This is a genomic window from Pigmentiphaga daeguensis (assembly GCF_039523035.1).
In the GTDB taxonomy this organism is placed as follows: Bacteria; Pseudomonadota; Gammaproteobacteria; order Burkholderiales; family Burkholderiaceae_B; genus Pigmentiphaga; species Pigmentiphaga daeguensis.
In genome coordinates, this window is sequence record NZ_BAAAEN010000003.1 from 226187 (window position 1) to 337627 (window position 111441).

Sequence of the window (111441 nt, forward strand, 5' to 3'; positions counted from 1 at the left end):
ACCACGCGCATCACGCCCAGCGTGATGGTCAGGCCGACCGAGATGAGGAACAGCATCATGCCGTAGGCGATACCGTCCACGGCAAGACTCAGGAAAGTGGCGAGCGTCGATGTCATGCGTCATCCGGCGCGAGGAAGGGATGGGGCGGACGCGGCGCCGGGGCCGCGTCCGCGCGGGGAATCACTTGTTGATTTCGTGCCAGGGATCTTTCACGGCGGGATAGGTATGGAACACCTTGTTGCCGAGCTTGCCGTCGATCTTCTCGACCTTGCGCATGTAGACGTTCTGGACGATTTCGCGGGTGCGCGGGTCGATGCTGACCGGGCCGCGCGGGCTATCCCACTTGTAGCCCTTGATGGCGGCCATGGCCTTGTCGCCGTCCTTCGCGCCGTTGGTGGCGCGTACCATCTGGTCGATCAGCCGCATGCCGTCATAGGCCGCCACCGACGCCACGCTCGGCAGCTCGTCCTTGCCATACTTGGCCTTGTAGGCGGTCACGAATTCCTTGTTCAGGGGCGTGTCCAGGTAGGGCGAGTAATGCAGCGCCGAGGTCAGGCCCAGCGCCGCGTCGCCGATCGGGGCGATGTCCTCTTCCTGGGCTTCGTTGGTCACCAGCAGCGTGATGCCGGCCTTGTCCAGTTCACGCTCCTTGAAGCTGCGGATCATGCCGGCCGACATGGGGCCCACCGGCATGAACATGAATACGGCCTGCGGCTTGAGATCGCGCACGCGCTGCAGGTAGCTGGAGAAATCGGTGGTGCCCATGGGCACCTTGATCTCGCCCACCACCTTGCCGCCCAGCTTGGTGAAGGTCTGGCCGAAGGCTTGCAACGCGTCGTGCCCGGGGGCGTAGTCCGCCGCCAGGATCACGGCGTTCTTCATGCCCTGGTCATAGGCCCACTGCACCAGCGGGATGCTGACCGTCCACTGCGTGAAGCCGGCGCGCACGTAGTATTGCGACTTGTCGGTCACGCTGGAGGTGCCCGAGTTCAGGATGACGTAGGGCGTCTTGGTCTGGTTGATGACATCGACCGCGCCCAGTACCGTGGGCGTGAAGACGCCGCCGATCAGGTACTGCACCTTGTCGCGCACCACCAGTTCCTGCGACAACTGGCGCGCGCGCTGGGGATTGGATCCGGCCTCGTCGCGCGACAGCACCGTGACGGTATGTTCGCCGAACTTGCCGCCGTGCTGCGCCAGGTACAGGTCCACGCCGCGCTGATATTCCCGGCCCCACCAGGTGTAGGCGCCCGAGAACTGGCTCAGCAGTCCGACTTTGATCTCCGCCGCGGCGGCCGTTCCCGCCGCCGTCACGGCAGCGGCCGCGCACAGCAGCCCCGCCACGCGTTTCGCGATTCGCATAGTCTCTCTCCTTGGCGCGCTGCGCCTATCGTCGGTGGTGTTGCGATGTAATGGTGTAGCTAAGGCACAGTGGATCCGGCTCCGCTGGTCCGCCAGTGCCGCCCCCACGGGACCCAGCGCCGGGCCGCCCCAAGGCGGGTCCCGGCCCCCTCGGGGGGCTGCCGCGTAGCGGCTGGGGGCTCACCATGCTGGGCGCGCGAAGCGCGTACGGGGGGACCTCTACCTGGCGTCCGGCACCCGTCTCGTCTTCATGAACGCCTCGAAGCTCTCGCCCCGCATGATGGCGTAGATCTCGAGGTTGGTTTTCTTGACGACCCGGCCGAATTTCTCGAGCACGAAGAAGTTCACGCCGTGCCGGATGAGGCCGAGCCAGTCGCGGGCGCGCACCAGCGCCTTTTCCTCTTCCGTCAGCCCGGCCGCGTCCATCGTGCCTTCCTCGTCGGCCACGAAGCGGTCACGCCAGTCGGCGCCTATCATGTTCCAGAAGAAGCGGTTGATCTTCAGCGTGCGGTTGCTGACGCGCAGGTCGAACGCGTAGGTGCCCGGGATCTGCTCGATGCCTTCGAGTTGCGGATTCATCGGATGCTCCTCAGGCCACGGCCGCGGCGGCCGGACCGGTCTGCCGGGCGATGGGCTCGCCTTCCTCGTACAGCACCACGGTCATCGCGGTGGTGGTGGCCAGGTAATAGTTCTGGTGCAGCTTGCGCAGCGGGCCGGTGCCCAGCGCGCCCCGCATGGACAGCCACATGATCTGCTCCACGCTCTCGGCGCCGCCCAGGCGTACGTAGTCGGCGTGTTTCATCCGCATCAAGGCTTCGGGATCTTCTTCCAGCAGGCGCAGGAACTCCATGTCCCACTCGGTATTGTTGAAGCCGGTGCGCTCGCCATGGACCTGGTGGGACAGGCCGCCGGTGCCCACCACCACCACCTTCAGGTCCTCGGGATAGGATTCCACCGCGCGGCGCACGGCCTGCCCCAGGCGATAGCAGCGGCGCGCCGTGGGCAGCGGATACTGCAGCACGTTGATCGCGACGGGCACCACGGTGCCCGGCCAGTCGGGCTGGTGCGGCCAGAGCAGCGGCAGCGGCGACGCACAGCCGTGGTCGATGGGCTTGTCCTGGAAGACGGTGATGTCGAACTCGTCGTTCACCAGGGACTCGGCGATGTGGGCCTGGAAATCGACGTTGCCACGGATGGCGGGCAGGTTGCGCAGGCCCGCGCCCTCGTCGGCGATGGGAAAGCGTTCGCCCACCCCCAGCGCGAACGTGGGATACATGTCGAAGAAAAAGGTCGTGCAGTGGTCGTTGTAGAAGAACACCAGCACGTCGGCCTGCTTCTCGGCCAGCCAGGCAGCCACCGGCTTGTAGCCGTCGAACAGCGGCGCCCAGGCCGGATCGTTCTGCTTGCCCTTGTCGTAGGCGACGCCTATGGTCGGCACGTGCGAGCTGCCGATGCCGCCGATGATTCTTGCCATGATGTACTCCGTATCGAATGAGGCCGGCGCGTCTTCGCCGCCATGCGCCACGCGACCCTTTTTGTGCGTAGCGCAGATTATATGGGATCCCAAAATAAAGCAATAAAGGGTTTTTTCGGGGTCTAGATGGCGACTTGGGATCCAATACGGGATCCCAAACGGGTCTTATACTTGCATCCACCTCGCCAGCCGCGAGGCAGCCGCATTCATCACTCAGGGAGCACGCATGCAGCAGACCACCACCATGCTGCATATTCGTGAAATGATCCTCCGGGGCGAACTCGCGCCGGGAGAACGGGTCCGGGAAGCCGACCTGGCCGAACGGCTGGGCACCTCGCGCACGCCCGTGCGCCAGGCGTTGCCCGCGCTCGCCCAGGAAGGGCTGCTGGTGCCGTCCGGCGCCCGCGGCTTCGCGGTGCGCGCCTTTTCCGCCCGCGAAAGCACGGAGGCCCTGCACGTGCGTGCCGCGCTGGAGGGGCTGGCGGCGCGCGCGCTGGCCACCAACGGCGCCAGCGCCGAACTGCTGGCCGAACTCAAGGACTGCCTGGGCCAGGGCGATCGCATCTTCACCGACCGCCGCCTGTCGGACGACGACGAGATCCGCTACGCGGAAATGAACGCGCGCTTCCATACGCTGATCCTGGAAGGCGCCGACATGCCGCTGCTGGCCAGCCTGGTCAGCCGCTGCAACATCGTGCCGTTCACCGACCCGCTCACGCTGGCGTTCGACACGCAGAGCCGGGACATGATGTTCAATTTCCTGTTCTACGCCCACCGGCAGCATCACGCCATCGTCACCGCCATAGAAAGCGGGCAGGCCGACCGGGCCGAGAACCTTTTCCGCGAGCACGCCTATACCCAGGTCCAGAGCCAGGGCGCGGATTTCGAGAAGGAAGCGGGACTGACCTCGGCCGCCGGAGCCCGGCGCCATCGCCCCGGGCCGAGGCTGGTCTAGAGCCGCGCGTAGACCGCCAGCGCACCGCCCACGGCGAACAGCGCGACGACGGCGCGCCGCGCCACCGGATCCAGCGTCCGGCTCTCGACCAGCCGATGGAAGGCGGCGCCGCCGGCCAAGCTGACGAGCACCGCCACCCCCATGCCGAGGGCGTTGATGCCGGCCTGTTCCGGATAGAAGCGGAACACCAGCGCGCTGACCACCAGGCACAGCGGGAAATGCACCAGGAACACCGAATAGGAGATGCGCGCGAGCCGGCTCAGAAAATCCGGCACGCCGACGGTCTCGAGCCAGCCCGCCTGGCGGGCCGCCCCCAGCAGCAGCATGATGGCCGCCGCCACGACGATGCGTTCGCGGAAGTCCGTGGCCAGCGCCGCGGCCACCACCCCCGCCATGGCCACCAGCAGCAGGCCGCCCTTGGGACGGCCGGTCAGCCAGTAGGCGCAGCATCCCAGGCCGTAGTAGGCGAAGAAATAGAGCGCGGTCTCGTCCCAATAGGGATTGCGGTTGAAGACGAACAGCGACGCCAGCGTCAGCCCGCCTATCGCCGCGGCGCCCAGCCACCCCCAGGCGGGGCGGCGCAGGCTGATCCAGCGCGACAGTCCCAGCAGCAGCGCCATGACGCTGAACAGCTGGAAGTCGATGCCCACGTACCAGACGCCGGCCGACAGCGACTCCTGGCGCAGCAGGCCGTTGCTGAGCAGCATGTGGGCCGCCAGCTGCGGCGCCGTGGGCGAGTCCGGGATGGAATCGTGCTGCATCCAGGCCCGCGCCAGCGCGGCGCAGGCCATGGCCAGCACCAGCGCCGCCATGAAGGGCACGGCCAGCCGGAAATACCGCCGCTTGATCACCGCCAGGGGCTGCTCCACCCGTGACACGCCCGCCGGGGCGAAGGCGCGGGCGGCCAGGAATCCCGACACCACGAAGAACGCCATGACGGCCATCCTGCCGTAATGCATCAGCGCATCCAGCACGCGCGGCATGAGGGGGTGGGCGATGTCGGACATGGGGCCGTAGAAGGCCAGGTGATGAAGCACGATGGACAGGCAGGCGACGGCCTTGATCGCATCGATCAGGGGCATGCGGGGAGTGGCGGTGGACATGGCCAAGGGAGTGGCGAACCGGCGTTCGACGCGACGCGTTTGTTCGGAGGTGGCGCGTATCTTAGCGCCGGCGCCCCGCCCGGATCGGCGAAACGGCTTTTTTACAACACTCTTCGGCCCGGCGGCACGGGGCCGGCATGCGGCTTGCGTCCGTAGCGGCTCCCGCACACGATCAGGGAAACGACATGAAACTCCAGGACAAGATAGCTTGGGTGACCGGCGCCGACAGCGGCATCGGCCAGGCCGTGGCCGCGACGTTCGCCCGGGAAGGCGCCGACGTGCTGGTTCACTATCACCGGGACGAGGAAGGCGCGCGCGCCACGGCCTCGCAGGTGCGCGCGGCGGGACGGCGCGCCGAGATCCTGCAGGCGGATTTCTCGAATCCCTCCAAGACGCAGGCCTTCTTCGAACAGGCGTTCGAAAAAATGGGAGGCCTGCACGTGCTCGTGAACAACGCCGGCGCCGGATCCTCGCGCCAGAACTCGCTGGAGATCCCGCCCGACGAGTTCTCGTGGATGCTGAACATCAATCTTGTGTCGCCCTGGCTGCTGTGCCAGGCCGCCGCGCGCCACATGCAGTCCGAGGGAGGGGGCGCCATCATAAATATTACGTCGGTGCATGAAGAAATTTCCCTGCCCGGCAGCGCGTCCTACGACGCGGCCAAGGCGGGCTTGCGCTCGGTCACGCGGACGCTGGCCCTGGAACTGGCGCCGCGCGGCATCCGCATCAACAATGTCGCCCCCGGCATGATCGCCACGCCCATGACGCAGGATCGCCTGAAGGATCCGGCCCAGGCGCGCGAATCGGCTGCGCAGATTCCGCTGGGCCGCCCGGGCGACCCGCAGGAAGTGGCCAACGTCGTCCTCTTCCTGGCCTCGGACGAGGCCAGCTACGTCACGGGCAGCAGCTACTTCGTGGACGGCGGGCTGATGCGCAACATAGGGGGCACCTGATCCCCGGCGGCGCCGGGCGAGCGGTTCAACGGCGTCCGGGCGGCTCGCCGTCTCCGTCCCGCAAGCCGGCCAGCAGGCCATCCAGCACGTCGTAGGCGCGACGCATGGCCTCGACGCCCAGCAGCGCTTCCAGTTCCTGGTACTTGGCTTCCACCTTGGGCGCGATGGCCTTGGCGATGCGCTTGCCCTGCGCGGTCAGGGACACGCGCAGCCGGCGGCGGTCGCCCGGGACCGGCTGGCGCGCGATCAAACCCATCTCCTCCATCCTGGCCAGCACGCCCGTGATGCTCGGGCTGGATATCTGGCAGCACTCGCCCAGTTGCCTGGGTTCGAGCTCGCCGCTGTCGTACAGCGCGCGAACGATGCGCCATTGCTGGTCGGTCAATCCCTGCTCCTGCAGATAGGGCCGGAACTGGGCCATCAGGGCCTCGCGCGCCTGGAGCATCATGAGCGGAAGATTGCGATGGCGGAAAGGGGCTGGCGGCATGCGGTGAAAGGCGCGCGCGAGCGCACACCGGATTGGGGACCAGCCAATGTTATCACCGGGGTAAATACGGGTCCCCCGATGACGCGCGCAAATTGACTTCACTAACATGTTAGTGATTAAATCCAGCCATCGGCGATGCGACAAGAACGAAACCAGGGAGACCTCCGCATGAGGCTGTTCATCGAGGACACGCTGTTCCACGCCGCGGGCGCCCCGCTGCCGCTCGACCTTCCCCACGCGCGGGCATGCGATGCCCTGGCCACGGGCGAGCCGGCGCGGCCCCCCATGGCCGGCACGGTCTACGGCGTGCTGCACAACGACCCGGCGGCGCTGGCCGCGATGGGAGACCGGGTCCTGGCCCCGCCCTACAAGGCAGCCCCCAAGGCCCCCGTGCTCTACATCAAGCCTCGCAACACGCACCTGGGCCATGGCCGCGCCATCCCGCTCCCGCCCGGTGCCGAGGCCGTCCAGGTAGGCGCAGCGCTGGGCGCGGTCATCGGCCGCACCGCCTGCCGCGTCGCCCCCGGCGACGCGCTGGACTACGTGGCCGGCTATACCGTGGTCAACGACGTCACCCTTCCCCACCGCGAGTTCTACCGGCCGTCGCTGCGGCTGCGCGTACGCGACGGCTTCTGCCCCATGGGCCCCTGGGTGCGCGCGGCGCGGCAGGTCGGCAATCCGGACGCGCTCGATCTGCGCGTCTGGATAGACGGCGCCCTGCGCCTGCGGTCGAGCACCCGGGGCTTCCTGCGGCCCCTGCCCCAGCTCATCGCCGACGTGACCGACTTCATGACCCTGCAGCCAGGCGACGTCCTGCTGACCGGCCTGCCCTGGCCGGGCGATTTCGACGGACCGCTGGCGCACGGCGGGCAGCGCGTGGCCATCGAGATCGAGAACGTCGGCCGGCTCGAGAACCCGGTCGTCCGCGCGTCGGTCCAGGGAGGTTCGGCATGAAGACCGCCCGCGTCGCCTACTCCGGCGCCATCCACACCGCCACGCCTTACGACGACAGCCGGCTGCGCCTGGCGGACGGCCGCATCGTCCTGCACGACGACGTCGTCTGGCTGCCGCCGTTCGAGGCGGGCACCATCGTCGCGCTCGGCCTGAACTACGCGGAGCATGCCAAGGAACTCAGCTTCGGCGCCCAGCAGGAACCGCTGGCCTTCCTGAAGGGGCCGGGCGCGCTGATCGGCCATCGCGGGCACACGCGCCGCCCGGCCGACGCCACCTTCATGCACTACGAGTGCGAGCTGGCCGTGGTCATCGGCCGCAGCGCCGCCGGCGTCCGCCGCGACTGCGCCATGGATTACGTGGCCGGCTACACCGTGGCCAACGACTACGCCATCCGCGACTACCTGGAAAACTGGTACCGCCCCAACCTGCGCGTCAAGAACCGCGACACGTGCACCGTGCTTGGCCCCTGGTTTGTCGACGCGGCCGACGTGCCCGACCCGCATGCGCTGGCGTTGCGCACCCTGGTCAATGGCGTCGTCACGCAGCAGGGCAACACCCGCGACATGGTGTTCGACATCCCCGCGCTGATCGAATACCTGAGCGGCTTCATGACCCTGGCCCCCGGCGACGTCATCCTGACCGGCACGCCGGACGGCGTGGTCGACGTCAAGCCCGGCGACGAAGTCATCACCGAGATAGACGGCATCGGCAGCCTGCGCAACACCATCGTGGGCGACGACGTGTTCGGCCGCTGAACTTCCTTTCCGCCGTTCAACAGGACTCCATCATGTCCCTGCACATTTCCCACCTGATCGATGGCCGCGAGGTCGACAGCGACCAGGCCTTCGACACCGTCAACCCGGCCGACCAGTCCGTGCTGGCCACCGTCGCCTCGGGCGGCGAAGCCGAGGTCCGGGCTGCCGTCGCGGCGGCCCGGGCCGCCTTTCCCCGGTGGGCCGCCACTCCCGCCGCCGATCGTGGCCGCATCATGCGCAAGCTGGGAGAACTGATCCAGCACCACGTGCCCGAGCTGGCCGATTGGGAAACGCGCGACACGGGCCAGGTCATCGCCCAGACCGGCAAGCAGCTGGTGCCGCGCGCCGCCGACAACTTCAGCTACTTCGCCGAGATGTGCACGCGGGTGGACGGCCACACCTATCCCACGCCCACGCACCTGAACTACACGCTCTACCATCCCGTGGGCGTATGCGCGCTGATCTCCCCGTGGAACGTGCCGTTCATGACGGCCACCTGGAAGATCGCGCCGGCGCTGGCCTTCGGCAATACCGCCGTGCTGAAGATGAGCGAGCTCTCGCCCATCACCGCGTGGCGGCTGGGGCAGCTCGCGCTCGAGGCCGGCGTGCCCCCAGGCGTGCTGAACGTGGTGCACGGCTATGGCAGGACGGCGGGCGAGGCGCTGGTGCGCCACCCGGACGTCGCCGCCATATCGTTCACCGGCAGCACCGCCACCGGCAACCGCATCATCCAGTCCGCGGGCCTGAAGAAGTTCTCGATGGAACTGGGCGGCAAGAGCCCCTTCGTCGTGTTCGAGGACGCCGACTGGGAACGGGCCATGGACGCGGCCGTATTCATGATCTTCTCGAACAACGGCGAACGCTGCACCGCCGGCTCGCGCATCCTGGTCCAGCGGTCGATCTACCGCCGCTTCGCGGAGGAGTTCGCGGCCCGCGCCGCGCGCATCACCGTGGGCGACCCGCTCGATGCCGGCACCATCGTCGGTCCCATGATCTCCCGCGACCACCTGGCCAAGGTCCGCCGCTACATCGAACTGGGCCAGGACGAAGGAGCGGAACTCCTGGCCGGCGGGCTGGACGCGCCCGATCTTCCCGCGGCGGTCCGCGCCGGCAACTTCGTGCGCCCCACGGTGTTCGGCAACGTTGGCAACGACATGAAGATCGCGCAGGACGAGATCTTCGGTCCGGTCGCCTGCCTGATCCCCTTCGACGACGAGGCCCACGCCATCCGCCTGGCCAACGACATCCGCTATGGGCTGTCGTCGTACGTGTGGACCCGGGACCTCGCGCGCGCCCATCGCGTGGCGGCGGCCATCGAGGCCGGCATGTGCTTCGTCAACAGTCAGAACGTGCGCGACCTGCGCCAGCCTTTCGGCGGCACCAAGGCCTCCGGCACCGGCCGCGAGGGCGGCACCTGGAGCTACGAGGTCTTCCTGGAGCCCAAGAACGTCTGCGTCTCGATCACCGACCATCACATCCCGCACTGGGGCCGTTGAGTCCCGGCGCACCCACGACAACCAGGAGACGACATGACCCAAGCCCCCCTCCCCGTGTCCCGCCGCGCCCTGCTCCGGCTCGCGGCGGGCGGCGCCCTGTCGGGCCTCGCCCTGCGCGGCGCGCGCGCCCAGCAATCGTCCTATCCGAACCGGGCGGTACGCATCATCGTGCCGTTCACGCCCGGCGGCACGACCGACGTGGTCACGCGGCTGGTCGCGGCCGAGCTGGGCCGCCAACTGGGGCAATCCTTCATCGTCGAGAACAAGCCGGGGGCCGGCACGGTCGTGGGCGTGGAGGCCGCAGCCAAGTCCGCCCCCGACGGCTACACCCTGATCACCGTGGCCAACAGCTTCTGCGCCAACACCTCGCTGGTGAAAAAGCTGCCCTACGACCCCGCCGACCTGCGTCCAGTGGCGCTGATGGGCATGTCCGAACACGTGCTGGCGGCCAACCCCAAGAGCGGTCTGCGCAATCTGGCGGACCTCGTCGCCGCCGCGCGCAAGGCGCCCGGCTCGCTCAGCTATGCCTCCTTCGGCAACGGCACCTCGGCCCACCTGGCGGGCGAGATGCTCAAGATGCAGGCCGGCATCGACCTGCTGCACGTGCCCTACAAGGGCCAGGCGCCGGCGCTGAACGACCTGCTGGGCGGGCAGGTGACGGTGATGTTCGGCAACTGGCCGGAATTCCGCGGCCACGTGGAGGCCGGCCGGCTGGTGGCGCTGGGCATGGCCACGGCCGAACGCTCGGCGTACGCGCCGCAGGTGCCGACCCTGGCCGAACAGGGCGTGCCGCTGGAATCCAATTCGTGGCAAGGCGTGCTGGCGCCGGCGCGCGTGCCGGATGCCATCGTGGCGCAGCTCAACGGCGCGATCAATGCCAGCCTGCAGGCCCCCAAGGTCCAGGCGACGATGCGCGACGGCGGCATCGCGTCGATGGCGGGATCGGTGGACCGGTTCGACGCCTTCCTCAAGAGCGAGACCGCCCGATACGCCGAGGTGGTGCGCCGCGCGGGCATCACGGTGGACGTCTGACGAGGCCGGGAGCAGACATGGGAACACTCGCCCTGGCCGCCAAGATCACCCACGTGCCGTCCATGTACCTGTCGGAACTGGACGGGCCGCACAAGGGCTGCCGGCAGGCCGCCATCGACGGGCACGTCGAGATCGGCCGGCGGTGCCGCGAACTGGGCGTGGACACCATCGTGGTGTTCGACGTCCACTGGCTGGTCAACAGCGAATACCACATCAATTGCGCGCCGCGCTTCTCGGGCTGCTACACCAGCAACGAGCTGCCGCACTTCATCAAGAACCTGTCCTACGAGTACCCCGGCAACCCCGAACTGGGCCACCTGATCGCCGACGTCGCCAACGAGATGGGCGTGTCTACTCGCGCGCACAGCGCCACCACGCTTGAACTGGAGTACGGCACGCTGGTTCCCATGCGCTACATGAACGCGGACCGGCACTTCAAGGTCGTGGGCATGTCCGGATGGTGCGTCTGGCACGACCTTGCCGCCAGCGCCCGGCTGGGGCTGGCGGTGCGCCGCGCGATCGAGGAACGCTACGACGGCACGGTGGCCATCTTCGCCAGCGGCTCGCTCAGCCACCATTTCGCGCAGAACGGCATGGCGCCCGAGTTCATGCACAAGGTATGGGATCCGTTCCTGGAGCAGGTGGACCGGCGAGTGGTGGAACTGTGGGAACGGGGAGACTGGCGAACCTTCTGCCCCATGCTGCCCATGTACAACGAGAAGTGCTGGGGCGAAGGCGGCATGCACGACACGGCCATGCTGCTGGGCGCCCTGGGCTGGACCGCCTACGACCAGCCGGTGGAGATCGTCACCCCCTATTTCGGCAGTTCCGGCACCGGCCAGATCAACGCCATCTTCCCGGTGACACCGCTGCCGCCGGACACCTTCCTCGACACGCCCCCGGGAACCTGACATGCCCCACCTCGTCCTGCTCTACAGCCCGGACATCGAGCGCGATGCCGACATGCCCTCACTGTGCCGCAAGCTGGCCGACACCCTGATCGCCCAACGCGACGAGCAGGGCCGCCAGGTCTTCCCCACCGGCGGCACCCGCGTGCTGGCCTATCCGGCGGCGCATGCCGCCGTCGCCGACGGCGCGGGCGACTATGGCTTCCTGTACGCCAACCTGCGCATGGCGCCGGACCGCAGCCCGGCGGTGCACCGGGCGGTGGGCGATGCGCTGGCCGCCACGCTGCGCGATGCGCTGGACCCGCTGCTGGCGCGCCGCCCGGTCGGCATCACGGTCCAGGTCGACGAAAGCCGCGACCAGGTCTACGACGCCAAGCACAGCAGCCTGCATCCCCTGTTCAACCGGAAATGACCCTCCATGATTAGCGAAACCCGCATCGCCGAGCTGGCGGCCGAATTGCACCAGGCCGAGAAAAACCGCAGCCAGGTCGGACACTTCTCCAAGCGCTTCCCCGACATGACGATCGAGGACGGCTACGCCGTCTCGCGCGCCTGGGTCCGTACCAAGATCCAGGAAGGCCGCGTCGTGCGCGGCCACAAGATAGGCCTGACCTCGCGCGCCATGCAGTTGTCCAGCCAGATCGACGAGCCCGACTACGGCACGCTGCTGGACGACATGTTCTTCCACGACGGCACCGACATCCCCGCCGAACGCTTCATCGCGCCTCGCATCGAGGTGGAGCTGGGCTTCATCCTGGGCCGTCCCCTGCGCGGACCAGGCGTGACGCTGTTCGACGTGATGGCCGCCACCGATTACGTCGTGCCCGCCGTCGAGATCATCGACGCGCGCATCGAACAGTTCGACCGCGACACACGCGCGCCGCGCAAGGTGGTGGACACCATTTCCGATAACGCCGCCAATGCCGGCATCGTCACGGGCGGGCGGCCGGTCCGGCCCGACGCGGTGGATCTGCGCTGGGTCGGCGCGCTGCTCTACAAGAACGGCGTGATCGAGGAATCGGGCATCGCCGCCGCCGTCCTGAACCACCCCGGCAACGGCATCGCGTGGCTGGCCAACAAGCTGGCTCCCTGGGGCGAGTCGCTGCAGGCCGGACAGATCGTGCTGGCGGGCTCGTTCACCCGCCCCGTGCCCGCCCGGCCCGGCGATGCCTTCCATGCCGACTACGGGCCCCTGGGCTCCATCGCCTTTCGCATCGCCTGATGCCGGGAGCCGCCATGCAACTGCCCATCAATACCTTCAAGCGCGCGCTGCGCGATGGTCCGCCGCAGATCGGCCTGTGGGTCGGCCTGGCCGACGGCTGCGCCGCCGAGATGCTGGCCGGCGCCGGCTTCGACTGGCTGCTGATCGACTGCGAGCACGCCCCCAACGACGTACGCACGGTGCTGTCGCAATTGCAGGCCGTGGCGCCCTACCCGGTCCATCCCGTGGTGCGGCCGGTGACCGGCGATCCCGCGCTGATCAAGCAATACCTGGACGTCGGCGCCCAGACCCTGCTGGTGCCCATGGTCGAGACCGCCGAACAGGCCGCGCGCATGGTGGCCGCCACGCGCTATCCACCGCACGGTATCCGCGGCGTCGGCAGCGCGCTGGCGCGCGCCTCGCGCTGGAACGGCGTGGAAGGCTACCTGCACCGCGCCGACGACGAGATGTGCGTGCTGGTCCAGGTGGAATCCAAGGCCGCGCTGGCCAACCTCGAGGCGATCGCCGCCACCGAGGGCGTGGACGGCGTGTTCTTCGGCCCCTCCGATCTCTCGGCCTCGATGGGGTTCATCGGCCGGCCGGGCGAACCGGAGGTCCAGCGGGCCATCGCCGACGGCATCGCCGCCGTGCGGGCGGCGGGCAAGGCCGCCGGCATCCTGTCGGCCGACCCGGTGCTGGCCAGGCGCTACCTGGAAATGGGCGCGCGCTTCGTCGCCGTGGGCGTGGACATCACCTTGCTGGCCCAGGCCGCGCGCCGCCTGGCCGCAGGTTTCAAGACCGGGCAGCCTCCGGCCGCCTCCGCCGATCCGCCGGCGGGCAGCGTGTACTGAGCGCCCCAACCACCAAGGAGACGACAGATGAAATCCCCCCACCGCGCCCGGCGTGGCGCACTATCGAGGGCGATGGCCGGACTTGCGGCACTGCTGCTGACGGCGCCGCTGGCCTGGGCCCAGGACTCGAGGCCCATCGAATGGGTCGTCGGCATGGCACCCGGCGGTGGCACCGACACCGTCGCGCGCGTGCTGGCCGAGGCCATGGGACGCACGCTGCAACAGAGCATCGTGGTCGTCAACAAACCGGGCGCGGCCCACAACATCGCCACCGACTATGTCGTCCGTTCCAAGGACTACGGCCACGTCATGGTCACCGCCGACTACGCCACCCTGGCCACCAACCCCTTCCTGTACAGCAAGCTCACCTACGATGCCGAGCGCGACCTGCGCCCGGTGGGCATGCTGGTCCGCTTTCCGCTCATCCTGGTCGTGCGCGCCGACTCGCCCATCAAGGACTTCAAGGGCTTCATGGCCTGGGCCCGCACCCAGCAACAGGGCGTCAGCTACGGTTCGCCCGGCCCCGGCACGCCGCATCACCTGGCCACCGAACTCCTGCGCGAGCGCACCGGCCTGAACCTCGTGCACGTGCCGTATCGCGGCGCGGCCCCGGCCATCCAGGACATCATGGCCGGCCAGATCCCGTTCATGTTCGTCGAAAGCGGCAGCGGCATCCCCTACATCACCGGCGGCAAGCTGCGTCCGCTGGCCGTCGCCAGCGCCCGGCGCATCGAGTCGCTGCCGGACACGCCCACGCTGCAGGAGGAAGGGCTGAAGGACTTCGTCGCCTTCGCCTGGCAGGGCCTGTCGGTCCCCACCGGCACGCCGCAGGCCACCATCGACCGCCTGAACCAGGCGCTGGTGGGCGCGCTGCAATCGGCGCCGGTAAAAGCGCGCTTCGAGGCCCTGGGTATCGAGGCCATGCCCACCACCCCGGCCGAGATGGCCAGCTTCTCGCACGCCGAGAAGGAGCGCTGGGGCAAGCTGATACGGCAGATCGGGTTGAAGATCGACTGAGCCCGCCCTAGCCAAGCCCCGCCCCAACTGGCAAGATGGGATCGCCGCAGGGGCGTCGGGCGTTCCAGGCATGGGGGGCAGGGACAATGGCAAGGACAGGAACGAGGCACCGGGGCCGGCATGGCCACCCCCGGGCGGCGGCGGCGGTCGCCGCCCTTCTTTTGGCCGGTTGCGGTGGCGGTTCGGACGAGGGCGATACGGCCGCGAGCAAGAACCTGGCCGCCACCACCGTGGCCGTCGCCGCACCCGACTGGCGGGCTTGCGAAACGGTCTTTCCGGACGGCACCGTGCCGTCCCGGGTCGACGGCGAACGCTACGACTGCGCCGTGGTCCGGGTCCCGCTCGACTACGCGGACCCCAAGGGCAAGACCCTGGACCTGGCCCTGCGCCGCCGGCCGGCCGACGACGCACGGAACAGGATAGGCTCGCTCGTCATCGAACCCGGCGGACCGGGCGGCTCCGGCGTCGGCGCCGTCCCGGACTTCGCCGGCAAGCTGTCGGCGCAAGTGCGGCAACGCTTCGACATCGTCGGCTTCGATCCGCGCGGCGTCGGCCACACCCGTCCCACCGGCTCGCCGCCGGACGCGCCCGCCTTGCGCTGCGGCGGCGCGCTGGCGACGTACTTCGCCCACGACCTGGGCGACACCACCGCCGTCGGCGCCAAGGCGCTCGACGCCGCCGCGGCCGCCTACGCCCGCACCTGCCGCGACGACCCCGTTTTCCCCCTGATGGGCACGATGAACGTGGTCCGCGACGTCGAAGTGCTGCGCCGCGCCCTGGGCGACGCCAGGCTGACCTACCTGGGCGTGTCCTACGGTACCGAGGTCGGGATCGTCTACGCCGACCTCTATCCTTCGCACATCCGCGCGATGATCATCGACGGCGTCGTCAATCCCGCCCAGTCCGGGACCACGATACTGGTGAACCAGGCAGTCTCCTGGAACCGGGGGCTGGAGCGATTCTTCTCCTGGTGCGCCGGCAACGCCGGGCAATGTCCGATGCGCGACCAGGCCGAAGGGCAGTTCAGGGAAATGCTGGCCCGGGCGCATGCCGCGCCGGCGCGGATGGATTACAAGGGCACGCCCATCCCGCTTTCCACCGGCTGGCTGACGCTGGTCTCCGTGCTGAGCATCTACGAACCGGTGGCCTATCCGTCCCTGGCCGTCGCCATCGGCGCCGCGGCGCAGACGCCGGCGGACTGGGATCCCATGCGGGCGCAAGCCTCCGGACTGGCGAACAGCGAATCGCTCGGCCCGGCGGTCTGGACGACGTGCATGGACCAGCCCCTGCCGCAGGGCGCGGCGTTCGAGGACATCGTGGCGCAAGCCGCCGCCGCGGCGCCGCTGACCGGCGCGGTGCAGGCCAACATCAACCGGCCCTGCGCCCACCTGCCCGTGGCGCCCGATCCCGTGCCCACCAACTACCGGGCGCAGGGCTCGCCCCCCATCATGGTGTGGGGCACGACCGGCGACCCCGCCACCCCGTTCCAGAGCTCCAAGGACGTGGTGGCGCAGCTCGCGAACGCATCGCTGTTCGTCTTCGAAGCGGACCAGCACGTGGCCATGGGAGGAGGTCCCGGCAGGAAGGCCTGCGTGGTCGACGTGCAGTCGGACTACCTGCTGACCGCCACGCTGGTGCCGCAGAAGAACGCCTGCCGGGGAGATTGACCCCGCTTCCGGGTGCGGGCGGCACAAGCCGGCCCCTGCCGCCCGCCCCCGGCAAGAGTGACCATTCCAATAGTACTATTATTAGAACGTTTCCCGCGCTTCCTGCCTAGAATGGCTGGCAATCCATCCCGCGCGAACGGACATCCCGGTCGCCTCGATGCGTCGTCCACGTTCTTTCAAAGGGGGCCAGGGTCATGCTCGAACTCATCGAGACGCTTCATTGGGGCGCCGTCTTCCAGATCATCCTGATCGACATCCTGCTGGGAGGCGACAACGCCATCGTCATCGCCCTGGCCTGCCGCAACCTGCCTCACGGACAACGGATAAAGGGCATCCTGTGGGGCACCGCCGGCGCCATCCTGCTGCGCGTCCTGCTGATCGCCTTCGCGCTGGCGCTGCTCAGCATGCCCTTCCTGAAGATCGTGGGCTGTGCGCTTCTCATCTGGATAGGCATCAAGCTGCTGGCCCAGGAGAAGGACGCGCATGGCGACATCGATGGCGGCACGTCCGTCTTCGGCGCCATCCGGACCATCATCATCGCCGACTTCGCCATGAGCCTGGACAACGTCATCGCCATCGCCGGCGCGGCCGAAAGCGCCCACCTCGGGCACCAGCTGTACTACGTGATCTTCGGCCTGTGCGTCAGCGTACCCGTGATCGTCTGGGGCAGCACGCTGGTGCTCAAGCTGATAGACCGCTTCCCCGTGATCGTCACGCTGGGCGCGGGCATGCTGGGCTGGATCGCCGGCGGCATGCTGATCAGCGACACCTTCGTGCTCGAACACGTGGGCGAACCCGGCCCCATGGTCGAACTCGCGGTGCAGATCGTCGCCGCGCTGTCCGTCATCGCGGTGGGCAAGTGGCTGGTCATGCATCGGCGGCACCAGCCGTCCATCGGCTAGGCCGATCGGCGGCTGTGAGCACAGCACGAACCTACAGGTGGAAATCCCCGGCGGCTTCCGGCTGGTAAAGCACTTTCTCGATGCAGATACGGCGGGTGCGGTCCGAAATCCGCCAATCGATGGCATCTCCCTCCTGGTAGCCCAGGATCGCCGCGCCGACGTCGGAGCACACCGACAGCTTCCCGGCACTGCCGTCCGCGTCCTCGGGGTAGACCAGGGCCACCTCCACTTCCTCGTCGTCCAGATGCAGCAAGGCGCGGGAATTCATCGTGACGACGCTCCGCGCCACTTGCCGCGGATCGACGACGATGGCTCGCTCGATCTCGTGCTCGAGATCGACCACGGCCGGCCCCTGCTCGAGCGCGATCAGGCTGCTGAGCCGGGCCTTGTCGATTTCGGTGATATGGATATCGGTGGAATCGCCCACGGCGTTTTCGCGCAAGAGCCGGAGATAGTGCTCGACAGTCATGGAAAACGACTTCAGCGTCGGCGTTTCGCTTTCAGGCAGGAAGCCGCAGCGCAGGAAGGCTTTCAGCGAACGCGCGTTGTCCGGGTGGATCTTGGCGATGAGTTTCTCGGCCCGCATGTCGAAGAAGGCGAGCTTCATGCCTTCGAGGATGGCGCTGGCGCCGAGCTTGCGACCCCAGTTGTCGCGATCCCCGATGACCAGGACTATCTCGCAGTCCGGCCCCGTCTTGACGAGGCGCACGAAGCCCACCGGCACATCGTGCCGGTCGTAGGCCATGAAGAATCGGCCGCCCTGGTTGAACAGATGGGTCAGGATGGGCAACTGGACCCGGCCGATGACCTGTTCGATGAAGCGGGAGACATGGCGCGAATCGCTCAGATAGCGGATGACGCGCTCATCTTCCAACCAGTCCATCAGAGTCAGCGCGTCTGCCCGAGTGATCTCTGGACATAGCGAAATGAAAGGCTTGTTCATCTTCACCACACGTGGCTGCGAATGAAAGCCCTTCATGGCCACGGCCATGACGGTTCTTTCGACAAAAAACGCACAAAAGAAAAACGCCCTAGGCCGCCGGGCGCCTAAGGCGTCTTTCCTTGCTGAATTCTTGGTGGGCTGTGAGTGGCTCGAACACTCGACCTACGGATTAAGAGTCCGCTGCTCTACCAACTGAGCTAACAGCCCTGCAAAGAAGCAAGATTATAACGACTTTTTTCGACTTGTGCGAATCAAGGCCTGCCGCTCCCTTTCCGGCCGGCATCGACTTCCGCGGCCGCCCCCGCCAAGCCGCCCGCGCGGCTGGGTAGAATCGCCCTATCCCCTCTTCAGACCGCCCCCATGCAGACACGACGCCCACGCCCCTGGACCGCCCTCGCCCTGCTGTGCCTGGCCCTCTGGATGTCGCGGCCGGCCGACGCCGCCGCTCCCGACCCCGCGGCCGTGACGCCGGCCCAGGCGCGCCAGGTCCTGGACCTGCTGCGCGACGACGCCCGGCGGGCGGAACTGGAGCAGACGCTGAGCGTCATCGCCGAGGCGACGGAGCAGCAGGCCGCCCCGCCGGCGGCCGCGCCCGCCGCGCCGGAAGCGCCGGTCGCCCTGGAGAAGGACGGGCTCATCGCCCAGGCCTTCACGCAGGCGGGCAAGTGGGTGGACTCGGCGCTGGGCGAACTGCGGCTGACGGGAGCGACGCTGTGGTCGCTGCGGTCGGCGGGCGCCTGGTGGCAGTACTACCTCGGCACGCCGGAGGCCCGCACGGCGACCTTCCAGGGCCTGGGCACGATTCTGTTGATCCTGGCCGTGGCCCTGGGCGTGGAAGCGGGTATCGGGCGACTGCTGCGCCGGCCGCGCGCGATGCTGCTGGCCTACGCGGAACGCCGGTACATCCCGGATACCGTTCCGCCCTCCGCGCCCGACCCCGACACGGAAACGCCCGCCGAGCCCGACCAGCACCTGCGCATCGTGCGCCGGCTGCCCGCCGCGCTGGCGCATGCCATCCTGGCCCTGGTGCCGCTGGCCGGCTTCCTGGTGGTGGCGACGATACTGATGAGGCTGTTCGGCGCGCCGGCCGCCGGCTTCTATCCGTTCATCCTGCCGCTGATCGGCGCCTACCTCGCCATGCGGCTGACGATGACCGCGCTGCGCCTGCTGACCTCGCCGTCGGGTGCCTGCCTGCGCCTGTCCCGGCTGGGCGACGAATCGGCGCGCTATCTGGACACCTGGCTGCGGCGCGTGGTGGCGGTCGGCGCCTTCGGCGTGGCCGCGACCGAGATCGCCTACCTGCTGGGGGCCGGCGACGATGCGCGCAACGCGCTGTCCAAGCTGGTGGGCCTGGCCGTGCACGCGATGCTGATCGTCATGGTGGTCCAGCGGCGGCGCCAGGTGTCGCGCTGGATACGCGGACAGGAACACGAGGGGCTGCGGGCGGTGCTGGCCAATGTCTGGGCGCCCACCGCCATCGCGGTCATCGCCGGACTCTGGGTGGTATGGGCGCTGGGCACGGCCAGCGGGCTGTCGCAGTTGCTGCACTATGTCTGGCGCACGGCGCTGGTCATGCTGGCGGCTACCGTCCTCAGCATGATCCTGCTGGGGGCGCTGGACCGCGCCTTCTACAGCGACGCCCCCGCGGCGGGCGGCGGCCAGCCGGGCCGGCGGCCCTACCAGACGCTGGCGCAGCGTGTCGTGATGATCCTGGTCTTCGTCGCCACCGCGATCGCGCTGCTGGAGGTCTGGGGCGTGCACGCGCTGGACTGGTTCGAGGCCGGCACGGTGGGCCGCAGGCTGGTCTCGGCCACCGCGACCATCGCGGTGGCCTGCGTCCTCGCGCTGGTCGCCTGGGAAGCCGCCAATCTGTCGATCAACCGCCGAATGGAGCGCTGGACCCGGGCCGGCGATCTCGCCCGCGCCACGCGGCTGCGCACGCTGGTCCCCATCCTGCGCACGACGCTGTTCATCGTAATCGCGCTGATCGTGCTGTTCACCGCGCTCAACGAACTGGGCATCAACATCGCGCCCCTGCTGGCCGGCGCCAGCATCATCGGCGTGGCCATCGGCTTCGGCTCGCAAAAGCTGGTGCAGGATTTCATCACCGGCATCTTCCTGCTGATGGAGAACGCGATGCAGGTGGGCGATTCGGTGACGCTGGCGGGGGTATCGGGCACGGTCGAGTACCTGTCCATACGCACGGTGCGGCTGCGCGCGGGCGACGGCGCCCTGCACGTGGTCCCCTTCAGCGCCGTGGGCACGGTCTCGAACAGCAACCGCGGCATCGGCAACGCCTCCGTGCGGGTCAGCGTCAGCGCCGACTCGGACCTGGACGAGGTCATCGCCGCGATCCGCAACGTGGGCGAGGAAATGCGCAACGACCCCGACCTGGGTCCGCTGATGCTGGCCGACCTGGACCTGTGGGGCGTGGACCAGGTGGACGGCGCCTCGGTCACCCTGGCCGGACAGATCCGCACGCTGGATCGCGGCAAGGCCGCGGTGCAGCGCGGCTTCAACCAGCGTCTCTATCGCCGTTTCAAGCAGTTGGGAATACAGTTTGCAAATCCGCAGGCCAGTTTCGTCCGCCGCCTGGACGGCGACGGACGGCAGGCCGCGGCGCCGCAACCGTCGGCGGGCGGCGGCTCGGAGGCTTGACCCCGGGCATGAGTCTTGCCGACTCGACCACGCGACAATTTGCGGGAGCATCGCATGAAGACTGAACCCAAGAACCGTTCGGAGAAGGACTCGAAGGACAAGGCCAAGCAGTCCGACGAGGGGCTGCCGACCTACCAGGAACTGCTGGACGACTCGCTGGAGGACACTTTCCCGGCCAGCGATCCGATCTCGCCCGGGGCCGCCGCGCATGCCGAAAAGGAAGTCCGTACCGGCAAGGACGACAAGGACTGGAAGCTCAAGCCCAGCCATCCCAAGAAATGACCGATCCTCCGGCGGGTCCGTTTCCTGCTGGAGTCCCGGACCGGGCCCGGTGTGGCCCGGTTCATTCGGACTACCCAGGAGACGAAGATGGCCCGAGATGTGACGACAGTACTGAACGACTTGATCGAGACCTGCAAGGACGGCGAGTACGGCTTTCGGCAAGCTGCCCAGGACGCCCACGATCCCGAGTTGAAGACACTTTTTTCCCGGCGCGCGGGCGACTGCTCGACAGCCGCGGCCCAGTTGCAGGAGCAGGTCGCGGCGCTGGGCGACCAGCCCGAGGAAGGCGGTACCGCGGCCGGCGCGCTGCACCGCGGCTGGCTGGGGCTGAAATCGGCGGTGGCGGGGCGTACGGACCTCGCCATCCTGGAGGAATGCGAACGCGGCGAGGACGTGGCCAAGAGCCGCTACCAGGCTGCCCTGCGCGAGGAACTCCCGCCCCAGCTCCTGGCCCTGGTACAGGTGCAATACGAGGGCGTCGTGCGCAATCACGACCAGGTGAAGGAACTGCGCGACCGGATGCGCGCACACGCGTAGCCGTGGACGGAGGGCGGCCTGCCGGCCGCCTTCCCGCTAGCGCCGCTCCAGGAAAGCGGTTCGCGCCAGGTTGTTTATCAATCCGACCAGTTGCGGAAACTCCACCGGCTTGGCCAGGTAGACCTGGAAGCCCGCCGCCAGCGCGCCGATACGGTCCTCGCACCGGCTGGCCGAGGTCAGGGCGACGGCGGGAGTCGGGGTGGGAAAGCGATCGGGCGCGCCGCGCTCGAGTTCGCGGATCCGGGCCAGCGTATCGCTGCCGTCCATGCCCGGCAGGGTCATGTCGCTGACGATGACATGGGGCAGGCCGTCCGAGTCCGCCCTGCGCAGGTACTCCAGGGCCGACCCGCCGGATTCGCACGCGACGACCTCTCCTCCCGCCTGCTTCAAGGAGTCGGCCAGTTCGCCGCGCGCCTCGGCATGCCCCTCGACCAGGAGGATACGCACGTCGTTCAGGGTCGCGGGTGAGGCCGCTCGCGTGCCGGTCCCCGCGGCCGGCCCGGGCGCCTGGCCTTCGCCGGCCAGCGGCAGGTAGATGGAGAAGAGCGCGCCCTGGCCTTCGCCTCCGCTCTGGGCGGCTACCCTGCCGCCCTGCAGCTCGGCCAGATGCCGCACCAGCGTCAACCCCAGGCCCAGCCCGTCGGGACGGCGGGCACGGAAGGCATCGAGCTGGCGGAACGGATCGAACAGATAAGGCATGACGTCGGCCGCGATGCCCTTGCCGGTGTCCCCGACGGCGATCCTGGCCTCGGTCTGCGTCGCCTCGACCCGTACCGAGACCTGGCCGTCGGGCAGGCTGAACTTGATGGCGTTGTCCAGCAGGTGCCCCACCATCTGCTCGATGCGCTCGGCGCTGCCCCAGACCCGGACCTCGCCGGGCGGCAGCTCGGCGCGCAGGTTCACATTGCGTTCGGCGGCCTTCGGAGCGGCCTGCGCGACCGCGCGTTCGACGATGGGCGCCAGCGCTTCCAGCCTCATCGAAAGCTGGAGGCGGCCCGTCATCGCGTGGGTGGCGTCGAGCAATTCGTCGATCAGCCTGACCTGCTGCTGCACGCCGGTCCTGATGCCCGCCAGCGCTCGCGCCACCGTCGGCACGCCGGCGTCGACGCGGCTCTCGAGCACGTGGGCCCAACTCTGGATGCCGTTGAGCGGGGACCGCAGTTCGTGGGAAACCATGGACAGGAACTGGTCGCGTACCCCGATCGCCGTTTCCGCCTGCGTCCGCGCCGCCTGTTCGCGCAGCAGCAGCGTGTCGAGCTCCACCTGGGCGCGCACCCACGCGCTGACATCCACGGTCGCCGCCAAGGCGCGCCCGCCGGCGCCGTCGGCCACGACGCGGACGCGGAAGTGGCGGGTGGAGGATCCGGTGTCTATGCGATAGTCGAAGGTCTGGGCCTTTCCCGTGGCCAGCGCGTCCGCCACCGCCTGCTCGTAGGCCGACGCGATGTAGGGCGCCACGCCGAGCTCGCGCGCGGTCTTGCCGACAAACGCCACCGGCTCGATGCCGAACAACTCGCCGGCCGCCCGGTTGGCGTACAGATAGCGCAAGGATGCGTCGTAGGCGACGAGGGCATGAGGCAGCAGGTCCAGCAGCCGGCCCTCGTCGGCCTGGTTGCCATCAGGCGGGCGCGCCGCGGCGGACTCGCGCGCGGGCAGGCAGGTGCCGCTGAACCCCACGAATTGCCGGTTGGCCTCCAGGCTGGGGTGGGCCAGGGTATGCGCGTCCACCTGCCGCCCGTCGGCGGTGGCCACCCGGTGCGCCACGTCGAAAGGAGCCGCATCGGCGGCTCCCTTGGCGACGGCGGCCCGGACCCGCTCGCGCTGGTCGGCCGGCACGCATGCCAGCCAGCCCCAGCCCAGGGCCGCCTCGGCGGATTGCCCCGTCAGGCGGGTCCAGGCGGGATTCACATACACCCACTCCCCCGTCGTGGAAGCGGACCAGAGCACGCCCGGGGCGTGCTCCGCCAAAATGCGATAGGAAGGACCGGACGGCCCGGCCGCCTGCGAAACGCGTCGTGCAACCATGTTCAACCGCGAAAAAGGCGCTGCATGTTCATCGGTTTTTTTGCCCTCCGCGGTCAGCGGGACCATTCGCCCTCATAGCCCTCTTCCGTCTCCTCGGGGGACCGGACGAAGAAGGTGGCCAGGAACGCTCCCAGCGAAACCAGGAACAGGACGAAGGCGATATTGGCGGCACCGGCCGCGAAATCGCCGAGTCCCACGACGGCAACCAGCAAGGGGATCACGAAAAAGATAGTAGCCCAGCGCAACATGGTTCTTCTCCTTGGCTTTCCCGTAAAGACGCGTCCCGCTGACGGCGGGCTCTGTTCGACGCGTTGGACGTCGTGCCGGATGACGAGCACATTCCGTACCATGCCGCGCTTGCCCTTTGAAAAGCCTGTTGCACTGGGTAATCGGGGGGTCTCTTATAAGATTTGCACGGTGCCCTGTCCCGCCTCAGGTAAGAATTACATGTAAATCTTGCAAGCGATCCGCAGGCTGCCTTCTCCGGCTACAAGTTCTACACTGGAGGCTGACCCGGGAGCCCCTCATGGACCTGTCCGACCTCGCCGCGGTGCTGGCGCGCCGCTATGACGATGAACTGATCCCCCTCTTGGCCGACTACGTGCGCGTGCCCGCCAAGTCGCCCATGTTCGATCCCAATTGGGCCGAGCACGGTCACCTGGCCGCGGTGGTGGACGCGGCGGCGAAGTGGGCGCGCGCTCAGCCGGTCACGGGGCTGCAGGTCGAGATCGTCGCCATCCCGGGCCGCACGCCCTGCCTGTATTTCGAGGCGCCGGCCACCCAGGGCCTGGGGGGCGACCGCACCGTGCTGTTCTACGGCCACCTGGACAAGCAGCCCGAGATGACCGGCTGGCGCCAGGACCTGGGTCCGTGGACGCCGAAGATCGAGGACGGCAAGCTGTACGGTCGCGGCAGCGCGGACGACGGCTACGCCGTCTATGCCGCCCTGGCCACGCTGGCCGCGATGGACGCCCAGGACATACCCCGCCCCCGCTGCGTGGGGCTGATCGAGACCTGCGAGGAAAGCGGCAGCTATGACCTGCCCGCCTACCTGGACCTGCTCGCCCCGCGCATCGGTCCGCCGACGCTGGTGGTGGGCCTGGACTCGGGTTGCGGCAACTACGAGCAACTGTGGGTGACGACCTCGTTGCGCGGACTGACCGGCGGCGTGCTGACGGTCGAGATCCTGGACGAGGGCGTCCATTCGGGCATGGCCAGCGGCCTGGTGCCCTCGTCGTTCCGGATCGCGCGCCAGCTGCTCAACCGGATCGACGACCCGGCCACCGGCCGCGTGCTGCTGCCTGAACTGCATGCCGCCATCCCCGGGGAACGCCTGGCCCAGGCCCGTACCGCCGGCGCCATCCTGGGCGACCAGGTGTGGAAGCAGTTTCCCTGGGTAGGATGCTCGCACGGCGCCGACGGCCACGCCCATGCCCTGCCCACCACCACCGACCCGGTCGAGGGCATCCTGAACCGCACCTGGCGGCCGGCGCTGTCCGTCACCGGCGCGGCCGGCCTGCCGTCCATCGACGCCGCGGGCAACGTGTTGCGCCCCAAGACCTCGCTCAAGCTCAGCATGCGCCTGCCGCCCACGGTGGACGCCGACCGCGCGACGCGGGCGATGAAGGCCGCGCTGGAGCAGGACCCTCCCTACCAGGCCCGGGTCCGGTTCGAAAGCGAGGGTGGCGCCGGCGGCTGGAACGCGCCGCCGACCGCGCCCTGGCTCGCACGCGCCCTGGACGCGGCCTCGCAGTCGGCCTTCGGGCAGGGCACGGCGTGGATAGGCGAAGGCGGCACCATACCCTTCATGGGCATGCTGGGCGCGAAATTCCCCGAGGCCCAGTTCCTGATCACCGGCGTGCTGGGCCCCCGGTCCAACGCCCACGGACCCAACGAGTTCCTGCACATTCCCTACGTGAAGAAGCTGACCGCGGCCGTGGCCCACGTCATCGCCCAGGTCCGCTAGCCCCGCGCGCGTAACAGCCAGCTGGCGCAGAACAGCGCGGGAATCACCAGCAGCCCGTATGCCCAGGCATAGCCGGGCTGGCCGGCCTCGCCCGCCAGCGATGCCACGTAGCTGAACAGGGGTTGGCCCACGAGCACCCCGAAATAGGTGAACAGCAGCGTCCCGCCCGTGGCCGCGCCGGCCTGGCCCGCCGGCGAGCGCCGAGCGACCTCGGCCAGGAACACACCGTTCCAGCCTATCGCTGAAGCGCCGAACACGACGGCGACGGCGGCCACCAGGATCCATGGCGTGGACGCCTGGAGGCAGGCGGTGGCGACGCAGCTTCCCGCCATCGTCAGGGCCAGTCCGCCCAGGACCTTGCGTGGCGGGGCCCAGCGATCGGCCACGATGCCCCACAGGATCCGTCCGGCCACGCCGGCCACCTGGGACAAGGACAGGATGACGCCCGCCGCGATCAGGGTCCATCCCAGCGACAGGTTCAGGTAGGTCACCAGATAGGCGGTGATCGCCAGCTGGATGAAGGAGAACAGCAGCGAACACACGGCCATGAGGCGCAGCGCGGGCGTGCGCCAGACCAGTCCGACCGGCCGCGCCAGGTCTTGCCAGCGCCACGGTGCGGCGGCCTCGCCCGGCGCGTCCAGGCTGCGCCGCACGCTCTGCGCGACCAGCATGCACAGCAGGCAGGCCGCGGCGCATACCCCCAGCGCCCACCGCCAGCCCAGCACGTGCTCGATCTGCGGACTGACGAGCGCGGCCAGCACGCCGCCCAGCGGCACGCCGGTCTGCTTGATCGAGAACACCAGCGACATGCGGTGGGCGGGCGTGCTGCGCATCAAGAGGTAGGAACTCGATGGCGTGATGGGCCCATACCCGGCGCCGATGACCAGGGCCCCGAGGGCGGCGGCCGCGGGTCCGCCGCTGCACAGCAGGCCCATGCCCAGGCCGCACAGCAGCAGGGCCGCCTGGCTGCATCGCACCGCGCCCAGGCGGTTGACCAGGGTGCCGCCGACCACGCTGGTGAACATGGCGCCCAGGTAGACCAGGGCCATGTAGAAACCGATGGCGCTCGAGGGCAGGCCGAGTTCGCGCGTGGCCACCGGGCCGACCACCGCCGGCGCGATGGTCGCCGCCGAGGCCAGGGACTGGATCGCCAGCGTGACGGCCAACACCCACGCCGTGGAAGGTTGGCGCGGGCTATGCTTCATCCATGGCCTTCACGATGTGTTCCAGGACCTTGACCCGGGCGGTGCGCTTGTCGTCGTCGGCGATCACGATCCAGGGCGCGTGCGCGGTGTCCGTGCGCGCGATCATGTCGCGCGCGGCCGACATGTAGTCGTCCCACTTGCGCCGGTTGCGCCAATCGTCCGGCGTGAGCTTGAAGTTCTTGAAGGGGGAATCGCGGCGCTCCTTGAAGCGGCGCAGTTGCTCCTGGCGCGAGACCGACAGCCAGAACTTCAGCACCACCGCGCCGCCGCGGCGCAACTGGTCCTCGAAATCGTTGATCTCGTCATAGGCGCGCCGCCACGTGGCGGGCGGGATCAGGGACTCGACCCGCTCGACCAGCACCCGGCCATACCAGGAGCGATCGAAGATGCACACCCGGCCATGCAGCGGCAGGTGGCGCCAGAACCGCCACAGATACGGATGGGCCAGCTCGTCGTCGCTGGGCGCGGAGATGGGGACGATATCGAAGTCACGCACGTCCAGCGCGTGCGAGACGCGCCGGATCGCGCCGCCCTTGCCCGCGGCATCCACGCCCTCGAACACCAGTACCAGCGAGCGCTTGCGAAAGCGCTTGGCGCGGACCTGCTCCGACAGGCGCGCCTGCCAGCGGGCCAGTTGCCTTTCGTAATCGACCTCGTCCAGCTTGCTGCCGCCCGGCGCGGGCTCCAGCATCGCCCTGGACCGGTCACCATGGCGCGCGGCCTGCAGCGGCGGCCGGCGCGGCGCGCGCGGCAACGGCTCGCGCATCGCCTGCAATACCGCCGCAGCGGTCTCGACGGCGCGCAGCCGGGCATCGGCGCTCGGCACCACCCGCCAGGGCGTATAGGCCGCGTCGGTGGCGCCCAGCACGATCTCGCCAGCCGTGCGCAGCCGGTCGAATTTTTTGCGGACCTTCAGGTCGGCCTCGGACACTCGCCAGGCCGTGGCGGGGTCGGCCAGTTGCGCATCGATGCGGGCGATCTGCGCGCCGCGCGACAGGTGATACCAGAGCTTGAGCATCCGCACCCGCTCGCTGGCCAGCATGGCCTCGAAGCGCAGGATCTCGGCGGCCATCGCCCCGATGCGGTCCATGTCGGGCTTCTTGCGCGCCGCCTCCTTGAAAAGCGGCGCATACCAGGAACCGAAGACGATGCCGGTCTGTCCCAGCGCGGGCAGCGCGTTCCAGTAGCGCCACATGGCCGGCCGCTGGGCCTCGTCCACGCTCGGATCGCCGAAGGCCAGGGTACGGATGTGGCGCGGGTCCATCCACTCGTTGAGCAGGTTGATCGCCGACCCCTTGCCCGCGCCATCGATCCCCGCCACCACGATCAGCACCGCACGGTCGCGTTGCTTCAGGAGCTCGTACTGCTGTTGGAGCAGTTCCGTCCTGAGCACGAGCTCGCGCCGCTCGTACTCCCGCTCGTCCATGGACGGGTCCCGCTCGGCTCGTTCGAACACGAAAAGCTCCCTGGTTCTGGCATCGCTCATCCTTTACCACAGTCGCTTGCAGGGACACAAGCCGATGCGCGCAAGGCTTCTGCTAACCTGGAATCATCCAGGCCCGCAGGCCGGGCCGGGCAGGCAAGGAGATGAACATGCAAACCCGAGTTGAAAAGGACACCTTCGGTCCGATCGACGTTCCCGCCCAGCATTTATGGGGCGCCCAGACCCAGCGATCGCTGCAGTTCTTCGCGATCTCGCACGAGAAGATGCCCGCGCCGCTGATCACGGCCCTGGCCCAGGTCAAGCGCGCCGCCGCCCGCGTCAACGCCGAACTGGGCCTGCTCGACGGCCGTGCGGCCCACGCCATCGAGGCGGCGGCCGACGAAATCATCGCCGGCCGCTGGCCGGACGAATTCCCGCTTAGCGTCTGGCAGACCGGCTCGGGCACGCAGACCAACATGAACGTCAACGAGGTACTGGCCAACCGGGCCTCGGAACTGCTGGGCGGCGAACGGGGCGAGGCGCGCCTGGTCCATCCCAACGATCACGTCAACCGCGGCCAATCCTCCAACGACGTGTTTCCCACGGCCATGCACGTGGCGGCGGCGTTGCAGATCCACGCCCGCCTGCTGCCCGCCCTGGCGCGGCTGCGCAAGACGCTGGGGGACAAGGCTCGGGCCTATGCGGACATCGTCAAGATCGGCCGTACCCACCTGCAGGATGCCACGCCCCTGACCCTGGGGCAGGAACTGTCGGGCCACGAGGCCCAGCTCCTCCTGGCCGAAGAACAGATCCGCCATGCCCAGCGCAGCCTGCTGCAGCTGGCCATAGGCGGCACCGCGGTCGGCACCGGCCTGAACACCCATCCGGAATTCGGCGCGAAGGTGGCCGCCGAACTGGCCCGCGAAACCGGCCTGCCGTTCGAGTCGGCGCCCAACAAGTTCCAGGCGCTGGCCTCGCACGAGGGCCTGCTGTTCTCGCACGGGGCCCTCAAGACCCTGGCGGCCGGCCTGATCAAGCTGGCCAACGACGTGCGCTGGCTCGCCAGCGGCCCGCGCTCCGGGCTGGGCGAGATCAGCATCCCCGAGAACGAGCCCGGCAGCTCCATCATGCCCGGCAAGGTCAACCCGACGCAGTCCGAGGCCCTGACCATGCTCGGCGCCCAGGTCCTGGGCAACGACGTCGCCATCAACATCGGCGGCGCCAGCGGCAACTTCGAGCTGAATGTCTTCAAGCCCATGCTGATCCACAACTTCCTGCAGTCGGTACGCCTGCTGGCCGACGGCATGGAAAGCTTCGAGAAGAACTGCGTGGCCGGCCTGGAACCCAACCGCGACCGCATCGCCGAACTGGTGGAACGCTCCCTGATGCTCGTCACCGCCCTCAATCCCCACATCGGCTACGACAAGGCCGCCCAGATCGCCAAGAAGGCCCACAAGGAAAACCTGTCCCTGCGCGAATCCGCGCTGGCCCTGGGCTACGTGACGAACGAGCAGTTCGACGCCTGGGTCGTCCCGAAAAACATGGTGTAGAGGCGAAGCCCCCCCTACGCCCTTCGGGCGCCCCCCAGGGGGCGAAACCGGCGGACTGGCGGAGCCAGATCCGCGGTTTCCTGGGTCTAGGGAAACTGTCTTGGACTGAATCACCGGTGCTTCACTGGTAGCCAGCGAAGCACCGGCGCCACAACCCAAGACAGCGGTACTAGACCCAGGATGCGGTGGATCCGGCTTTGCCGGTCCACCCGCATCGCCCCCTTGAGGGGGCCCGCGCAAGCGGGTAGGGGGTGGGTTTCCCTTGCGCGCGTCAGCGCGTAGGGGGGCTATTTTTTTCCGCTGACTGCGGAGCCGGCGTTGACGGAAAGACGGCTGAAGAACAGGACGGACATCATCATCGTGATGCCGATGACCAGGAAGCCGGGGATCACGTCGTAGGCATCGAGCGTGGAGGTGCCGCGCGCGGCCATGCTGACCTTGAGGGCGAAGGCGGCCACGGCCACGCCCAGGCTGATGGCCAGTTGCTGGACCGCGCTGGCCATGCCGGTGGCCCGGCCCATCTGCTCGGGGCCGATGTCGGCATAGGCGAGCGAATTGACGCCGGTCAGCTGCAGCGACCGGAAGAAACCGCCCAGCAGCAGCACGATGATGATGACGGCGTGCGGGGTGGCCGAGGTGAACAGCACGCAGCCGATGATGGACACCCCGGTCAGGAAGGCGTTGACCACCAGGGTACGGCGGAATCCGAAGCGCTTGATGATGGGACTGGCGCTCATCTTCATCATCAGCGCGCCCAGCGCGCCGGCGAAGGTCAGCATCCCCGCGGCGAAGGGCCCCATGCCGAACGCCACCTGCAGCTGCATGGCCAGCAGGAAGGGCACGGCGCCGACCGCCAGCCGGCAAAGGTTGCCGCCCAGCAGCGCGATGGAGAAGGTCGGGATCTTCAGCAGGCGGAAGTCCAGGATGGGATGCGGCGACCGCCCCGCATGCCTGACATACAGCAATCCGCATACGCCCCCCAGCGCCAGCATCGCCAGCACCATGGGCGTCGACAGCACGCCGTGGCCCACGGCCTCGAAGCAGAACACCAGCGTGCCCAGGCAGACGGCGGTCAGCAGGAAGCCGATGATATCCAGCGGCTGCGGCTGGCCCGCCTCGGTATCGTGGATGTAGCGCAGCGCCAGGATCACGCCCAGGACGCCGATGGGCAGGTTCATGAAGAAGATCCAGCGCCAGGATCCGTATTCGACCAGGAAGCCTCCCACGGCCGGCCCGAAGATGGGCCCCAGCAAGGCGGGCATGCTGAGGAAGGACATGGCGCGCACCAGTTCCGACTTGGACACGGTGCGCAGCAGCACGATGCGTCCCACCGGGACCATCATCGCGCCGGCGAACCCCTGCAGCATCCGGCCCGCCACCATCTGGCCCAGGGTCTGCGACAGGCCGCACAGCGTGGAGCTGAGGGTGAACAGGACGATGGCGGAGGCGAACACCTGGCGCGCGCCGAACCGGTCGGCGGCCCAGCCGCAGATGGGCACGAACACGGCGGCGCTGAGCAGGTAGGCGGTGATCGCGACGTTGAGCCTGACCGGATCCTCGCCGAAGGAATGCGCCATCGAGGGCAAGGCCGTGGCGATGACGGTGGAGTCCAGCATCTGCATGAACAGCGCGCAGCCGACGATGAGCGGCACGACCATGGGCCCGAGCCGCTGCGTGATCCGGGCGATGAACGGGGAGTGATCGTTGGTGGACAAGGCCATGTCTTTCACTCCCCAAGGTGCTGCAGGGCTTTGGCCGCGCGGCCAAGCGCGGCGCGGTCGTCGGGATCGAGCTTGGCGATGCGGCCCGCCAGCCAGTCGGTGCGGCGCTTGCGCACCTCGGCCACCAGCCGGCGTCCCTCCGGGGTCACGGCCAGTCCCACGCGGCGCTTGTCCGCGTGCAGGGTCTGGTCGCGCTGGATGTAGCCGGCGGCCTCGAGCTGCTTGATGTGGTTGCTCATGCTGGCGGCGCGCATGTTCTCGCGATTGGCCAGGTCGTTGACGCCTATGCCCGGCTCCTTGTCGATGGCCGACACCAGCATGACCATGAGCGGCGATACGCCGAAGGTCTGGGTCTCGCGCCGCAAGAGCCTGTTCAGCCGCAGGATGGCCGGCCGCAATTGCGCGGCCAGGTCGATCGATTCGTTACCGGTGGGGTCCAACATGATCCTGGCGGGGGCGCACGCATGGGCGCCGCGCCCAATAAGTTAGTTAGTTGAACTAACTATATAGGCGCAGGCCGGCGATTGCAAGTCCCGCCGCGGACCAAGGTCCGCGCCGCGTCACATGACCGAGGAGGCTCCGCCGTCCAGGTTGACGCTGGAGCCGGTCACATAGCTGGCCGCGCCGGAGGCAAGGAAGACGATGACGTTGGCGGCTTCCTCGGCTTCGCCCACCCGTCCCAGAGGAATGTCCTGAGCGAATTCGCGGTACAGGTCGTCGGCATCCCGGCCCTTGGAGGCGGCGGCGCGCTCGTGCTGTCCGGCCTTGATCTTGCCGATGCAGACGGCGTTCACCAGGATGTTGTCGGCCGCGAACTCGCGCGACAGCGCCTTGGTCAGGGCCAGTCCGGCCGCGCGGGAGACCGAGGTCGGCATGGACGTGGCGGCGGGCTGCTTGCCGCCTATGGTCGAGATGTTGACGATGCGGCCGCCCCCTTGTTTCTTCATGTGCTGGACGGCCAGGCGCGAACAGCGGATCGCCCCGTACAGCTTCAGTTCGAGATCGGCATCCCAGTCGGCGTCGCTGACCTTCAGGAACGGGCCGCGCATCGAGGTGCCGGCATTGTTGACCAGGATGTCGATGCGGCCGAAATGATCCGCCACGGCCGTGAAGAAACGCTCGATTTCCTCGGGCCTGGAGATGTCCGTGGCCAGCCCGAAGACGTCGCCGCCCTTGGCGCGCAACAGTTCCACGGTGGCCGCCAGCTTGTCCGCGCTGCGGGCGCAGATCGCCACCCGGGCGCCCTCTTCCACGAATTTCAGCGCGGACGCCAGGCCTATGCCGGCCGTCGCGCCCGTCACCACCGCCACTTTTCCTTTCAATCCCAGATCCACTTGTCGCTCCGTCACATAGAATTCATACAGGACGCGGCAACCGCCGCGCCTTGCTCTCTTTCGTTCACCACCGCGGTCCGCACCGCCATCCAGGCCCCAAGCCATGCAGGCAGACTTCCACGACACCGGCATCATTCGCGCATTCCATGCCCATGTCTACTACGACCCCGCCACCACCCGCGACGTGGCCGCGATCGTGCGCGAGGAAGCCGTCGCGCGCTTCCCCCTGCGCGCCGGCCGCTGGCACGACGTACCCGTCGGCCCGCATACCCAGGCCATGTACCAGTTGCTGTTCGACCCCGCCGTCTTCGCCTCGCTCGTACCCTGGCTCATGCTGAACCGGCGCGGCCTGGACGTACTGGTGCATCCGGACACCGGACTTCCGCGCCGCGACCACCTGGTGCATGGGTTCTGGCTGGGCAGGGTGCTGCCGCTGAAGGCCGAGCGCCTGCCCGAGCGGGACGATTGACCCCCCTCACGCCGCGTTTTCCATCCACCCCAGCCGAGCTCCCGCGGCGGCGGTGATCTCGAACGATCGCAGGCGCGCGGCGTGGTCGTAGACCTGCGCGGTCACCATCAGCTCGTCGGCCCCATGCCGGCGCGCGAACTCGTCCAGTCCGGCCTCGACGTCCTCCGGCGTTCCTACCACCGCGCAGGACAGCGAGCGCTCGATGTGCGCTTTCTCGGCCCCGCTCCAGATCTCCTCGATGTTGTCCACGGGGGCGTTCAGCTTGCCGGGCGTCCCCCGGATCAGGTTGACGAATTGCAGTTGCAGCGACGTGAACAGGCGGCGCGCCTCGTCCCGGGTGTCCGCGGCGAACACGTTGATGCCCAGCATCACATAGGGTTGGCGCAAGGCCTCGGAAGGCTGGAAGCGCGTGCGATAGAGGTCCAGCGCCGCCGTGAGGTAGCCCGGCGCGAAGTGCGAGGCGAAGGCGAAGGGCAGCCCCATCTGCGCCGCCAGCTGCGCGCTGAAAAGACTGGATCCGAGCAGCCACAGCGGCACGTCCAGACCGCCGCCGGGCACGGCCTGCACCGCCTGCCCCGGGCTCGGCGCCCGGAAATAGTGCTGCAGCTCGGCCACGTCCTGGGGAAAGCGGTCGGCGGTATCGCCCTGCCCCCGGCGCAGCGCGCGGGCGGTGGCCTGGTCCGAGCCGGGCGCGCGGCCCAGGCCGAGGTCGATGCGGCCCGGGTATAGCGAGGCCAGCGTGCCGAACTGTTCGGCGATGACCAGCGGCGCATGGTTGGGCAGCATGACGCCGCCCGCGCCCACCCGCATGTGCCGCGTCCCGGCGGCCACGTGGGAAATCACGAGGGCCGTTGCGGCGCTGGCGATGCCGGGCATGTTGTGATGCTCGGCCAGCCAGTAGCGGCGATAGCCCCAGCGTTCGGCATGCTGGGCCAGGTCGAGGGTGTTGCGGAACGCGTCGGCGGCGGTGCCGCCGGCGCAGATGGGTGACAGATCCAGTACGGACAGTGCGGTCATTTCGTTCTCGTGCAAGGAATGCGCCCGGCGGGAAAGCGGGCGGTGGCCACGCTGCGTTAACCGAAGGTTGACGAGGCTTGAAAAGACGTCGCTCGTCAGGCGGACAGGCGCTCAATACACTCATCGTACCCTTCACCCCGGACTCCCTTCGATGAAAACCTTACCCGCCATAAGCCTATGGGCCGCGCTGGCCATCGCCCTTGCCCCGGCCGCCCACGCGCAATCCGGCGCTTATCCCTCCCGTCCCGTCAAGATGGTGGTCGGGTGGTCGCCCGGCGGCGCGACCGATCTGCTGGCCCGCATGGTTTCCACGGAACTGAGCCAGCAGCTCGGCCAGCAGGTGGTGGTGGACAACCGGCCCGGCGCCAACGGCACGATCGGCCACGCCCAGGTGGCGGCCGCCCCGGCCGACGGCTACACGCTGATCCTGGCCACCAACAGCACCTACGCCATCGCCGAGCACCTGTACAAATCGCTGCCGTACCGGCACGAACGCGACCTCGCCCCGATCTCGCTGCTGGCCTCGAGCCCGCTTATCCTGGCGGTACGCCCCACGCTGGAGGCCGGCGGCGTGAAGGAATTGCTGGCCCTGGCCCGCAAGCAGCCCGGCCGCCTGAACGTCGCCTCGGGCGGCAACGGCTCGACCAGCCACCTGGCGGCCGAGCTGTTCATGAGCCTGACGGGCATTTCCATGACGCATGTCCCCTACAAGGGCGGCGGTCCGGCCAACAACGCGGTGGCCGCCGGAGAAGTCGACGCGGCCTTCCTGGACCTGGGCGTCGCCCTGCCCTTCGCTTCCGCCGGCCGCCTCAAGGCCATCGCCGTGACGGGCACCGCCCGCTCGCCCTTGCTGCCCGAGGTTCCCACCGTGGGCGAATCGGGCGTGCCCAGCTTCGAGTCGACGACCAACTTCGCGCTGTTCGCGCCCGCGGGAACGCCGCGCCCGGTCATCGACCGCCTGCACCAGGCCGTGCACAAGGTGCTGGCGGGCAGCGACCTGCGCGACAAGCTGCGCCGGCAGGGCGTGGAGATCGTCGACAGTTCGCCCGACGAGCTTCGCCGCGCCGCGGCCGCGGAAAGCGCCAAGTGGGCCCGCATCATCCGCGAACGCCACATCTCCCTGGACTAGGATGGCCTCGCATTCCCACCCCGCGCTCGACGTCGCAGTCGTCGGCGCCGGGCCCATCGGCTGCGCCACCGCAGCCTATCTGCTTCGTCACGGACACCGTCCCTTCCTGTGGTCTCCCACCGCATCGCGGCTCGAACGCCGCGGCGGCATGGCGCGCATCGCCTGCACCGGCGCCCTGGACGGCGACGTGGAGATCGAGCTGCTGGCCGCGCCTGAACGGCTGGCCGGGTTCGATACCGTCATCGTCTGCCTGCCGGGCAACGCCTATGCCGACGTGCTGGGACGGCTGGCACCGCTGTGGCGCGACGGCCAGACCGTCATCGTCAGCGGCGCGCTCAGCCTGGCGCCGCTCTGGCTGCGCGAGCGCGCGGCGCGGCGCGGCTGCGAGCTGCATGCCGCGGGCTGGGCCACGACGCCCACGACCGCCCACTTCCTGCCCGACGGCCGGCTGCACGCGAATCCGCTGCGCCATCGCATCGACATGGCCTCGACCGGAGATGGCGGCCGCATCCTGGCGCTTTGCGCCGCCTTGCTGGGCGAGCGCTTCGTCGACGCCGGCGACCTGCTGGCGCCGACGCTGGCCAACATCAACCCCATCGCCCACGCCGCCGAGGTCATCCCCAACCTGACCCGCATGGACCGGGGCGAGGACTGGCCACTGTTCGGCTGCTTCACGCCGGTGGTCGGCCGCCTGGCCGAAGGGCTCGATCGGGAACGCCTGGCCACCGCCGCGGCGCTGGGCTTCGCCCTTCCCACGCTGGCCGAGCATTACAGCCGGTCCTACCATATCGAAGCCGGGCCGCTGCACGAGATGGCCGCGGCCATCCAGGCGCGCGGCATGGGTCCATCGGGCCCCGCCCGCCTGGACCACCGCTACGTGCTGGAGGACGCCCCCTTCGGGCTGGTGTTCCAGGAAGCGCTGGCCCGGGCCGCGGGCGTGGACACGCCGCTGCTGTCGGCCTGCATCGACATCCTGGAATCGGTCTATGCGCGCGACTTCCGGGCCGAGAACTTCCTGGTGGACGAACTGGGACTGGCCTCGGGCGGCGTGGCCGCGCTGCGCAGCCGCTGCGCCGCCTCGCGCAGCGCCGACACGCCCCCGCGATGAGCGCCGCTGAAGCGGTAGACCATCGCGATCGGTACCGGCGCGGGCAGGTCTTCCATGCCGATCTCCACCAGGGTGCCGCGCCGCAGGCGATCCTCGATCACGCAACGCGCCGCCAGGGTCACGCCCAGCGCCTGTTCGGCCAGTTGCAGGTTGGTGATGGCATTGGTGGATTCGATGCGAGGCACGATGGGCGCCAGGCCGTGCTGCAGCATGACCTGCTCGACCATCATGCGGGCATTGGTCGGCCGGGGCGGCAGGATCCACGCTTCGTCGCGCAACGACCGCCACGCGTGGCGCCGCCGGCGGTCCGCGGCCAGCGGATGCTTGGGCGCGCACACCACGGTCCACTCCTCGACTCCTATCTGCTCGATGACGAAACCGTCCGGCCTCAGCCCGCCAAGCTCGGACGGCGTGTTCATCGTGACCAGCACGTCGAGGTCGCCGGCCTCCAGCTTCTGGCACATGTCGGCCAGCCGGCCCTCGACGATGCGCACGGGCGGCAGGCCCCCATGGGCCGCCAGGTCACGCAGCAGCCTGGGCACCAGCGTCCAGGCGATGAAGGGCGGCGCGCCCAGCCGCATGCCCTGGTCGGCCGGCATGCCATGCGCGGCCAGTTCGTCCGCCAGCTGGGCCACCTCGCCCAGCAGCACCCGCGCACGCTGGACGATCAGGTCGCCGGCCGCGGTCGTGACCACGCCGCGCGGCAGGCGATGGAAGATGGCCGTGCCGAACAGCGCCTCCACTTCGCGCAGCCCCTTGCTGACCGCGGCCGTGCTCAGATGCAGCCGCTGGCCCGCCGCCCGCATGTTGCCGGCATCGGCCAGGGTACTGATGAGTTCGAGCTGGCGCATTCTGAGCGCGGCCAGCAGGCGGTGTGTCGCATCGTGCATACGGATAGTCCTGGCAGGGGGGCGCGACTGCGCGTCCCCACGCGAGCATACTCCGCGGAGGCCGCATGACGCGCCGCCCCGCCTCCGTGCGCATCGTGGCCACCGGCGGCACCATCGCCGGCGCCGCGCCATCGCCGCGGGATACCAGCGGCTACCGCGCCGGCGCCCTTCCGGCCGCCGCGCTGCTGGCCGACCTTCCCCTTCAGGACGACATCCGCCTGGATGCGCGGCAACTGGCTTCGCTGGACAGCAAGGACGCGCTGCCCGAGTTATGGCAAATGCTGGCGCGGGAACTGGCGCAGGCACAGTCGGACCCCGGCGTCGACGGCGTGGTGCTGACCCACGGCACCGACACCCTGGAGGAGACGGCCTGGTTCCTGCACCTGACCCTGGCCCTGGCCAAGCCGCTGGTCATCACCGGCGCCATGCGCCCCGCCACCGCGATCTCCGCCGACGGTCCCATGAACCTGCTGCAGGCCGTGCAGGTGGCGGCGTGCCCGTGGGCGGCGCGGCACGGCGTCGTTGCCGTCCTGAACGGCCGGGTCCACCACGCCCGCCATCTGCGCAAGGCGCACACGCATCGTGTGGACGCCTTCGATAGCGGGGAAGCCGGCGCCGCCGGCTTCGTCCAGGATGGCTACGTGGGCTGGCTCTCGCCGCCCCGCCGCCGCCCGCTGCGTTTCCCGCCGGACACGCCGCTGGCGCCCGTGGACATCCTGTTCGACTACCCCGGCATCTCCACCTCGATGGTCGATGCGGTCCTGCGCGCCGGCGCGCGCGGGCTGGTCTGGGCCGGCTACGGCAACGGTTCCATCAGCGGCCGCATCGAGCCGCTGTTGCGCGAGGCCGGCCGCCGCGGCCTGGCGATCGTGCGCGCCACCCGTACCGGCGCCGGCCGGGTGGCACATCCGGGCACCGGCGATTTCATCCAGGCCGCCGGCCTGGACCCGTACAAGGCGCGCATCGCGCTGATGCTGGCGCTGGGCGCCGGCACGCCGCCGGCGGCCTTGCAAGCGCTGTTCGACACCCTGTCCTACGAATGAATGAAGCGAGCGGCGCGCCCGGGGTTTTCCCCAGCGCGCCATCGTTGAAAGCGGCAACTTGTTACGGTATAGTTGATAAAATCCATAGTTGATTTAAGCAACAATCTGGCTTTTCCCCGGCAAGGACGAGAAGTCCTCCGGACAGCCGCCATCGAGGAGACAGCATGAAGACCCGTTTCGCCCTCCGGCTGGGAGCCGTCGCGGCTGCCTTGGCGACGACGCTGCCCGCATGGGCGCAAAGCGAATCCGCGGCCAATTATCCGTCGCGGCCGATACGCATCATCGTTCCCTACACGCCGGGCGCGATCAATGACGTACTGGCGCGCCGCATCGCTCAGCAGTTGTCCGAAGCGCTCAAGCAATCGGTCGTCGTGGAGAACAAACCCGGCGGCGGCACCGTCATCGGCACCGAATACGTCGCACGCGCCGAACCCGACGGCTACACGCTGCTGCAGACGGCAGCCTCGCACTCGATCAATCCGAGCCTGGTTCCCAAGCTGCCCTACGACTCCATCAAGAGCTTCAGCTTCATCACCCTGGTGGGAACCTCGCCCTACGTGATGACCGCCACCCCCAGCCTGCCCGCCAACACGCTCCCCGAGCTGATCGCGCTGGCCAAGTCGCAACCGGGCAAGATCTCGTACGCCTCGACCGGCAACGGCGGCAGCGCCCACCTGATGGGCGAGCTGCTCAAGGACATGGCCCAGATCGACCTGATGCACATTCCCTACAAGGGCCTGGCGCAAGGCCTGAACGACGTCGCCAGCGGACAGGTGCAACTGACGTTCAGCACCTATACGGGCGCGATGGCCTACCTGCAGCCCGGCCGCGTGAAGGCGATTGCCGTCACGGGCAAGGAACGCATGTCGGTGCTGCCCAACGTGCCCACCATCGCCGAAACCCTGCCCGGCTACGATGCCTCGGGCTGGTGGGGCTATGTCGCGCCGGCCGGCACGCCCAAGCCCATCGTCGACAAGCTCAATCGCGAGTTGAACAAGATCGTGCAATCGGCCGACTTCAAGGAGCACTTCAAGTCCCAGGGGGTCGAGATGCTGGGCACCACGCCTGACGAGTTCCGGACCCACGTCGAGCGCGAGATGGAAACCTGGCGCAAGCTGATCAAGAAAGCCAACATCACGATGGGCTGACCCCCTGCCATGAAGATCGCCCGCTGGTCGCTGGACTTCTACCGCCTGGCCTATCGCCGCCAGGTGGTCTGGGCCAACGCGATCGAGGACGCCGGCGTCTACGCCCTGCTGCGCATCGAGTCGGACGACGGCCTGGCCGGCATGGCCGAAGGCACGGTCAAGGCGACCTGGTCCGGCGTCTCGCCGGCCTCGCTGGCCGCGGCCTTCCGCGACCTGGTGATGCCTGCGGCGGCGGGCCTGGACGTATCCGACCCGGCCACGCTGCGCCAGGCGCTGGCTCCCCTGCCGGAGAATCGACTGGCCAAGGGCATGCTGGAGACCGCCTGCTGGATGCTGCGCGCCGCCCGCGCCGGGCAGCCGCTGTGGCAATTCTGGGGCGGCACGCCCGAGGTCGAGGTGACCTGGACCGTGACCCGCCAGCCTCCGGAGGTCATGGCCCGCGAAGCCGCGGGCGCGGCCGAGCGCCATGGCATCCGCGCGTTCAAGATCAAGGGCGGACAGGGGATGGACGTCGACCGGCGGGCGCTGCGCGCCATACGGCGGGCCGTGGGCGACGGCGCGGTCTTCAACGTGGACGCCAACTCGGCCTACGCGCCGGACGAGGCCGCGGCCTACCTGCGCCTGCTCGAGGACGAAGGGGTCGAGACCGCGGAAGATCCCTGCCCGCTGCGCCCGGATGCCCATTTCGAGGCCTTGCAGCGGGGCACCGCCCTGCCCATCCTGGTGGACAGCCCCTGCGCCACGGTCGCCGACGCCGCGCTGTTCCTGGAACGGGGCGCGCGCTCGCTCAGCGCCAAGCCCGGGCGCATAGGCATGACCGAGACGCTGGCCATCGGCGACCTGGCGCGCAAGTACGGAGCCCGGATCGCCACCGGCATCTATGCGGAAAGCGCGCTCGGTACCCTGATCAACCTGCAACAAGCCGCGGTCGTGCCTGCCGCCGACTGCGCCTTCGCCGCGGAACAGACTTTCTTCCTGACCCTGGCCGAGCAGGTCGTGCCGGCCGAACCCGTCATCCGGCGCGGCCGCGTGGCGCTGCCGCCGTCCCCTTGCGTGGACGACTGGATAGACCGCGAGCGGCTGGAGCGGTACCGCCTGCCCGTGTCCGCGTCCTGAGAGATGCGGTCTGCGCCTGCAGCCAGGCGCGAAAATCCGCCAGCACCGGGTCGCCGGCGTTCTCGACCGGATAGGCGAAGTAATAGGCGCCTTCGCTGCGCACGGCCAGGTCCGACAACACCTTGAGCTTGCCCGAGCGCAGTTGGTCGCCGATCAGGAAACGCGGCAGCAGCGCCACGCCCAGGCCGGCGCAGGCGGCGCTGATCAGCATGGACTGGATCTCGAAGCGCGGCCCCCGCATGACGTTGACGTCGGGCAGGCCAGCCGCCGAGCACCAGTGGCGCCAGGCCTCGGGGCGGGTCATCAGGTGCAGCAGCCGGCAGCCTACGATGTCTCGCGGACCGGGCGCGGCGGCGCCCCGCAGCAATGCCGGGCTGCCCACCGGCAGCAGCACCTCGTCGAACAAGTGGTCGATCCCCGCGCCGGGCCAGTCGGGCGCGCCGAAATACAGGGCGCCGTCCAGCGCGCTTTCGCTAAAGAAGAAGCGCGTGCTGCGCGCGCTGACGTGCACGGTGGCCCCGGGCTGGTCGTCGTAGAACGAGGCCAGCCTGGGCACCAGCCATTGCGATCCCACGGTCGGCAGCGCGGCGATCTCGAGCACCACGCCGCCTCCCTCGTGCCCCATGACTTCCTGCGTATCGCGCTCGATGCGTTCGATGGTCTGCATCACCCGCTCGCCATACATGGCTCCCGCACGCGTGAGCGAGATGCGCTTCTTGATGCGGTGGAACAGCCGCACGCCGAGTTGTTCCTCCAACAGCGAGATCTGGCGCGACACGGCGCTTTCGGTCAGTGACAGCTCGGCCGCCGCGCGGGTGATGCTGAGGTGGCGCGCCGCCGCGTCGAAGGCGGTCAACGCACCGATGCTGGGCAGCCTGCGTCGCATTGGGTCATTCCAAAAACTCAAGATGTCTCCAGAATAAATCGTTTGTCGGACCGCGGACAAGACTCCTAGGATGTGTCCCGTTCCTCCACATTCCTGCATGCCATGACCGCAAACAACGAACGAGTCCTGATCGCCGGCGCCGGCCCCGTGGGCCTGGTGGCCGCCAACGTGCTGGCGGATGCCGGCATCCCCGTGACGGTGTTCGAGGCCGAGGCCAGCCTGCCGCAGACCTTGCGCGCCTCGACCTTCCAGCCTTCCACGCTGGACCTGCTCGCTCGCCTGGACATTTCGAAATTACTCATCAACATGGGCCTGGTGGCCCCGCGCATGCAGTACCGCGACCGCCAGGGCTGGGTGGCAGAGTTCAACTTCGGCGCCATCGGCGACGAGACCGCGCACCCCTATCGCCTCCAGTGCGAGCAGTTCAAGCTGAACGGCCTGCTGGTCGAGCGCCTGGCGCGCATCCCGCATGCCGAGGTCCGCTTCGACGCGCGCGCGACCCACGTCCGGCAGGATGCGGACGGCGTCACGCTTACGCTCCAGGGCGCCGACGGCGCCACGACGACGGAACGCGGCACCTGGCTGATCGGCGCCGACGGCGGCCGCAGCGCGGTGCGCGACCTGCTGGGCGTGGTGCTGGAAGGCTTCACCTGGACCGAACGCTTCCTGGTGGCCAGCACCCCGTTCGATTTCGCCGACGTCATCCCCGGCCTGGCCGAAGTCAGCTACTTCGCCGATCCCGAGCAGTGGTTCTTCCTCTTGCGCGTGCCCGGCCTCTGGCGCGTGATGCTGCCGGTGGGCGCGGACGAGACAGATGCCGACATCCTGTCGGACGCCAGCATCCAGCGCCGCCTGCAATGCGTGCACCCGAACCCGGCCGGCTACGCCATCGAGCACCGCACCATCTATTCCGTGCACCAGCGCGTGGCGCCGCGATACCGGGTGGGCCGGGCCTTCCTGGCGGGCGACGCGGCCCACCTGAACAATCCGCTGGGCGGCATGGGCATGAACGGTGGCATACATGATGCTTTCAATCTTGCCGACAAGCTGGCCCGCGTCTGCCTGGGGCAGGCCGGCGAGGCCCTGCTGGACAGGTACGAGGCGGAACGGCGGCCCGTGGCGCTCGACTACGTGAACAAGATCACCATCGCCAACAAGAACAACCTGGAGACGCGGGACGAGGCGCGGCAGAAGACCTGGCGCGAAGAAATGACCCGCACGGCCGGCGACGGGCAACTGGCCAGGGAGTACCTGTTGAAGGTGTCCATGATCAGCAGCCTGCGGCGGCCGGAGATGCACCAGGGCGCGTGACCCGCAGTATGCGCTCCCCTTCCCTACCATCCTCCATCGGGAGTTCAGCATGTTCAGCAAATTCGCACTAGGCAGTATGCTCGCGCTGGTGTCGGCCACGGCTCCGGCCTGGGCCGACTCTTATCCCAGCCGTCCCATCACCATCGTGACGCCGTTCCCCCCGGGCAGCACCAGCGACATCATTCCCCGCCTGCTGGCCCCCCATGTCTCGAAGGCCCTGGGCGCCACGGTGGTCGTCGAGAACCGCGCCGGCGCCAACGGCTCGCTGGGCGCCGCGAAAGTGGCGACCTCGCCGGCCGACGGCTACACGCTGCTGATGGCCACGACCGGCGTGCTGGCCATCAATCCCTGGGTGTACGGCAAGCTGTCGTACGCCCCGGCCAAGGACTTCGATCCCGTCATCAACGCCGCGTCCACCCCCAACCTGCTGGTGGCCCACCCCGGCATCGCGGCCTCCAACCTGAAGGAACTGGTCGACCTGGCGCGCAAGCGTCCCGGCGAGCTGACTTTCGCCTCGGCCGGCAACGGCAGCACCAGCCACCTGTGCGGCGAATCGCTGAAGGCGGCCACCGGCGTGGACCTGGTGCACGTGCCCTACCAGGGACCGGCCCCGGCCATGCAGGACGTCCTGAGCGGCCGCGTCAGCCTGATGTGCGACAACCTCTCGAACGTCCTCCAGTACGTCAAGAGCGGCCGCCTGAAGGCCATCGCGCTGACCGGCAAGGAACGCAGCCCGCAGGCGCCCGACATCCCGACCTCGGCCGAGGCCGGCTACCCCGACGTGCAGGCCGGCAACTGGTACAGCTTCGTCGCGCCCGCAGGCACGCCGCGCTCCATCGTCGACCGGCTGAACACCGAGTTCGCCAAAGCCTTGCACGACCCCGCCGTCACCTCCCGGCTGGAATCGCTGGGGCTGACCATCATCGCCGACAAGCCCGACGAGTTCCGCGCCTTCATCGCGCAGGAATCGGCCCATTGGCAGAAGGTGGTCAAGGCCGCCAATGCCAGGCTGGACTGACGGCCCGCCCGATCCGGCCGCCATGTCCGCATGCGCGGCCGCCACGTTTTCCGATGGATACACGATGCTCCTGAACTTCATCACCGGCGCGGGCACCGCCTCGCGCGACACCGCCATCTCGCACGCAGTCATCGCCGGCTGGACCGGCCGCGACCGCGAGGCCATGGAGAAACACATCGCCGAGCTGGAGGCCCTGGGTGTCCCGCGCCCGGCCGCCACCCCCATGTACTACCGCGTCGCGGCCTCCCGCCTGACCACAGGCGACCGCATCGAGGTCTGCGGCACCGACTCCAGCGGCGAGGTCGAGTTCGTCATGCTGCGCGCGGGCGGGCGGTTGTGGGTAGGCATAGGCTCGGACCACACCGACCGCAAGGTCGAGACCATGGGCGTGGCGATCTCCAAGCAGTTGTGCGAGAAACCCGTGGGCGCCGACTGGTGGCTGTTCGACGATGTGGCCGCGCACTGGGACCGGCTGCTGCTGCGCGCCTTCATCGAGGAAGACGGCCGGCGCGTGCCCTACCAGGACGGCCCGGTGACGGCCATGCGCCATCCGCTCGAGCTGATCGCCGGCTATGCCGACGGCGGTGGCGCCCTGCCCGAAGGCGGCGCGATGTTCTGCGGCACGCTGCCCGCCCACGGCGGCATCCGCCACTCGGCCCGCTTCGATTTCGAACTGCACGACCCCGTGCTGGACCGCACGCTGCGCCACGGCTATCTCGCCGAGTCGCTGCCCGTGGCCGGCTGATTCCCTTTCATATCAGGAGCCCCTTTTTATGCCCGTGAACAAACTGCACGACGAATTCCATAACGTGGACATGGAGAACGGCTGGCAATTGCCCGAAGGCTACGACCCCGCCTCCGGCGCCCGCGAGAAGATCCTGGCCGGCGCGCTGGACGTCCTGAACAAGCGGGGCAGCCGCACCCGCCTCCTGCGCTTCCCGCCCGGACTCCACACGCGGGAGGCCATCGTCCATGACCATTGGGAGGAAGTCTTCCTGGTCTCCGGCGACCTAACGGTGGGCAACGACGCCGACGGCAACGGCGGCACGCCGTTCTCCGGCTACACCTACGCGGTGCGCCCGCCCGGCGCCTGGCACGGCCCGTTCAAGTCCAACGGCGGCTGTCTCCTTCTGGAAATACACTACTACGACCCTGCCTGAGGCCCACCCCCTACGCCCTTCGGGCGCCCAGCACGCATGGATGATTGATATGACTCCGCCCGACAAGTCCCTAGAACACCTGAGCGCCGAGCTGGACGCCGGCCGCGTCACCAGCCGCGCGCTGGTGGAAGACTGCCTGGCGCGCATCGCCGACCCCTCCGGCGAAGGCGCGCGCGTCTATACCCTGGTGGACGCCGATGGCGCGCGGCGGGCCGCCGACGCGATCGACGCGGCGCGCGCGCGAGGGGAAAGCACCCGGCGCCTGGCGGGTATTCCCATCTCGATCAAGGACTTGTTCGACATCGAAGGCCAGGTCACGACGGCGGGCTCGCGCGTGCTGGCCGAGGCCCCGCCCGCCGCGCGCGACGCCGAGGCGGTCGCCCGCCTGCGCGAGGCGGGCTTCGTCGTCATGGGCCGCACGAACATGACGGAGTTCGCCTATTCGGGGCTGGGACTCAATCCCCACCACGGCACGCCGCTCAACCCCTACGACCGCAAGACCGGCCGGATTCCCGGCGGTTCGTCCTCGGGCGCGGCGGTGTCGGTCACGGACGGCATGGCGGCCGTGGGCCTGGGCACCGATACCGGAGGCTCGTGCCGCATCCCCGCCGCGCTGACCGGCCTGACCGGCTTCAAGCCCACCGCCGCGCGCGTACCCGCCACCGGCGCCTTCCCGCTGTCGACCACGCTGGACAGCATAGGCGGCATCGGCCGCACGGTGAATTGCTGCGCCATCGTCGACGCCATCCTGTCCGGCGATCCGGTTTACCCGAACGAGCGTGCGTCCCTGGCCGGACTGCGCATGGGCGTGCCGCAGACCCTGGTGCTGGACGGCATGGACCATGACGTGGCCTCGGCCTTCCAGGACGCGCTGCGGCGGCTGTCGCAAGCCGGCGCGGCCATCGTGGACGTGCCCTTCGCGGAGTTCGCGGAACTGGCCGCCATCAATGCCAAGGGCGGCTACACGGCCGCCGAGTCCTATCCGCTGCACCGGGACATGATGGCCCGGCATGGCGACCTGTACGACCCGCGCGTCAAGGTGCGCATCGAGAAAGGCGCGCAGCTGACCGCGCAGGACGTCGCCGAGCTGCACGCGCGCCGCGCCGACTGGATACGGCGCACGAACCGGCACTTTGAGACGCTGGATGTGATGGCCTGTCCCACAGTGCCGGTCATCGCGCCGACGGTGCGGGAACTGGCCGACGACGAGGCCTATGGCCGGACCAACCTGCTGGTGCTGCGCAACCCGACCTTCATCAACTTCCTGGACGGGTGCGCCATTTCGCTGCCCTGCCACGCACCGGGCACGGCGCCGGTCGGCCTCATGCTGGCCGCGCCGGGCGGCCAGGACCGCCGCCTGCTGGCGGTGGCGCGCGCCGTCGAGGCCCTGCTCGCGGCGCGCTGAGCCGGCGGCCGCTACTTGCGCCGCGCGAACTCCAGGTACTCCGGGTCGAAGCTCATGCCCCATCCCGGCGCGGTCGGCAGCGTGTAGAACCCATCGACGAACGGCCGGGCCGGCTGGTTCGCGATCAGCTTGTAGAAGAACGGATCGCGCCAGGGAAGCATGACTTCGGCATAGCGGCCGTTGACCACGCCCGCCGACATCATCAGGCCGATCTGCGGCTCCAGGTGCTGCATGACCGAGACGTTGAAGGCCGAGGCCAGCATCGCCACGCGCCGCCACTCGGTCGGACCGCCGCCCCAGCTCGCATCGAAGTTGCAAATGTCGATGGCGCCCGCCGTCAGCAGGTCGCGGCAACCGAAGCGCGACAGCTCGCTCTGCCCCGCGGCCACCGGCACGCCGCCCACGGTCCGCACCACCGCCATGTCGGCGCGGTCGTTGTCCCAGCGGCAGGGCTCCTCGAACCAGGCCAGGTTCAGGTCGCGCGTCCGGCGCACGAACTCCAGCGCCTCTTCGCGGCTCCATCCCTGGTTGGCGTCGCAGGCCAGCACGAAGCCATCGCCGCCGGCCCGGCGCACGGTCTGGGCGCGCAGGGCGTCCTCGGCGGGCGTCTTGCCCCCCAGCTTGAGCTTCAGGCCATGGATACCGAAGGCCTTCAGTTCGGCCACTTCGTCCGCCAGGGCCTCCAGGTCGCCGCTCTGGCGGTAGTACCCGCCCAGCGCGACCACCGGCACCCGCTCGCGCGCGCCGCCCCACAACAGGTGCAGCGGCAGGCCGGCCAGCTTGCCCACGGCATCGTGCAGCGCGCTGTCCACGCAGGCCTGGGCCCGCAGCGCCACCCGGCGGTCGCGCAGGAAAGGCTCGGTCGCGCGCCGCGTGGCGGCCCAGGCGTCGTCGATGGCCGCCACGCGGCGACCCTTGAGCAAGGGCTCCAGTTCATCGTGGATCAGCCGGATGATGGCCGGCTGAAGTTCGTCGTCGTTGCCGTTGAAGCACTCGCCCACCACGCCGGCGTCGGTGTGCACGCGCGTGACGATGGTGCAGCGATGGGTCAGCTTCAGGGTCGAACCCGTGGCCGGCCGTTCCAGCTCCACCCTCAGCGGAATGGTCTCGATGCGGGTGATGCGGGCGTCCACCAGGGCAGGCACGCCGTCTTGTCTGATTGCGGAAGTCATATCGCTCCTAGGCCGGGTTCGAGTACGTAGATCCGTTCGCACATGACCCGGCGCGTGTTCTGGAAATGCGGACGCACGCGGCTGCTCCAGTCGGTCGCGCGCACCGCCAGCCAGGCGGGATCCTGCTGGATGGCGGGCGTGGTCAGGTCGTAGCAGGCCAGCGAGCGCTGGCTGCCGTCGGGATTGTCCGCCACCAGCCGGCGCGCGCGCACGTTGCCCGTCACGGCGGCCAGCCCGGGCAGGTGTTCCTGCCCATACCAGTTCGACAGATCCTCGGCCACATCGGGACGCACGTCGGTCTCGACCACGTAGTGGTGCGTGACCGGCTGGCCCTGCGAGACGCCGGGCAGGTCCTGCACCGGCGACAGAAGCAGGACGTCAGGCGCCTGGCCGGGCAGCAGCCTGCCGGCCCGCTCGGCAATGGCGCCGGCCAGTTCCAGGCCGCCGGGCCGCGCCGACCAGAAGTACAGGTACAGATGGGAGCCATCCAGCGCGCGGTTCGCGTCCACGCGCTCGAAGCATCCGGGGTGGGCGGCCACCACCTCGGCCGCCAGTCGTTCGATGGCCGCCAGGTCGGCGGGCATCGGGGAATACCGCAATAACACCGCGGCGGGTCTGCTCATAGATGCATCTTCCAGAAATTGCCTGCCGGACGCGTCAATCGGCCTGGATGCCCAGCCGCTTGATCAGCTCCGCCCACTTGGTCGTCTCGCCGGCCATGAACTTGCCGAAGGGCTCGGGCGACAGATAGGCCACCGACGCGCTCTCGGCCTCCAGGCGTTGGCGCATGTCCGGCTCGGCCAGGATGTCGCCGATGGCCTTGCTCAGCTTGTCGACGATGGCCGGCGGCGTGCCGGCCGGCGCCAGGATGCCCCACCAGTTGTCGCCGTCGTAGCCAGCCAGGCCCGCTTCCTGGACCGTGGGCACCTCGGGCAGCACGGGTTGGCGCTTGGAACCGCTGACGGCCAGCGGCCGCAGGCGGTTGGCCTTGACGTGCGGCAGGGCCTGCAGCACGGTGCCGACGGACACCTGGGCATGGCCCGCGGCAACGTCGGTCAGGGCGGCGCCGGCGCCCTTGTAGGGCACGTGCGTCATCGAGATGCCGGCCCGGATCTCGAACAGTTCGCTGACCAGGTGCTGCGAGCTGCCCACGCCGGACGACACGTAGTTGAGCTTGCCGGGATTGGCCTTGGCGTAGGCGATTAGGTCCGACAGCGTCTTCACGGGCAGGCCCGGATAGACCGAGATCAACAGCGGCGCGGTCGCCAGCCGGGCAACGGGCGAGAAGTCCTTGGCCGGATCGTAGGGCAGCTTCTTGTACAGCGTCGAATTCGCCGTGTGCGGCGTCGAGATCAGCAACAGCGTATAGCCGTCCGGACGGGACTTGGCCACCACTTCGGTGCCGATGGTGCCGCCCGCTCCGCCCCGGTTGTCGACGATGAACGGCTGCCCCAGGCGCTTGGTCAGCTCCTCGCCGATCAGGCGGCCGACGATGTCATTGCTGCCACCGGGCGCGAACGGGATCACGATGCGCACCGGCCGGGCGGGGTAGTCCTCGGCGCGCGCGGCGCCCAGCGTGGAAGCCAGCGCCAGGGCAACGGCCGGGACCAGGAATTTGCGGGACATCTGCATGGGGTCTCCTCGTGCATGCCGCCTTGGCGGAATCCCGCTGGCGGCGTTTAGTCAAGAGGCGGCATTGTGCGCACGCGTGCCATTTTCATCAATAAAATAGCTTCTACATCTGATATCCATAAATCAAATACCATGGACCTGCAGCAGCTGGAATCCTTCGTGCGCGTGGCCGAACTGGGCAGCCTGACCCGCGCCGCGCTGGTGGCGGGCGTCTCCCAGCCCACGCTCAGCCGCCACATCCGCCTGCTGGAACTCGAGCTGAAATCCCATCTGCTGGTCCGCACCGGCCGCGGCGTGGAACTGACCGAATCCGGCAAGTGCCTGCTTTCCTACGGCAACGCCATCCTGAAGCTGACACGGCAGGCCCGCGCCGACATCCAGGCGCTGCGCGAACAGCCCACCGGCAGGCTGACCGTGGGCCTGCCTCCGCGCATCGCGCATGTGCTGACGCCGGAACTCGTCAAGCAATTCCGCCAGCGCTATCCCGAGGCATCGATTTCCGTTTCCGAGGGCCTGAGCGTCGCGCTGCGCGAGGACCTGATACTGGGCAAGATCGAGATCGCGCTGCTGTTCGATCCTCCGCCCAGCCCCCGGCTCGAATACCGCAGCCTGTATCGCGAAGACATGGTGCTGTGCGGCCGCCCCAAGCCCGCCTTTCCGCTGCCGGCGCGGCTGGCGGCACGGGAGCTGGAGCGCTATCCGGTCCTGGTGCCCAGCATTCCGAACGCCGTGCGCAACGTGATCGAGGCCGGCTGCCGGCCCCATGGCATCAAGCTGAACGTCGTGGCCGAGGTCGACGCCGTGCATACCCTGCTCAAGCTCGCGCTGAGCGGACAGGGCTATGCCATCGTGCCGCGCAGCGCGGCGCCCATCGCCAGCACGGTCGAAGGCGGCCCGTTCAGGATCTCCGCCATCGGCTCGCCCCGCATGCGCAACAACCTCGTATTGGCCACCGCCCGCGAGCGGCCGCTGTCGCAGCTCGCGCAGGGAACGGTGGAACTGCTGGCGGCACAGGACATCGGCCGCCTGCTGGACGCCGGGCGGCGCATCAACGGATAGGCATGCCCTAGCGGATGCGTCCCGCCCCGGGTTTGTGGGCCACCACGTCGCCGAACTCTTTCGATTCGAGTATGGCCAGCCGCGCGTCGTCGATGGCGGCGGCATGCTCGCGGGCGCGGCGCCGGCGCTCCAGCAGGATCAGTCGCTTGGTCTGCGCCACCGCCGCCGCGGAATTCGACGCGATGCGCTGCGCAAGCGCCATCGCGGCCGTGAGGCTGTCGGGCACGACCTCGTCCACCAGCCCGATGCGCAGCGCTTCCCGCGGTTCGATCAGCCGGGCCGTCAGCATCAGGTCCAGCGCGCGCGGTTCGCCCACCAGCCCCGGCAGCGTGACGGCGCTGACGCCCGAGAGCATGCCGTGCTGGACTTCGGGGAATCCCAGCTTGCCGGTCTCGGCGGCGATGCGGAAATCGGCATGGATCGCCAGGGTCAGCCCCATGCCTATGGTGAAGCCGTGCAGCGCCGCCACGACCGGCTTGTGCAGCTCCACGCCTATGCCGGGAATCGCGTCCATCAGCGTCGGCGTGTCGACCATGGTGCCGGTCGCCTGCATCTCCTTGATGTCCGAGCCGGCGCAGAAGGCCTTCTCGCCGGCTCCGCGCAGCACCAGTACCGATACGGCGGGGTCCTGCGCCGCGTCGCGCCAGATGCGGCCCAGTTCCCGCTTCGCGGGCACGTCCAGCGCGTTCATGCGCTCCGGGCGGTTGATGACGATCTCGTGGATGCCGCCCTCGAGCGGACGATAGTCGATACCCATGCAGGCCTCTTCCGTTGAATGACGCCGGCGACACGTTGACAGGCCGGTGCCGGCTATGCAAACTATACCGCAGATGTGTAAATAGTAAACATTATGTGCATATAATGCACAAACACAGGACACACCTACTCATGAAAGCCGTCATCCTTTCCGCCTTCGGCGCACCCGATACCCTGGAAATCCGCGAGGTTCCCACCCCCTCCCCCGCGGCCGGCGAAGTGCTGGTCCAGGTCAGGGCAGCCGGCATCTGTCACCACGACGTCCTGCACCGCGCCGGCAAGCTGCCGGGCGCGCGCGCCGGCGTCGTCCTGGGCCACGAGACCGCGGGCGAAGTCGTCGCGGTAGGAGACGGCGTGATCACGCATCGCGTAGGCGACCCCGTGGTCATCTACCAGCGCCAGTTTTGCGGCCTGTGCCGCAACTGCCTGCGCGGCCGGCAGGACATGTGCCGTGCCCTGGGCCTGCCGGCAGTCGATACCGTGGGCGGCTACGCCGAATATGTCTGCGTGCCCGCGCCCATGGCCATTCCCGTGCCGCGCGGCCTGCCCTGGGAGGCCGCGGCGCTGTCGTGCTGCCCGATAGGCACCAGCCTGCGCGCGCTGCGCACCCTGGCCGGCACCAGTCCCGGCGACACGGTCCTCATCACCGGCGCCAGCGGCGGCCTGGGCATGCATCAGATCCAGATCGTGCGCGCCCTGGGTGCCCGCTCCATCGCCGTCACCTCGAGTCCGGCCAAGGCCGCGCACCTGAAATCGCTCGGAGCGGACGAGGTGATCGTGTCGCCCGACCTGAAATTCAGCGCCCAGGCCTGGCAGCTCACCGGCAAGCAGGGCGTGGACATCGCCATCGACAACCTGGGCCTGTCCCTGCCCGAGACCCTGCGCAGCATGGCCCAGGGCGGCACGGTGGTGGTGCTGGGCAACATCGACGGCCAGGCGGTGGACGTGCTGCCCGGCCTGTTGATCGGCCGGCGGATACGCGTCATGGGATCGGGCAGCGGCACGCTGGAGGACATCCGCCAGGGGCTGGCGATGCTGGCTTGCGGCCAGATCCGCCCCGTCATTTCCGCCACCCTGCCCTTCGACGAGATCCGCCGCGCGCACGAGCTACTCGACACCAAGGCCGTGGAGGGCCGCGTGATCATGCAGGGCTGGCTATGAACATCGGTGCCCTGCTTCAACGGTGCGCGCAGCACTGGCCCGGCCGGCCCGCGATCGTGGACGCGCGCGACGGCGGCGTCCTGGACTTCCGCGCATTCGCCGCGCGCGTGTTCGGACTGGGCCACGCGCTGCGCGCGGACGGGCTCGGCGACGGCGATCGCGTCGCCATCCTGGGGGACAACACGCCCGCCTACCTCTTGTGGGACTACGGCGCGATGTCGGCGGGACTGGTCCGCGTGCCGCTCGATCCGGCGCTCAGCGCCGATGAACAAGCCGCGCAACTGATCGACGCCCAGGCCCTCATGCTGGCCCACGGGGCCGAATATGCCGATCGCGCGCGCGAACTGGCCGCCCGCGTGCCGGGCCTGCGGCTGCGCCCGTTGGAGGCCGACGCCGGCAGCCGCGAGACCCCGGCGGCCACCCCCGCCGCCCAGGCCATGGCCTCGCTCAACTACACGGGCGGCAGTACCGGGACGCCGAAAGCGGTGGTCATCACCCATGGCAGCCTTACCTCCGCCTTGCAGAACATCGTCATGGCCCGAGGCCAGCACCCGGGCGACGTCATGCTCAACATGCGGCCACTGTGGCCGATCGCCGCCATCATCGTGCTGGCCCAGCTGGCCGCGGGGGGCACCGTCGTGCTGGCCGGCCGCTTCGAGCCGGCGCGCTTCCTGGAGCTGCTGGCGCACTACCGCGCCACGTCCACGTCCCTGGTCCCCACGCACCTGGTGCGGCTGCTGAAGGAAACCCGGCCCGCCGACCACGACCTGGGCGCGCTGCGCAGCATGGACGTAGGCGCCGCCGCCATTGCGCCCGATACCTTCCTGGCCGCCATCCAGGCGTTCGGACCTCGCTTCGGCATTCTGTACGGGCTGACCGAAGCCTCGTGGAGCTGCTACCAGCCGCCACAGGCGCTGGCCGATCCGGCCACCCGGGCCCAGGCCATACGCAGCGTGGGCCGTCCGCTGTTCGGCTGCGAAATCCGCATCGAAAGCGAGGGGGAAACCGCGCCGGCAGGCACCGAAGGCGAAGTGCTGATACGCGGCGCCCACGTCGCGGCGGGCTACTGGCGGCAACCGGAACTGACCGCCGGGGTCTTCCGCGACGGCTGGTTCCGCACCGGGGATCTCGGCATCCTGGATGCCTCGGGCGTGCTGCGCATCACCGGCCGCCTGAAGGAAGTGATACGCAGCGGCGGCAAGTCCATTCTGCCGGACGAGGTGGAGCGCGCGCTGTGCAGCCACCCGGCCGTGGCCGAAGCGGCCGCCGCCGGCCTGCCCGACCCCGAGTGGGGCGAGATCGTCGGCGCCGCCGTCGTGCTGCGCGCGGGCGCGGCGGCCACGGCCGAGGAACTGATGGAACACTGCCGCCGGTCGCTCTCGGGCTTCAAGAAGCCGCGCGTGATCCGCTTCGCTCCGGCCATCCCCAAGTCCCACTACGGCAAGGTGCAGCGGGCCAAGGTACGGGCCTTGCTCGCGGAGCCGGCCTGAGAGCCGGACTTCCCGTCACTGCTCGGCGATGTTGGCCAGCTTCACGATCTCGCGCGACTTGGCCGTTTCCTGGTCGATGAAGGCCCGGAAGCGGGCGCCCGACACGCCCGAAGGCTCGAGCCCCTGGCGCTCGAACCAGGCGCGCGTGTCGGGCTCCGCCACGAAGCGCTTGACGGCGGCCTCCAGCTTGTCCACCACCGAGGCCGGCAATCCCGCCGGCCCCCACAAGCCATACCAGGTCGAGAAGTTGACCTCGGGATAGCCCGCTTCGGCGAACGTCGGCACGTCGGGAGCCAGCGCGCTGCGCTTGCTCCCCGTGATGGCCAGCGCCTTGAGCTTGCCGGCCTTGACCGGCGGCAGCGACGACAGCAGCGGATCGATCATGCCGCTGACCTGGCCGCCCATCAGGTCGACCAGCGCCGGCCCGGTGCCCTTGTAGAGCACGGTGGGCACGGCCAGCCGGCCCGGTACTTGAAGGACTCCACCGCCAGGTGGCCCGCCGCGCCGAAACCGCCTACCGCGAAGCTGAACCGGTCGGGCGTTGCCTTGACCTTGGCCACGAAATCCTGGACCGATTCGGCCGGCGCGGACGCGGGCGTGACGAACAGCAGCGGTCCGGACGCGACCAGCGCCAGATGCGTCAGGTCCCTGGCCGGATCGAAAGGCGGCTTGTCCTTCATGATCAGCGGATTGACGACCAGGGTCGAAGCCGTGAACAGCAGCGTGTAGCCGTCGGCCGGTGCCCTGACCACCGCCTCGGCGCCGATGTTGCCCGAGGCGCCGGCGCGGTTCTCGACCACCACCTTCTGCGAGAACTGTTCGGACAGCCGGAGCGCCAGCGTACGCGCGACCGCGTCCACCGCGCCGCCGGCCGCGAAGGGCACGACCAGCCTGACCGGCCGGGAGGGATATCCATCCGCCGCGGCGGCGGAGGCCGTAGCCAGCAGGAGAAACGACGCAAACCAGGAAACACGCAGGGACGACATGGCGACAACCTCTCATGACCGTTGGTTATGTGCATATTACGCACATAAAGCTTGTAATACGCACTTGGAGATTAGCGATACCATGTCGCGACGTCAACGATTCCCGCGACCTTTTCCATGCCCCGCCCGTCCATCCCTTCCGCAGCTCCGCCCGGCAATCGGGTGCAGGTCATCGACCGGGCCATGCTCCTGCTCGACGTGCTGATGCGGATGCCGCGAGGCGCGACGGCGCTCGAACTGGCACAGGCGACGGAACTGGACCGCACCACGGTCCATCGCGTGCTCCGCACCCTGGCCTTCTGGGGCATGGTGCAGGCACGGGAAGGGGTCTATGCGCTGGGACCCAAGTGCCTGGTGCTGGGAACGGCCCAGCACGACCGGCTCGGCATACGGCGCGCCGCCCTGCCGCATGCGATCGAGCTCCAGGAAAAAGGCGTGGGCAAGCGCCGCGCGATCGTCTCCATCTCCGTGCCGGCGCTGGACGAGGTGGTCATCATCGAACGCATCTGGGCTCCGTCGGTGCCGCTGAACATCATCACCGACATCGGTACCCATTTCCCGCTGGACGCCAGCGTGAGCGGGCGCGCCATCCTGGCCGCGTGGCCGCGCGAACAGGGCATCGCGCACGTGGGCGAGGAACGCTACGCGGCCGTCTCGGAACGGCTGGAAGCGATACGCGCGGCCCGGGGCCTGTCGTTCGGCCTGAGCGAGATGCGGCCGGGGGTGGGCACGCTCGCCTGCCCGGTGTTCGGCCGTGGCGGCGAAGCCGTGGCCGCGCTGATCGTGGCCGGGCTGGCGCTGGAAGAAGAACTGGATCCGGAAGCCCCGCTGGCCCAGCACGCGCTGCGCAGCGCGGCCAGCATCTCGGCCGTGCTGCGCGCGAGCTGACCGCGCACCGTCCTGCCGGGAAAGCCCCTCCTTTTCGGGTTAGTATTTCGGGCTCATGACCGTACTGACCTTTCTGCTATTCCTCGCCTGCGTGGGCCTGTCGGCCTACTGCCAGAACCTCACCGGCTTTGCCTTCGCCCTGCTGCTGCTTGGCATGGTCGGCGCCTTCGGCCTCATGCCCATTCCCGAGGCGGCCAACGTCGCCAGCGTCCTGAGCCTGGCCAACGCCTGGGCCTACTGGCGCTACAACCGGGTCACCTTCGACTGGACGCTGCTGCGGCCCATATTGACCAGCAGTCTCCTGGGCGTGCTGGGCGGCGTCGCGCTGCTGGCCTGGCTCAGCACGAATGCGGTGACGACGCTGCGGCTGCTGCTGGGGGTGGCCATCATCGGCTGTTCCGTCCTGCTACTGGTGCAGAGGGCGCCCCGCGCCCAGCCGTCGGGCAAGCCGGCGCTGTGGTTCTTCGGCGTGCTGTCGGGCCTGCTCGGCGGGCTCTTCTCCACGTCGGGACCGCCCATGGTCTATCACCTGTACCGGCAGCCCCTGGATCGCAACCTGGTGCGCGAATGCCTGTTCATGATGTTCGCCGCCAGCGCCGCCCTGCGCCTGGTACTGGTGGCCGCCAGCGGCCATTTCGAATGGAGCTCGCTGCTGCTGGGCGTCTGCGCCGTTCCCGTCGTCGCGGGCGTGTCGTGGTGGCAGGCCCGCCATCCGCCTCCTATTTCCCGGCGCGCCATCGAATGGCTGGTCTGCGGGCTGCTCATGCTGGCGGGCGCCAGCCTGATATGGGCCAGCCTGGGCGGTTGAAACCGCCCATTGTGCAACGCACAACAAAAATCGGGCCTTAACCCCCTTTTTCCCCTCAGTTGTAAGCAACTTCCCGTCCAGACGTGCGAATCTGGTGTCACCGCTGCGATATCCGCAACGGCCATACCGTCCCACTCTTACAAGGAAGTCCAAATGTCTTACGACAACACTTTGTCCACCCGGTCCGGCCTGCTGCTGCCGCTTTCCGAGCAAACCCCGGAGAACCTGCCCTTCACCGTCCGCATCGCGCGGGACGGCGAGGCGATGGAAAAAGCCATCACCATGCGCCAGTCGGCCTATGGCCGCCACGTGCCGGAAATCGCCCGCAACCTGGGCGAGCCGGAACTGCACGACACCGATCCCGGCTCGGTCGTGCTGCTGGCCGAATCCAAGTTCGATGGCGCGCCGCTGGGCACCATGCGCGTCCAGACCAACATGTGCGGCCCGCTGTGGCTGGAACAGTCGGTCACGCTGCCCGATTGGCTCTCGGGCTATGCGCTGGCCGAGGCCACCCGGCTGGGCGTGGCCAGCGAACGCATGGGCCGCGTGGCGAAAACCGCCCTTTTCAAGGCCTATTTCCTCTTTTGCGTGCAGGCTGGCATAGACTGGATGGTCATTGCCGGACGGTCCCCGCTCGACCGCCAGTACGAGGCGCTGATGTTCCGCGAAGTGTTCCCCGGCCAAGGTTTCATGCCGATGCGGCACGCCGGCAACATTCCCCACCGCGTGCTGGCCTTCGAGATCGCGACGGCGGAAAAGCGGTGGCGCGAGGGCAGCCATCCTTTGTATCAGTTTGTGTTCAAGACCCATCATCCGGACATTCGCATCGATGGGAATTTGATTAACATTGACGCGCTGCGCAGCGCTTCGCGGGAACGGGAAGAACTCCTCCAACCGCAGGCCTGATACGGCACGATCAGCGGCCCATCCGGGGGGGCGGGCCGCCCGCGGACCGACAAGCCCCCCCTCCTTCACAAGGCGAACATGCAGCCCCCTTCGGCGGAACCCTCTACCCGCATAGCCTGGGTTACAGCCAAGATCGACTGGTTCTTAAGCAACTTCTCGTACTACCTCGTACCGGCCGCGATCTTCGTCTTCTCGCTGGTGGCGCTCACGCTGGAACACAGCATCTACGACACCAACGACAATCGCACCCTGCCCTTCGCGGTGGTCGCCGACAAGAACGGCCAGACCCCTTCCGAAGCGCTGGCCGCCCTTGCGTCCGCGCCCGCGGTCCGGTTCCACGACACCCGCCTGGCCGAGACGCCGTTCTGGTTCCGCTTCACCGTTCCCCCTTCGAACACGCCGCAAAGCGTCGAGCTCCCCTCTCGCCATGCGCAGGAAATCTCGTGCTGGAACGCCGCCGGGCTGGCCCCCGTGGGCGCGGCCACGCGCAGCGGCACGTCGGGCATCCTGCAATCGGTGAAGTCCGGTTTCGCGCTGGACCTGGGCGTGCACGCCCAACCCCGCGACCTGCTGTGCCGCGCCCACTTCTCGGGCCCCGCCCGCATCACCGTCGAGGCCTGGCCGGAATCCGAGCTGGCCCTGTCGCATCTCGCCTACCACCACGCCACCGGCGTGCTCGAGGGCGGGCTGCTGACCCTGGCCGTCCTGACGCTGATGACGGCGCTGATCAACCGCGATGCGCGCTACCTCTTGTTCGCGATCTGGCTGGTCGGCAACCTGCGCCTGGGCGGCATCACCATGGGGTTCGACACCCAATGGCTGGAGCGCGCCATCCCCAACGAATGGATGGCGATGACCCGCAAGCTGACCATTGCCGCCTACTACATCGTCACCTACACGCTGTTCGCCCAGTTCATGCGCACCGAGCTCAGCCGCGTGGGCTATGCCTGGCTGCTGCGCGCCGGCGCGCGCGCCGGCCTGGTGCTGCTGGTCCTGGCCCTCTTCCTGAGCTTCGCCGCCTTCCTCCCCGCCATGTGGGTGGTGGCCTCGTTCGGCATCTTCGTCGTCATCTTCTTCCTCGCCCGCATCGTCATCGTCACGCGTTCGCGCATCGCGCTCTGGTACGCCGCGGCGCTGGGCATTGTGCTGTTCTCCACCTTCTCCGAGGTCATCGCCGCGGCGTTCGACTTCAAGGCCCTGGTCGGCGCCCTCAACAGCGTCACCGCCGCCCTGGCGTCCAGCCTGGTGGCCGCGTTCGCGTTCGCCGAGCAGATACGCGTGGAACGGGTCGAGCGCGAACATGCCGAGGCCGAACTGCAACGCGCCTATGAAGTCACGCCCGTGGGGCTGTTCACGCTGGAACCCGATGGACGCTTCGTGCGCGCCAATACCGCCATGCAGGAGAAGCTCGGCCTGGAAGGCCGGCCGCTGCACGAATTGCGCTGGCAGAACTACTTCGAGCCGGGCGCGCTGGCCCGGCTCAAGGAGATCGCCGACCGCGGCGGCGAGGCCGAAATCCAGGCCCAGCCCATAGGCGGCATGGAGCCGCGCTGGTACCTGGCCAAGGCCACGCTGGCCCACACCCGCATCGAGGGCTCGCTGCAGGACATCACCGAACGGCGCAAGGCCACGGAACGGCTGCGCTTCCTGGCCAACAACGACACCCTGACCGGCGCGCTGAACCGCCGCGGCATCGAACACATCCTCGAAACCTCGCTGAAGCACTTCGATCCGGCCCATCCCATCGCCCTGGCCTACCTGGACCTGGACCGCTTCAAGCTGATCAACGACCTGTACGGCCACCAGACCGGCGACGAAGTCCTCAAGCAGGTCTGCCAGCGGGTCAAGTGGTCGCTGGGAGACCACCACCACATCGGGCGCATCGGCGGGGACGAGTTCATCCTCGTACTGCGCGACACCGCCATGCTGCCGGCCACCGACCTGTGCCGCCGCATCATCAGCGACATCTGCGACATGCCCTTCCAGTTGCGCCGGCGTTCGTTCCAGGTCAAGGTATCCATCGGGCTGATCGAGATCACGCCCGAGATGCGCGTCCAGGATGCCGTCTCGGCGGCCGACCGCGCCTGCCGCGAAGCCAAGAAGGGCAAGCACGGCCACCTGGTCATCTACAAGGAAAACGCGCCGGCCTTCCAGGAACGCGCCGAAGAGCTGCGGCTGATCGAGGAACTCGGCAGCACCTTCACGCCCACCGGCCTGTCGCTGGTCATGCAGCCCATCATGTCGCTGCGCGCGCCCGAGGCCTCGCTGGATTTCGAAGTGCTGATCCGCATGCAGGACTCGTCCGGCGCGATGGTGCCGGCCGGCAAGATCATCGCGGCGGCCGAGGCCAACGGCACCATCGGTGAACTGGACAAGTGGGTGCTGACCTCGACGCTGGTGTGGCTGACCGAGAACCTGCCGCGCCTGCCCAACACGCGCTTCGTCTGCGTCAACCTGAGCGGCGCGTCGCTGAACGACGAGGCTTTCATCGAGGACACCTTCCGCATCCTCTCGCGCTTCGGACCGGTGGTGAAGTACCTGTGCATGGAGATCACCGAAAGCGTGGCCCTGCACGACATCGCCAACTCCCGCCGCTTCATCGACCGGCTCAAGTCCTGCGGCGCCAAGATCGCGCTCGACGACTTCGGCGCGGGCTACACCTCGTTCTCGTACCTGAAGGAGTTCGCCGCCGACGCGCTCAAGATCGATGGCGGTTTCATCAAGCGCATGCACGAGCATCCGGCCAACTATGCCATCGTCGAGGCCATCGTCGAGCTGGCGCGCAACCTCGGCATGCGCAGCATCGCCGAATGGGTGGAGGACTATGCCACGGTGGAAGCGCTGGCGGAGCTGGGGGTAGACTATGTACAGGGCTGGGCCATCGCCAAGCCCATGGCGCCCGAGGACATCCTGCGCGCCAGCTCTGCCGCGAGCTTCATCACCGACGAACAGGTCCGGGCCTTCATCGCCGGCGGTTCCCAGCCGGGGCTGCCGGACGGCATGTCCGCCTGGGGCCCGCATTGACGCGGACAGGAAACCGTATGTTCCGACTCTTGCTCAACTCGACCTGGCCGCTGCTGGCGGCCTTCTGCGTGGCCTGCACGCCCGCGCCGCGATCCCCGTCCGATTCCGCCCAAGGCGGCAGCGGCATCAGCGTCTATGGCACCATAGACGCGGGCGTGGTCGTCAACCGCTAGAACCGTTCCTAGGCCCGCCGGGCCGGCGCCAGCGCGGCATCGTCGCGCCCGATGTGGTGCGCGGCCCGGTGCAGGTGGGTGATCAGGTGCCGCATCAGCGGCGAGGGCAGCGAATCGCTGCGCAGCATGGCGCCCACCGTCAGGTCGTAGCCCTTCTCTTCCACGTCGATCACCGACATGAACTGGGACGCCAGCGGCTGCATGGCGATCTGGCGCGGCATCAGGCCCACATAGTCGCCCGCCGCCAGCAAGGACAGCAGCGCCAGGGTCGAATTGGCCACCGCGGCCACCGCCGGCGGTTCCAGCCCGTGCTGCTCGAACAAGGGCCGGGCATAGCCCGATTCCCCGTCGGCACCGGTGAACACCCAGCGGGCGCCCTGCAGATCGGCCAGCGTGCGCGCCTTCAGCCACGGGCTGCCCCGGCGCGCGGTGGGTACCATGGTCGTGCGGATCAGCGGCTCGATATGGAAACTCGCCCGCCGACAGGTCTTCCGGTATCCCCCCCAGGGTCACGTCCACCTCGTGGGCCCGCAGTTTCTGCAATTGCGCGACATAGAGCTCTTCGCTCACGCGCAGCCGGATGCCGGGGAATTCCTGGCCGAAGGTCCTCAGCGCCTCGGGCACCAGCAACATGACCGCCACCGGCACCGCGCCCAGGTGCAGCTCGCCCACCATGGAGCCGGACATCTGCCGGATCTCGTCCACCGCCAGGTTCAGTTCGCGGCGTGCCTTGACCGAGCGTTCGTACAGGACGCGGCCCTGGGCCGTGGGCACGACGCCGCGCGAGGTCCGCTGCAACAGCGTCACGCCCAGTTCGAGCTCCAGTTCCCTGACCATCTTGGTCAATGCCGGCTGCGACGTGCCCACCCGCCTCGCCGCTCCGCGCAGACTGCCTTCTTCCACCGCCGCGACCAGCGCGTTCAGGGTCGTGAGCTTCACCAAATCTCCCTATGGCGATCCGCCGTGCAGGCCACGGGACATGCAGGCGGCTTGCCGGTATTTTGCACCCGGAGGCCGCCGCCCTTCCAGTGCGCGAGCGGCCGGCTCGCCGCTACGGGGTCTGCCCGGGAAACAAGCTCTTCAGGAAGCGCAGTACCGGCGCGCTCAGCGACTCGTCGCCGGTGTTCACCGAATAGACCTGGCTCAGGTGGTTGTGCCCCCGCACGACATTGAGTTCCGGCGCGAAGCCGTGCCGGGTCACCAGCCGGGCGAACAGTTCGCCGGCCTGCACCTGCATCTGCATGGGGTCCATCTCGGCGTAGCTGATCAGCACCGGAAAGGGCGCCGCGTCGACCAGGTCCACGGTCGACATGGCACCCCATTGCGCGCGGTCCGGCCCGAAGTACGCCTCGTTGCGGGGATCCGGCGTCGGGATGCCGAACTGGCGCCGCGCCATTCCCTCCAGCCGTGCATCGTAGACGCCCGAGATGAACACCGCGCCGGCGATTCTGAGTCCTTCGGCGGGATGGAACCGCCGGACCAGCGTCGCAGCCGCGGCATGGGCCGCCCCCGCCGACTCCCCCATCAGCACGATGCGTTCGGGGTCGCCGCCGAGCCCGGCCGCGTGGGTCCTGGCCCAGGCCAGTACGGACGAGATGTCCTGGGCGCCGGCCGGCCACCGGTGGGCGGGCCCGAGCCGGTAGTTGGGCACCACGACCACGTAGCCCTGGCGCGCATAGAAATAGCCCTGGTTGGCGCTGTCCGACTTGTCGCCCCGGACGAAGCCGCCGCCGTGGACGAACACCAGGACGGGCCGGCGCGAGGCGGCCTCGGCCGGCGCGTAGACGTCCAGCCTGTGCCGCTCGTCCGGGCCGTAGGGAAGACCGGCCTCGACCTTGACCCCATCGCGCGGTTGCGCGGCCAGCAGCGGCTGGTACAGCCCCTTGGTCGCCGGCACGTCGATGACCGGCCCCATCTGCCGCAACCTGGCCTGCAATTCGGGCGGCACGCCCCCCTCCGCCGCCAGGACCGGTCCCGCGCCCAGCGGCAGCATGCCGCAAGCCACCGCGCACCACCAGCGTTGCCAGAAACGATTCATTGCCGTCCCTCCGGGGATTTGTGGAACCGGCCATCCTTCATGATCGCGGACAGCCGGGACTTGTCCTGCAGGATCGCCACATCCTGGCACGGATCGCCGTCGACCAGCAACAGGTCGGCCAGGAAGCCCTTGCGCACCATCCCCAGTTCGCCGTCCAGGCCCATGATCTGCCCGCCAAGCATGGTCGCCGCCGACAACGCTTCGGCGGGGGTATAGCCCAGGTGGCGCACGAACAGCTCCAGGTCGCGCGCGTTGCGTCCATTGGGATTGAAGGGGAAACCGTAGTCGCCTCCCGGCAGCACCCGCACGCCGCGCCGCCGCAACTCCGGCACCAGCCGTCGCTGGCGCTCCAGCACGATGGCGGCATCCTCCTTCATGTGGCGCATGTCGAAATGCGGCGGCGGCACGGCATCCAGTGTCGCCTGCACGATGCCCAGCGTGGGCGCGACGAATATCTCGTCCTTGCGCGCCTCCATCATGTCCAGCGCCTCCTCGTCCGCGTAGGTGCAGTGGTACAGCACGCGAAAGCCATGGCGCAGGCCCATCTTCACCGCCTCGGCGGCGTGCGCGTGGGCGGTCAGCCAGACGTCCGACTCGCGTGCCTGCTCGCCCGCCGCCCGCGCCTCGTCCTCGGTGTAGAGCAGCTCCATGGAGGCGCCGGGCTTGAGCGCGCTTTCCCCCGACAACAGGAACTTGAGCGATTTCGCGCCCAGCGCCGCGCAGCCCTTCACGAAGGCACGGACCGCCTCGGGCCCTCGCCCGTGTTCGTCCACCTTGCCCGGGTCCATCATCGCCGACTCGATGGGCGGCTCGCGCTCGACCGAGGAAGGAACCAGGCGCGGCCCCGGCATGCCCCCCGCGTCGATGGCCGCCTTGAGCGTGATTTCCACGGTCCTGTCCAACGCCCCCGCCGAATAGGCGCTGGTAAAGCCATGATCGAGCAGGATGCGGGCATTGCGCGCGGTATTGAGCACGAGGTCCTGTTCCGGCAGGGACATGCCGGGCACGAAGCGCTCCACCGACGTGGGCCAGGACAGATGGGCGTGGGCCTCGACCAGGCCCGGCATCAGCACGCCGCCGCGGCCGTCGACGATGCGGGCGCCTTCGCGCGGCACCGCCGCCTCGCGCGCCACCTGGACGATGCGCTCGCCCTCGACCCGGACCTCGGCCGGGAATGGCGGCGTACCCGAGCCATCGAAGACACGGACGCCGGTGAATACGGTTGCACTCATGGAGATCTCTCTTTTCTCAGAATCGTTGCAGGTCGCTGGCGATGCGCACCGGCCCCATGAAGGCCGGCTGAATGCCGCGGACATAGCCGGACAGGTCGCGCTCCCCATCCTCGCCCGGGGCCAGGTGCGTGAGCACGACTTCCTTGACCCCCGCCGCCGTGGCCAGCTTGCCGATCTCGACGGGCGTCAGGTGGTTCTGCTCCATGTGCCTGATCATGGAAGGCAGCATCGCCGGTTTCAGGTCCGGGGCGCGCTTGAGAATTCCGACCATGCTGTCCAGGTTGATCACTTCGCTCACCAGTACGTCTGCCCCCCGCGCCAGGCGCTCCACGTTCTTGGACGGGCCGGTATCGCCCGTGAAGACATAGACCCGTCCGGGCGTCTCGATGCGGAAGGCATACGACCGCGAGAACGCCGCCTGCGGACTGCCTGGCGGGAAGTGATAGTGCGTGTTCGTCACGGCCAGCACGCGGAGGTTGGCGTCGCGATAGATCTCGGCCGGCTCGTCCATCTCGGCGTCCAGGTCCGCCGCCTTGACCGTCGAAGCCAGCGGCGGCTTGCCGCCGGGGCCGCCGCCTATGGGCGCCAGTTCCACCGTACGGGCGGCGGCGACCAGGTCGGCCACCATGCGCGCGGTGCCCGGCGGCCCGATCACCGGCAACGGCTGGTAGCTGTTGAACATCCAGCGGCTGGCGAGGATCTGGCCCAGGTCGGCGTTGTGATCGATATGGTGGTGGGAAACGAAAACGGCCTTGACCTTGTGCATGGACAGCCCCGCCGCCACCATCTGGCGCTCGGTGCCCGCCCCCACGTCGAACAGATAGACGCTGTCGCCCACCACCACCGCATTCGCCGGTTCCGCGCGTTCACGCCGGATGACCGGACCTCCGCCCGTCCCCAGCGTCACGAATGCAGCCGCCGGCGCGACATCCGCGGCCAGGACGGCGGGAGGCACGGCCGCGGTCACCATCGCGGCGGCCATCATCCAGAGAATCTTCATCCCTTTCTCCATGTTCAGAAACGATCCAGATCGCGCGCCACGAAGACGTCGCCGCCGAAGGTCGTCCGGGCACCGGCCGCCAGCGCCGGCGCGGACTGCTGGAACGCCGCGGCGATGCCCAGGTGCGTGAAGACCAGGCGCCGCGCGCCCGCCTCGGCCGCGATGGCGCCGGCCTGCGCCGGTGTCAGGTGATGCTTCTTCAGGTGGTCGATCAAGGCGGGCCGCACCTGCGGCGGCATGGGCGAAGCCGGGCCGTTGAGGTTGGCGACGATGCCGTCCAGGTCGATGACCTCGCTCACCATCAGCTCTACCCCCTTGAACAGCCGAGCGACCGCGGCGCTCTCGCCGGTATCCCCCGTGTAGCCGATGCCCTGCCCATCCAGGTCGAAGCGCAGCGACAGCGACTCGGTGCCTATCCTGGCCACCGGGCCGTCGAAATGGGAATTGCGCGCCGCGCGCACGCCCTCCACGTCCACGTCACTGCCGTCCTTCAGAATCACCACCCTGACGGTATCGGCCGGCGTACGCGCGCCCCGGCCGCCGCCCACATCCTCGGCGCTGACGAGGTGGGACGGCTGCAAGGAGCGCAGGATGCCGTCGACCACTTCATCCGTGCCCGGCGGACCGTAGATGGTCAGCGTTCCCGGCGCCACCTGCATCCAGCGCAGGCCGATCACGCCTTGCAGGCCGCCGACGTGGTCCTGATGCAGATGGCTGATGAATACCGCCCCCACCCGGGAGGGCTGGTAGCCCGCGGCGGCCAGGCGCTCCAGCGCGCCATCTCCGCAATCGACCAGCCAGACCCGCTGGCCGGCGGTCAGCAGATTGGCGGGCTGCGAACGGTCGGCGTGGATGATGGGGCCGCCCGCCGTGCCCAGGGTCGTCCAGGCCATGGGCCGCTCCGCCCGCGCATCGGCGGCAGCCGCCCATTGCGGCGCGCCGCTGGCCAATGCGGCGGCCAGCAAGAACACAAAGGGAAATTTCATGGGTGTCTCCGTAGGAAATGTTCAGGTGCGCGCCAGCGTGCGCGCGGAAGGCAGGCGGCGGCAGGCCAGGTGGAAGGCGAGCACCGCCGCGCCGGCGATGCCCACCGCCGCCCAGCCCAGCGCGCCATAGCCGGCGGACTTGACCAGCGTGCCGCCCAGGAAAGGCCCGATGGCCGAACCGGTCATCAGCATGGCGGGGGTGGCGGCCACCAGCCGGCCGCTCGGTTCCAGCCGGGCCAGCACGCCGAAGGCAAAGGTATGGGTGAAGATCATCGCCGCCGAGAAGAACAGGGCTCCGGCCGCGTAGGGCGGGAACGCCGTGCCCTGCGCGATCAGCGACGCCTGGACCAGCGGCCCCCAGCACAGCACAGCCCGGGCCGGCCAACGCTGCTCCAGCACCGCGGCCAGCGGAGCGGGAAACAGGTTCACGATGCCCAGCGCGATCAACACGGCGGTCACCGCGCCGGCGCCGAATCCCCGGTCCATGCCCATGCGCTCCAGGAAGCTGAAGACCATGGCTTGCACCAGGGCCATGGCGGCCACGCCCGCCGACAGGCCGGCGCGGCGATAGGTCAGCAGGGCCGCCCGGGTATGCCTGGCGGTACCGGGACCGACGACTTGCGGCGCGCCGGGATTGGGGGCCACCGGGGCGTTCTCGCCCGATGCGAACGCCAGGGCCAGCGCGAAGCCGCCCACCGTCGGCGACCAGTAGCTGGCCACGTTGTCCAGCGATGTCTGGCTGAGATCCGATAGTTGCATCGCCAGCGCCGGCGAATACGGCGAGAAATGATCGGGGTCGTAGGGCGCCAGCGCCCCCTGCATCAGGGACAGCTGGCGCCCCAGCCGCACTTCCCCCCATTGCCGCGAGCCCAGGCCCACATAGGCGGAGCGTCCGAACATGCGGCCACCCTGCAGCAGGCTGCCGCTGTCCAGGCCCAGGCCGCTTTCCAGTTCGAAACGCGCCTGCATGCCGTTGCCGAGGTCTTCCCTGCCGCGCAACCCCACCCGCGACGGCACGTGGCCGGTCTGCTTCATCAGCGACGCGTGCTGTCCCGTGCTGGAACGCAGGTGCTCCACGGCGGTATCCAGCACGCCATAGATCTCCACCGCCGACCGTGCCGGCGCCGCTCCGACCGCGCCACCCAGCCCGATCATGGCGGCAGCCAATGTCGTCATCTTCATGTTCTTCGTTCGTCTCCTCGTATGGACGCCGGCTTCTCCCGCGCATCGCGTCGCCCCCATGCACGGTTGAACGCATCCCGCGCCGCGCCTGGCACAGGCACACGCATGAAACACATGGGGAAGGAATACCCGCCGCTCAGGCGGGAAGCGCGGGGCGGGCCCTCAGGGGCTCGCTGGGTGCGAAGGGCAGGCTGGCATCCGGGTCTCCTGGGCGCCGGCCTCATCCTGCGAGCCGGCTTTCTTTTGCGAGACGCAGTTTATGATCGGGTTCTCCATTTCTCCAGATTATTCAGCCAATACACTGCATCCAAAAAATGGATTGGAAAGCCATAGACCTGAATCTGCTGGTCGTATTCCAGGCCATCCTGGACCAGCGCGGCGTGACGCGTGCCGGCGAGAAGCTGGGATTGAGCCAGCCCGCCATGAGCGCGGCGCTGGCGAGGCTGAGGGACCTGTTCGGCGACCCGCTGTTCGTGCGATCCGGCCTGGAGATGAGGCCGACGCCGCGCGCGCTGGAGCTGGCCGGGCCGGTCGGAAGCGTGCTGGCCTCGATCGCGACGGACGTCCTCCAGCGCGCCGGCTTCGATCCGGCCACGACCCGGAAGACGTTCACCATCGTCACGCCCGACGTGGGCGAAGTGCATTTTCTTCCGCCGCTCCTGGCCAGGATGTCGCGCGACGCTCCCCACGCCAGCCTGCGCACGATCGCCCGGCCCGCCGTAGAGACCGCGTCGGCGCTGATATCCGGCGAAGCCGACCTGGCGCTGGGCTATTTCCCCGACCTGCACAAGGCCGGTTTCTTCCAGCAGAAGCTGCTGGAGATCCCCGTCGTCTGCCTGGTCCGCAAGAACCATCCCACCATCGGCCAGCGCATGACGCTGAAGGAATACCTGTCCGCGCCGCATGCGCTGGTCCGGCCGGACGGACGCGGCGAGGAACTCGATCGCATGTTCGCGCCGCGGCATACGCCGCGCCGGGTGGTGGTGGAGGTCTACCACGTCATGAGCCTGCTGCCCATACTCGAGTCCTCGGACCTGATCGCGGTCGTGCCCCGCGATGTGGCGCACACCTGTGCGCGCTATGCGAACCTGCGCATCGTGGAGTTGCCTTTCGCCGGCCCTTCCATCACGGTGCACCAGTTCTGGCACGAGCGCTTCCACAAGGATCCCGCCAATTGCTGGCTGCGCAGCGCGATCCACGAGATGTGCGCGGCGCTACGCGACTGACCGGCCCTATTCCCGCGCGGCCTTGATCTTGCGCCACAGCGTGGTACGGCTGATGCCCAGCCGCCGCGCGGCTTCCTGGTGGTTGCCCTCGCACTCGGCCAGCACGGCGCGGGCATGGGCGGCCTCCTGGCTGGCGCGCACCGCCGACAGGCTGCGCGCCGCGGGCGCCTGGCGCCGGGCCGGCGCGTCGGCCAGCATGGCCCGCACCTCGCGGCGCGACAGCGGCCGGCCCTCGGTCAGGCAGGCCATGGTCAGGCGCTCCGAGACGTTTTCCAGTTCCCGGACGTTGCCACGCCATGCGCCTTCCTTGAGCACCGGCAACGCCGCCTCCAGCATGGGGGCCACGGCCTCCTGCAAGCCCGCGCGCCCCAGCGCCGCCGGCAGCAGCCGCCGCGCCAGCGCCTCGATGTCCTCGGGCCGGTCGCGCAGCGGCGGCACCACCACCTGCAGGATGTTCAGGCGGTAGTACAAGTCCTCGCGGAAGGCGCCCGCCCTGACCATCGCCAGCAGGTCGCGATGGGTGGCGGCCACGATGCGCACGTCCACAGGAATGGTATCGACGCTGCCCACGCGCGTGATTTCCTTCTCCTGCAAGGCGCGCAGCAGCCGGGTCTGCAGCGGCAGCGGCATCTCGCCGATCTCGTCCAGGAACAGCGTGCCTTCGTTCGCCGACTCGAACAGGCCCGGCTTGCCCTGCCTGCGCGCGCCGGTGAAGGCGCCCTCGTCATAGCCGAACAGCTCGCTCTCCAGCAGCGTCTCGGTAAAGGCGCCGCAGTTGATGGCGATGAAGGGATGCCGGCGCCGCCGGCTCGCGTTGTGCAGGCCCTGGGCCAGCAGTTCCTTGCCGGTGCCGCTTTCGCCGTGGATCAGCACGGCCGCGTCGCTGTGCTCGGCGAATACCCGGCACTGCGCGATCACCTGGCGCATGGCGGCGGACTCGGCCACCACGTCGTCCAGCCGGTACCGGGCCACGCGCGAGCGCCGGTGCGTATGCGCCCGCAGCTTGCTGACGGCGCGCTCCAGCTCGCTGGATGCATGCAGCGTGAAGATGGCGCCGGTCTGCATGCCTTCGTCCAGCAGCGGGACGCGATCGACCACGACCGACTTGCCGCCCATCTCCTGTACCGTCCCGATCTCGCCCGCTCCGCGCGTCATGACCTGCCCCGGCTCGAGGTCGGGCAGCACCTGGCGCAGCGGCTGGCCCAGGGCCTCGCGCACGCGGCGTCCGGTCAGCTTGTCCACCGACGGATTGGCGGCGACGATGCGGCCGGCCATGTCCACCGCGATGACGCCGTCGTTCAGGTGATACAGCACCGAATCGAGCTGGGTGCGGCGCGATTTCTCGGCCTTCTGCGCGGCTGCGATCTCGATCGCGTCGTCGAAGGCGGCGCGCACCGAATCCAGCGAATAGACCAGGATGCCCGTCAATCCGGCCTCGTCGGCCAGGTTGGCGATCAGGCCCGGACCGACCACCACCTCGATGCCGGCCGCGGCCAGTTCCTGGATGCAGTGCCGGGCGTCCTCGGCGGTCTGGTAGGCACGGATCTGCATGGGCAGCGAGAACAGCGTCGCGAAGCGGTTCAGCGCGGGCGGCACGCGCCGGTGCATGACCATGGCGATACGGTCCGAGAACTGCCGCGCCTTGCAGATCGCCGCCATCAGGTCGAAGCCCCCCACCTTGACGAAGGCCACGGGAATGCCGACGTTCTGGCGCAGATAGGCGCCATGGGCGCCCGCCGCGACGATGACGTCGCAGGCCCGCTTTTCGCTGCGCCGGGCGATCTCGGCGATGGCGTCGTCGAAGCCTTTGTCGATGATCTCGATGGCGGCGCGGTCGGCCAGCTCGGGGCTGACGGTGCGGAAGACCTCGGTCAGCCGGTGGGCGCTGATGGCCCAGATCAGGGGCCGGCGGTCATCGGATGCGGCGATGCTCATGTTCACTCCTTTTCAATATTGAAACATGAACACGCACCAGGTGAAACACACGCCTCCCATCGCCTTGCGGCGCCGCGGCCCCCATCGATCGCGCCCGCTGGCATGCGCCTTGCAAGAAGCGGCCATTCCACTCGGAGACTTCGATGCCTCAAGCAGCCTATCCTGCCGTCTACATGCGCGGCGGCACCAGCCGCGCCCTGGTCTTCCACGACCGCGACCTGCCCGCCGGCCGCGACGCCCGCGACCGCATCTTCCTCGCCACGCTGGGCAGCCCCGATCCCGGCAAGCGGCAACTGGACGGGCTGGGCGGCGGCATCTCGTCGCTGTCGAAGATCGCCGTGGTGGGCGCGCCTTCGCGCGCCGATGCCGACGTGGACTACACCTTCGGCCAGGTCGCGATCGACGCGCCGCTGGTCCAGTACCGGGGCAATTGCGGCAACATCTCGGCGGCCATCGGCCCCTACGCGGTGGACGAAGGGCTGGTGCGGGCATCGGGCGACCACGCATCGGTCCGCATCCACAACACCAATACCGGCAAGATCATCGTAGCCGACTTCGCCCTCAGCGACGGCCGCGCTGCGGTCGCCGGCGATTTCGCGCTGCCCGGCGTGGCCGGCACCGGCTCGCCCATCCGGCTGTCCTTCCTGGACCCGGGCGGCGCCACGACGGGCAAGCTGTTCCCCACCGGCGCCGCCCGCGACACCGTGACGATCCCGGACGTCGGCACGATCGAGATCTCGTGCGTCGACGTCTCCAACCCGACCGTCTTCGCGCGCGCCGCGGACTTCGGCCTGTCCGGCACGGAGTCGGCGGCGCAGATCGACGCCCGGCCGGACGTGGTCCGGCAATGCGAGGAGCTGCGCGTCGCGGCCGCCGTCCTGATGGGGCTCGCCACCGAGGACGAAGCGCGCACCCGCCTGCGCAACCTGCCGCTGGTCTGCTTGCTGTCGCCGCCCGCGGACGTGGCGTTTGCGTCGGGCGCCTCGTTGCGGGCCCAGGACGTGGACATCACCGCCCGCATGTTCTCGGCGGGCCAGCCGCACCGGGCAACGCCGCTGACGGGCGCGATGTGCCTGGCCGCCTGCGTGCGCCTGCCCGGCACCCTGGGCGCCGAACTGGGCCGCGTCCCCACGGACGGCCGCGACATCGTCATCGGCCATGCCTCGGGCTCGCTGCCCGTGGGCGCCGCCGTCGGCGGCGGGCAGCAGCCGCGCGTGGAAAGCGCCACCGTCACGCGCACCGCGCGCCGGCTGATGCGCGGCGAGGTCTATGCCCCCACCGGACGGTGACGCCGTTTCGTAGAAACGCGTTACATTATTGAAACACCACCAGTGTTCCGACGCGCGGCCGCCCGACGGTCGCGCCTGGAAATCCTCATACGAATCAATGGCTTGGATCGGGATCCGCGATAGCACCCGCCGCATGGCACGCGCCTTGCTCGACAGTCCTCCATTCAGACACAAGAACCGTCCCCGGAGACCCCCATGACGTACCCCCTTACGCCTCGCGCCGGCTCGGCGTTCAAGGCCTTCCGCCGCACCCTCATGTCCGCGATCGTGGGCACGCTGGCCGCCGCTTCCTGGCAGGCCGCGCAGGCGTCCGACTATCCGACCAAGCCCATCAAGCTGATCGTGCCCTTCGCCCCCGGCGGCGGCAACGACGCCATCGCCCGCACCCTGGGCCGGCGCCTGGGCGACGCGCTGGGCCAGCCGGTGGTGATCGAGAACCGCGCCGGAGCCGGCGGCAAGCTGGGCGTGGAAGCCGGCGTGAAGGCCGACCCCGACGGCTACACGCTCACCCTCATTTCCAACAGCTATTCGGTCAACCCCAGCCTCTATCCCATCAAGTTCGACCCGATCAAGGACATCACGCCCATCGGCATGATCGCGCGCGGCCCGCTCCTGATCTCCGTGCCGACCACGCTGCCGGTCAACAACCTGGCCGACCTGATCCAGCTCGCCAAGACCAGGAAAGGCGGGCTGACCTACGCGTCGTCCGGCCAGGGCGGCATCTCCCACCTGGCCACGGAACTGTTCCAGCGCACCGCCGGCATCGAGATGACCCACGTGCCCTATCGCGGCACGGCTCCAGCCCTGACCGACACCGTCGCGGGCCAGACCGACGTCTTCTTCAGCACGGCCGGCGCCGCCTTTCCCTACATGAAGAGCGGCCGGCTGAAGGTCGTGGCCGAGACGCTGCCCAAGCGCATCCAGGCCGAGCCGTCCATCCCCACCGTGGCCGAGGCCGGCGTGCCCGGCTATGAAGTGATCGTCTGGTACGGGCTGATTGCCCCCAAGGGCCTGCCCGCCGACATCCAGCAACGGCTGAACAAGGAAATGAACATCGCGCTGGCCCTGCCTGAAACCGTGGAGCAGTTGAAGGCCAACGGCGAGGAGCCCGCCGTCGGCAAGCCCGAACAGTTGATGGCGCAGATCCAGAAGGAGTTGACCCTCTGGAAACGCGTCGTGACCGATGCCAAGATCCAGGTGGAATGACCATGCAGACGAAAATACCGTGCGTCATGATGCGAGGCGGGACCTCGCGCGGACCGTTCTTTCTTGCCTCCGACCTTCCGGCCGATCCGGCGCGGCGCGACGAGGTGCTGCTGGCCGCCATGGGGTCGCCGCATTCCTACCAGGTGGACGGCATCGGCGGCGCCACGCCGTTCACCAGCAAGGTCGCCATCATCAGCCCCTCGCGGCGTCCGGGCATAGACGTCGACTATCTGTTCGCCCAGGTCCTGGTGAACGAACGCATGGTCGACACGCGCCCGAACTGCGGCAACATCCTGGGCGCGGTCGGCCCGTTCGCCATCGACGCCGGACTGGTGCCGGCGCAGGGCGACGAGACGACGGTGCGCATCTTCAACGTCAACACCCAGGCCGAAGTCCACGCCATCGTACAGACGCCGGGCGGCTCGGTGACCTACTCCGGCGACGCGGCGATCGACGGCGTGCCCGGCACCGCCGCCCCGGTCAAGCTGAATTTCCGCAGCGCCATCGGTTCCATCACGGGCAAGCTGCTGCCCACCGGCCGGCCGCTGGACGTGATCGACGGCATCGAGGTCAGCTGCGTGGACGTCGCCATGCCCATGGTGCTGTTCTCGGCGACGCAACTGGGCAAGACCGGCCATGAAAGCGCCGAGGAGCTCGATGCCGACACCGCCCTGATCGCCAGGATGGAAGCCATCCGGCGCAAGGCGGGCGAATTGATGGGCCTGGGCGACGTCAGCGGATCGGTCGTGCCCAAGATCGGGCTGCTGGCCGAACCGCAGCACGGCGGCACGATATCGTCGCGTTACTTCGTGCCCTATTCCTGCCACCGCGCGCACGCCGTCACCGGCGCCTTGTGCGTGGCCTCGGCCTGCGCCGTGCCGGGCACCATCGCGTCCCGGCTCTCGGGCCTGGACAGCGCACCGCCGCAAGGCGTGGTGCGCATCGAGCATCCGTCCGGCACGATCTCCATCGACCTCGACGTGGACCTGGTCAGCGCCACGCCGGTCATCCGCCGCGCCGCGGTGATACGCACCGCCCGCCGGCTGTTCGAGGGCAGCGTGCTGATTCCGTCCGAGGTCTGGCAGGACGGTTGACCGCGCGCGTCCGCGCGCACGGCCCCGCCTGAAGGTCCCCACGGGGCCCTGCCGGCGGGGCCGTTTTCATTTCGTGGTGGTACAGTCCACATATCTGCAACATCGTGTTACCGCCCGTGCCCCGGCGCGCAGTCCGGGGCACGCCGCGCCGCTTCACCATGACCGATCTTCCCCTTTCCGCACCGGTCCTCGTCGTCGAAGACGAGCCCTCGATGCGACAGCGGATCCTGCGTCTCCTGACCGGGCTCGGCTACCCCTCCGGCACGCTGGTCTCGTGCGCTTCGCTGGCAGAGACCCGCTTCCACCTCGACAGCGACGTCCGCTTCGCGCTCGCGCTGATCGACCTCGGCCTGCCCGACGGCAACGGCCTGGACCTGATCGAGGCGCTGCACGCGCGCGGCCATGGGACCGCGATCCTGGTGATCTCGGCCTGCTCCACCGAAGACATGATCCTGGCCGCACTGAAGCTGGGCGCCACCGGCTACGTCCTCAAGGAACGCGACGACCAGGAAATCGCGATGTCCCTGCGCAGCGCGCTGCGGGGCGGCGCGCCCATCGACCCGTTCATCGCCCGGCGCCTGCTGGCGCTGCTGCCTGCCCCCGCGTCGCCGCCCCGGGCCCAGGCCGAGGCGACGCTCAGCAAGCGCGAGCTGGAAATCCTCGAACTGGTCGCCCAGGGCCACACCAATCGAGAGATCGCCGAGCAGTTGTTCGTCTCCCCCCACACCGCCGCATGCCACATCAAGAACATCTACCGGAAACTGGCGGTCACGTCCCGCACGCGCGCGATCCACGAAGCACGTTCGCTTGGCTTGCTGTAGTCCTGGCGCTCTGGCTGTGGCTGCCGGAGACGGCCCGCGCGGACGCATGCCGCCCGGCGATTTCCTCCATCAGCGCCGCCCGCGCGAACGAGTCCCCGGACACGCCGCCCGCCACGGGCTGGGAGGCCGTCGCCCTGCCCGACATCTGGTCGACGCGCTGGCCCGGCCACGACGGCACGGTCTGGTACCGCGTCGAATGGACGCATTGCCCCGGCCAGCCCGTGGCGCTGTTCCTCGAATATCTTTCGATGGCGGGCGCGGGACGGCTCAACGACGACCCGCTCTGGGCAGACGCCAGCCTGGTCGAACCCCTGACGCGCAGCTGGAACCTGCCGCGCTATTCCCTGCTGCCGCCCTCGGCGCTGCGCGCCGGCATCAACACCTTGTGGATCAGGGTGGCGGGCTACGACCTCTACAGTTCCGGGCTGGGCGGGGTGCACATCGGCCCGCCCGACGAGGTCCGTCCGCGCTACGAACGAGAATGGCTGCTGCGGCGCGTCCTGCCGCAGGCCAACCTGATCATTTCGATCACGCTGGGCTGCTTCTTCCTGATGGTCTGGCTCCTGCGGCGCAACGAGCAGGCCTACGGATGGTATGCGCTGACGTCGCTGGCCTGGCTGCTGTTCGGCCTGAACTCGGCCGTCACCTCCCCCTGGCCGTTCGCCACCACGCACGGCTGGTCCACGTGGATCACCCTGGTCTTCACCATCTATTGCAGCGCCTTCTCGATGTTCGCCTGGCGGTTCGGCGGCCAGCGCTTCCCCCGCCTGGAAAAGGCGCTGTGGACCGTCACGGGAGCGGTGTGCGCGGCGCTGCTGGCACTGGGGCCGGCCCAGCCCAAGGCCGTGTTCTACCTGGTGGCGGTGGGCTATGCCGCCGTGTTCGTCGGAACCTGCGTGCAATTCCAGTTCCGCGCCGCGCGCACGCGCCAGCCCGAGCACCTGTTCCTGGCGGCCTGCATGCTGGGTTTCCTGGTGGCTGCCATCCACGACATCCTGGCCTTCCTGCGCATCATCGACGACGTGCACGGCTACACGGCCGCCACCGCGCCGCTGATCATGATAGGCATGGCCCTGGTCCTGGCCTGGAGCTTCACCTCCACCCTCGGGCGCGTGGAGCGGTTCAATCGTGAACTGGCCGACCATGTCGAGGAAGCCCGGCGGGAACTCGCCCATACGCTGGGCCGGCAACACGAGCTGGAAGTGGCCAACGCCCGGCTGAGCGAACGGCTGCGGATTTCCCACGACCTCCACGACGGCCTGGGCAGTTCGCTGGTACGGTCCATCGTCATGGCGGAAAAGGGCGACGCCACGCTGCCGCCGCAGCACTACGTGTCGGTCCTGAAAAGCCTGCGGGACGACCTGCGACAGGTCCTGGACCACAGCTTCGCGGCGGTCCCGGCGACGGCGGCCTCGCCCGCCGACTGGATCGCGCCGTTGCGCCGCCGCTTCGGCGACCTCTTCGACGATCAGGGCGTCCGGTGCGTCTGGCGAGTCGCCCCGGAATGGCCCGCGGAACCGGATACGGCCCGCCTGCTCGCGCTGGCCCGCTTCCTGGAGGAAGCCTTGACCAACGTGATCAAGCACAGCCGCGCGAATACGGTCGCCGTGACCCTGGCCGATGCCGGCAACGGAGCCCTGGAACTGAGCGTCGAAGACGACGGCGCGGGATTCGACGTCGAGCTGGCGGACCGGTCGATGGCCGGCATCGGGCTGCGCAGCATGCGGGCGCGCATCGCGCGCATCGGTGGGCGTCTGGCGGTCGAATCGGGCATGGGCGGCACCCGCCTGCGAGCCCACCTGCCTGCGGCGGCTCCATAGCTTTTTCCACTGCGCCCCATTCACATATACGATTTTCCAAACCCCGGCGGCGCTCTTAACATCCCGTCTGCAACAGTCCAAGGAGACCCGCGCATGTTGTGGAAGCGCCTATCCATCCATCTCGGGGTCGCGGCGGCCCTGCTGGCCTGGCTCTCGTCGCCGGCGAACGGCGCCAGCCTGGATGCCCGGCTGCGCGCCGCCGCCGAACGCGGAACCGCCGCCGAGATCCGGGCCCTGATCAGCCAGGGAGCGGACATCGAAGCGCGCGATGCCGCGGGCGCCACACCCCTGCTCGCCGCCACCCACCGCAACAACGTGGACGCTGCCCGCGCTCTGATCGAAGCGGGCGCCGACGTCAACGCCAAGGACAAGATCAACGACAGCCCCTATCTGTATGCGGGCGCGCGGGGACACGACGAGATCCTGCGAATGACGCTGGCGCACGGTGCCGACCTGAAAAGCACCAACCGCTACGGCGGCACGGCGCTGATCCCCGCCGCCGAGCGCGGCCACGTCGAGACGGTCCGCACGCTGATCGAGGCGGGCGTGGACGTGAACCACGTCAACAACCTGCACTGGACCGCGCTGCTCGAAGCCATCATCCTGGGCACGGGCGGCGCCCGCCACACGGACATCGTGCGCCTGCTGGTGGATGCGCATGCCGACGTGAACCTGGCCGACGGCAACGGCGTCACCCCGCTGCAGCATGCCCGCCAGCGCGGGTTCACCGCCATCGAACGCATCCTGCTGCAGGCCGGCGCGCGCTAGCCGCGCCGGTCAGAACTCGGTCTGCCGGCCCGGATCCGGCACGTCCCGGCGCATGCCGGCGCTGGCCTGGCGCACCGCCGCCAGGAAGCGCCCATGCGTGTCGTTCTCGCCGCTGTCCTCGCGCACGATGGCCGCGATGGGCGGCAGGCTCCAGGCGATGGAATACGGAACGATGGCCACGCCCGCCACGTGCACCAGTTCCTCAGCGATGTCGGCGGGCAGCAGCGAGACCGCGCGCTCGGAAGCGGCGATGATCTCGCCGATGAGCTTGGCGGAATAGCCCTCGGTGACAGGCACGGGTGGCGTCACGCCCGCCTGGATGAACAGGCCGGCGACCTGCTCGCGCAGCGCGGTGCGGGGCTCTCCCAGGACCCAGTCGAGTTCGGCCAGCCGCGGCCATGATAGCGGCGCCCGGCCCAGTTGCGCCGCCAGGCGCCGGTTGCTGATCAGCCGGGCCTGCTGGCGGTACAACGGCTCGAACACCAGGCCTTGCAGGTCCAGCGTGGGGCTCGCCCGCGCGATGACCACGTCCAGCGCATGATCGCGCAGTTCCCGCAGCAGGCTTTCGCTCGTGCCGTCGTGGATACGCACGGCCAGCCGCCTCGGCCCCGCCTGGACGGCGGATACGGCTTCGGCCACCAGCCGCCCGGAGACGAAGGGCGTCACCCCCACGTGCAGGCGGGCGGCCAGGCCCGCGCCGGACGCTTCCATGTCGCGCACCAGATGCCCCAGGTCCTGCAACATGGCCCGCGCCCGCCCCGCCACGACCCGCCCGATGTCGGTGGGCGCCATGCCCCGCGCCGTGCGGACGAACAGCGGCACGCCGAACATGGACTCCAGTTCCGACAAGGCGTTGGTCACCGCCGGCTGGCTGGTCGCCATCAGTTCGGCCACCCGCGTCAGGGAGCCGAGCCGGTGGACCTGCACGATCAGCTGCAGGTGGCGCATCTTCAGCCGCGAAACCAGCCGGCGGACGACGTCATCGGAGGGAAATGCGGAATCCGGCATATCTGCGGCAGCCAAGATATCAGCTAAACATTATGGATACATCGTCAATCAGAATATTTCAATGATAACCGCCGCCTAGAATGCCTGGATCTTGACGCAACCCTGTGCCCGCTGGCACGGAAGGACAGGAAGATGAGCACCACGATTCGCCAGGCCGCCCTCGACTATCACGAGTTCCCCGTTCCCGGAAAAGTGTCGGTCTACCCGACCAAGCCGCTGGTCACGCAGCGCGATCTCGCCCTGGCCTATACCCCGGGCGTCGCCGCCGCCTGCGAGGAAATCGTCGCCGACCCGGCCAACGCCTTCCGCTACACCGCGCGCGGCAACCTGGTGGGCGTGATCTCCAACGGCACCGCCGTGCTGGGCCTGGGCAACATCGGCCCGCTGGCCTCCAAGCCGGTCATGGAAGGCAAGGCCGTGCTGTTCAAGAAATTCGCCGGCATCGACGTGTTCGACATCGAGATCGACGAGACCGACCCGGACAAGCTCGTGGACATCATCGCCTCGCTGGGTCCGACCTTCGGCGGCATCAACCTCGAGGACATCAAGGCGCCCGAGTGCTTCGCCGTCGAGCGCAAGCTGCGCGAGCGCATGACGATCCCGGTCTTCCACGACGACCAGCACGGCACCGCCATCACGGTCAGCGCCGCGTTCATCAACGGCCTGAAGGTGGTCGGCAAGGACATCGCCCAGGTCAAGGTCGTGACCTCCGGAGCGGGCGCCGCGGCGCTGGCCTGCCTGGAACTGATGCTGGACCTGGGCCTGCCGCGCAAGAACATCTGGGTCACCGACATCGAAGGCGTGGTGTACGAAGGGCGCACGGTGCTGATGGACGAACAGAAGGCGGCCTTCGCGCAGCGGACGGACGCCCGCACGCTGGCCGAGGTCATCGCCGGCGCGGACGTGTTCCTCGGACTGTCGGCTGGCGGCGTGCTCAAGCCCGGCATGGTGGCGTCCATGGCCCCCCGGCCGTTGATCCTGGCGCTGGCCAACCCCACGCCCGAAATCCTGCCCGATGCGGCCCACGCCGTGCGCGACGACGTGGTCATGGCCACGGGACGCTCGGACTTCCCCAACCAGGTCAACAACGTCCTGTGCTTCCCCTACATCTTCCGGGGCGCGCTGGACGTGGGCGCGTCCACGATCACGCGCGAGATGGAGAAGGCCGCGGTCCACGCCATCGCCGCCCTGGCCGAGGAAGAACAGAACGAGGTGGTGGCTGCCGCGTACGGCACCTACGACCTGCGCTTCGGCCCCGACTACCTGATCCCCAAGCCCTTCGACCCGCGCCTGATCGTTCGCATCGCGCCCGCCGTGGCGCGCGCCGCCATGGACTCCGGCGTGGCCACGCGGCCGATCGCCGACATGGACGCGTACGCCGAGCAGCTGCAGCAGTTCGTCTACCGCTCCGGCGCCTTCATGAAGCCGCTGTTCGCCAACGCCAAGCGCTTCGTGCGCGACGGCGGCAAGGCACGCATCGTGTTCACCGAGGGCGAGGACGAACGCGTGCTGCGGGCCGTGCAAGTAATCGTGGACGAGGGCCTGGCCAGGCCCATCCTCGTCGGCCGGCCCGCGGTGCTGCTCGCGCGGATCGAGAAATTCGGGCTGCGCCTGCGGCTGGGGCAGGACGTCGAGGTGACCAACCCCGAGTTCGACGAACGCTTCCACCAGTACTGGACGACGTATTGGGAAAAGATGTGCCGCCGCGGCATCACCAAGGAAATGGCCCGCGTGGAGATGCGTCGCCGCATGACGCTCATAGGCGCCATGATGGTCCACCTGGGCGATGCCGACGGCATGATATGCGGTACCGTCGGCGCCTACCACGACCACCTGCGCTTCGTGGACGAGGTCATCGGCCGGCGGCCCGGACACGGTGTCTACGCCGCGATGAACATCCTGCTGCTGAACGAACGGACCATCGCGCTGGTGGACACGCACGTCAACGACGACCCCAGCGCCGAACAGATCGCCGAATACACGCAGGCGGCGGCCGAGGCGATGCGCCGGCTGGACCTGGTCCCCAAGACCGCGCTGCTGTCGCGCTCGAACTTCGGCTCGGGCAGCTCGGCCTCGGGCGGCAAGATGCGCCGCGCGCTGGAACTGCTGCGCGAACAGGCCCCCGACCTGGAGGTCGATGGCGAAATGCACGGCGACTGCGCGCTGGACGAGGCCCTGCGGCTACGCATCCTGCCGTCCTCCACGCTGAAAGGCGAGGCCAACCTGCTGGTCTGCCCCAACGTGGACGCGGGCAACATCGCCTACAACCTGCTCAAGACCGCGGCCGGCGGCAACGTGGCCGTGGGGCCCTTCCTGCTGGGGGTGAACGCCCCGGTGCACATCCTGACCTCCAGCGCGACGGTGCGCCGCATCATCAACATGGCCGCCCTGGCCGTGCTCGAGGCCAACGCCGGCCGGAGCTAGCGCCCGTTCACTGGAACCGGTGGACCGCCTGGACGAGCCTGCCGGCGGCCTCCACGCGATTGCGCCCACGCCGTTTCGCGTCGTAGAGCAGGGCATCGACCCGGATGACGAGCTCATCCATCGATTCCCCGGGAGCCATCTGCGCCACGCCGAAGCTGGCGGTGACGCGCAGTCCCTCCAACGGCCCCTCGAACCGCTCGGCCTCGATCGCCGCGCGCAGCCGCTGCGCGATGCCATAGGCCTCGTCCACGGACGTTTCGGGCAGCAGGATCAGGAACTCTTCGCCACCGACCCGCCCGCCGGCATCGCCGGCGCGCAGCGCTCGGCCGATCGACGCGGCGGTCCGCTTGAGCACGTGATCGCCCGCGGCATGGCCGTAGGCGTCGTTGATCCGTTTGAAATGGTCCACGTCGCAGGCGATCAGGCTGACCGGCATGCCGCCCTGGCGCTTGCCCAATCGCGCCGCGCATTCGTGAAACCCGCGGCGGTTGAGCATGCCCGTCAGGTGATCTTCGTTGCGTTCGCGATGAAGGTCGTCGATCCGATCGATCGCGGCGGCAAGGATCAGGACCACGGCCAGCGCAATGCCGAACAGGACCAGCGTCAGGTGCAGCGCGACCCAGAAGCTGCTGGATCCGAACGCCCGGGCTCCCATGCCGGTGTGCACCTGCCCCAGCGTGAGCCAGGTGCGGGGGAAGAAACTCAGCGCGAACGCCAGGAACAGCCAGAACAACACCCGGTCGACCGGCTTGCCGCGGCGCAATGCGCCCAACCTGGCGGCAGCCGCCAGCAGCACGGTGGCACACCCGAAGTTCAGCACATAGATGCGTGCGACGATGTCGTTCGAGACATAGTAGAAATAATGGACGGCTCCCACGATGGCGACCAGCGCGACGAGCTTGGTTCCGGCCCCTTGCGCCAGGCCGGCTCGCCCCAGCAGGCCTTCCGCCATCAGGATCACGCACCCGGCGTACAGCGCCGCCGAGATCACCGCGTTCCACCCCGCGTCGGGAGGAAGCCCGAGGATCTGGACCAGCGAGGCGGCGGCGAACGACAGGAAGGACAGCGCGAGCACCCGCAGATGGCGGGCACGCGCATTATGGCGCGACAGCACCAGGAAACAGAGTGCGAACAGCGCCGCGATGCTGGGGCTGCCGAGAGTCAGGACCTGTAGGGCGGAGAGTTGGGCCGGCATGCCATGGGGCGAGGGAATGGAGATGCCGCCCGGCGGCATCCTGGTGCCCGATTATTGCACTCCCGCGGCCGGCGCCCCTACGACGCCCCGAGGACCGGACCGCGCCGCGCTCCCCTGACGATGACCAGCGCCGCCCCGAGCAGCAGCACCGAGCTTCCCGCGAAAACGCCTTGCGCGCCGCCCGCGTCGAACGCGACGCCGCCCGCCGCGGCGCCCACGGTAATGGCCAGTTGCACCGCCGCGACGATCAGCCCGCCGCCGCTCTCCGCCTCGTCCGGCACGACGCGCGTCAGCCAGGTCGACCAGGCGACCGGCACCGCGCCGAAAGCCATGCCCCACAGCGCGACCAACGCGGCGACGACCCACGGCAACGTCCCCATGCCGGCCAGCACCAGCCCGATCCCGCCCATCGCCAGCGGCATCAGCAGCAGCGTCATGCGCAGGCTGCGCTGCAGGAGCAGGCCCGACAGCGAAGTGCCGACGAAATTGGCCAGGCCGAATCCCAGCAACATGGCCGACAGGCCATTGACGCCCACGCCCGGCACGCTTTCCAGGAACGGCCGCAGATAGGTGAAGAAGGCGAAGTGCCCGGTGAAGACCATGGTGCAGGCGCCCATCCCCAGCGCCACGCCCGGCCGCCGCAGGACGTCGACCAGCGTGCCCAGGCGCGTGGAGCCCGTGGGCGCCATGCGCGGCAGGGTCAGGGCCTGCCATACCAGCGCCACCACGCCCAGCGACGTGGCCAGCAGGAAGACATCGCGCCACCCCAGCAGATGGCCGAAATAACTGCCCAGCGGCGCCGCGGCGATCGTCGCGACGGACACCCCGCCGAAGATGAGGGACAGCGCGCGCGGCACCATGGCCTCGGGCACGAGCCGCATCGCCGTCGCGGCCGACATCGTCCAGAACCCGCCGATGGCGATGCCCAGCAATACCCGCCCCAGCAGGATGACGGCCAGGCTGGGCGCGAAGGCAACCATCAGGTTCGAGGCGATCAGCAGGACGGAAAACCCCATCAGTACCCATCGGCGATCGATGCCGCGCGTCGCCGCGGCGATCAGCAGGCTGGTGACCAGGGCAACGGCCGAGGTCGCGGTCACGGCCTGTCCCGCCATGCCCTCGGTCACGCCCAGGCTGCCCGCCATGGGGGTGAGCAGGCTGGCCGGCAGGAACTCGGCCGTGACCAGGCCGAACACGCCCAGCGCCAGCCCGAACACGGCGCCCCAGGCGGGCCTGTCCGGCGCGGCGGCCAGGCGGCCGGAAGAAATGCACTCGCTCATGACGACTTCCAAATGACGAAAGCCGCAGCGTATCGACCACACGCCAGGACTGTCTATGACGTAAAATCCTTTTTTATTGATCTATCGTCCGGAAATCATGGCCGCGCTCGATATGGACCCCGTCCCCGACTTCGATCCCGCCAGCGAACTGCTGCTCGGCATGCGGCTGGTCGGCGTCCAGTACCGGCGGATCGAACTGGCGCCCCCCTGCGGCGTGCGTTTCGACCAGGCTCCGGGGCGCGCGCAGTTCCACTTCGTCGGCCGCGGCCCATTGCTGCTGCGCACCGCGAGCGGGGCCCTGCATCGGCTCGACACCGGCGACGCGGTGCTGCTGCCGCAGGGCGGGATGCACGAGCTGCTGTCCTCGCCCGAAGTGCCCAGCCGGGACATCGCGGCCTTCGAATCGGTCGACATCTGCGAACAGGTCTGCGCGGTCAAGCCCGCCGCCTGTCCGGCCGGCGGTCCGCTGGTCTTCAGCGGCTGCATGGAATTCCACCTGGGCGGCATGCAGATGCTCGTGGCCTCCATGCCCGAGGTCATGCTGGTCGGCACCCTGCTCGACCGCTACCCCGAGATCCGGCCCATGCTCGATGCCATGGAGCGCGAGGCGCGGACGCGGCGCGCCGGGTTCGCCGGCATCCTGGCCCGGCTGGCCGACGTCGTATCCGCCTTCATCGTGCGCGGTTGGGTCGAGTGCGGATGCGGCGATGCCACGGGCTGGGTGCAGGCACTGCGCGACCCGCGCCTGGGCAAGGTGATCGTCGCGCTGCATCGCGATCCGGGCCGGCCCTGGACGGTCGCGGAACTGGCTGCGCAGATGGGCAGTTCGCGCTCGGTCTTCGCCGAGCGCTTCCTGGCCGTGACCGGCATGACGCCACTGCGCTACCTGACCGAACTGCGCATGCAGCTTGCCGTGCAGTGGATAGAACGGGAGCGGCTGCCCATCGAGGCCGTCGCCTATCGCCTGGGATATGGTTCGCTGGCCGCCTTCAGCCGGGCCTTCAAGCGCGTGGTCGGACAACCGCCCGGGGCCTTGCGCGCCAGGACTCCGGCCCTGCAGGCGTAGGCGCCGGGTTCCCGCCGTTCCGGCGGCCCGCCACGCCAGGGCCCCGTTTTATGCGGAATCCCGGAAAACGGCGGCCGCGCCGCTTCTGCGCGCAAGAGGAATCTCCATTCCAATCAATGCGTTAGGACAAGCTGGCACGGCCCTGTCGGTTGGGTACGTGGCCTGCTAAAGCCTTCTCGTGCTCCGGCTTGGCAACGCGTGGCACATATCTATCCACCAAGGAGACATCGATGGACCACGCATGGAGACGAACCGCCACCGCCTGTTCGGTCAGCGCCGCGCTACTCCTGGCCGCATGCGGCGGAGGAGACGACGACCCGGCACCATCGCCCGGCGGCGGCAATACCCTTCCCGGCCTGAAGGAAAGCGTCGAGATCATCCGCGACAAATACGGCGTGTCGCACATCTACGCCAAGAACCAGGAAGACATGTTCTACGCGCAGGGCTACAACGCCGCGCGCGACCGGCTGTGGCAGCTGGACCAATGGCGCCGCCAGGGCGAAGGCAGGATGGCCGAACAGTTCGGACCGCGCTTCGTCGAAGCCGACCGGGCGGCCCGGATGTTCCTGTACCGGGGCGACCTGGAAAAGGAATATGCCAGCTACCATCCGCAAAGCCAGGCCATCATTTCGGCGTTCGTGGCCGGCATCAACGCCTACATCGACCAGGTCAAGGCCGACCCGACCCGGCTGCCGTTGGAATTCCGGCTCACGGGCACCGAACCCGGCCACTGGCGTCCGGAAACGGTGCTGGTGCGCAAATACGGCATCACTCGCAACATCGGTTCCGAGGTCGATCTCGCGCGCCACGTCGCGGCGATGGGCGCAAGAAAGGTGCAGGAGCTCAGTCTGTTCGAGCCGCCCATCGATCTGCAGGTGCCCGCAGGCGTGGACCTGTCGCAGATCGACGCATCGATCATGAACGCCTACAACCTCGGCCATGCGGCCGCGCGCTTCCAGCCCAGCGACTTCCCGGACAGCCCGTTGGGCGGACCGGCCCGCGACACGCTGGCCAAGGCCTTGTCGGGTCCCGGGGAGACGCCCGCCGCCAGTAGCGCGGCCGAAGGCATGGCCCGGGCCAACGCGCGCCGCATCACCCGCTACGAAAGCAACAACTGGACGATCTCGGGCGCGCGCACCGCGTCGGGCAAGCCCATCCTGTCCAACGATCCGCACCGGGCCCTGTCCATGCCCTCGCTGCGCTACATGGTGCACCTGAACTCGCCGGGCTGGAACGTCATCGGCGCGGGCGAGCCGGCGCTGCCCGGCGTGTCCATCGGCCATAACGAACGCATCGCCTTCGGCCTGACCATCTTTTCCTTCGGCGACGAGGAAGACCTGTACGTCTACGAGACCAACCCCGCCAACCGCGACGAATACCGCTATCAAGGCAAGTGGGAAAAAATGCGCCTGGTCGAGGAGACGATCAAGGTGCGGGGCCAGGCCGACGTGAAGGCGACGATCAAGTTCACTCGCCACGGCCCCGTGCTGCACGAGGACGCGGCCCGGGGCAAGGCCTACGCCATGCGCGCGGCCTACCTCGAGTTTCCCGGCACCGCCGCCTACCTGGCCAGCCTGCGCCTGAACCAGGCGCGCAACTGGGACGAGTTCACCGCCGGCATGGCCCGCCACTACACCCCCGGCGAGAACATGGTGTATGCCGACGTGGACGGCAACATCGGCTGGTTCGGCGGCGCGCTCGCCCCCATCCGGCCCAAGGCCGGATGGTCGGGACTCCTGCCCGTCCCGGGCGACGGCAGCTACGAATGGGACGGCATCCTGCCGGGCACCTCGCTGCCGCGCGTGCTGAACCCGGCCAAGGGGTTCTACGCCACGGCCAACGAGTACAACGTGCCGGACGACTATGCGCGCAAGGACATGTCGGCACGCGAATGGTCCGATCCCAACCGCGTCCAGCGTATCGGAGAAGTCCTGGGCGGCGCGCGCGGCCTGACCGTGCAGGACACCGTCAAGCTGCAATACGACGACCTGTCCATCCCCGCGCGCGACCTGATGGGCCTGGCCGCATCGTTGTCCTCGCCCGAGGCCGAGGTGGCCGACGCGCTGCAGCGGCTCAAGGCCTGGAACCATCGCATGTCGGCCGATTCGGTGGCCGCCACCATCTATGAGTTCTGGCAGTACGTCATCGTCGCCAAGGTCTCGGACCTGTACGTGCCGGCCGCCAGCCGGGCCACGTTCGGCGACCTGGACAAGCGGCTGGTGATGAACAAGCTACGGGCACCGGACGCGGCCTTCGGCGCCGAGCCGGTAAAAGGCCGCGACACGCTGCTGCTCGATGCGCTCAAGGAAGGACTGGCCAATCTGAAGGAGATCCTGGGCAACGATCCCGCCGGGTGGAAGTGGGGCGACCTGTTCCACATCAAGTTCGACCACCAGCTGGCGGCGCTGCTGCCGGCCGACCAGCGCGCCGCGCTGGCGACCGAGCGGTATCCGATGAGCGGCAACATCGAGACCGTCTACCTGGGCGCCTATGGCGCCGACTTCCGCAAGATCCACGGCGCGTCCTACCGGCAAGCCATAGACGTGGGCAACTGGGACAACTCGCTGGCCATGAACGTGCCGGGCCAGTCGTCGGATCCCTCCAGCCCCTACTACAAGAACCTGCTGCCGCTGTGGGTCAAGGGGGAGCTCTTCCCCATGGCCTTCAGCCGGCAAAAGGTCGAGAGCCTGAAGGCGGAGAGCGTCACGCTGCAGCCGGCGCGTTGAGCGGCACGGGGCGCGGCCGCCACGGCCGCGCCCGCGGGGCTTTCCTCATCGCCAGGAACCGGACTCCTCGGCACATCCCATCAGGAGGCCGTGCGGCTGTGAACCGCCAGCAGGTGGCGCACCGAGGGCCGCTCCGGTCCCCGGTGAAAGCGCAGGGCTTCCTCCTGGACATCGGCATCGGCCTTCGAAACCCGCTTGTGCTGGCGCAGATGCTCGGCCCATGACTCCACCTGGAACCATTCCAGCATGAGCCCCGGCCGGGCCGCATCCTCGGTCACGCCCCAGGCATAGGCGCCATCGCGCCGCCGTTCGGCCGACAGCCGTTCCAGCGCGCGCAGGAAAGCCGCCCGGTCCGCGGGATCGATCCGGTATTCGACCAGGATCAGCACCGGCCCCCTGTCGTTCTCCACCGGCGCGGCCGTCAAGGGCTCGGGCCAATGGTTCGAGGGCACGAGGTCGGCCTCGCCCTTGGGCAGCTTGAGCAGATGCGACACCACGCCCACGATCACCAGTCCCGCGGCGCCCGCCAGCAGGGCGGCGGGCACGCCCACCCATTCCGCCACGGCGCCCCAGGCCAGGCTGCCCGCGGTCATCGCGCCGTTGAACACGGTCAGGTAGACGGCCAGCGAACGGCCGCGCACCCAGTTCGGCAGGATGGCCTGCGCCGTGCCGTTCAACGTGGTCAGCGCGGTGATCCACGCCGCCCCCAGCACCAGCAGTCCGACCACCGCCAGCCACTGCGGCGGCGCGAAGGACAGGCCCGCCATGACGGCCGCCGTCACCAGCGCCGCGGCCAGCAGCAGGCCATCGGCGTCCAGCCTGTCGCGCAGCATGGGCATGACCACGGCGCCGCCTATCGCGCCCAGGCCCACGGCCCCCAGCAGGATGCCGTAGAACCCCGCCCCGCCGCCCAGCAGCCCGCGCGCCACCAGCGGCAGCAAGGCCCATACCGAACTGGCCAATGCGAAGAAGCAGAACGCGCGCACCAGCACGACGTGCAGTTCGCGGCTGGCCCGCGCATAGCGCAATCCCGCCCGGAACGCGCCCAGGAACTGCTCCGACAGTTCGTCGCGCGGCGTGGGTGGCCGGCGCCACCACAGCAGCGCGGCGATCACGAAGGCATAGCTGATGACGTCCACGCCATAGGTCACCGCGCCGCCCAGGCTCGCCAGGATCAGCCCGCCCAGCGCGGGGCCGATGGCGCGCGCGATGTTGATGCCGAGCGAGTTCAGCGCCACGCCGTTCTTGATGTCCTTCTTGTCCACCAGCTCGGGCACGATGGCCTGCCACGTGGGCCCCATCAGCGCCGCGCCGATGCCGCCGAGGAAGGTCAGCGCGACCAGCGAGCCGATCGTCTGCATGCCCCAGGCCGTCAGCAGCATCAGGCCGACACTGACGCAGGCCAGCAGAACCTGGATCGCAATCAGGAATTTACGCCGGTCCAGGATGTCGGACAGCACGCCGGCCGGGATCGCCAGAAGGAAGATGGGCAGCGTGGCGGCGGCCTGCACCATGGCGACCGCCGTGGGCGAGGTCGACAGGTCCGTCATCAGCCAGGCACTGGCCACGTCACGAATGAAGCTGCCGGTGTTGCCGATGATCGTCGCGCCCCACAACACGGCAAACAGCTTCTGCTTCAGGGGCCCGAAGCCGCCCCGGGAAGTGCTCTTGACCGCTTCGCTCACGTCGCGTCCTCCTCAGACCGCCCAGCAGGAACAGCCCAGCGCTCCGAAGAAGCCCCGGGCATCGGACACGGGCAGCTTCGATGCCCAGGCCCTGGCATGCTCGTGCCCATGCAGGCCGCAGGCTTGCGCGCAGCCGCACGCGGCCACCCGGCGGTAGCCCAGCGAATGGCGGCCGGCGCCCTCGGGCTCGGCCCAGGCGGCATAGCCGCCGAACAGGCGAGTGGGAGACCAGTCCGGCATCGGCGGCGGCAGGGGATTGTCGTCCAGGCCGGCGAATCCGCCCGCGCCGTACACGACACGGCCGCCCACCATGGTCAGCTCCGAGGTCAGGAAGGAAATCTCGTCTTCGGCGCAGGCGAAGAAATCCTTGTCGGGCACGATCAGGTCTGCCAACTGCCCTGGGGCGATGCGGCCCCGCCGCCCTTCCTCGTTCGAGAACCAGGCCACCTTCTCGGTCCACATGCGCAGCGCCGTTTCGCGATCCAGGCAATTGCGCCGGGGATACAGCGACAGCCCACCCACCGTCTTGCCGGTGATCATCCAGGCCAGCGACACCCAGGGGTTGTAGGACGCCACGCGCGTGGCGTCGGTGCCCGCCGACACCTTCACCCCCTTTTCCAGCATGCGGGCGATAGGCGGCGTGGCCTCGGCCGCCGCGGCGCCGTAGCGTTCGACGAAATACTCGCCCTGGTAGGCCATGCGATGCTGCACGGCGATCCCGCCGCCCAGCGCGGCGATGCGGTCGATGGACCGGTCCGAGATGGTCTCGGCGTGATCGAAGAACCAGTTCAATCCCTTCAGCGGGATCTCGCGGTCGACCTTCTCGAACACGTCCAGCGCGCGCGAGATGGTCTCGTCGTAGGTCGCATGCAGGCGCCAGGGCCAGCGGTTCTGCGCCAGGATGCGCACCACCTCCTCCAGGTCGCCTTCCATCTGCGGCGGCATCTCGGGACGAGGCTGGCGGAAATCCTCGAAGTCGGCGGCCGAGAACACCAGCATCTCGCCCGCGCCGTTGTGGCGGAAATAGTCGTCGCCCTGCTTGTACTGCACGCTGGAGGTCCAGTTCAGGAAATCCTCCTTTTCGTGCTTCGGCTTCTGCGTGAACAGGTTGTAGGCCAGGCGCACCGTCAACTCGCCGTCGTCGGCCAGCTTCCGGACCACCGCGTAGTCGTCGGGGTAGTTCTGGAAACCACCGCCGGCGTCGATCACGCCCGTCACCCCCAGGCGGTTCAGCTCGCGCATGAAATGCCGCGTGGAATTCACCTGGTAGTCGAACGGCAGCGTCGGGCCCTTGGCCAGCGTGGCATACAGGATCTGCGCGTTCGGCTTGGCCAGCAGCAGCCCCGTCGGATTGCCCTGGGCGTCGCGGGTGATTTCTCCCCCCGGGGGCTCGGGCGTATCCTTGGTATAGCCCACCGCGCGCAGCGCCGCGGCGTTCAGCAGCGCGCGGTCATACAGGTGCAGCAGGAACACCGGTGTGTCGGGCGCCGCCGCGTTGATCTCGGCGATGGTCGGCAGGCGCTTCTCGGCGAACTGGTGCTCGGTGAAGCCGCCCACCACGCGCACCCACTGCGGGGGCGGTGTGATCGCGACCTGCCGGCGCAGCATGTCCATCGCGTCGGCCAACGAACGCACGCCGTCCCAGCGCAGTTCCATGTTGAAGTTCAGTCCGCCGCGTATCACGTGGGTATGGTTGTCGATCAACCCGGGCAGCACGCTCCGGCCGCCCAGGTCGATGATGCGGGTCGCCGGCCCGGCCAGGGCCATGACTTCCCGATCGTCGCCCACGGCCAGGAAGCGCCCGTCCTTGACCGCGACGGCGGTGGCCGACGGATTGGCCCGGTCCAGCGTGGTGATGCGGCCATGCCGCAGGATGACATCGGCGGTGGTGGCGCTCATGATTGCTCCTCGGTGGTGGACCTGGGTGACCGCCGCGCGCGGCCGGGAGCCGGCACACGCGCGGAGGTTTACCTGGCCGGGTTGGGACCGATCCGCTCGCCGTGCTGGACGCGCTCCGCGCCATTGTGCACGTGGGTGATGGCATAGTCGATGCCCATGCCGTAGGCGCCCGAATGTTCCTTCACGATGCCGGTCACGGCGTCATAGGTCTCCTTGCGGGCCCAGTCGCGCTGCCATTCCAGCATGACCTGCTGCCAGGTCACCGGCACCGCACCCGCCTGCACCATGCGGTCCATCGCGTACTTGTGCGCATCCAGCGACGTACCGCCCGAGGCATCGGCCACCATGTAGATCTCATAGCCGCCCTCCTTCATCGCGCACAGCGCGAAGGTGGTGTTGCAGACCTCCGTCCAGAGCCCCGACACGACGATCTTCTTGCGCCCGCTGGCGGCCAGCGCGTCGCGCACGTTCTGATCGTCCCAGGAGTTCATCGAGGTGCGTTCGAGAATCTTGTTCTGCGGAAACACCGCCAGCAGCTCGGGATAGGTGTTGCCCGAGAAGCTGTCGGTTTCCACCGTGGTGATGGTGGTGGGGATATCGAAAACCCTGGCCGCCTTGGCCAGCGCCACGACGTTGTTCTTCAGGACCTGGCGGTCGATCGACTGCACGCCGAAGGCCATCTGCGGCTGCTGGTCGATGAAGATGATCTGGCTGTTCTGCGGGGTCAGGACGTCTAGATAATGAGACATGGCGGTTCTCCGTTGGGGAAACGATCAGGAAATGTGTCAGCCGGCCACGTCCACGAGGACGAGTTCGGTATCTTCGATGGCGGTCAGGCGTATCACGTCCTCGTCCCGGATCGCGGCGCCGTCCCGCGCCCGCAACTCCACGCCGTTGACGTCCACGCGGCCCGTGGCCGGCACCAGGTAGCCGTAGCGGCCGGCTCCCAGGCGGTACTCCGCGGTCTCGCCCGCCTTCAGCGTGGCGCCGGAAACCCGCGCATCGGCACGAATGGGCAGGGCATCCTCGTCCCCTTGCATACCGCTGGCCAGGGCGACGAACTGACCCGAACGGTCGCCCTTGGGAAACGGCTTGGCACCCCAAGACGGCTGGCCGCCACGGCTGTCCGGAAAGATCCAGATCTGGAAGATGCGGGTCACGCCGGGCTCCAGGTTGTATTCCGAGTGCCGGATGCCCGAGCCCGCGCTCATGACCTGGACGTCGCCCGCCTCGGTACGGCCGCGGCTGCCCAGACTGTCCTGGTGGGTGATGGCGCCTTCCCGGACATAGGTGATGATTTCCATGTCGGCATGCGGATGCGGCGGGAAGCCGGTGCCCGGGGCGATGGTGTCATCGTTCCAGACGCGCAGCGCGCCCCAGTTCATGCGGGCCGGGTCGGCATAGCCGGCGAACGAGAAGTGGTGCTTGGCATCGAGCCATCCGTGGTTGGCACCACCCAGGCTCTCGTAGGGACGACGTTCGATCATGATGTTCTCCGCTTTCGTTGCTTCGATGAAGAGAACTATAGAAACTTGCCGACATGATTGAAATAGAATTAATTGAAAACCATACTTTCCATTTTTTAGGTCAACATATCCACACGCCGGAAACGCATCCATGAGCCGACTCCCCGACCTGGAAGCCTGGGCCATCTTCGCCAAGGTGGCCGAAACCGGTTCGTTCGCCCGGGCCGCGGCCGAACTGTCGCTGTCGCAGGCCACCGTCTCCAAGGCCGTCTCGCGCCTGGAAGGGCGGATGAAGACCGTGCTGTTCCATCGCACCTCGCGTCGCATCTCGCTGACGGAAAGCGGACTGGCCGCCCTGGAACGCGCCTCGCGCATTCTGGAAGAAGGCGAGGCCGTCGAATCCGAAGTGACCGAGCAGTCCAGCAGCCCGCGCGGACCGATACGGATGACGGCCCCCATGTCCTTCGGCATCTCGCACGTGGCGCCGGTGCTGCCGGCGTTCATGGCGCGCTATCCCGAGGTCACCCTGGACGTGCACTTCAGCGACGAACAGGTCGACCTGATCGAGAAGCGCTTCGACCTGGCGCTGCGCATCTCCACGCTGGCCGACTCCAGCCTGCTGGTGCGCCGGCTGTGCACCGTGCGCATCCTGCTGGTCGGCTCCCCCGCCTACTTCGAGCAGCACGGCCGGCCCCGGCACCCGCGCGAACTCGCCGGGCACCGCGCCCTGCAGTACGCCTACGCGCGCGGCGGATCGAGCTGGCGCTTCCGCCATGCCCGCCACGGCGAATTCACCCAGGCCATGCCCACGCCGCTGCGGGTGAACAATGCCGAGGCGCTGGCGCCCGCCTTGCGCGCGGGCGCCGGCCTGGCCCTGCAGCCGGAATTCCTGGCCTGGCAGGACCTGCAGTCGGGCGCGCTGGAAACGGCCATGGACGACTGGCAGGTGGACCCCATCGCGCTGCACCTGGTCACGCCGCCCGGACGCGGCAGGCCGGCACGCGTGCAGGCGCTGATGGAGTACCTGACGGCGCACTTCGTCGGCGAACCGTGGGCACGGGCCATCGACTGACCCGGCCCGCCGCGTCATCGGCCCAGGCGGCCGACACATGCCTGACACACGCGCCGACGATCATTCCCGCGGGCGCGAGGTCCATACAAAGGAGAAAACCATGGCATGGCTGAAGATCGCGGCGCTGGGTGCGGCGTGGGCGGTGGTCGGAGCGGCGCAGGCCGACGTCCCGACATCGCGGGAATACAAGGTGTTGCTCAAGCCCGCATTGTTCGCGGACCACCCCAAGAACGCATCCAACGCGTACCTGGCCGACCTGAAGGCCGCGCTGGCCTCCGCCGGCTTCGACCGCAGCATCGACGGCAGCTTCGCCAAGGACAAGGAGCGCACCGTGCGCTTCTACGACTCGCCGGGCAGCTGCCAGCTGCGTGCGCAGTCCTATTCCTTCCGCGAACGCGTCAGCGACAAGCGCGAATCCACGCTGAAGTTCCGCTCGACCTCCCAGTCCGCGGCCGCGGGCGTCACCATCACCGGCAGCGAATCCGGCGCCGACTCCAAGTTCGAGATGGACAAGACCGCCTCGGCCACGGCCTATTCCCGCTCGACCAAGCAGAACTTCTCGAGCGGCAAGAACCTGAACAAGATGAAGGACGTCACCGACCTCTACCCCGTCGCGACCGGCCTAGACATCGTGCGGGACGACCCGCTCGTCGTCGTGGGTGGCCTGTCGATCTGGGAAAAGACCTACGACGGCCCGGACAGCGACCTCGGCCAGCAAGGGGCCGATTTCACCGTCTCGCTCTGGTACCTCAACGAGAGCGACACCACGCCCGTCGTGGCCGAAGCCTCGTTCACGGTCGAGGCCAGCGGCGGCGACTTCACCAACAAGGTCACCCAGCGCTCCGAGCTCATCTTCAACACCATGACCCAGATGAGTTCCTGGACGGCGCCCACCGCCATTCCGAAGACGAACTGGGTCTATCAGTACAACCCGTCGTTCTGCTCGAGCAGCCAGGGCGCGGAAATCGAAGCGTCGGCCACGGTGCAGCCGTTCTGATTGCCGGCGCCCCGGCACGAACCGGGGCGTCCGAGCTCGCGCGCAACGATGTACCGGCCGCGGCGGCTCCGGCTGCGGCAAGCTCGGCCGGCCAGCCCGAGGGGAGACGCTGACCGGCCACGGATCGGCGCTCAGCGCCCGCGCGGACAGGTCATCGACGCCCGGTTGTCGCCGTTGAACACCAGGTCCAGTTGCGGCACGCCGGTCTGCTTCACCGCATAGCGTCCGCTCGCGTTGGACAGCGGCCCGGTGAAGCTGACGCGTCCGTCCTTCAACTGATAACTGCCGCCCTTGGCACCCACCGCGTACTGGCCGCTCTTCTGCACCACGACGTCGGTATACGCGTAGTTCAGCTGACCGGCATCGAAGGTGTAGCAGGTGTACTTGCCGGGGGCGATGTCGGCGGCCTGCGCGGGAGGAGGCGCGCTCTGCGCCGGGGCCTGGACCGGGGCGGGCCGCCAGCCACGGCGCATGTCGTCCAGCGACTTGACGATGACCGGCGCCTGCTTGTCCAGCGTATCGAGCGTCGCCGCCGGGCAGGCCCCCTGGGAAAAACCTTTCTGGTTCGCGATGCCGGCGATGCGGGCCGATTCGTCGCGCATCGCCTGTTCGTAAGCGCGCCGCAGTTTGTCACGCTGCGACGAGGACAGGCCGGCCGCCCCTATCAATCCGTCCAGTGCCCGGACGACCGGGCCCGCATCCCGCTTGCAGAAGTCCAACGCCGCCTGGACCTGCGCGGTCTGCGTATTGGCGCTTTCGAGCATGCCCAATGGGTCGGGATCCGCCGCCAGGCTGGCTCCGGCCATGGCCAGGCCACAGACTAGCGGGATGATGCGAGGAAAAACGTTCACGGGAAGTCTCCGCAGTTCTTGTTGGCATATGGCCGGCAAGTCCGTGCATCGATCTTCCATGCTCCCCCGCACGGTCGGACTCCGGCCGCGGGCAAGCGTACCATCACCGTGCCGGGAACCGAAGCGCGCAACCGCCAGGGACTGGTAGACTCCCTCATCCTCCGGTCTTCCCAGGAGCCGTTCCATGCGCCAGGCCATCTTCGGCGGGGTGCTCGTCCTCATCGTGCTTGCCGCCTGGGCCAGGCAGCAAGTCTGGATCGCGCTGCCCGACAGACTCATGCAGGCCCTCCTGCTATGCCTGCCGCTGGCGTTTCTTCCTCTGTACCTGCAAGGGCTGCGCGAGGGGGAACTCGTCATTCCGCCGCGCACCATCCGGCGCCGGGAAACGCCCCTGCTGTTCTGGTTCGTGGCTGTGTTCCAGGCCGTCCTCGTGCTGACACTGCTGGCGTACCTGGCCCTCCAGTTGCTGGACAGCCTGGCGGCTGGATGAGCCGGCGGGATGCCGGCTCGGACCTTCCTTCTGTCCTACTCTCGCGGCACCGTGGCGGCCGGTATCCGGACCTCCACAGGCTGGGCCTGCCCCGACCCATTCGGGACCTGCAGCGTCACCGTACCGCCGGCCGGCCGCATCCGCCGCGCCCGCTCCACCAGATCGGGACTCGATGACTTCTGGGCCAGCCCAGCCAACCGGGGCATCGGCGAGGCCACCGCTTCGACGAAGGTCACTTCGCCGTCGTAGCTCTTGAGGCCCGGTGGAATGGCCGTCGCATCCGGCATCAGGATCTCGGTCGCCTTGGCCGTGAGCGTGGTCGTGGCCCGCGCCGGGCCCAGCACCTTGAAGCGGATGTTGCCCAGCGGCACGGTTCCGATGGGCTGCGTGAGCGACGTGCCGTTGACCATCACGATGTGCAGGACGTTGCCGTCCTTGCGCCATTGAACCGCCGGCGTGACGCGGCCGGCCGCGACGGGATCGATGGCCAGGATCTCCAGCGCCGCCGGATCGTAGGTAACCGTGGCATGGGCCGCCCCTACCGCCTGGGTGCCGGAGAACACGGCCACTTGTATGGCGCCTTCGGCGCCGGTCACGGCCGTCACCGAAGGATCGACGAAGAAGGCATCGCCGACGAACTGGGCATGCGCGGTGCCACTCATGGCTGCCGCCAGCGGCAGACCGGCCAACAGGGACCGGAGGATGAACGAACGAATACGCATGTCATTGCACCTCGATGATGAATCGCTTGGTCACGCCCGGGGTCAGGTCGCTGCCGGACAGGGAATCCCCGCCCACCACCCTCGCATTACTGCTGAAGGTGATGAAATAGGTGCCGACTCCGTCCGGCGCGGCCAGGCCGCGCATCAGCACTTCGGTCTGCCCCCCCGGGATCGGCACCGAAGCGGAAACGCTGCGCACCGGCGCACTGCTGGTCAGTACCGTCTGGCCGGCGACGATGACCTCGAAGATGTCGTCCAGCGCTGAACCGTTGTCTCCCATGGTGATCAGGACGTCCGACGTGCTGCACCCGACGATCTCGGTCGCCTTGCCCAATCCGTCGCACATCGGCCACGACGCCTCCAGCGTGGCCGTGCTGACCGACGTGGGCGACGCGCTCGGGCAGTTGTAGTTCGCCGTCCCGTCCGAGTTGAAGCTGTAGCTGCCCTTGTCCGCGCTCAACGGCATCAGGACGCGATTCGCCGGCATCGTGGCCCGGCCCGCCGGCACCACCGCGCAGCGGTTGGTCACGAAACTCTCGATTGCGCCCATTACGCCGGCGGCGTCCAGCGCATTGCCGGCGGCATCGGCCAGGCCATCCAGCAGCTTCACGTAGAGATCCTCCGCATATTTCGCGAAGAAATCCGCCAGCGTGCGAGCCGCCGTATTGCTGCGCAGGATGCCCGCGACCACGCGCTTGCCGATGATCTGCTTGACCAGGTACCCCGCCCCCTGGCTGGCACCCATGCCGCACAGATGCTGCAGTCCGATGAAAGCCACTTCCGGCTTGACCAGCGCCGACTCGCCCGGCTTCAGGCTGAGCGGACTCACGGTCAGGTACAGCTTGGGATCGATGGGCTTGACGATCTCGCCCAAGGTGGACGCCACCGACAGCGTCGCGCTGATCGGCACGCAGAACTTCACGAACGCCGCCACGGCGCCGATCTCGATGGCGGGACCGTCGGCGGGGATCACCGCGCCCGCGATGAAGATGGTGGCGGTGACCGCGCTGCAAGCCGCGCTGGCGATCGACGAGGCCTCGCCCAGCATGTCGGCGGTCTTCTTCAGCCGGCAAAGCTCGGGCAGCACGAAGTCGCAGATCTGGTCCGGCGAGATGGCGGCCGCCATGGGGCCGGCCGCGGCGTTCGCGGACACCTTGCCCAGCACCTCCTGGCTCTGGGCCTGGAACTCGCGCATGCCGTTGGCCAGCAGCGCTTTCTGGAACACCTTGGCCAGCGTGTCGCCATTGGGCCCGGCCAGCACGCGCTCGAGCTCCAGCCTGGCGTTGCCGAAGGCGCTGCGGCCGGCGGCCGCGACCTTGCGCAGCTGCTCGGCGTCCTGCGCGCTCAGGCCGCTCGGCTCGGCCACGATGGCATCGTGCTGCGCCTGCATCAGGCGATCGATCCGATCGAAGAAAGCGCGAACGTCCTGGGCCGCAGGCACCGCCGGCTGGAGCGGCGCCAGTAAGTCCAGCGCCAGGGTCTCGCTGGCCGCGCCGTTGACCGACACGACGACCTGCGCCTGCGCGTTGCGTGCCAGGCCGGCCGGAACGAGGAACGACGCGTAGCCCGGCAGCATGCGGAATACCTGGGGCGAGGCGACGCCGTCCACCTTGATGGCCACCTGGGCTTCCGGATCCAACAGCGCCGGCGACACCATCGCCACCACGGCTCCCGGATAGGCCTGGGGATTCAGCAGGGCCGACGGCAGTTCCTGGCCGGCGGCGGCCGCCTGCATGGCCAGCGCGACATCGGCGTCGTCGACCTTGCCGTCCAGATTGATGTCGGCACGCGCGACCTGGATCTCGTCCAGCGTGTTCAGGCCCCCGACGTACTGGCCCAGGCGCATGGCGTCGACCAGGCCGGGCTTCGCATTGCCGGCGATGTTGCCGATCTTCGAGGGAATGCCGAATTCGGCATACGGCGAGTTACCGGCATCCATCACCACGACTGCGGCGCTGGCCTCGGCCACGGACTGACCGCCCGAGATGGCCTGCACGGTGGCCGTTACCGGGCCCGCCTTGCCGAAGGACGCCGAGACGCGCTGCCCCGTGGCTCGCTGTCCATCGCTGAACGTCCAGCGGTATTGGTCGATCTTCGTGCCGTCCGTCACGGCGGACACGCTGAAGTCGACGGACTTGCCCACGGAGGCCGTGCTGCGCGCCGCCTGCGCTTCGATGACGGCTTTCGTGCTTGCCACCGGCGGCTCCTGTGGCTTGGCCCCGTCCCCGCCGCACGCGGCCAACGTCAGGACAAGCGCCCCTGTCAACGCAGCCAGCAGATGGCGTGCGCTCCCGCTTAATGAACCCTGCATCGGAATTCCCCCATGGATGATGCGTTTTTTTGCGGCGAAGTTTGGCAACACCGGGAGGGAATCGCAACGAAATACGACGTCTTCTTGGAAACAGGAATGATTCAAAAGCTACAAAAAGTAGCGGGCGCTCACATTCAATACAGGCGCGGAAATTTATGACAATTCATGAAAAAGCCCGGGCGATCTAGCGATGGCGGCAACAATCGCGATCCTGCCACGGTCTCGACGGAAAGCGGATTTGCAACCGTTTCCAATCCAGCCCATGCAGGGGCGGCCATGCACCAGGTCCGCAACGTCCTGGCGTGCACCAACGCACCCTCAGGCCGGCAAGGCTGACGCGATGTCGGCCGCTGCCCGCTTCAATGCGGGCAGGTAATCCCGCGCCAGCGCGGCACCCTTGCCGGGTGCGTCGCGCAAACTCAGGCTCAGCGCCGCGCACATCGCTCCCTGGCGATCCCGGACCGGCATCGCTATGGAATACAGGCCCGGCTCCAGTTGATGCGCCACGATGCCGTAGCCATCCGCGACAGCCTGCCTGACGGCGGACTTCAACTCCTGCGGATCGACCACCGTGTGCGGCGTGAGCCGCTCGAGCGGTACGCTGGCCAGGTAGGCGTCCAACTCTTCTTCCGGCAGCGCTCCCAGCAGAACGCGGCCAATGGCCGTGCAATAGGCAGGTAGGCGCGTACCGACGGAGCGCACCAGACTCTGGGTCGAATTGCCGAACGCATAGGCCAGATACGCCACCGAATCGCGATCCAGCACACCGATCGCGCAGGCACAGCCCGTTTCCTGCGCCACGCTGTCGGCCACGCGCTGGCCATAACGCCACCAGGGTACCGACGCCAGGTAGGCATAGCCGAGTTCCAACGTCTGGGGACGCAGCCAGTAGTACTTGCCATCGGACTCGACGTAGCCCAACGCTCCCAGGGTGAGCAGGAACCGGCGCGCCGCGGCCCGCGTCAGGCCCACGGCCTGCGCCACCTCGGAGAGCGTGCGCGACGGATGCCTTTCGTTGAATGCCCGTATCACCGCGAGGCCGCGTTCAAGCGACAGCACGTACTCCGACTTGGGGAAATCGAAGGAAACCCCCGTTCGGGTTGCCAGGGGCAGCGGGCGCGGCAATTCAGGTTTGACGGACATGACAGCGGCGATCTCTTGACCTTGATTCTGAGCGAATTGTATAGTTCCGGATAGTTCGTTTATCGATACACTCGTTCGATAAACGAACATCAAGACAAGAAGAGCCTTTCGTCAACCCTCGCCCTGCGACCCCATGAATGCACCCGCGCCGACAGTTCCCCGCTATTACGAATCGCTCGACTTCCCGGAACTATGGAAGGAATTTCCCACGGCGTCCGAATACCAGGACGGCGTCGCACGCATGCCGGCCGCAGAACTCCGGGCATTGCAGGAACGCCGCTTCCTCGCCCAGGTGCAGCGCGCATGGCAGATCCCGTTCTATCAACGTCATTGGAGCCAAGCCGGGCTCAAGCCGCAGCACATCCGGTCCCTAAGCGATCTTGCAGCCATTCCGCCGTTTTCGGTGCACGACCTGCGTGATGCCCTCGCGCGCAACCCGCCCTGGGGCGACTTCATGGGCATCGATCCGGACCGCGACCCGCCCATGCCGTTGGTCATGCAGACCAGCGGAGGCACCACGGGCCTACCTCGCCCCATGCTGTACTCGCCCCGCGATCGCGAGGTCATGAACATCTTGACCGGCCGCCGGCTCCATATGCAGGGAGTGCGGCCCTACGATCTTGTCCAGGTGATGCTGTCGCTGGGTTTATCGAACGGAGGTTTTCTTGCCAGGGAAGGCATTTGGAAATACACCGGCGCCGTCCCGGTCATGACCGGGACCGGCGCCGTCACGCCCACTCGGCGGCAGATCGAGATCATGCAAACCTGGAAAACCACGCAGCTCGTCGCATTCCCGGCGTACCTGCGCCATATCGGGCTGCTGCTGCGCGACGAACTGCACATCGATCCGCGCTCGCTCGGCATCAAGGGATTGATCGTCCACCTGGGCGTGGACGATCGCGAGGAACTCGAAGCCTTGTGGGGCGCGCCGGTCTACGACACCTACGGAACCAACGAATGCGGCTCGTTGGCCGCCGACTGCAGCGAGCGCACCGGCATGCACATCTTTGAGGATGCGTTCGTTCTCGAGATCGCCGATCCCGACACGCTGCGGCCCGTAGCCGACGGCGAGCGCGGCGTGATTCTTCAGACCACGCTGTTCAAGCATTTCGCACCGCTGATCCGGTTCAACTCCAACGACATTTCATCCATCGTCCCGGGCCACTGCCCGTGCGGCGGCACACACCGACGCCTGTCCTGTATCTTCGGCCGGGCGGACAACATGGTGAAACTGCGCGGCACCAACGTCTTTCCCGAAGCCATAGGCGCGCTGGTGGCCGAGCATCCCTCCTCCAACGGCGAATACCTGTGCATCGTCGACCAGGATGCCACTGGCCGCGACCACATGACCGTGCTGGTGGAAACGGACCTGGGCGGGCGCGAAAGAGAGACCATGGCGGCCCAGCTTGCCGATCGCTTCAAGGAAGCGCTGGGCGTCAAGCTTGCCGTCACGACCGTGGCGCCTGGCGAACTGGATGCCCGGACAGGCCTGTCAAGCGCATCGAAAGTACGCCGACTGATCGACAACCGTCCGAAGGACAAACGATGAACATCTTCGATTGCCATTCTCACTGGGCCACCGACAAGGGCTACCTGTTCCGCACCGAGGACGAACGCGCCCAGCAGGAAAAAATCTGGCGCACGCCGTTCAAGCTGTTCACCGAGGACGAACAGGCACGGTATTTCCGCGACAACAACGCGCGCGTGATCCTCGACATATCGTGGATCAAGGAATTGCCACTGGCCGAAATGAAGCCCTATCACGACTATGTACTCGATGTGCAGCAGCGCCATCGCGATGTCATGTTCGGCCAATGGATGCAGTTCGATCCCCGCCGCCACGGCCCCGCGGCAATCGAGGAGTTCCACCGATGCCTGGCACGCGGCGCAGGCTTCGTGGGGCTGTGTGTGAACGGCCAGGTTACCGGCACCCCCGCCGACGACCCCGCCTGGGAACCGTTCTACCGGGCCTCCATCGACGTTGGCGCACCGGTCATGATCCTGTGCGGTCTGACAGGAATCGGGCAAGGCTTGCCTGGCGGCAAGGGCATTGTCCTGGAGGACGGCCATCCACGCTACATCGATCGGGTCGCCGCGCGCTACCCGGATCTGAAGATCCTCGCGGCCCGGCCGGCGTGGCCATGGCAGGACGACCTGCTGGCCATCATGCTGCACAAGCCCAATGTTCATTACGAGCTGCACGGCTGGGGGCCGCGGCAATTCACTCCCACGCTGAAAAAAGAAATCCGCGGCCGCATGCAGGACCGGATCATGTTCGGCTGCGACTTTCCCGTCCTCCGCTACGAAAAAGTAATCGCCGACTGGCAGGCCGAAGGCTATCCCGAGGCCGTCCTGCAGAAAGTCTTGCACGACAATGCCGCGCGCTATTTCGGCGCGGCGAGCTGACACGCCCCTGTTCCCCAGGCGCCGCCGGGCCGGGCAGTCAGCGACGCGACGCGCGACGGCGAGCATCGCTTCAAGAAAACATTAAAGATAATCGGAGACATGATGACAACTCGTGCAATGGCCGCCCACGCCTCGGGCCTGTTATTGACTCTGGCCGGACTGACTCTCCACGGTGCCGCGCAAGCCCAGGATGAAGCCAGGACGTTTCCCGAAAAAAGCGTACGCTGGGTCATTCCGTTCCCGGCCGGCGGGGCCACCGACGTCGTGGCCCGGATGGTGGCGCAGAAGCTGACCGACCAATGGGGCCAACCCGTGGTCGTGGAAAACCGGGCTGGCGCGACAGGAGCCATCGGTTCCCAGTACGTCGCCGCGGCGGCGCCGGATGGCTACACCCTACTGATGGGCACCGCTTCCACCCACGCGGTGGCGCCGGCCGTCAATGCCAACCTGCCCTACAAGAACCTGGCCGACTTCACGCCCATCACCCTGGTAGCGACGTTTCCCAACCTGCTCGTCGTTCACCCGTCACTACCGGTACACAGCGTCGCAGACCTGATCGCGCTGCTGAAGGCGCACCCCGATCGCTACAACTTCGCCAGCACGGGCACGGGCGGTTCGGTACACATGGCAAGCGAGCTCTTCAAACTGAAGACCAGCACGCGCATGACTCATGTCCCCTACAAAGGAAGCAGCGAGGCCCTGGCCGACCTGCTGTCCGGGCGGGTGCAAGTGGAATTCGATAACATGACCACGGTGTGGCCCCTTGCCCAGAAGGGACGGTTGCGGGCACTGGGGGTCACGAGCCTGAAGCGGACTCCGCTGGCTCCGGATCTGCCGGCCATCGCCGAGACCGTTCCCGATTTCGATGCGCCCTCGTGGGTCGGCATCTTCGCTCCGGCCCGCACGCCGGCGGCCATCGTCCAGAAGATCGCGGCCTCGGTCTCCCAAGTCATGCAACAACCTGACGTCATCAGGAAACTGCACGAACTCGGGGCAACGCCAGTCACCGACTCGCCCGCTGCTTTTGCGGCCTTCGTCGAGCACGACACGGAACGATGGCGCGACGTGGCAGCCAAGGCGGGTATTCGCCTGGAATAGGCGGCCGAGTCCGCTGGGAAGGCTACCCCCGGTGTGTGTTGCGGTCTTTCACGGTGTTCTGGCAATACCCCCTGTCACCGGCTTTTCCTCTCACGACGCCTCGGCCAGCCCTCGCTTGGCAGCCGCCTGCGCCGTGGGATTCGGCGTGGGCTCGCCGATCTTGCGCAGCGTGTTCCGGTCGGTATGGTGGAACGGCTCCGCCTGGCCGGGGATGACCAGTATCGTGTCCTGCTCGTAGGACCAGGTGCCGTCGTCGTTGATCGTGACCGTGATGGTGTAGCTCTCGGTCTTGAATGCGTATTCCAGGAACGGATTCGACACGATCCCGTTCGTCAGCGAACCCCGCACGGCATGGAGCGTGAAGCGCCGCGCGTCGGGTGAGGCCTGGCCCACCGCCATCGCCGCCTGCCCTCGTGGGATCGACAGCGTCTGCATCACCGCCCCCGTCGCGGGCTCCCACAGCCAATAGCCCACCTGGTCGTGGAAAGTTTCGACGTCATCCGGCTTGACGATGCGGGTGTGGTAGCGCAACCCGTAGAACAATTGCGGACCGTTGGTCTGCGCATCGATGGGCTGGAGCTCCATGTGCTCGATGAACGCCTGCTTCTCGGGGCCGTCCGCCTTGGGGTTGATGTCCAGCCCGCGCGCGCCCGTCCAGATGCCGGCCATGCCGGTCAGCGGCCCGAGGTTGGCCAGCGTGTGAACATCCGGTTCCGGCTCGGTATAGATGTCCTTGGGATAGTTTTCCATGGTGGGTCCAGGGGGTGGGAATGAAAGATATCAGCTCAGCACGATGGCGTCCGGCCGGTCGGCTTCGGGCGGCAGCTTCTCGCCGGCCATCTCGCGCAGGGTCGATTCGATCATGCCGGACATCGCGTCCAGGGCGAGGTCGAAGATCAACAGAACAGAATGGGCGGATTATACGTAGGTCGGAAGACCCGCCCGGACATGGGCCGTCCCCAGGCGCCCGTTGCCGTGTCGATCTGCCGCTCTTGCTACCCCCGCAGCTGGCGGCCGGTCCCCCTCCCCGTCACTGCTGCTCGATGCCCGCCGCCTTGACGAGCTTCGTCCATCGGGCGATTTCGACTTTCTGGAACTCCGCCAGCTCCTGGCGGGTTCCCGCAATCGGCTTCCATGCGTTGTCGCCGAAGTACCGGGCGGCCTCCTGCGATCGCATGATGGGAACGATGAGCGCGTTGAGCTTGTCGGCGACGTCGTCCGGGGTACCCTTGGGCGCGAACACCGCCAGCCAGCCGCTGGCCTCGTAGCCGGGAACGCCCTGCTCGGCTATCGTCGGAATGTCCTCATAGCCGGGCATGCGCGTGGGCGTGGACACGCCCAGGGCCTTGAGCTTGCCCGCGCGCACGTGCGGCATCACCGCCGGCGCGTCGCCGAACACGATGTCGATCTGCCCCCCCATCACGTCCGTGACGGCCAACGGCAGCGTCTTGTACGGCACATGCAGGATGTCGATGCCGGCAAGCTCCTTGAGCACTTCGCCGCCGGCCCTGGACGAGGAATTGCCGGAGCCGAACGTCAGCTTGCCGGGATTCTTCCGGGCCGCGGCGATCAGCTCCTGCACGTTCTGGTAAGGCGCGCCGGGCGCGACCGTCAGTACCACGCCACCCACGATCATCGCGGTGATGGGCACGAAATCCGCCACGGGGTCGTACGGAAGCTTCTTGAAGAGCGCGAGGTTCGCGGCATGCGTCGTATTCGTCCCGACGACGATGGTGTATCCGTCCGCGGGCTGGCGCAGGACGTGTTGCAAGGCGATGAATCCGCTGGCGCCGGGCTTGTTGTCGACGATCACCGGCTGCTTGGTGATCTCGGTGATGTGCTTGCCGAGGAAGCGGGCAGCCAGGTCCGTCGTCGTGCCGGCGCCGAACGGCACGACGATGGTGATGGGCTTGCTGGGGAAGTTCCCGGCCTGGGCCTGCGCCTGCGGCGAGGCGGCCAGGGCCAGCGGCCCCGCCAGCACGAGCGCCTGCAATTTCTGGATCGTTCTCATGTCGTGTCTCCTTTGGTGTCCGTCCGTGCACGTCCGGCGGGTGACCGCCCGGACCGCATCCCGGCAGTCACATGCGCATCGCCTTGGCGATGATGCTGCGCTGGATCTGGGAAGTTCCCCCGCCTATGGTCGATTGCATGCCCTCGCGGAAATAGCGCTCCATGTCGGACTCGGGCAGCATGCTGTGTCCGCCCAGGATCTGCATGCCCTGGCGCGTCACCGTCTGCAGGGTCTCGGACGCCATCAGCTTGGCCATGCTGACTTCCCGCGAGCAAGGCAAGCCCCGCGAGGCCATGTCGGCGGCGCGATACACCATCAGGCGCGACGCGTCGACCGCGGTCTGCATGTCGGCCAGCATGTGGCGGATCACCTGGAAGTCGTATATCGGCTGGTCGAACTGGATGCGCTCGTGCGCATAACGCAGGGCATCGCTGACGGCCTGCTGCGCGTTGCCGACGTAGGCGGCCGACACGGCTATCCGCTCGAGCTCCAGATGATCGGTGATGATGCGCCAGCCGTCCCCCGGCTCGCCCAACATGTTGGCATCGGGCACCCATGCGTCGTCCACGAATATCTCGGTGGTACCGGTGGCGCGGCGCGCCATCGTCGGCAGGCGCCGGATATCCAGCCCCTTCGTGTCGTTGGGCACCAGCAGCACCGACAGGCCCTTGTGCTTCTTCGCTTCCTTGTCTGTGCGCACCAGCATCGCGATCACCACGTTCCTTGCCGCCGCGCCGGAACACCACAGCTTCTGGCCCCGGATCACCCAGCCCTGGTCGCGCGGCTCGGCCCGCGTGCGCGTCGACGCCGCGTCGGAGCCGGCCTGGGGCTCGGAGATCGAGATCGAGAAACGCAGGTCTCCCCGCATGAACGCGGGAAGATAGCGCTCTTTCTGCTCCGGGGTGCCGAACTTGACGATGTTCATGCCGGTGAACGTCGCGACCATGAAAGCCGTCGCGAAGTCGAAGCCATAGCGCGCCAGTCCCTCGCACATCAATGCGTAGTCGAAGATCGTGCCGCCATCGCCGCCCTGGTCCTCGGGTATCAGCAGGCGCAGCCAGCCCAGCTTGGCCACTTTTTCATAGGCTTCGTAGGGATAGGCGCGGTCAATGTCGCACTTGCGCACATACTCGCGGCCGATCTCCTGCTCCATCACGCGCGCGACGGTGTCGCGCCACAAGACCTGCTCTTCGTTCAGGAAATCCATGTCGTTCTCTCGATGGAAAGATGGCAATGATCATTGGGCCGGCAGGCGCTGGCGCCGCACGAGCAGGCTGAACTCGCAACTCAGCACGGTTTCGTCGCGCTGGTTGACCGCGACGAGCTTCGTCGTCGCGATGCCGTGCCTCTCGCCTTTGTCGCGCAGGTTGATGATTTCGCTCTCGGCATGCAGGGTGTCGCCGATGAACGTAGGCTTGAGGAAACGCAGCTTGTCCACGCCGTAGAAGGCTTCGACGACGCTCGAATCGAAACCGAGCAACGCATTCACGACCACGAACACCAGGCCGCCCTGTACGACGCGCTGGCCGTAAAGAGATCGCTTGGAAAACTCCGCGTCCGCATGGATGGCCAGCCAGTTGCCGGTCAGGCCGCAGAAATTGACGACGTCCGTCTCGGTCATGGTGCGGCCGCCGGAGCGGCGGCGCTGGCCCAGGGACAGTTCGTCGAAAGGCTGGGTAATCATCGAATCCGGGCCTCCATTCGAGCGGATGGCCGAATTCTAGATTCTTATTTCGTTTTTAAAAGTCTAATTTCATTTTAATTATTTGATCGGCAGGTGAAAAAGCGTCCGGAGCAAGCCAATTCCGGCCAGACATGAGGCGCGTCATCGATACCAAACCATTGATATTTCTGGGAAATTCTCTGGAGCATCTCGCTTCCGCCGCGTCGAATCCCGCTTCGCGAGCGACACGCTAGGACTTTCCCTAGGTCATGGGCATGACGATGTCCCTGTCCGTGAACCCGCGCCGATGGACGCCCCCTTGTGTCGCCGCCCCGGACGCGCCCGGGTACTTCTGCATGAGTTTTTCGGGCTTGACCCTGGTCTAAGCAGACAATTAATATTTTAGAACAATCGGTCCAACATTTGGAATTTACGCGGTGCCGGGCCGGCGGATGCACTCGGTACACATGACAAGGACCACCCCACCATGACTCAACCCCTGCTTGGCAAGCTCCGCCACATCTCCCTTTCGGTGAAGGACATCGAAGAAACCGCACGCTTCTACGAACAGGCATTCGGCATGTTCCGCGTGCGCCAGTCCAACGTCGCCGTCATGATGTCCGACGGCGTGGTCAGCCTGGCCATCATCAGCTCGACCAAGAATCCCAACGCGGAAGAACGCGAGGGCCTTCATCACATGGGCTTCCTGATCGACGAGATGGAAAACGCCGCGGACCGGGTACTGGGCGCCGGCGCTCAGTACCACGGCCAGATCAACGGCGTGGGCAAGGGCCCGGCCACCGAGCGCAAGTACCGCGACCCGAACGGCATCGTGTTCGACATCGTCACGCGCGAGCACGCCGAGCGCGTCTGGTGCCTGCCGCAGATCGTGTAAGGAGAACCCCATGCCGAATCATCCCTACACGCTCGAACAGTTCTGCGAGAACACCCGCGCGACCCTGCGCCAGGATCCCGGCCGCGCCGGCCAGGAGCGCGTCTGCGCCGATTTCGAACGGCTGCTGCAATCGCCGGCCTTCGTCGACAAGTACTGCGCGCCGGAGCTCGAACGCAAGCTGTACCGCGTCCATACCGACCCCGAACTCGGTTTCGAGGTCCTGGTCCACCTGAACAAGGCGGCGCGCAAGTCCCCGCCCCACGACCATGGCGAATCCTGGGCGATCTATGGCCAGGTCACCCGGTGGGTGGATATCACCAACTACCGGCGCGTCGACGACGGCCGGCAGCCCGGCCGCGCCGACCTGACGCCGACCGAGTCCTTCCGGCTGGAACCGGGGCAGGCCCGGCTGTTCCCGCAAGGCGCCATCCACGCGATCGACTACCCCGACCAGGCCGTGTTCGCGCGCGTCACCGGACGCGACCTGGACGCCTTCCATCGCGACATGTTCGATCTCGAGACGGGAACGGTCACCCGCATGACTCCGCAGCGGGCGAGCTGACGTGGCGCCCCGCACCATGGAACAACCGACATGAACATGCCAGGACAGGAACGGATCGTGACCCCCGCCGAATTGCGGGCGCGCCTGCGGCGCGACGGGGAACTCGCCCTGGTCGACGTTCGCGAAGAACTTCCCTTCTCCCGCAGACACCTGCTGCAGGCGCGCTGCATCGCGCTGTCCCGGCTGGAGGTGCTGATGCCGCAGCGCATACCCCGCCGATCGACGCCCATCGTGCTGTGCGCCGACGCGGCGCTGAACCAACGGGCGCGCGGGCGGCTGGCCAGCCTCGGCTATACGGACGTCTCCGCCCTGGAAGGCGGGATCGAGGGCTGGGCCCGGGCCAGCCTGCCGGTCTTCAGCGGCGTCAACGTACCCAGCAAGGCCTTCGGCGAATTCGTCGAGCATGCCTATCGCACGCCCTCGATAGACGCGAAGGAACTGCAGCGCCTGCTCGACGCCCGTGCCAACGTGAAGGTATTCGACTCGCGTCCCTATGACGACTACACCGCCGAGACCATCCCCACATCCACCAGCGCGCCGGGCGCGGAACTGGCGTTCCGCGTTCCCGAGGCCATCGTGAACGACGACACGCTGGTGGTAGTCAACTGCGCCGGCCGCACCCGCAGCATCCTGGGGGCGCAATCCATCATCAACGCCGGCCTGCCGCAACACGTCGTTGCCTTGCGCAACGGCACCATGGGATGGCGCCTGGCGGGGCTGGCGGTGGAAACCGGCGCGGAACGCCGCCTGGCCGCGCCCTCGCCTCAAGCCGCGCAGGCCTCGCGCATGGCCGCGCAGCGCTTTGCCGACGCCGCCGGCGTACGCGAGGCCGACCTGCCCATGCTCCACCAATGGCTGGACGAGCGCGAGGCGCGCACGCTCTATGCGCTGGACGTACGCACGCCCGATGAAGCCGCGCGGGATCCGCTGCCCGGCACGCTGTCCGCCCCCGGCGGTCAACTGGTACAGGCAACCGATCTCTATGTCGGCACCCTGCAATCGCGCATTGTCCTGCTCGATCCGGAGCACACGCGGGCGCTGATGACGGGAGCCTGGCTGCGGTGCATGGGATGGCGCGACGTCTACGTGGCACCGCCGCACCGGGTCCGCGACATGGCCGCCCTGCTCGCGACGCGGCCGGCTCCGCTGCCGACGCCGGCCAGCCCGGGATTGGACGCCGCCGAGGCCCAGGCCTACATGCAGGCCATGGACGTGACGGTGCTGGACCTGTCCTGGAGCCGCCACTACAAGCGGCGCCACGTGCCGGGCGCCGTGTTCGCCTCGCGCAGCCACCTGGATGCGGCCCTGAATGCCCATGCCGGCAGCGCGGGCTACCTGCTGACCTGCGAGGACGGCCGCGTCTCGGGTTTCGCCCTGGCCGAGGCACAGGCCCTTACCAGAAAGCCTGTCCACTACCTGGCGGGCGGGATCGCGGCCTGGTCCGCGGCCGGCCTGCCGTTGACCAGCGACGAACAACACTGGTCGGTGGAACCCGAAGACGTCTGGCTGCGCCCCTTCGAAAGGTCGACCCAGACCCGCCAAGCCATGGACGAATACCTGTCGTGGGAAGTCGACCTGCTGGAACAGGCCCGCCTGGACGGCAGCCTGAACTTCCAGGCCTATGCGCTGCAGCGGCCCACCTGAGGCCGCGCGCCGTTCGCAAACGATAAGAAAACCGGAGACATCTCATGACACAGCAAAGACTCGGCAAGCCCGTCCTTGGCCTCACGGCGCTCGCACTGTCCTGCGCCGGCGGCCTGCCCACCACCCTGGCCGCGGACGCCACGTGGAAACCGGCCAAGCCCATCAAACTCATCGTCGCCTACCCCGCGGGCGGTCCGGTCGACCAGATGGCGCGCGCCTTCTCGAACGAAATGGCGAACGAACTCGGCCAGCCCGTCATCGTCGACAACCGCGGCGGCGCCAGCGGCGCGCTGGGCGCCAACTTCGTCCGCCGGGCGGAGCCCGACGGCTACACCATCAGCCTGATCATGGACGCCCACACCATCGTGCCCAGTCTGATGAAGGATGCCGGCTATCGCCCGCTGGAAGACTTCACCCCCATCGGCCTGGTCACGCGCGCGCCCATGGCCATCGGCGTCAACGCGCAGCGGCCCTACCAGACCTTCCGCGACGTCGCCGAAGCCGCCAGGGCCAAGCCCCGAAGCGCCAGCTATGGCGTCTCGCAGGGTACGCAGGGCAGCCTGGTCATGCTCCAGCTCCAGCGCCTGGGCAATTTCGAACTGCTCAACGTGCCCTACAAAGGCGCCGCGCCCGCGCTGCAGGATGCGCTGGGCGGACAGATAGACATGGTGGTCGGCTTTCCCAGCAAGGTCATGCCCTACATCCAGAGCAAACAGATGCGCGTACTGGCCGTCACCTCGAAAGAACGCTCGAAAGACCTTCCCGACATTCCCACACTGGGCGAGCAAGGCTTCGGCGAGATCGACTGGTCGGGCTGGATGGGACTGGCGGGGCCCGCCGGCATGCCGCCGGCCATCGTCCAGCGCTACAGCAGCGTCTTGAAGAAGGTACTGTCGGAACCCGCCGTGATCGAACGCTTCAATGCCGCGGGCATGCCGGTGGACTTCAGCGATCCGCCCACCTTCGCGAAATTCATGGCGTCCGAAACCGCCTACTGGAACAAGGTCATCGTGGATGGCAAGCTCGCCGCGTCCAACTGACCCGGAAAGAAAAGGCTTTCCCGTTCAGCCGGAAAAGCCCAGCGTCGCCGATATCGCCCGCGCGTGCTCCTGCAGCAACGCGATGATCCGCTTGGGCGGCGCCTTGGCCAACCGCACGGCCAGGCCCGTCACCCCTATCGCCGCCACGCACTCGCCCCCGGCATCGCGAATCGGCACGGAAATACCCATCACCCCCTCGGCCCACTCTTCGTTGTTGACCGCGTAGCCGTCGCGCCGGACCTTCGCCATGATCTTCTCCAGCTCGGCCCGCGTGGTCGGCGTGTTGGGACCGAAGCGGGGATACGGCTCGGCCAGCGAATCCAGCACGGATCCGGACGAAAACGCCAGCAACACCTTGCCCGAAGCCGTCGCATGCATGGGCGCCTGCCCACCCGTCTTCGCATTCACCCGGATGCGATGCGTACCCTCGACCACGTCCAGATACACGATGCTGTCCCGGTCCAGGGCGGCCAGATACGAGGTCTCGCCCAACTCGTCGCGCAGGGCCACCAGGGCCGGCCGGGCCAGCGATGCCACGTTGTAACGTTCCCGCACGCTGTTACCCAGAGTCCAGGTCTTGAGCGTGGGCATGTAGCTCGCATCCGGTGCCTGGCAGACATAGCCCAGGTGCATCAGCGTGTTGAGCAGGCGGTGGACGTTGCTTTTCTGAAGCC

The 111441-nt window shown here is 68.4% G+C and carries 103 protein-coding genes, 1 tRNA gene and 2 pseudogenes (2 of these 106 only partly in view); 58 read left to right on the forward strand and 48 right to left on the reverse strand.

Going from position 1 to position 111441, the window contains the following annotated elements; all coding sequences use genetic code 11:
• The 4 genes from ABD104_RS05965 to ABD104_RS05980 form a co-directional block, all read right to left on the reverse strand.
• Window positions 1-116 carry the 5' end (the start) of a branched-chain amino acid ABC transporter permease gene (locus ABD104_RS05965; RefSeq protein ID WP_343927260.1) on the reverse strand. Its footprint begins 754 nt before the window's first position, so only the first 116 of its 870 coding nucleotides appear in the window; it begins with the start codon at window positions 114-116; its stop codon lies off the left edge, out of view.
• A 64-nt stretch (window positions 117-180) separates the two neighbouring features.
• Complete coding sequence (locus ABD104_RS05970) at window positions 181-1362, reverse strand: ABC transporter substrate-binding protein (RefSeq protein ID WP_087837749.1); 1182 nt, start codon at window positions 1360-1362, stop codon at window positions 181-183.
• 219 nt (window positions 1363-1581) lie between these two features.
• A complete protein-coding gene (locus tag ABD104_RS05975) occupies window positions 1582-1941 on the reverse strand; it encodes a protocatechuate 3,4-dioxygenase (RefSeq protein WP_087837750.1) in 360 nt (119 codons plus the stop codon).
• Between the two features lie 10 nt (window positions 1942-1951).
• The gene (locus tag ABD104_RS05980; protein ID WP_087837751.1) at window positions 1952-2836 is read right to left on the reverse strand and encodes a gallate dioxygenase; all 885 of its coding nucleotides are present in this window, start codon (window positions 2834-2836) and stop codon (window positions 1952-1954) included.
• A 226-nt stretch (window positions 2837-3062) separates the two neighbouring features.
• Here ABD104_RS05980 and ABD104_RS05985 point away from each other — a divergent pair, with 226 nt between their 5' ends.
• Window positions 3063-3791, forward strand: a complete 729-nt coding sequence (locus tag ABD104_RS05985) for a GntR family transcriptional regulator (protein WP_279817480.1) — start codon at window positions 3063-3065, stop codon at window positions 3789-3791.
• On the opposite strand, the gene ABD104_RS05990 is transcribed toward ABD104_RS05985, so the two are convergent.
• On the reverse strand, window positions 3788-4894 hold the full coding sequence (locus ABD104_RS05990) for an acyltransferase family protein (protein WP_279817481.1): 1107 nt from the start codon (window positions 4892-4894) through the stop codon (window positions 3788-3790). The two genes, ABD104_RS05985 and ABD104_RS05990, sit on opposite strands and share 4 nt — an antisense overlap.
• Window positions 4895-5079: 185 nt before the next feature.
• Between ABD104_RS05990 and ABD104_RS05995 the strand changes: the two genes are divergently transcribed.
• Window positions 5080-5847, forward strand: coding sequence for an SDR family oxidoreductase (locus ABD104_RS05995; protein ID WP_087837754.1), 768 nt, complete (start codon window positions 5080-5082; stop codon window positions 5845-5847).
• Window positions 5848-5872: 25 nt separating this feature from the next.
• Here the strand turns inward: ABD104_RS05995 and hpaR are convergent, their stop codons facing one another.
• A complete protein-coding gene (gene hpaR / locus ABD104_RS06000; RefSeq protein ID WP_243724536.1) occupies window positions 5873-6295 on the reverse strand; it encodes a homoprotocatechuate degradation operon regulator HpaR in 423 nt (140 codons plus the stop codon).
• A 207-nt stretch (window positions 6296-6502) separates the two neighbouring features.
• Between hpaR and ABD104_RS06005 the strand changes: the two genes are divergently transcribed.
• From ABD104_RS06005 to ABD104_RS06055, 11 genes are all read left to right on the forward strand, one after another.
• Window positions 6503-7288, forward strand: coding sequence for a fumarylacetoacetate hydrolase family protein (locus ABD104_RS06005; protein WP_279817484.1), 786 nt, complete (start codon window positions 6503-6505; stop codon window positions 7286-7288).
• Window positions 7285-8043 carry a fumarylacetoacetate hydrolase family protein gene (locus ABD104_RS06010; RefSeq protein WP_087837757.1) on the forward strand — a complete coding sequence of 253 codons (759 nt, stop codon included), beginning with the start codon at window positions 7285-7287 and terminating at the stop codon, window positions 8041-8043. The genes ABD104_RS06005 and ABD104_RS06010 overlap by 4 nt, the downstream gene beginning before the upstream one ends.
• Before the next feature lie 38 nt (window positions 8044-8081).
• Complete coding sequence (hpaE, locus tag ABD104_RS06015; protein WP_132979933.1) at window positions 8082-9539, forward strand: 5-carboxymethyl-2-hydroxymuconate semialdehyde dehydrogenase; 1458 nt, start codon at window positions 8082-8084, stop codon at window positions 9537-9539.
• A gap of 54 nt (window positions 9540-9593) precedes the next feature.
• Window positions 9594-10571 carry a tripartite tricarboxylate transporter substrate binding protein gene (locus tag ABD104_RS06020; RefSeq protein ID WP_371695806.1) on the forward strand — a complete coding sequence of 326 codons (978 nt, stop codon included), beginning with the start codon at window positions 9594-9596 and terminating at the stop codon, window positions 10569-10571.
• Between the two features lie 17 nt (window positions 10572-10588).
• Window positions 10589-11482, forward strand: coding sequence for a 3,4-dihydroxyphenylacetate 2,3-dioxygenase (gene hpaD / locus ABD104_RS06025; RefSeq protein ID WP_132979909.1), 894 nt, complete (start codon window positions 10589-10591; stop codon window positions 11480-11482).
• A gap of 1 nt (window position 11483) precedes the next feature.
• Complete coding sequence (locus ABD104_RS06030; protein WP_132979908.1) at window positions 11484-11891, forward strand: 5-carboxymethyl-2-hydroxymuconate isomerase; 408 nt, start codon at window positions 11484-11486, stop codon at window positions 11889-11891.
• A gap of 6 nt (window positions 11892-11897) precedes the next feature.
• Entirely contained in the window at window positions 11898-12701 is an 804-nt protein-coding gene (hpaH, locus tag ABD104_RS06035; RefSeq protein WP_343927261.1) for a 2-oxo-hept-4-ene-1,7-dioate hydratase, read from the forward strand.
• A gap of 14 nt (window positions 12702-12715) precedes the next feature.
• Window positions 12716-13531 carry a 4-hydroxy-2-oxoheptanedioate aldolase gene (gene hpaI, locus ABD104_RS06040; protein WP_087837970.1) on the forward strand — a complete coding sequence of 272 codons (816 nt, stop codon included), beginning with the start codon at window positions 12716-12718 and terminating at the stop codon, window positions 13529-13531.
• Window positions 13532-13558: 27 nt separating this feature from the next.
• A complete protein-coding gene (locus tag ABD104_RS06045; RefSeq protein WP_279817490.1) occupies window positions 13559-14548 on the forward strand; it encodes a Bug family tripartite tricarboxylate transporter substrate binding protein in 990 nt (329 codons plus the stop codon).
• A gap of 86 nt (window positions 14549-14634) precedes the next feature.
• The gene (locus ABD104_RS06050) at window positions 14635-16215 is read left to right on the forward strand and encodes an alpha/beta fold hydrolase (RefSeq protein ID WP_343927262.1); all 1581 of its coding nucleotides are present in this window, start codon (window positions 14635-14637) and stop codon (window positions 16213-16215) included.
• Between the two features lie 194 nt (window positions 16216-16409).
• On the forward strand, window positions 16410-17117 hold the full coding sequence (locus ABD104_RS06055) for a TerC family protein (protein ID WP_087837764.1): 708 nt from the start codon (window positions 16410-16412) through the stop codon (window positions 17115-17117).
• 31 nt (window positions 17118-17148) lie between these two features.
• Here ABD104_RS06055 and ABD104_RS06060 read toward each other — a convergent pair whose 3' ends face one another.
• Window positions 17149-18108, reverse strand: coding sequence for a bifunctional GNAT family N-acetyltransferase/nucleoside diphosphate kinase regulator (locus ABD104_RS06060; protein ID WP_087837765.1), 960 nt, complete (start codon window positions 18106-18108; stop codon window positions 17149-17151).
• Between the two features lie 83 nt (window positions 18109-18191).
• A tRNA-Lys gene (locus ABD104_RS06065) sits at window positions 18192-18267 on the reverse strand.
• Window positions 18268-18420: 153 nt separating this feature from the next.
• On the opposite strand from ABD104_RS06065, the gene ABD104_RS06070 reads away from it, so the two are divergent.
• The 3 genes from ABD104_RS06070 (at window position 18421) to ABD104_RS06080 (ending at window position 21537) form a co-directional block, all read left to right on the forward strand.
• Window positions 18421-20718 carry a mechanosensitive ion channel domain-containing protein gene (locus ABD104_RS06070; protein WP_140416836.1) on the forward strand — a complete coding sequence of 766 codons (2298 nt, stop codon included), beginning with the start codon at window positions 18421-18423 and terminating at the stop codon, window positions 20716-20718.
• 54 nt (window positions 20719-20772) lie between these two features.
• Window positions 20773-21000: a hypothetical protein gene (locus tag ABD104_RS06075; protein WP_087837767.1), complete on the forward strand. Its 228-nt coding sequence runs from the start codon at window positions 20773-20775 to the stop codon at window positions 20998-21000.
• Window positions 21001-21087: 87 nt separating this feature from the next.
• Window positions 21088-21537: a ferritin-like domain-containing protein gene (locus tag ABD104_RS06080; protein ID WP_087837768.1), complete on the forward strand. Its 450-nt coding sequence runs from the start codon at window positions 21088-21090 to the stop codon at window positions 21535-21537.
• A 36-nt stretch (window positions 21538-21573) separates the two neighbouring features.
• Here the strand turns inward: ABD104_RS06080 and ABD104_RS06085 are convergent, their stop codons facing one another.
• Both ABD104_RS06085 and ABD104_RS06090 read right to left on the reverse strand, forming a co-directional pair.
• On the reverse strand, window positions 21574-23628 hold the full coding sequence (locus tag ABD104_RS06085) for an ATP-binding protein (protein WP_132979898.1): 2055 nt from the start codon (window positions 23626-23628) through the stop codon (window positions 21574-21576).
• Complete coding sequence (locus ABD104_RS06090) at window positions 23616-23810, reverse strand: DUF1328 domain-containing protein (protein ID WP_087837770.1); 195 nt, start codon at window positions 23808-23810, stop codon at window positions 23616-23618. The genes ABD104_RS06085 and ABD104_RS06090 overlap by 13 nt, the downstream gene beginning before the upstream one ends.
• A gap of 278 nt (window positions 23811-24088) precedes the next feature.
• Between ABD104_RS06090 and ABD104_RS06095 the strand changes: the two genes are divergently transcribed.
• On the forward strand, window positions 24089-25528 hold the full coding sequence (locus ABD104_RS06095; RefSeq protein ID WP_087837771.1) for a M20 family metallopeptidase: 1440 nt from the start codon (window positions 24089-24091) through the stop codon (window positions 25526-25528).
• Here the strand turns inward: ABD104_RS06095 and ABD104_RS06100 are convergent.
• Window positions 25525-26733 (reverse strand): MFS transporter, encoded by a 1209-nt coding sequence (locus ABD104_RS06100; protein WP_087837772.1) that lies wholly within the window; start codon window positions 26731-26733, stop codon window positions 25525-25527. The two genes, ABD104_RS06095 and ABD104_RS06100, sit on opposite strands and share 4 nt — an antisense overlap.
• A complete protein-coding gene (pap, locus tag ABD104_RS06105) occupies window positions 26723-28189 on the reverse strand; it encodes a polyphosphate:AMP phosphotransferase (RefSeq protein ID WP_087837773.1) in 1467 nt (488 codons plus the stop codon). The genes ABD104_RS06100 and pap overlap by 11 nt, the downstream gene beginning before the upstream one ends.
• A gap of 137 nt (window positions 28190-28326) precedes the next feature.
• Between pap and fumC the strand changes: the two genes are divergently transcribed.
• On the forward strand, window positions 28327-29706 hold the full coding sequence (gene fumC / locus ABD104_RS06110) for a class II fumarate hydratase (protein ID WP_087837971.1): 1380 nt from the start codon (window positions 28327-28329) through the stop codon (window positions 29704-29706).
• Between the two features lie 287 nt (window positions 29707-29993).
• On the opposite strand, the gene ABD104_RS06115 is transcribed toward fumC, so the two are convergent.
• The 3 genes from ABD104_RS06115 to ABD104_RS06125 form a co-directional block, all read right to left on the reverse strand.
• Complete coding sequence (locus tag ABD104_RS06115; protein WP_343927302.1) at window positions 29994-31364, reverse strand: DHA2 family efflux MFS transporter permease subunit; 1371 nt, start codon at window positions 31362-31364, stop codon at window positions 29994-29996.
• A 68-nt stretch (window positions 31365-31432) separates the two neighbouring features.
• Complete coding sequence (locus ABD104_RS06120; RefSeq protein WP_087837775.1) at window positions 31433-31870, reverse strand: MarR family winged helix-turn-helix transcriptional regulator; 438 nt, start codon at window positions 31868-31870, stop codon at window positions 31433-31435.
• Window positions 31871-31987: 117 nt separating this feature from the next.
• Complete coding sequence (locus ABD104_RS06125; RefSeq protein ID WP_087837776.1) at window positions 31988-32761, reverse strand: SDR family NAD(P)-dependent oxidoreductase; 774 nt, start codon at window positions 32759-32761, stop codon at window positions 31988-31990.
• 103 nt (window positions 32762-32864) lie between these two features.
• Here ABD104_RS06125 and ABD104_RS06130 point away from each other — a divergent pair, with 103 nt between their 5' ends.
• The gene (locus tag ABD104_RS06130; RefSeq protein WP_087837777.1) at window positions 32865-33230 is read left to right on the forward strand and encodes a DOPA 4,5-dioxygenase family protein; all 366 of its coding nucleotides are present in this window, start codon (window positions 32865-32867) and stop codon (window positions 33228-33230) included.
• Between the two features lie 6 nt (window positions 33231-33236).
• Here ABD104_RS06130 and ABD104_RS06135 read toward each other — a convergent pair whose 3' ends face one another.
• Window positions 33237-34247: an LLM class flavin-dependent oxidoreductase gene (locus ABD104_RS06135; protein WP_279817505.1), complete on the reverse strand. Its 1011-nt coding sequence runs from the start codon at window positions 34245-34247 to the stop codon at window positions 33237-33239.
• 151 nt (window positions 34248-34398) lie between these two features.
• On the opposite strand from ABD104_RS06135, the gene ABD104_RS06140 reads away from it, so the two are divergent.
• Entirely contained in the window at window positions 34399-35376 is a 978-nt protein-coding gene (locus ABD104_RS06140; RefSeq protein ID WP_165963176.1) for a Bug family tripartite tricarboxylate transporter substrate binding protein, read from the forward strand.
• A gap of 1 nt (window position 35377) precedes the next feature.
• On the forward strand, window positions 35378-36484 hold the full coding sequence (locus tag ABD104_RS06145; RefSeq protein ID WP_279817508.1) for an NAD/NADP octopine/nopaline dehydrogenase family protein: 1107 nt from the start codon (window positions 35378-35380) through the stop codon (window positions 36482-36484).
• A gap of 20 nt (window positions 36485-36504) precedes the next feature.
• Here the strand turns inward: ABD104_RS06145 and ABD104_RS06150 are convergent.
• Window positions 36505-37506, reverse strand: a pseudogene (locus ABD104_RS06150) (LysR family transcriptional regulator); the annotation flags it as partial.
• On the opposite strand from ABD104_RS06150, the gene ABD104_RS06155 reads away from it, so the two are divergent.
• The 3 genes from ABD104_RS06155 (at window position 37440) to ABD104_RS06165 (ending at window position 40681) form a co-directional block, all read left to right on the forward strand.
• Window positions 37440-38417: an asparaginase gene (locus tag ABD104_RS06155; RefSeq protein WP_343927263.1), complete on the forward strand. Its 978-nt coding sequence runs from the start codon at window positions 37440-37442 to the stop codon at window positions 38415-38417. The pseudogene ABD104_RS06150 and the gene ABD104_RS06155 overlap by 67 nt on opposite strands.
• A gap of 164 nt (window positions 38418-38581) precedes the next feature.
• Window positions 38582-39565, forward strand: coding sequence for a tripartite tricarboxylate transporter substrate binding protein (locus ABD104_RS06160; RefSeq protein WP_087837781.1), 984 nt, complete (start codon window positions 38582-38584; stop codon window positions 39563-39565).
• Window positions 39566-39574: 9 nt separating this feature from the next.
• A complete protein-coding gene (locus ABD104_RS06165) occupies window positions 39575-40681 on the forward strand; it encodes a mandelate racemase/muconate lactonizing enzyme family protein (RefSeq protein ID WP_343927264.1) in 1107 nt (368 codons plus the stop codon).
• Here the strand turns inward: ABD104_RS06165 and ABD104_RS06170 are convergent.
• On the reverse strand, window positions 40578-41567 hold the full coding sequence (locus tag ABD104_RS06170) for a LysR substrate-binding domain-containing protein (protein ID WP_087837783.1): 990 nt from the start codon (window positions 41565-41567) through the stop codon (window positions 40578-40580). The genes ABD104_RS06165 and ABD104_RS06170 overlap by 104 nt on opposite strands.
• A 102-nt stretch (window positions 41568-41669) precedes the next feature.
• Between ABD104_RS06170 and ABD104_RS06175 the strand changes: the two genes are divergently transcribed.
• The 5 genes from ABD104_RS06175 (at window position 41670) to ABD104_RS06195 (ending at window position 46461) form a co-directional block, all read left to right on the forward strand.
• A complete protein-coding gene (locus ABD104_RS06175) occupies window positions 41670-42878 on the forward strand; it encodes an FAD-dependent oxidoreductase (RefSeq protein WP_279817515.1) in 1209 nt (402 codons plus the stop codon).
• 49 nt (window positions 42879-42927) lie between these two features.
• Window positions 42928-43896 carry a Bug family tripartite tricarboxylate transporter substrate binding protein gene (locus ABD104_RS06180; protein WP_087837785.1) on the forward strand — a complete coding sequence of 323 codons (969 nt, stop codon included), beginning with the start codon at window positions 42928-42930 and terminating at the stop codon, window positions 43894-43896.
• 64 nt (window positions 43897-43960) lie between these two features.
• Window positions 43961-44641, forward strand: a complete 681-nt coding sequence (locus tag ABD104_RS06185; RefSeq protein ID WP_279817517.1) for a DUF2848 domain-containing protein — start codon at window positions 43961-43963, stop codon at window positions 44639-44641.
• A gap of 28 nt (window positions 44642-44669) precedes the next feature.
• On the forward strand, window positions 44670-45056 hold the full coding sequence (locus tag ABD104_RS06190; RefSeq protein ID WP_087837786.1) for a cupin domain-containing protein: 387 nt from the start codon (window positions 44670-44672) through the stop codon (window positions 45054-45056).
• 49 nt (window positions 45057-45105) lie between these two features.
• Window positions 45106-46461, forward strand: coding sequence for an amidase (locus tag ABD104_RS06195; RefSeq protein WP_343927265.1), 1356 nt, complete (start codon window positions 45106-45108; stop codon window positions 46459-46461).
• An 11-nt stretch (window positions 46462-46472) separates the two neighbouring features.
• Here the strand turns inward: ABD104_RS06195 and ABD104_RS06200 are convergent, their stop codons facing one another.
• From ABD104_RS06200 to ABD104_RS06210, 3 genes are read right to left on the reverse strand one after another with little or no spacing between them, the layout of a single operon-like run.
• Window positions 46473-47633: a mandelate racemase/muconate lactonizing enzyme family protein gene (locus ABD104_RS06200; RefSeq protein ID WP_338616059.1), complete on the reverse strand. Its 1161-nt coding sequence runs from the start codon at window positions 47631-47633 to the stop codon at window positions 46473-46475.
• Window positions 47630-48256, reverse strand: coding sequence for a hypothetical protein (locus ABD104_RS06205; protein ID WP_343927266.1), 627 nt, complete (start codon window positions 48254-48256; stop codon window positions 47630-47632). The genes ABD104_RS06200 and ABD104_RS06205 overlap by 4 nt, the downstream gene beginning before the upstream one ends.
• A gap of 34 nt (window positions 48257-48290) precedes the next feature.
• The gene (locus tag ABD104_RS06210) at window positions 48291-49265 is read right to left on the reverse strand and encodes a Bug family tripartite tricarboxylate transporter substrate binding protein (protein ID WP_087837790.1); all 975 of its coding nucleotides are present in this window, start codon (window positions 49263-49265) and stop codon (window positions 48291-48293) included.
• 132 nt (window positions 49266-49397) lie between these two features.
• On the opposite strand from ABD104_RS06210, the gene ABD104_RS06215 reads away from it, so the two are divergent.
• A complete protein-coding gene (locus ABD104_RS06215) occupies window positions 49398-50324 on the forward strand; it encodes a LysR family transcriptional regulator (RefSeq protein ID WP_087837791.1) in 927 nt (308 codons plus the stop codon).
• A gap of 7 nt (window positions 50325-50331) precedes the next feature.
• Here ABD104_RS06215 and ABD104_RS06220 read toward each other — a convergent pair whose 3' ends face one another.
• The gene (locus ABD104_RS06220; protein WP_343927267.1) at window positions 50332-51081 is read right to left on the reverse strand and encodes an enoyl-CoA hydratase/isomerase family protein; all 750 of its coding nucleotides are present in this window, start codon (window positions 51079-51081) and stop codon (window positions 50332-50334) included.
• Between the two features lie 131 nt (window positions 51082-51212).
• Between ABD104_RS06220 and ABD104_RS06225 the strand changes: the two genes are divergently transcribed.
• Both ABD104_RS06225 and ABD104_RS06230 read left to right on the forward strand, forming a co-directional pair.
• Window positions 51213-52241 carry an alcohol dehydrogenase catalytic domain-containing protein gene (locus ABD104_RS06225; RefSeq protein WP_338616064.1) on the forward strand — a complete coding sequence of 343 codons (1029 nt, stop codon included), beginning with the start codon at window positions 51213-51215 and terminating at the stop codon, window positions 52239-52241.
• Window positions 52238-53731: a class I adenylate-forming enzyme family protein gene (locus ABD104_RS06230; protein ID WP_338616066.1), complete on the forward strand. Its 1494-nt coding sequence runs from the start codon at window positions 52238-52240 to the stop codon at window positions 53729-53731. Before ABD104_RS06225 ends, ABD104_RS06230 begins: the two co-directional genes overlap by 4 nt.
• A gap of 15 nt (window positions 53732-53746) precedes the next feature.
• Here ABD104_RS06230 and ABD104_RS06235 read toward each other — a convergent pair whose 3' ends face one another.
• Together ABD104_RS06235 and ABD104_RS06240 are read right to left on the reverse strand one after the other, a co-directional pair.
• Window positions 53747-54184 (reverse strand): Bug family tripartite tricarboxylate transporter substrate binding protein, encoded by a 438-nt coding sequence (locus ABD104_RS06235; RefSeq protein WP_343927268.1) that lies wholly within the window; start codon window positions 54182-54184, stop codon window positions 53747-53749.
• Window positions 54136-54717, reverse strand: coding sequence for a tripartite tricarboxylate transporter substrate-binding protein (locus tag ABD104_RS06240; protein ID WP_343927269.1), 582 nt, complete (start codon window positions 54715-54717; stop codon window positions 54136-54138). Before ABD104_RS06240 ends, ABD104_RS06235 begins: the two co-directional genes overlap by 49 nt.
• A gap of 117 nt (window positions 54718-54834) precedes the next feature.
• On the opposite strand from ABD104_RS06240, the gene ABD104_RS06245 reads away from it, so the two are divergent.
• The 5 genes from ABD104_RS06245 (at window position 54835) to ABD104_RS06265 (ending at window position 60516) form a co-directional block, all read left to right on the forward strand.
• The gene (locus ABD104_RS06245; protein WP_087837796.1) at window positions 54835-55605 is read left to right on the forward strand and encodes an IclR family transcriptional regulator; all 771 of its coding nucleotides are present in this window, start codon (window positions 54835-54837) and stop codon (window positions 55603-55605) included.
• A gap of 55 nt (window positions 55606-55660) precedes the next feature.
• A complete protein-coding gene (locus ABD104_RS06250; RefSeq protein WP_279817527.1) occupies window positions 55661-56413 on the forward strand; it encodes a sulfite exporter TauE/SafE family protein in 753 nt (250 codons plus the stop codon).
• A gap of 153 nt (window positions 56414-56566) precedes the next feature.
• Window positions 56567-57319 carry a hypothetical protein gene (locus ABD104_RS06255; protein WP_087837798.1) on the forward strand — a complete coding sequence of 251 codons (753 nt, stop codon included), beginning with the start codon at window positions 56567-56569 and terminating at the stop codon, window positions 57317-57319.
• 78 nt (window positions 57320-57397) lie between these two features.
• Window positions 57398-60343 carry an EAL domain-containing protein gene (locus ABD104_RS06260; RefSeq protein ID WP_087837799.1) on the forward strand — a complete coding sequence of 982 codons (2946 nt, stop codon included), beginning with the start codon at window positions 57398-57400 and terminating at the stop codon, window positions 60341-60343.
• Between the two features lie 17 nt (window positions 60344-60360).
• A complete protein-coding gene (locus tag ABD104_RS06265) occupies window positions 60361-60516 on the forward strand; it encodes a hypothetical protein (protein WP_165963175.1) in 156 nt (51 codons plus the stop codon).
• Window positions 60517-60524: 8 nt separating this feature from the next.
• On the opposite strand, the gene ABD104_RS06270 is transcribed toward ABD104_RS06265, so the two are convergent.
• From ABD104_RS06270 to ABD104_RS06300, 7 genes and pseudogenes are all read right to left on the reverse strand, one after another.
• Window positions 60525-60956 carry a LysR substrate-binding domain-containing protein gene (locus ABD104_RS06270; RefSeq protein ID WP_254914565.1) on the reverse strand — a complete coding sequence of 144 codons (432 nt, stop codon included), beginning with the start codon at window positions 60954-60956 and terminating at the stop codon, window positions 60525-60527.
• A 100-nt stretch (window positions 60957-61056) separates the two neighbouring features.
• Window positions 61057-61455 (reverse strand): annotated as a pseudogene (locus ABD104_RS06275) (LysR family transcriptional regulator); the annotation flags it as partial.
• Between the two features lie 112 nt (window positions 61456-61567).
• Window positions 61568-62554 (reverse strand): alpha/beta hydrolase, encoded by a 987-nt coding sequence (locus ABD104_RS06280; RefSeq protein WP_243724532.1) that lies wholly within the window; start codon window positions 62552-62554, stop codon window positions 61568-61570.
• Window positions 62551-63786: an amidohydrolase family protein gene (locus ABD104_RS06285; protein WP_087837801.1), complete on the reverse strand. Its 1236-nt coding sequence runs from the start codon at window positions 63784-63786 to the stop codon at window positions 62551-62553. Before ABD104_RS06285 ends, ABD104_RS06280 begins: the two co-directional genes overlap by 4 nt.
• Window positions 63787-63802: 16 nt before the next feature.
• Complete coding sequence (locus ABD104_RS06290; RefSeq protein WP_165963174.1) at window positions 63803-64786, reverse strand: MBL fold metallo-hydrolase; 984 nt, start codon at window positions 64784-64786, stop codon at window positions 63803-63805.
• A 14-nt stretch (window positions 64787-64800) separates the two neighbouring features.
• The gene (locus ABD104_RS06295) at window positions 64801-65772 is read right to left on the reverse strand and encodes an MBL fold metallo-hydrolase (protein ID WP_087837803.1); all 972 of its coding nucleotides are present in this window, start codon (window positions 65770-65772) and stop codon (window positions 64801-64803) included.
• A 21-nt stretch (window positions 65773-65793) separates the two neighbouring features.
• On the reverse strand, window positions 65794-66954 hold the full coding sequence (locus ABD104_RS06300) for a porin (protein ID WP_343927270.1): 1161 nt from the start codon (window positions 66952-66954) through the stop codon (window positions 65794-65796).
• 314 nt (window positions 66955-67268) lie between these two features.
• Between ABD104_RS06300 and ABD104_RS06305 the strand changes: the two genes are divergently transcribed.
• On the forward strand, window positions 67269-68180 hold the full coding sequence (locus ABD104_RS06305) for a LysR family transcriptional regulator (protein ID WP_087837804.1): 912 nt from the start codon (window positions 67269-67271) through the stop codon (window positions 68178-68180).
• A 6-nt stretch (window positions 68181-68186) separates the two neighbouring features.
• Here the strand turns inward: ABD104_RS06305 and prpR are convergent, their stop codons facing one another.
• Complete coding sequence (gene prpR, locus ABD104_RS06310; RefSeq protein ID WP_087837805.1) at window positions 68187-70115, reverse strand: propionate catabolism operon regulatory protein PrpR; 1929 nt, start codon at window positions 70113-70115, stop codon at window positions 68187-68189.
• A 143-nt stretch (window positions 70116-70258) separates the two neighbouring features.
• On the opposite strand from prpR, the gene ABD104_RS06315 reads away from it, so the two are divergent.
• The 6 genes from ABD104_RS06315 to ABD104_RS06340 all read left to right on the forward strand — a co-directional run bounded on the left by ABD104_RS06315 (window position 70259) and on the right by ABD104_RS06340 (window position 77113).
• Complete coding sequence (locus ABD104_RS06315; RefSeq protein ID WP_087837806.1) at window positions 70259-71404, forward strand: 2-methylaconitate cis-trans isomerase PrpF family protein; 1146 nt, start codon at window positions 70259-70261, stop codon at window positions 71402-71404.
• A gap of 195 nt (window positions 71405-71599) precedes the next feature.
• Window positions 71600-72610, forward strand: coding sequence for a tripartite tricarboxylate transporter substrate binding protein (locus tag ABD104_RS06320; protein WP_343927271.1), 1011 nt, complete (start codon window positions 71600-71602; stop codon window positions 72608-72610).
• A 2-nt stretch (window positions 72611-72612) separates the two neighbouring features.
• Window positions 72613-73704, forward strand: a complete 1092-nt coding sequence (locus ABD104_RS06325) for a 4-oxalomesaconate tautomerase (protein ID WP_087837976.1) — start codon at window positions 72613-72615, stop codon at window positions 73702-73704.
• A 158-nt stretch (window positions 73705-73862) separates the two neighbouring features.
• The gene (locus ABD104_RS06330) at window positions 73863-74525 is read left to right on the forward strand and encodes a response regulator transcription factor (RefSeq protein ID WP_087837808.1); all 663 of its coding nucleotides are present in this window, start codon (window positions 73863-73865) and stop codon (window positions 74523-74525) included.
• Window positions 74438-76345 carry a sensor histidine kinase gene (locus ABD104_RS06335; protein ID WP_343927272.1) on the forward strand — a complete coding sequence of 636 codons (1908 nt, stop codon included), beginning with the start codon at window positions 74438-74440 and terminating at the stop codon, window positions 76343-76345. The genes ABD104_RS06330 and ABD104_RS06335 overlap by 88 nt, the downstream gene beginning before the upstream one ends.
• Window positions 76346-76438: 93 nt before the next feature.
• Window positions 76439-77113, forward strand: a complete 675-nt coding sequence (locus tag ABD104_RS06340) for an ankyrin repeat domain-containing protein (RefSeq protein WP_087837810.1) — start codon at window positions 76439-76441, stop codon at window positions 77111-77113.
• A gap of 9 nt (window positions 77114-77122) precedes the next feature.
• Here the strand turns inward: ABD104_RS06340 and ABD104_RS06345 are convergent, their stop codons facing one another.
• Window positions 77123-78121 (reverse strand): LysR substrate-binding domain-containing protein, encoded by a 999-nt coding sequence (locus ABD104_RS06345; protein ID WP_087837811.1) that lies wholly within the window; start codon window positions 78119-78121, stop codon window positions 77123-77125.
• Between the two features lie 132 nt (window positions 78122-78253).
• On the opposite strand from ABD104_RS06345, the gene ABD104_RS06350 reads away from it, so the two are divergent.
• Complete coding sequence (locus ABD104_RS06350; RefSeq protein ID WP_343927273.1) at window positions 78254-80545, forward strand: NADP-dependent malic enzyme; 2292 nt, start codon at window positions 78254-78256, stop codon at window positions 80543-80545.
• A gap of 7 nt (window positions 80546-80552) precedes the next feature.
• Here ABD104_RS06350 and ABD104_RS06355 read toward each other — a convergent pair whose 3' ends face one another.
• The gene (locus ABD104_RS06355; RefSeq protein WP_343927274.1) at window positions 80553-81740 is read right to left on the reverse strand and encodes a GGDEF domain-containing protein; all 1188 of its coding nucleotides are present in this window, start codon (window positions 81738-81740) and stop codon (window positions 80553-80555) included.
• Between the two features lie 77 nt (window positions 81741-81817).
• Complete coding sequence (locus ABD104_RS06360) at window positions 81818-83020, reverse strand: MFS transporter (protein WP_343927275.1); 1203 nt, start codon at window positions 83018-83020, stop codon at window positions 81818-81820.
• Between the two features lie 97 nt (window positions 83021-83117).
• Between ABD104_RS06360 and ABD104_RS06365 the strand changes: the two genes are divergently transcribed.
• On the forward strand, window positions 83118-84086 hold the full coding sequence (locus ABD104_RS06365) for an AraC family transcriptional regulator (RefSeq protein ID WP_343927276.1): 969 nt from the start codon (window positions 83118-83120) through the stop codon (window positions 84084-84086).
• Window positions 84087-84316: 230 nt separating this feature from the next.
• Entirely contained in the window at window positions 84317-86812 is a 2496-nt protein-coding gene (locus ABD104_RS06370) for a penicillin acylase family protein (protein ID WP_343927277.1), read from the forward strand.
• Between the two features lie 80 nt (window positions 86813-86892).
• Here ABD104_RS06370 and ABD104_RS06375 read toward each other — a convergent pair whose 3' ends face one another.
• The 4 genes from ABD104_RS06375 to ABD104_RS06390 form a co-directional block, all read right to left on the reverse strand.
• Entirely contained in the window at window positions 86893-88497 is a 1605-nt protein-coding gene (locus tag ABD104_RS06375; protein ID WP_087837814.1) for an MFS transporter, read from the reverse strand.
• 12 nt (window positions 88498-88509) lie between these two features.
• Window positions 88510-90396, reverse strand: a complete 1887-nt coding sequence (locus ABD104_RS06380; protein ID WP_132979888.1) for an amidohydrolase — start codon at window positions 90394-90396, stop codon at window positions 88510-88512.
• Window positions 90397-90464: 68 nt separating this feature from the next.
• Entirely contained in the window at window positions 90465-91145 is a 681-nt protein-coding gene (locus ABD104_RS06385; protein WP_087837816.1) for a hydrolase, read from the reverse strand.
• A 36-nt stretch (window positions 91146-91181) separates the two neighbouring features.
• Window positions 91182-91883: a pirin family protein gene (locus ABD104_RS06390; protein ID WP_087837817.1), complete on the reverse strand. Its 702-nt coding sequence runs from the start codon at window positions 91881-91883 to the stop codon at window positions 91182-91184.
• Window positions 91884-92013: 130 nt separating this feature from the next.
• Here ABD104_RS06390 and ABD104_RS06395 point away from each other — a divergent pair, with 130 nt between their 5' ends.
• Both ABD104_RS06395 and ABD104_RS06400 read left to right on the forward strand, forming a co-directional pair.
• On the forward strand, window positions 92014-92934 hold the full coding sequence (locus ABD104_RS06395; protein ID WP_087837818.1) for a LysR family transcriptional regulator: 921 nt from the start codon (window positions 92014-92016) through the stop codon (window positions 92932-92934).
• 100 nt (window positions 92935-93034) lie between these two features.
• Complete coding sequence (locus ABD104_RS06400; RefSeq protein ID WP_343927278.1) at window positions 93035-93931, forward strand: hypothetical protein; 897 nt, start codon at window positions 93035-93037, stop codon at window positions 93929-93931.
• 131 nt (window positions 93932-94062) lie between these two features.
• Here the strand turns inward: ABD104_RS06400 and ABD104_RS06405 are convergent, their stop codons facing one another.
• Window positions 94063-94782, reverse strand: a complete 720-nt coding sequence (locus tag ABD104_RS06405) for a hypothetical protein (RefSeq protein WP_087837820.1) — start codon at window positions 94780-94782, stop codon at window positions 94063-94065.
• A 184-nt stretch (window positions 94783-94966) separates the two neighbouring features.
• Between ABD104_RS06405 and ABD104_RS06410 the strand changes: the two genes are divergently transcribed.
• The gene (locus ABD104_RS06410; protein WP_343927279.1) at window positions 94967-95272 is read left to right on the forward strand and encodes a hypothetical protein; all 306 of its coding nucleotides are present in this window, start codon (window positions 94967-94969) and stop codon (window positions 95270-95272) included.
• A 35-nt stretch (window positions 95273-95307) separates the two neighbouring features.
• On the opposite strand, the gene ABD104_RS06415 is transcribed toward ABD104_RS06410, so the two are convergent.
• Both ABD104_RS06415 and ABD104_RS06420 read right to left on the reverse strand, forming a co-directional pair.
• On the reverse strand, window positions 95308-95994 hold the full coding sequence (locus ABD104_RS06415) for a cohesin domain-containing protein (RefSeq protein WP_132979884.1): 687 nt from the start codon (window positions 95992-95994) through the stop codon (window positions 95308-95310).
• A gap of 1 nt (window position 95995) precedes the next feature.
• Window positions 95996-98191, reverse strand: coding sequence for a PKD domain-containing protein (locus ABD104_RS06420; protein ID WP_343927280.1), 2196 nt, complete (start codon window positions 98189-98191; stop codon window positions 95996-95998).
• Between the two features lie 126 nt (window positions 98192-98317).
• On the opposite strand from ABD104_RS06420, the gene ABD104_RS06425 reads away from it, so the two are divergent.
• On the forward strand, window positions 98318-98464 hold the full coding sequence (locus tag ABD104_RS06425; protein ID WP_165963173.1) for a hypothetical protein: 147 nt from the start codon (window positions 98318-98320) through the stop codon (window positions 98462-98464).
• Window positions 98465-98623: 159 nt separating this feature from the next.
• Here ABD104_RS06425 and ABD104_RS06430 read toward each other — a convergent pair whose 3' ends face one another.
• The gene (locus tag ABD104_RS06430) at window positions 98624-99448 is read right to left on the reverse strand and encodes an IclR family transcriptional regulator domain-containing protein (protein ID WP_343927281.1); all 825 of its coding nucleotides are present in this window, start codon (window positions 99446-99448) and stop codon (window positions 98624-98626) included.
• A 133-nt stretch (window positions 99449-99581) separates the two neighbouring features.
• Here ABD104_RS06430 and ABD104_RS06435 point away from each other — a divergent pair, with 133 nt between their 5' ends.
• The 3 genes from ABD104_RS06435 to ABD104_RS06445 all read left to right on the forward strand — a co-directional run bounded on the left by ABD104_RS06435 (window position 99582) and on the right by ABD104_RS06445 (window position 102952).
• Window positions 99582-100997, forward strand: coding sequence for a phenylacetate--CoA ligase family protein (locus tag ABD104_RS06435; protein WP_132979881.1), 1416 nt, complete (start codon window positions 99582-99584; stop codon window positions 100995-100997).
• Window positions 100994-101854 carry an amidohydrolase family protein gene (locus ABD104_RS06440; protein ID WP_132979880.1) on the forward strand — a complete coding sequence of 287 codons (861 nt, stop codon included), beginning with the start codon at window positions 100994-100996 and terminating at the stop codon, window positions 101852-101854. Before ABD104_RS06435 ends, ABD104_RS06440 begins: the two co-directional genes overlap by 4 nt.
• Window positions 101855-101956: 102 nt before the next feature.
• Window positions 101957-102952 carry a Bug family tripartite tricarboxylate transporter substrate binding protein gene (locus ABD104_RS06445; RefSeq protein ID WP_343927282.1) on the forward strand — a complete coding sequence of 332 codons (996 nt, stop codon included), beginning with the start codon at window positions 101957-101959 and terminating at the stop codon, window positions 102950-102952.
• Between the two features lie 90 nt (window positions 102953-103042).
• Here the strand turns inward: ABD104_RS06445 and ABD104_RS06450 are convergent, their stop codons facing one another.
• From ABD104_RS06450 to ABD104_RS06465, 4 genes are all read right to left on the reverse strand, one after another.
• Entirely contained in the window at window positions 103043-103702 is a 660-nt protein-coding gene (locus tag ABD104_RS06450; RefSeq protein ID WP_343927283.1) for an FABP family protein, read from the reverse strand.
• 280 nt (window positions 103703-103982) lie between these two features.
• On the reverse strand, window positions 103983-104963 hold the full coding sequence (locus ABD104_RS06455) for a Bug family tripartite tricarboxylate transporter substrate binding protein (RefSeq protein WP_087837826.1): 981 nt from the start codon (window positions 104961-104963) through the stop codon (window positions 103983-103985).
• 67 nt (window positions 104964-105030) lie between these two features.
• Entirely contained in the window at window positions 105031-106170 is a 1140-nt protein-coding gene (locus ABD104_RS06460) for an acyl-CoA dehydrogenase family protein (RefSeq protein WP_343927284.1), read from the reverse strand.
• A gap of 30 nt (window positions 106171-106200) precedes the next feature.
• Window positions 106201-106647 (reverse strand): MaoC/PaaZ C-terminal domain-containing protein, encoded by a 447-nt coding sequence (locus ABD104_RS06465; RefSeq protein WP_087837828.1) that lies wholly within the window; start codon window positions 106645-106647, stop codon window positions 106201-106203.
• A 466-nt stretch (window positions 106648-107113) separates the two neighbouring features.
• Here ABD104_RS06465 and ABD104_RS06470 point away from each other — a divergent pair, with 466 nt between their 5' ends.
• Genes ABD104_RS06470 through ABD104_RS06485 form a run of 4 tightly spaced genes read left to right on the forward strand, consistent with a single transcriptional unit; the run spans window position 107114 to window position 110767 of the window.
• The gene (locus ABD104_RS06470; RefSeq protein ID WP_087837829.1) at window positions 107114-107521 is read left to right on the forward strand and encodes a VOC family protein; all 408 of its coding nucleotides are present in this window, start codon (window positions 107114-107116) and stop codon (window positions 107519-107521) included.
• 10 nt (window positions 107522-107531) lie between these two features.
• The gene (locus tag ABD104_RS06475) at window positions 107532-108083 is read left to right on the forward strand and encodes a cupin domain-containing protein (protein WP_087837830.1); all 552 of its coding nucleotides are present in this window, start codon (window positions 107532-107534) and stop codon (window positions 108081-108083) included.
• Window positions 108084-108113: 30 nt separating this feature from the next.
• On the forward strand, window positions 108114-109727 hold the full coding sequence (locus ABD104_RS06480; protein ID WP_343927285.1) for a rhodanese-like domain-containing protein: 1614 nt from the start codon (window positions 108114-108116) through the stop codon (window positions 109725-109727).
• A gap of 44 nt (window positions 109728-109771) precedes the next feature.
• Window positions 109772-110767, forward strand: coding sequence for a Bug family tripartite tricarboxylate transporter substrate binding protein (locus tag ABD104_RS06485; protein ID WP_343927286.1), 996 nt, complete (start codon window positions 109772-109774; stop codon window positions 110765-110767).
• 24 nt (window positions 110768-110791) lie between these two features.
• On the opposite strand, the gene ABD104_RS06490 is transcribed toward ABD104_RS06485, so the two are convergent.
• Window positions 110792-111441 carry the 3' portion of an IclR family transcriptional regulator gene (locus tag ABD104_RS06490; protein WP_087837833.1) on the reverse strand. The gene runs 94 nt beyond the window's last position, so only the last 650 of its 744 coding nucleotides appear in the window; its start codon lies off the right edge, out of view; its stop codon occupies window positions 110792-110794.

What these genes read in the sequence shown, in the direction of transcription:
- ABD104_RS05970 (WP_087837749.1), bottom strand. Translation starts at nt 1,362, where the DNA reads ATGCGAATCGCGAAACGCGTGGCGGGGCTGCTGTGCGCGGCCGCTGCC.
- ABD104_RS05975 (WP_087837750.1), bottom strand. Translation starts at nt 1,941, where the DNA reads ATGAATCCGCAACTCGAAGGCATCGAGCAGATCCCGGGCACCTACGCG.
- ABD104_RS05980 (WP_087837751.1), bottom strand. Translation starts at nt 2,836, where the DNA reads ATGGCAAGAATCATCGGCGGCATCGGCAGCTCGCACGTGCCGACCATA.
- ABD104_RS05985 (WP_279817480.1), top strand. Translation starts at nt 3,063, where the DNA reads ATGCAGCAGACCACCACCATGCTGCATATTCGTGAAATGATCCTCCGG.
- ABD104_RS05990 (WP_279817481.1), bottom strand. Translation starts at nt 4,894, where the DNA reads ATGTCCACCGCCACTCCCCGCATGCCCCTGATCGATGCGATCAAGGCC.
- ABD104_RS05995 (WP_087837754.1), top strand. Translation starts at nt 5,080, where the DNA reads ATGAAACTCCAGGACAAGATAGCTTGGGTGACCGGCGCCGACAGCGGC.
- hpaR (WP_243724536.1), bottom strand. Translation starts at nt 6,295, where the DNA reads ATGATGCTCCAGGCGCGCGAGGCCCTGATGGCCCAGTTCCGGCCCTAT.
- ABD104_RS06005 (WP_279817484.1), top strand. Translation starts at nt 6,503, where the DNA reads ATGAGGCTGTTCATCGAGGACACGCTGTTCCACGCCGCGGGCGCCCCG.
- ABD104_RS06010 (WP_087837757.1), top strand. Translation starts at nt 7,285, where the DNA reads ATGAAGACCGCCCGCGTCGCCTACTCCGGCGCCATCCACACCGCCACG.
- hpaD (WP_132979909.1), top strand. Translation starts at nt 10,589, where the DNA reads ATGGGAACACTCGCCCTGGCCGCCAAGATCACCCACGTGCCGTCCATG.
- ABD104_RS06030 (WP_132979908.1), top strand. Translation starts at nt 11,484, where the DNA reads ATGCCCCACCTCGTCCTGCTCTACAGCCCGGACATCGAGCGCGATGCC.
- hpaH (WP_343927261.1), top strand. Translation starts at nt 11,898, where the DNA reads ATGATTAGCGAAACCCGCATCGCCGAGCTGGCGGCCGAATTGCACCAG.
- hpaI (WP_087837970.1), top strand. Translation starts at nt 12,716, where the DNA reads ATGCAACTGCCCATCAATACCTTCAAGCGCGCGCTGCGCGATGGTCCG.
- ABD104_RS06045 (WP_279817490.1), top strand. Translation starts at nt 13,559, where the DNA reads ATGAAATCCCCCCACCGCGCCCGGCGTGGCGCACTATCGAGGGCGATG.
- ABD104_RS06050 (WP_343927262.1), top strand. Translation starts at nt 14,635, where the DNA reads ATGGCAAGGACAGGAACGAGGCACCGGGGCCGGCATGGCCACCCCCGG.
- ABD104_RS06055 (WP_087837764.1), top strand. Translation starts at nt 16,410, where the DNA reads ATGCTCGAACTCATCGAGACGCTTCATTGGGGCGCCGTCTTCCAGATC.
- ABD104_RS06060 (WP_087837765.1), bottom strand. Translation starts at nt 18,108, where the DNA reads ATGGCCGTGGCCATGAAGGGCTTTCATTCGCAGCCACGTGTGGTGAAG.
- ABD104_RS06070 (WP_140416836.1), top strand. Translation starts at nt 18,421, where the DNA reads ATGCAGACACGACGCCCACGCCCCTGGACCGCCCTCGCCCTGCTGTGC.
- ABD104_RS06075 (WP_087837767.1), top strand. Translation starts at nt 20,773, where the DNA reads ATGAAGACTGAACCCAAGAACCGTTCGGAGAAGGACTCGAAGGACAAG.
- ABD104_RS06080 (WP_087837768.1), top strand. Translation starts at nt 21,088, where the DNA reads ATGGCCCGAGATGTGACGACAGTACTGAACGACTTGATCGAGACCTGC.
- ABD104_RS06085 (WP_132979898.1), bottom strand. Translation starts at nt 23,628, where the DNA reads ATGGTCCCGCTGACCGCGGAGGGCAAAAAAACCGATGAACATGCAGCG.
- ABD104_RS06090 (WP_087837770.1), bottom strand. Translation starts at nt 23,810, where the DNA reads ATGTTGCGCTGGGCTACTATCTTTTTCGTGATCCCCTTGCTGGTTGCC.
- ABD104_RS06095 (WP_087837771.1), top strand. Translation starts at nt 24,089, where the DNA reads ATGGACCTGTCCGACCTCGCCGCGGTGCTGGCGCGCCGCTATGACGAT.
- ABD104_RS06100 (WP_087837772.1), bottom strand. Translation starts at nt 26,733, where the DNA reads ATGAAGCATAGCCCGCGCCAACCTTCCACGGCGTGGGTGTTGGCCGTC.
- fumC (WP_087837971.1), top strand. Translation starts at nt 28,327, where the DNA reads ATGCAAACCCGAGTTGAAAAGGACACCTTCGGTCCGATCGACGTTCCC.
- ABD104_RS06115 (WP_343927302.1), bottom strand. Translation starts at nt 31,364, where the DNA reads ATGGTCGTGCCGCTCATCGTCGGCTGCGCGCTGTTCATGCAGATGCTG.
- ABD104_RS06120 (WP_087837775.1), bottom strand. Translation starts at nt 31,870, where the DNA reads ATGTTGGACCCCACCGGTAACGAATCGATCGACCTGGCCGCGCAATTG.
- ABD104_RS06130 (WP_087837777.1), top strand. Translation starts at nt 32,865, where the DNA reads ATGCAGGCAGACTTCCACGACACCGGCATCATTCGCGCATTCCATGCC.
- ABD104_RS06135 (WP_279817505.1), bottom strand. Translation starts at nt 34,247, where the DNA reads ATGACCGCACTGTCCGTACTGGATCTGTCACCCATCTGCGCCGGCGGC.
- ABD104_RS06140 (WP_165963176.1), top strand. Translation starts at nt 34,399, where the DNA reads ATGAAAACCTTACCCGCCATAAGCCTATGGGCCGCGCTGGCCATCGCC.
- ABD104_RS06145 (WP_279817508.1), top strand. Translation starts at nt 35,378, where the DNA reads ATGGCCTCGCATTCCCACCCCGCGCTCGACGTCGCAGTCGTCGGCGCC.
- ABD104_RS06155 (WP_343927263.1), top strand. Translation starts at nt 37,440, where the DNA reads ATGACGCGCCGCCCCGCCTCCGTGCGCATCGTGGCCACCGGCGGCACC.
- ABD104_RS06160 (WP_087837781.1), top strand. Translation starts at nt 38,582, where the DNA reads ATGAAGACCCGTTTCGCCCTCCGGCTGGGAGCCGTCGCGGCTGCCTTG.
- ABD104_RS06165 (WP_343927264.1), top strand. Translation starts at nt 39,575, where the DNA reads ATGAAGATCGCCCGCTGGTCGCTGGACTTCTACCGCCTGGCCTATCGC.
- ABD104_RS06170 (WP_087837783.1), bottom strand. Translation starts at nt 41,567, where the DNA reads ATGCGACGCAGGCTGCCCAGCATCGGTGCGTTGACCGCCTTCGACGCG.
- ABD104_RS06175 (WP_279817515.1), top strand. Translation starts at nt 41,670, where the DNA reads ATGACCGCAAACAACGAACGAGTCCTGATCGCCGGCGCCGGCCCCGTG.
- ABD104_RS06180 (WP_087837785.1), top strand. Translation starts at nt 42,928, where the DNA reads ATGTTCAGCAAATTCGCACTAGGCAGTATGCTCGCGCTGGTGTCGGCC.
- ABD104_RS06185 (WP_279817517.1), top strand. Translation starts at nt 43,961, where the DNA reads ATGCTCCTGAACTTCATCACCGGCGCGGGCACCGCCTCGCGCGACACC.
- ABD104_RS06190 (WP_087837786.1), top strand. Translation starts at nt 44,670, where the DNA reads ATGCCCGTGAACAAACTGCACGACGAATTCCATAACGTGGACATGGAG.
- ABD104_RS06195 (WP_343927265.1), top strand. Translation starts at nt 45,106, where the DNA reads ATGACTCCGCCCGACAAGTCCCTAGAACACCTGAGCGCCGAGCTGGAC.
- ABD104_RS06200 (WP_338616059.1), bottom strand. Translation starts at nt 47,633, where the DNA reads ATGACTTCCGCAATCAGACAAGACGGCGTGCCTGCCCTGGTGGACGCC.
- ABD104_RS06205 (WP_343927266.1), bottom strand. Translation starts at nt 48,256, where the DNA reads ATGAGCAGACCCGCCGCGGTGTTATTGCGGTATTCCCCGATGCCCGCC.
- ABD104_RS06210 (WP_087837790.1), bottom strand. Translation starts at nt 49,265, where the DNA reads ATGCAGATGTCCCGCAAATTCCTGGTCCCGGCCGTTGCCCTGGCGCTG.
- ABD104_RS06215 (WP_087837791.1), top strand. Translation starts at nt 49,398, where the DNA reads ATGGACCTGCAGCAGCTGGAATCCTTCGTGCGCGTGGCCGAACTGGGC.
- ABD104_RS06220 (WP_343927267.1), bottom strand. Translation starts at nt 51,081, where the DNA reads ATGGGTATCGACTATCGTCCGCTCGAGGGCGGCATCCACGAGATCGTC.
- ABD104_RS06225 (WP_338616064.1), top strand. Translation starts at nt 51,213, where the DNA reads ATGAAAGCCGTCATCCTTTCCGCCTTCGGCGCACCCGATACCCTGGAA.
- ABD104_RS06230 (WP_338616066.1), top strand. Translation starts at nt 52,238, where the DNA reads ATGAACATCGGTGCCCTGCTTCAACGGTGCGCGCAGCACTGGCCCGGC.
- ABD104_RS06240 (WP_343927269.1), bottom strand. Translation starts at nt 54,717, where the DNA reads ATGTCGTCCCTGCGTGTTTCCTGGTTTGCGTCGTTTCTCCTGCTGGCT.
- ABD104_RS06245 (WP_087837796.1), top strand. Translation starts at nt 54,835, where the DNA reads ATGCCCCGCCCGTCCATCCCTTCCGCAGCTCCGCCCGGCAATCGGGTG.
- ABD104_RS06250 (WP_279817527.1), top strand. Translation starts at nt 55,661, where the DNA reads ATGACCGTACTGACCTTTCTGCTATTCCTCGCCTGCGTGGGCCTGTCG.
- ABD104_RS06255 (WP_087837798.1), top strand. Translation starts at nt 56,567, where the DNA reads ATGTCTTACGACAACACTTTGTCCACCCGGTCCGGCCTGCTGCTGCCG.
- ABD104_RS06260 (WP_087837799.1), top strand. Translation starts at nt 57,398, where the DNA reads ATGCAGCCCCCTTCGGCGGAACCCTCTACCCGCATAGCCTGGGTTACA.
- ABD104_RS06265 (WP_165963175.1), top strand. Translation starts at nt 60,361, where the DNA reads ATGTTCCGACTCTTGCTCAACTCGACCTGGCCGCTGCTGGCGGCCTTC.
- ABD104_RS06270 (WP_254914565.1), bottom strand. Translation starts at nt 60,956, where the DNA reads ATGGTACCCACCGCGCGCCGGGGCAGCCCGTGGCTGAAGGCGCGCACG.
- ABD104_RS06280 (WP_243724532.1), bottom strand. Translation starts at nt 62,554, where the DNA reads ATGAATCGTTTCTGGCAACGCTGGTGGTGCGCGGTGGCTTGCGGCATG.
- ABD104_RS06285 (WP_087837801.1), bottom strand. Translation starts at nt 63,786, where the DNA reads ATGAGTGCAACCGTATTCACCGGCGTCCGTGTCTTCGATGGCTCGGGT.
- ABD104_RS06290 (WP_165963174.1), bottom strand. Translation starts at nt 64,786, where the DNA reads ATGAAGATTCTCTGGATGATGGCCGCCGCGATGGTGACCGCGGCCGTG.
- ABD104_RS06295 (WP_087837803.1), bottom strand. Translation starts at nt 65,772, where the DNA reads ATGAAATTTCCCTTTGTGTTCTTGCTGGCCGCCGCATTGGCCAGCGGC.
- ABD104_RS06300 (WP_343927270.1), bottom strand. Translation starts at nt 66,954, where the DNA reads ATGAAGATGACGACATTGGCTGCCGCCATGATCGGGCTGGGTGGCGCG.
- ABD104_RS06305 (WP_087837804.1), top strand. Translation starts at nt 67,269, where the DNA reads ATGGATTGGAAAGCCATAGACCTGAATCTGCTGGTCGTATTCCAGGCC.
- prpR (WP_087837805.1), bottom strand. Translation starts at nt 70,115, where the DNA reads ATGAGCATCGCCGCATCCGATGACCGCCGGCCCCTGATCTGGGCCATC.
- ABD104_RS06315 (WP_087837806.1), top strand. Translation starts at nt 70,259, where the DNA reads ATGCCTCAAGCAGCCTATCCTGCCGTCTACATGCGCGGCGGCACCAGC.
- ABD104_RS06320 (WP_343927271.1), top strand. Translation starts at nt 71,600, where the DNA reads ATGACGTACCCCCTTACGCCTCGCGCCGGCTCGGCGTTCAAGGCCTTC.
- ABD104_RS06325 (WP_087837976.1), top strand. Translation starts at nt 72,613, where the DNA reads ATGCAGACGAAAATACCGTGCGTCATGATGCGAGGCGGGACCTCGCGC.
- ABD104_RS06330 (WP_087837808.1), top strand. Translation starts at nt 73,863, where the DNA reads ATGACCGATCTTCCCCTTTCCGCACCGGTCCTCGTCGTCGAAGACGAG.
- ABD104_RS06335 (WP_343927272.1), top strand. Translation starts at nt 74,438, where the DNA reads ATGCCACATCAAGAACATCTACCGGAAACTGGCGGTCACGTCCCGCAC.
- ABD104_RS06340 (WP_087837810.1), top strand. Translation starts at nt 76,439, where the DNA reads ATGTTGTGGAAGCGCCTATCCATCCATCTCGGGGTCGCGGCGGCCCTG.
- ABD104_RS06345 (WP_087837811.1), bottom strand. Translation starts at nt 78,121, where the DNA reads ATGCCGGATTCCGCATTTCCCTCCGATGACGTCGTCCGCCGGCTGGTT.
- ABD104_RS06350 (WP_343927273.1), top strand. Translation starts at nt 78,254, where the DNA reads ATGAGCACCACGATTCGCCAGGCCGCCCTCGACTATCACGAGTTCCCC.
- ABD104_RS06355 (WP_343927274.1), bottom strand. Translation starts at nt 81,740, where the DNA reads ATGCCGGCCCAACTCTCCGCCCTACAGGTCCTGACTCTCGGCAGCCCC.
- ABD104_RS06360 (WP_343927275.1), bottom strand. Translation starts at nt 83,020, where the DNA reads ATGAGCGAGTGCATTTCTTCCGGCCGCCTGGCCGCCGCGCCGGACAGG.
- ABD104_RS06365 (WP_343927276.1), top strand. Translation starts at nt 83,118, where the DNA reads ATGGCCGCGCTCGATATGGACCCCGTCCCCGACTTCGATCCCGCCAGC.
- ABD104_RS06370 (WP_343927277.1), top strand. Translation starts at nt 84,317, where the DNA reads ATGGACCACGCATGGAGACGAACCGCCACCGCCTGTTCGGTCAGCGCC.
- ABD104_RS06380 (WP_132979888.1), bottom strand. Translation starts at nt 90,396, where the DNA reads ATGAGCGCCACCACCGCCGATGTCATCCTGCGGCATGGCCGCATCACC.
- ABD104_RS06385 (WP_087837816.1), bottom strand. Translation starts at nt 91,145, where the DNA reads ATGTCTCATTATCTAGACGTCCTGACCCCGCAGAACAGCCAGATCATC.
- ABD104_RS06390 (WP_087837817.1), bottom strand. Translation starts at nt 91,883, where the DNA reads ATGATCGAACGTCGTCCCTACGAGAGCCTGGGTGGTGCCAACCACGGA.
- ABD104_RS06395 (WP_087837818.1), top strand. Translation starts at nt 92,014, where the DNA reads ATGAGCCGACTCCCCGACCTGGAAGCCTGGGCCATCTTCGCCAAGGTG.
- ABD104_RS06400 (WP_343927278.1), top strand. Translation starts at nt 93,035, where the DNA reads ATGGCATGGCTGAAGATCGCGGCGCTGGGTGCGGCGTGGGCGGTGGTC.
- ABD104_RS06410 (WP_343927279.1), top strand. Translation starts at nt 94,967, where the DNA reads ATGCGCCAGGCCATCTTCGGCGGGGTGCTCGTCCTCATCGTGCTTGCC.
- ABD104_RS06415 (WP_132979884.1), bottom strand. Translation starts at nt 95,994, where the DNA reads ATGCGTATTCGTTCGTTCATCCTCCGGTCCCTGTTGGCCGGTCTGCCG.
- ABD104_RS06425 (WP_165963173.1), top strand. Translation starts at nt 98,318, where the DNA reads ATGGATGATGCGTTTTTTTGCGGCGAAGTTTGGCAACACCGGGAGGGA.
- ABD104_RS06430 (WP_343927281.1), bottom strand. Translation starts at nt 99,448, where the DNA reads ATGTCCGTCAAACCTGAATTGCCGCGCCCGCTGCCCCTGGCAACCCGA.
- ABD104_RS06435 (WP_132979881.1), top strand. Translation starts at nt 99,582, where the DNA reads ATGAATGCACCCGCGCCGACAGTTCCCCGCTATTACGAATCGCTCGAC.
- ABD104_RS06440 (WP_132979880.1), top strand. Translation starts at nt 100,994, where the DNA reads ATGAACATCTTCGATTGCCATTCTCACTGGGCCACCGACAAGGGCTAC.
- ABD104_RS06445 (WP_343927282.1), top strand. Translation starts at nt 101,957, where the DNA reads ATGACAACTCGTGCAATGGCCGCCCACGCCTCGGGCCTGTTATTGACT.
- ABD104_RS06450 (WP_343927283.1), bottom strand. Translation starts at nt 103,702, where the DNA reads ATGGAAAACTATCCCAAGGACATCTATACCGAGCCGGAACCGGATGTT.
- ABD104_RS06455 (WP_087837826.1), bottom strand. Translation starts at nt 104,963, where the DNA reads ATGAGAACGATCCAGAAATTGCAGGCGCTCGTGCTGGCGGGGCCGCTG.
- ABD104_RS06460 (WP_343927284.1), bottom strand. Translation starts at nt 106,170, where the DNA reads ATGGATTTCCTGAACGAAGAGCAGGTCTTGTGGCGCGACACCGTCGCG.
- ABD104_RS06465 (WP_087837828.1), bottom strand. Translation starts at nt 106,647, where the DNA reads ATGATTACCCAGCCTTTCGACGAACTGTCCCTGGGCCAGCGCCGCCGC.
- ABD104_RS06470 (WP_087837829.1), top strand. Translation starts at nt 107,114, where the DNA reads ATGACTCAACCCCTGCTTGGCAAGCTCCGCCACATCTCCCTTTCGGTG.
- ABD104_RS06475 (WP_087837830.1), top strand. Translation starts at nt 107,532, where the DNA reads ATGCCGAATCATCCCTACACGCTCGAACAGTTCTGCGAGAACACCCGC.
- ABD104_RS06480 (WP_343927285.1), top strand. Translation starts at nt 108,114, where the DNA reads ATGAACATGCCAGGACAGGAACGGATCGTGACCCCCGCCGAATTGCGG.
- ABD104_RS06485 (WP_343927286.1), top strand. Translation starts at nt 109,772, where the DNA reads ATGACACAGCAAAGACTCGGCAAGCCCGTCCTTGGCCTCACGGCGCTC.